The organism is Streptomyces sp. NPDC093109 (assembly GCF_040701725.1).
In the GTDB taxonomy this organism is placed as follows: Bacteria; Actinomycetota; Actinomycetes; order Streptomycetales; family Streptomycetaceae; genus Streptomyces.
In genome coordinates this window covers 1-103,071 of sequence record NZ_JBFBEZ010000029.1, presented here as the reverse complement: position 1 = coordinate 103,071, position 103,071 = coordinate 1, and the positions used below count along the sequence as shown (strand labels likewise).

Below are 103,071 nucleotides of genomic sequence, written 5' to 3'. Positions count from 1 at the left end.
GCCTCACCGTCCGATACGAACGAAAGGGCTCGCACTTCCTCGCCTTCCTCGGCCTGGCCGCCGCCCTGACCTGCTACAAGAAGCTCGCGAAACTTGCCACGTGAGACACACTCTTAGTATCGAGTTGCCCCCCAATATAAGTGAGGTTTCATGTCCGAAGCGCACGGCGCCCCACCTCGCGAGCACCTTGCGGCCGAAGGGATGGGAGCGGCTCACGCGGTCGCTCTGCCGGAACTTGTTGTGGTGAGCGGGCCCTCCGGAATGGAGATCGGTTCCGCTCTCGATGAGATGTCGGCTGACCGCAGAGATTTCCGGGCGGCGGGAGCCGGCGCGATCCAGGAAATAGTCCGCATTTCCTTCAGTAATTCTTCACCGAAAATCCAGCTCGACGACGTGGTTTCCCGGCGCGCGATCGCGGGCGAAGGACGCGGAACGATTCTGGTGCTGAGGGACCTCCAGTGTCTGTCCCCGGACGATCTGTTCGCACTGGAAGGCGCGATCCGGCAGTGGGTCGCGACGAGCACGCGCTGCGTGTGCACCGTCACGCTGCCCGTGCCCCGGGCGTCCCGTGCCGCGTTCGCCGCGGTGCTGGGCCGGCTGCGGCAGGGCGGTCCGGTCCGCCACGTGAACCTGCGCCCCCTCTCGCCCAGCCGGCTCGACGCCGTGATCACCGCCGAGACGGAGGCCAGACCCGAGCCGGCGCTGGTCGCCTGGGTGCGGAGCCTCACCCGGGGATGGCCCGCCGCGGTGCGCGCGGTGCTTCGGGCCGCCCGGGACCGGGGCGTCATCAGGGTGGTCGACCGGCACGCCCATCTCGTGGGCGGCGGCTCCTACCCTGGTCCGTCCACCCTTGACGAGCTGGTGCTGCCCCTCTGCGAGAGGCACGGAGCGGCCTGGGAGGCGGCCAAGGCCGTGGCCGTACTGGGCCCACTCGGTGAGGCCGTGCCACGGCTGACGGCCGAGGCTCTCGCGGTCACCGAGCGGGAAGCCCGCGGTCTGCTCGACGGCCTGGTGGAGACCGGTGTACTGCGATACCGCGGGTCGGATGCCGTCTGGGAGTACCGGCTGCCGCTGGCCGGGGCCGCGGTCAGGGCGGCACTCGGCCCCTACGAGCGGCGGAACCTGGCCCGGATCGCCGTGTCCGCACTCTGGCGGGGCGCCGCGCGCTGCGCAGACTTCTCCTACGCTCCCGAGCAGCTCGCGGCCGTGGGAGGAATGGTGGACCACGAGCGCGCGAAAGCCGAACTCCTTTCCGCCGTCGAGCGGTTGGCGCTGCACAACCCCGACTCCATGTACGACGACCACCGAGCCGTGCGGTGGCTGCGGGCAGCCGCCTCGCTGACCTCGGACCCGGTGGAACGGCCCCGCCTGCTGCTGGAGTACGCCAAGATCTGCCTGGCGCAGGGCAGGGCCGAGGAGGTCCTGAACTCCCTGCGACTCGTCCTGCGGACCTACCGTGCTCAGCTGCGCCCGGACCAGCTGCTCGACGTCCACTTCGCCTGGCTGGCCTCCCTGTACCAGCTGGGCGAGGTCGCCGCGCTCGAAAGGATCGCGGACGACGGCACACTCGAACAGCCCGCCCGTAACGGACCGTTGGAACGCGCCATCATCCGCGCGTGTGCCCTGCTGCTGCTCGGCCGCTGGCGCGAGGTCCGCGACCTGCTGGGGGCCGTACGGCGGGATGACAGGAGCGGACTGGCCGAGTACCGGGCCGAATTCCTCTCCACTACCGCGGAGTCGTGGCTCGGTCCCCGTTACGGGAGCGACCCGGCGGCCACCCTGCCCGCTCGTCACCGCGCCGGAGAGGCGACGGCCACCGAGGTGCACTCCCGGGTCGGCGAGCTGCTGACCCTGGGCGAGATCGGCCGAGCGGAACAACTGCTCACCGACACGGGGCGGATCCCGGTCCAGCTGGGCCTGCCCAGCCGGATGCTCATCGCCTTCCACCAAGGCCGTCCGGACATGGCCATGGACCTCGCGCGCAGGAGCGCCGTCATCGGTGTGCACAGCTGCGACGCCGTCCAGAGCGCGATGTACCACCACGCGGCCGTTCTTCTCCTGTCCAGCGGCAGAGTCACGCGCGCGAGCGAACTGCTCGCACTGGCCCGCGCCCGGCGGCCGATGCTGCCTCATCTGCTCGCATCGGCCGAGGCGCTGTGTGAACTGGTGCGCGGGGAAGCCGGACAGGCGCGGTCGGTGCTGCGGGCGGCCGTGCGCCGCGCCGAGTCGGACGGTGTGGTGGCGGGGACCGAACTCCTCTGGCTGCGGGTGGCCGACGTCGCGATGAGCGTCGGCCGGCCCGAGCTGCTGAAGGAGTGCCTGGCGAAAGCCGGGACAGCCGCCCGCGTGCTGGGCACCGAGCGGGCCGAGATGGCCCGGCTCGTTCTGCACGCGGCCGTGCACACCGATCGCGGCGCGGGGGAGGCCGCGAGGCGACTGGCCCAGTGGCGGCAGCAGCCTCTGGAGGAGAGCGCCGTGCTGTGCCATCTGATCCGCTACGGCATGGGGGATCCGGCGATGCTGCGCGACACCTACGCCCTCCTCGGCGAACTCGACGCGCTGATGCCCCGGTTCTGGCTGCGTCCCCTCATGCGCGCGCACGGAGTGCCGGTGCCGGGGCGGCAGGCCACCGCCGAGGAGAACGAGCGGCTGCTCGCCGTACTCGTCTCCGAGGGCCTGACCAACAGACAGATCGCCAAGACCCTCCGGACCAGCGAGAAGAGCGTAGAGGGGCGGCTGTCGAGACTGTTCGCACGGACGGGTCACGGCTCACGGGTCGAACTCGCCATGGCGATGCTCACCGGCCGGCTGCGCCTCTGAGCGGTTGTTCACCTGCCGTGCGGTGCCGGGCCGCGGAAGCATATTTACTAAGGCTGATTGATAAGGTAGCTTTACTGTATGAGTGGAGATCTGGACCCCGACGCGGTCGCCTCGGTCCTGCTGGCGAGCATCGGTGTACTGGTGCGCCGGGTGCGCCAGGTGCCCGTCGACGGCGGACTCACGATGCCCGAGCGGACCGCCCTGTCGCATCTGGAGCGCGCGGGTCCCACCACCTCCTCCGCGCTGGCCCGGGAGGTGCAGATCACCGCGCAGGCCATGGGGGCGACGCTCGGCACACTGCGCGCCCGTGGCCTGGTCGAACGCCGGCCGGACCCGGACGACGGCAGGCGCGTGGTGCTGACGGTGACCGATGCCGGTCTGCGGGCGCTGCAGGACAAGCGCAACGCGCGGACCGGACTCATCGCCGGGGCCCTGACCGGCGGCGCGTTCACCGCGGGGGAGCTGGAGCAGCTCGCGGCGGCGGCGCCGCTGCTGGACCGGCTGGCGCGGAACATCTGACGCCGGCGGACCATTCGACGCGAAGGAACACCGAGGAAGCACGCCATGACGGATCCTCTCCAGGCGCGGGCCCCGGACCGGCCAACCGGTGACCGGCCCAGGCCGGCCGGTGACCGGTACAAGTGGACGGCGCTGGCGAACACGACCGCCGCGGTCTTCATGTCCGCGCTGGACGGCTCCATCGTGCTGATCGCGCTGCCGGCGATCTTCCGTGGCGTACATCTGGACCCGCTGGCTCCGGGGAACATCGCCTATCTGCTGTGGATGATCATGGGCTACCGGCTGGTCCAGGCCGTGCTGGTGGTCACGGTGGGCCGCCTGGGGGACATGTACGGCCGGGTCCGGATGTACAACTCCGGGTTCGCGGTCTTCACCTTCGCCTCGATCCTGCTGTCCTTCGACCCCTTCGACGGCGGCCACGGAGCGATGTGGCTGATCGCCTGGCGCGTGGTGCAGGCCGTCGGCGGGTCGATCCTGACCGCGAACTCGGCCGCGATCCTGACCGACGCCTTTCCCGAGGAGCAGCGCGGCTTCGCCCTGGGCATCAATCAGGTCGCCGCTCTGGCCGGGATGTTCATCGGGCTGGTCGCCGGCGGGCTGCTGGCGGCCTGGGACTGGCGGGCGGTGTTCTGGGTGAACGTGCCGGTCGGTGTGTTCTTCACGGTGTGGGCGTACCGCACCCTGCGGGAGTCCGGCAGCCGCGGCGGCGGCCGGATCGACTGGTGGGGCAACATCACCTTCGCGGTGGGTCTCAGCGCGGTCCTGGTCGCGGTCACCTTCGGCCTGCAGCCCTACGGCGGACACACCATGGGATGGACCAACCCGCTGGCCATCGTCCTGATCGCCGGGGGACTGGTCCTCCTGGCCGCGTTCGTCGCCATCGAGAACCGCGTCTCCGCGCCGATGATCGAACTGAGCCTCTTCCGCCTGCGGGCCTTCACCCTCGGCAATCTGGCGGGCCTCGCCATCTCGATCGGCCGCGGTGGGATGCAGTTCGTGCTGATCATCTGGCTGCAGGGCATCTGGCTTCCGCTGCACGGCTACGACTACAGCGACACACCGCTGTGGGCCGGCATCTTCATGCTGCCGCTCACCGTCGGATTCCTCGCCGCCGGGCCCGTCTCCGGCTATCTGTCCGACCGGCTCGGCTCCCGGGGCCTGGCCACCGGTGGCGCGCTGCTGTTCGGCGCCAGCTTTCTGGGCCTGATGGCCCTGCCGGTCAACTTCGGCTACGGGATATTCGCCGTACTGATCGCGCTCAACGGGATCGCCAGCGGTATGTTCGCCTCCCCCAACTCCTCCTCGATCATGGGCAGTGTGCCCGCGCGGTCGCGCGGCGTCGCCTCCGGGATGCGCGCCACCTTCCAGAACTCCGGCACCGCCGTCTCCATCGGCGTGTTCTTCTCCCTCATGATCGCCGGACTGGCCGCCGGCCTCCCGCGCACCCTCGCCGCAGGGCTGCGGCAGCAGGGCGTACCGGCCGACGTCGCCGCCCAGGTCGGTGGCCTGCCCCCGGTCTCGTCCCTGTTCGCAGCCCAACTCGGTGTCAACCCGGTCCAGCACCTGCTCCAGCCCAGTGGCGCCCTGACCCACCTGACCGCGGCGCAGCGGCAGACGCTGACCGGACACGAGTTCTTCCCCACCCTGATCGCCGGCCCCTTCCACTCCGGCCTGGTCGTCGTGTTCGCCTTCGGCGCCACCCTCGGTTTCCTCGCCGCGCTCCTCTCCTCTCTGCGCAGGCGCGGCCGGCCGGGTACGGCAGCGGTCGGGACCACGTCACCGGGGGCCGGCGCCACCCCACCTCCCGATCCCGGCAACCGGCCGCCATTCACAGGAGAGACGCACACCATGGCACTGACAACGATCGATCCCATGTCCGCGCTCGTCGTGATCGACCTGCAGAAGGGCATCGTCGCGGCCCACACCGGCCATTCGGCCACCGCCGCCGTCGAACAGGCGATCCGCCTGGCCAACGAGTTCCGGCGCCGCGGCCTGCCCGTGGTCCTGGTCAACGTCACCGGACGCGCGCCGGGACGCACCGAGGCCGGACGGTCCGGCAGCAGCGCCGCCCCGCCCGCCGACTGGGCCGACCTCATCGACGAACTCGACGTCCGGCCGACCGACCACCTGATCACCAAGCGACGGCGCAGCGCGTTCCACGACACCGGCCTCGACACCCTCCTGAGGGATCTCGGCGTCACCCAGATCGTGCTTGCCGGCATCTCGACCAGCTCGGGCGTCGAGTCGACCGCGCGCTCGGCCTCCGACCACGGCTACCACGTCGTCCTGGCCACCGACGCCATGAGCGACCCCGACCCCGAGGCCCACCGCCACAGCGTCGAGCGTGTCTTCCCCAAGCTCGGCGAGACCGCCACCACCGCCGAGATCATCGACAGGGCGGAGGCCGTCCGATGACCCTGCTCGGCCGGCTCCTGAAGAACCGCAGGGCGGGTGAGGCCCACAGTGCGTGGAACCTGCCCAACCTGCGGGGACCCGAGACGCTGACCCTCACGAGCCCGCACTTCGGCGACGGCGACGCCATGCCGCTGGAGCTCTGCGCGAAGATCATCGGCGGCGGCAACCTCTCCCCGCACCTGGTCTGGACCCCGCCGCCGCCCGGCACCGCCCAACTCCTCCTGGTCGTCGAGGACATCGACGTCCCCCTGGCCCGGCCCGCCGTCCACTGCGCCGCACTGCTCGACCCGGCATCCGGGCACCTGGACCCGGGCGCGCTCGGTGCCCGGCGGCCCGCTCCCGGAGTGCGGCTGCTGCGGTCCACCGTCGGACGCGGATACAACGGTCCCGCGCCGATCAAGGGCCACGGGCCGCACCGTTACGTCTTCCAGCTGTTCGCCCTCGCCGGCCCCGTGGACGGTGCCCCCGACGCGGCACCGGTGGACCGGGCACGGCCCCGCGCCCTCCTGCCCGCCGTCACCGCGCCCGTACTCGGCCGCGGCCGGCTGACCGGCGTCTTCGAGCGCTGACCGCCGGCCCCGGGGGGCGTGACGAGCGCCGTACCACCCTCCTCCGGGACCCCGTCGCCGGGTGGCTCAGCGGGTCGCGGTCCGCGTTGCCCGGGCCGGGGCGTCGCGCAGCCCCATGCGTACGTGCTCGACGTGGAAGAGGGCCTGGTCGAGGAGTTCGGCGACGTGGTGGTCGTACAGGGCATAGACGATGGAACGGCCTCGGCGTTCGCCGGTGACCAGGCCCAGGTTGCGCAGCAGGCGGAGCTGGTGGGAGCAGGCGGAGGCTTCCATGGCGGCGGCTTCGGCGAGTTCGCCCACGGCGCAGGGGCCTTCCTGGAGGCGGGCGAGGATCCGCAGCCGGGAGGGGGTGGCCAGCGCCTGGAGGGTTGCGGCGACATCGGCGGTCCCCACGGCATCAAGGCGCTCACGGGTGGTAGCCGCGTTCTTGTCGTCCGCTCCGTGGCCCATGGCGCCCATCCTAACCGGCATGCATGAATACCTGTTCATGTATTCCTGTACGGTGAGGGAAGCGTAACCGCCTCCACCCGTGAAGGGTCGTTCTGTCATGCCTGCTGTCCTGCTCCAGCGCCCCGAAGGAGCCGCGTCGGCCGTTTCCGCGGCGGCGCCGCGACGCCGTACGCGGGTGTTCGCCCTGGCCGAGGCGCGCTGGGCCGCCACCGCGCTGGCGCTGTTCCTGATCGCGCTGCCCTTGCAGCTGACCGGCGCCCCGGCCTGGACATGGGGGCCGCTCTACGCCGTCGCCTACGTCACCGGGGGGTGGGAGCCGGCCTGGGCAGGGCTCCGGGCGCTGCGCGAGAAGACCCTGGACGTGGACCTGCTGATGATCCTCGCCGCGATCGGCGCGGCCTCGATCGGACAGGTGATGGACGGCGCGCTGCTCATCGTCATCTTCGCCACCTCGGGCGCCCTGGAGGCGCTCGCCACGGCCCGCACCCAGGACGCGGTGCGCGGCCTGCTCGATCTCGCACCGACCGCCGCCGGCCGACTGGCCGACGACGGCAGCGAGGAGACGGTTCCCACCGGGGACCTGGCGGTGGGGGACACCATCCTCATCCGCCCCGGCGAGAGGGTCGGCGCCGACGGCCGCGTCCTCACCGGAGCCAGCGAGGTCGACCAGGCCACCATCACCGGCGAGCCCCTGCCGGTGGCGAAAGAGGCCGGGGACGAGGTGTTCGCCGGCACCCTGAACGGCACCGGCGCCCTCCGCGTGAAGGTGGAGCGGGACGCCTCGGAGTCGGTCATCGCCCGGATCGTGGCCATGGTCGAGGAAGCCTCGGAGACCAAGGCGCCCACCCAGCTGTTCATCGAGAAGATCGAGCAGCGCTACAGCCTCGGCATGGTCGGTGCGACCCTGGCCGTCTTCCTCGTTCCACTGGCCCTCGGCGCGGACCTCACCGGTTCCCTGCTGCGGGCGATGACGTTCATGATCGTCGCCTCGCCGTGCGCCGTGGTGCTCGCCACCATGCCGCCGCTGCTGTCCGCCATCGCCAACGCCGGACGCCACGGCGTCCTGGTGAAGTCCGCCGTGGTCATGGAACGCCTCGGCCGGATCGACGCCGTAGCGCTGGACAAGACCGGCACCCTCACCGAAGGCACCCCCCGCGTCACCGACATCCGCGCTCTGTCCGGCAGCGGTGTGAGCGACGATCACCTGCTGACCCTGGCGGCCGCGGCCGAGCGCCCCAGCGAGCACCCACTGGCCCGCGCGATCGTCGGCGCCGCCCGCGAGCGCCGCCTGGACCTGCCGGACGCCGACGACTTCACCTCCACCCCCGGCATCGGCGTCACCGCCACCGTGGACGGCCGTAAGGTCACCGTCGGCGCCCCGGCCCGGCTGCTGGACAACTCGGCGGACTCCGCCTCGGCACGGATCGCCGTGATCGCGGGCGAGCTGGAGGACAGCGGCCGTACCGCGGTTGTCGTCCGGCTCGATGACGCACCCGCCGGCGTGCTGGGAATCGCCGACCGGTCGCGCCCCGACGCCGCCGCCACCGTCGCCTCCCTCACCTCGCTGACCGGCCGCACGCCCATGCTGGTGACCGGCGACAACCCGCGCGCCGCGGCCCGCCTCGCCGCCGAGGTCGGCATCACGGACATCCGCGCCGGTCTTCTGCCCCAGGACAAGGTCACCGCCGTACGCGAGCAGGAAGCGGCCGGCCGCAGGGTGCTGGTCATCGGCGACGGGGTCAACGACGCGCCCGCGCTGGCCGCCGCGCACACCGGCATCGCGATGGGCCGTGCCGGATCCGACCTCGCCCTGGAAACCGCCGACGCCGTCATCGTCCGCGACGAACTCGCCACCGTCCCCACCGTGATCGCCCTGTCCCGCGCGGCCCGCAAGCTGGTGGTGCAGAACCTTGTCATCGCCGGGGTGTTCATCTCCGGCCTGGTCATCTGGGACCTGGTGGGCCACCTGCCCCTCCCGCTCGGCGTGCTCGGCCACGAAGGCTCCACCGTCATCGTCGGCCTCAACGGCCTGCGCCTGCTGCGCGACGCCGCCTGGAACCGCGCCACCACCATGGCCAAGGACAGCTGATGAACCGTCGAAGCGAGAGAGCCGCCGCCGCGCCGCCGGCGGCCCTGCCCATGGTCACCGTCTGCCGGGGCTGCTGCTGCGGCACATCCGCCAAAGTCCCGCGCCTGGACCACGAAGCCCAGCTCGCCGACCTGCGCGCCATGCCGGCCGGGGCTGCCGTGATCCGGCGTACGGACTGCCTGAACGCGTGCGAGCGCGCCAACGTCATGGTCATCCAGCCCTCCGCCGAAGGCCGCGAAGCCGGTGGCCGTCCCGTCTGGCTCGGGCAGGTCAACGACCCCGGCGCCGCGACCGAGATCACCGCCTGGGTCAGGAACGGCGGTCCAGGCCTGGCCGATCCACCGGACATCCTCGACCTCTACGCCTTCACCCCCTCGCGCCGAGTCCGGCACGAATTCGAAGACTGACACCTCGATGCCGCCGAACATCTCCATGCCGCCGGACGCCGTGGGACATACCGGAAGTGTGCTCCGGCGGCCGGGATCATGGCGCATGATGGGGCCGCCATGTCGTGGACGCGAGCTGCCCGCACCGCGCGCCGGGTGCACCCGAAGCCGGTGACCGGCGCGCCGGCCGCCGCTGCCCGTGCCGGGGTGTTCAGTGTGGTGAGTACGGGACTCGCCCTCACCGGACACCACGTGGCCTCGGGACATCCGGTGCCCTGGCCGAATGCGGGAACGGCCCTTGTCCTGCTCTTCCTGCTGACCATTCCCGCCGCCCGCGGGCCCCGGTCGGTGCCCACGCTGATGGCGGCCACCGGCGCCGCGCAAGCCGCCCTGCACCTCTGGCTCACACGCGCCGTCGGGCACTCCGCGCCCACACCGCACCCGATGGACCGCCACGACACATCCCGTGGTGTGCACGACGCGTGGCACGCCGGCCATCACGGGGTGTCGATGACCGCCGCCCACATCGCGGCGGCCGCACTCGTGGCGTGGTGTCTGCAGCGGGCGGACACCGCGTGCCTGGCCCTGGGAAAGCTGGGCGAACGCGCCGGCAAGGTGATCGCCGACCTCCTCGTACGGCCGATTCCCGCCGTACCGCTCCTCGCGCCCCCGCGTGTCCTGCGGCCCGCGGGGGAGCGCACACCGGCACCTCCGTACAACTCCCTGGTGCTGGCGCACGCCGTGGTGCGCCGAGGTCCTCCGGCCGGACCCGTCCCCGCCGTCCGAGCCACAAGACCTCGGGGCGCGCTTCGGCGTGCCCGCACACCGTCACCTCACAGGAGCCACCCGTGTCCCGTACCACCCGGCCGCGCACGCGCACCGCGCAGCGGCTGTCCGCCGTCACCGTCCTTGCCGTAGCGGCTTCGCTCGCGCTCGCCGCCCCGGCGTCCGCGCATGTGGAGGTCGAGGCGGAAGGCGGCCCGGCCGCCGCCCTCGCCGAGAACGTCACCCTGAACTTCAACGCCGAATCGGAGTCGGGCACCGTGGGAATCACCGAGCTGGAGGTGGTCCTGCCCGACGGCATCGCACCGTCCGACGTCAGCTACAAGGAAGGCCCCAAGGGCTGGAAGTACACGGCCACGGAACGGGGTTACACCGTGGCGGGCCCCGCGGTGACCCCAGGTGAGGACGCCGTGTACGCGGTGACCGTACGCCGGCTCCCGGACGCCGAATCCCTGCCCTTCAAAACCCTCCAGACCTACAGCGACGGCCGCGTCGACCGCTGGATCGAACTGGAGAAGCCCGCGACCGGCGAGAACGGCAACTCCGCGCCCGTCCTCGCACTCGAGCCCGCGGCCCCCGGCGCGAAGCCGGTCAGCCCCAGCCCCACAGCCGAGCCCACCACGCCGCCACCGTCCACCCCGGCCACGAGCCGGCCGGCGGACACACCGTCACCCACGGAAACCGGCACCACGACCACGGCGGGCAAGGGCGACGACAGCGCGAACACCGCCCTGATCATCACGGCCGCGGTGGCCGCCGCCGCGCTCATCGGCGGTGGCCTGTGGTGGTTCAGGCGCCGCGGCGACGCGAACGCCACCTGACCACGACGGCACCACGAACACGCGCTCCCCGCGAGGCCGGCCGGACTCCGTACCGGCCCCGCGGGGGCGCTGTCGCGGCACGCCGCCCGGACGCTCAGGACCGTACGGACGGCTGCGACGGCCGGTCGCCTGGCCCGTGCGGCCATCAGCCCGCCAGCGTGTGGGTGCCGGACCCGGCGGCCACTGGCGTCAGGCCGTAGAAGACGCGCGGTGAGCCGTCGAGTGTGAGGGTCACCCGGCCCTGGGCCGGTGTCAGCTGCCGGCTGCGGCCGATGGAGTCCAGCCGGCGTACGGCGTCGCCTGCGGTGACCGTGAGGTGGGTCTTGGTCGGCCAGGGGTCGACCCAGACCTCGGGGGCCGGGAAGTGCCCGTCGGTGCGCTCGCCGGAGGTGTTCAGCAGATAGCCGTCGGCCCGGTTCCACAGGACGACCGCCGGTCCTTCGGGCGTGTCGAACCACAGTCCGAAGGTTTCCGGGTCGGAGAAGGTCAAGTGGCCCCGGAACGTGGCCCGGTCGAGGACGCGGGCCGCGGTCGCGTACGCCAGGAGCGACGGCTTCGGGCTGAGGTCGCGGTTCATCAGCCCGTAGTGGTACTCGACGTTGTCCGGATCGGCGATCTGCGGCATGCCCAGCACACTGTCGTGGAACTGGTACCAGCACACGCAGGTGACGCCCTCCGCCTTCGCCAGTGCCAGGGTGAGCAGGACGTTCTCGGCGGCGTGCCGGTAGGTGTCGTGCCACCAGCTGTTCGGCTTGGTCGGCGCATAGGCCTCGCCCTCGCCGAGCTGAACGGGATCGAGGAGCCCCGCTTGTGCCAGGAGCGCTCGCTGGTCGCGTGGTCTTCGCGTGGGGGCCGCGGTGAAGTCGAGGAGGTGCAGGCTGCCGCCCGGTTTCAGGACGCGGCGGATCTCGTGCAGTACGGCGGGCTGCTGCTCGTCGGGGATGTGGTGCAGGACGAACGACGCCAGCACCCGGTCCACGCCGGCGTCCGGGTAGGGGAGGTGGGCGGCGTCGCCGAGATCGAGCCGCAGTTCGACGCCTGCCTCGACGGCTTTACGGGCCGCCGCGGCGAGGGAAGCGGCGTTGGTGTCGAGGCCGATCGCGACCGCCCCGGGAGCGGCGCGCTTGACCTTCAACAGGACGTTCCCGGTGCCCGCGCCGATCTCCAGCACCGTGGCGCGCGGTCCGATCGCGGCCTGGGCGACCAGCTGCCAGTGCGCGTCGCCGACACCGGCGGCCCGGCTGAGCCAGTCGTAGGAGCGGGGAGACATTCCTGCCGTTCTATGGCCTCGGGCACCGGTCGCGGTGATGGCGCTCTCCCCTGCGGTATGGACGAAATTCGCTTCACCGATCCAACGTACCCAGCCTTGAACTGCGGGAATGGGATGAGACACTGAGGCAATGGGAGATTCTTCCGGTGTCGGTGTCGGTGTCGGTGTCGGTGTCGGTGTCGGTGTCGGTGTCGGCGGAACGCGACGCCGCGCCGGGCGCACGCCGGAAGGAGTGCCACTCGTCGGATACACCCCGGGCATGGGGCTTCCGCCGGTCGCGGTCATGTCCCGGTCGCTGGACTCTCCTCCGGGTGGCGGGCCGGTCTCGGCGACCCACGCCCACGACTTCCCGCAGGTTGTCTATGTCGAGGCGGGACGGCATCTCCTGCGGGTGGAGGACCGTGACTGGGCGCTCAGCACCGGAGACGCCCTCGTGATCGCGCCCGGGACCGTCATCGCCACCGGCGGGCAGCACACGGACGAGGACACCGAGATGTGGACGCTGTTCTTCGCCGCCGAGGCCGTCGACCCCGCGGCCACCCTGCTGGCATCCTGGCGCGCGCACCCCCTGCTGTCATCGTTCGCCGGCACAGGACGGGGCGGACACCGTGTCACCATCCCGCCCGAGGATCGCGGGACGTGGCTGGCGCACCTGACCGGTCTGCGCACCGAGCTGCTGCGGCGCCGCGACGGGTACGCCGACGCGGTCCGCGCCCATCTGACGCTCCTCGCACTCCAGTTGAGCCGGCTCGACCTCGACATCCCCTTCGACGTCGCCCGCGATCCCCTGCTCGCGGCCGTGTTCCACGTCATCGAGACCCGCTACCGGGAACCCATCTCCCTGAACGACGTCGCCGTTGCCGTCGCCCAGAGCAGCGGACACCTCACCACCGTCGTCAGACTCCGCACCGGACGCAGCGTGGGGCAGTGGATCACCGAGCGCCGAATGCGCGAAGCACGCCGCCTCCTGGCCGATACCGACCTCGCCATCGGCGAGATCGCCTCCAGAGTCGGCTACCGCGACCCGGGCTACTTCACCCGCCGATTCCACGCGGAACACCACCTGGCACCCCGGGCATGGCGGCTGGCGGGCCGGTAGCCGCCATGCCGCGGGCGTCGCGACTCCGCCACGCGCGGGCCCCTCGCGACGCGGCCGGGAGACACGTGGACGAGGACGTCCTCACCACTGCGGACTCCGTCCGGGCGAATCCTGCACATAGGTGCCGGAGTGAGCGGTCCCTCTGAATAACGTTGACTCGGCGGTTTCGCACTCTGGCAAGCCGGGCGTCACCGAGTCGTCCCCGGTACTACCGGCATCGCGTAGCCGCTGGTAGCTGACCGACGTAGCAGGAGGATTCATGAACGCGCGTATGCGTGCGCTGGCCATGTCCGGAGCGGTGCTGCTGACCACCTTGGGTGTGGCTTCCGAACCGTCGTACGCTGCTCCGTCCGCGGGGCTGACGTGTTCGGCGAACACGATCTGCCTCTGGCGCCAGCAGTACGGCCTGGGCGACGACCTGTACCAGTGGAAGGGCGGCTACGTCGACCTGCCGGCGAAGTTCCGCGACCATGTGTGGTCCTTCCGCGCCAACCGATCCGGTGCCTTCATCGACTGGAGCGGTGGGAAGAAGACCTGTCGTTCGGTGAGTCCTGGCGACGAATGGAACGTCTACAACAACGACTTCGGATCAAGGATTGACGCGGTGGGGGACAAGTGCTGACGGGTTGAAAACCATGGCCGGGTCCGGGTCCGGGTCCGGGCCGAGACGAACAGACCGGCGGGCATGAGGCCGAAGTCGATGTGTGGAACCGCTCCCGGCGTTCTGCCACACCGCGCCTTCGTCGGACGCCGGGCGGTCACGACGTCAGCCGGCCCCGGCAGGACGGCGGGTCTGCGGGGCGGTGGAGGCGAGATACGCGATCCAGTCTCCGTGCGCGGTGATGTCCTCGGCGCCGTCGAGGGCTCCGGGTTCGCAGGTGAAGCCGAGTACCTCACGGCCGTCCTCCAGCGTCACCGGAGTGATCGCCATGGGTGCGGCGAGTTGTCCGAGGAAGTCCGCGAACCCGTCCGGGGTGAGCGCCCACAGTTCACCGGCGATCGACGCGCCGCCGGCCCCGGCCCTCCAGACCGCGGGCTTCGGGGGTGTTGTGCCGAGCCTCGCCATCCGGTACACGGGCGCCGTCCGGACCGTACCCAGCAGGCGGGCTCCGGTAGCGGTCAGTTGGTGGTTGAGGGGCTGTCCGCTGCGGTGGGCGCCCATCACCACGAGTTCGCGGTACGGCGCGCCCCAGAGCCGGCCCGGTGGCAGGGCGTCGGCCAGTCCGGCGCGCGCGGCGACGTCGGCCAGGGCGAGGTCGTCGTGGGCGCGGCCGACCAGTGTGACTCCGACGGGCCGCCGCGGTGTCGAACCGGCCGCCGGGACCGCGAGGGCACTGAGGTCCAGCAGGTTGACGAAGTTCGTGAACGTGCCGTTGCGCGCGTTCACCCCGATCGGGTCGGCACGTACCTCCTCAATGCTCGGATGGCCGGGCGAGGTCGGAAGGAGCAGGGCGTCCAGCGGGGCGAGGGTCTCCGAGGCGATCGCCCGGGCCGCGACCAGTCTCTGCTGGTCGCGGACGAGATCGACGGCGGCGAACTCCCGGGCGGGCAGCACGATGGAGGCGACGGTCGGGTCGGCCTCCGGCCCGAGTTCGGCCAGTACGGCGCCGAACGCGTAGGCGCGCTCGGCCAGCAGAGCGCCGTCGTAGAGAAGCTTCGCGGCGTCGAGCAGCGGTGCCGTGCCGACCTCGACGGTCTTGAACCCCGCCGCGGTCAGGGCTTCGACGGTGGACCGGTACGCCGTCCTCCCGTGCTCGTCGACGAGTGCCAGCGTCGCCTCGTCGACGATGCCGACCCGTCCTCGTGACGCGGACAGCCGGGCGTGCCGCGCCCAGGGCCGCGACGCACTGCCGGCCGTCATGACCTCCATCGCCGAGCCCGCGGTGGTCAGGCTGCGGGCGAACACCGACACCGTGTCGTAGCTCGGGGAGGCCGGGTAGACACCTGCCGAGGACAGCATTCCGAGGGTCGGCTTCACCCCGACGAGATGGTTGAACGCGGCGGGTACCCGTCCGGATCCGGCGGTGTCCGTGCCCAGCGCCATGTCCACCAGTCCCAGGGCGACGGCCAGCGCCGAGCCGGAGCTGGAGCCGCCCGCGACCAGCGCCGGGTCGCTCGCCGACGTCGGTGTCCCGTACGGCGTGCGGGTGCCGACCAGGCCCGTCGCGAACTGGTCCAGGTTGGTCTTCCCCACGACGACGGCCCCGGCCTCCTCCAGCAGACGGACCGTCTCGGCGCTGGTGGCGGGAGTGTGCCGTACCCCGGGGGCTCCCGCGGTCGTGGGCAGGCCGGCGACATCGATGTTGTCCTTGACCGCGACGGTCGTCCCGGCGAGGGGCAGCGCCGTTCCGTCGCTGACGCGTGCGTCGACCTCGTCGGCCAGCGCGAGCGCGTGTTCACGGTCGCGCAGGGTGATCCATATTTCGGGGCGTGCGGCCGCACGGACCCGCTCGTAGCAGGTCTCGACGGCCCTTCGTGCAGTGGTCAACCGGTTCTCCTGGGGTGGGCGTCCGGCGCTGTCCCGCCGGGCTGGAGCGCATGAGGGAAGGCGGGAGCGCGGTCCGGGCGTGGTGTGCGTGTGCCTCGGGCCGGGGGAGGGCGGATCCGTCGTGCGGGCGGTGCGAAGAGTCAGCCGGTGGTGGTGTGTTCGGCGTGGACCACGGTCATGCCGCGTGATTCGAGGCTCTCCACGACCGGATTCCCGCGGGGGGCGTCGGTCACTATGGTCGTGATCCGGCTCAGTGACCCGACGGGCGAGAAGGACACGGCGCCCAGATGGCGTTCCTCCGCCAGCAGGACGACCTGGTCGGCGCTGGAGATCATCGCGGCCTTCAGCTGCGCGTCGGCCTCGTTGTAGTCCGACACCAGGTCGGAGTCGACGCTGACACCGGCCACGGAGACGATCGCCGTGTCCCAGCGGTGCTCACGGAAGAACCGCTCGGTGGTCGACCCGTAGAAGCTCAGCTCACGGGGCCGGAGTTCACCACCGGGGATGAGGACATGGATGTCGCTGTCCTGGCCCAGGACCTCCATGACCTGGACGCTCGACACCCCGACCAGCGCCTGGAGACGGCGTTCACGCATCTCCAGGGCGACGAAGTAGGCCTTCGTGCCGAAGTCGATGGCGATGTTGTCGCCGCGCCGGACCAGGTCGACGGCCGCCCGGGCCATCGCCTTCTTCCGGTCGACGTTCTTCCTCAGCCGCATCGAGAAAGGCGGTTCGAAGCTGCGTCCCGCGTTCAGTTCGAGTCCGCCGTAGACGCGGCGGGCGATCCCCTGGCCGCTGAGGTGGTCGATGTCGCGGCGTACCGTCAGTTCGGTCACGCAGAGTTCCTGGGCGAGGGTGGCGGTCTCGACCTTGCCCCGCTCTTCGAGGAGTTCCAGGATCCGCTGAAGACGCTCGTCACGCCGGGTTCCCATGCGTGCCCTCTCCCCTCTGTCCCGAGGCGGAGCCCTCGGTCTGCGATCCCGCGCTGTCGTACGGGAGCCACCCGGCGGCGGCGGACGGCCTCCGGGACATCAGTCGAGTCCCGGACGGACACCGGCCACGCCGAGGATCAACTCTAGCCGTTCGCCCAGCGCGAGGAGTTCCACGTCACGTCCGTAACGGCCGACCATCTGGATCCCGACGGGAAGCCCCGAACTGCCGAACGCGGCGGGCATCGCGAGCACAGGATGCTGCGAGGGGACGAGACGGCAGGCCAGCCGCTGCCACTCGAAGTACCGGTCGAAGGACGTGCCCTCGATCTCCGCGACCCACGGCACCTCGGCGGGAGGCGCGGTGACGGGCGCGCCGGGGCAGACGAACGCGTCGAAGTCACGCAGGAGTTCGGCGAACCGCACGAACAGTTCGTAGCGGCGCCGCTGTGCCTCGACCAGTTCGGTCGTCGAGTAGGCGGACGCCTCGGTCACATTGGTGACGAAGTCGTCGCGGTACTTCTCCGGGTGTTCGATCGGGTCCCGGCCGAGCAGGGAGAACCAGCCGAACATCTCGATCGTCTGCCACGCGCGGTCGACGCCGGTGAAGTCCACTTCGACGTCCACCACTTCGACGCCGGCCGCCTCCAGGGTGCGCCGGACCGAACGGAAGGCCTCCCGTACCTCCGTGGCGACGGGCAGGCCGCCGAGGTCCTCGCTCCAGGCGAGCCGGACCGGGGCGTGGTGGGGGGTGCCGAGTTCGGCGGTGGCGCCGAGGCCGTGGCCCAGAGGTGTCAGTTCGTCCGTCCCGGTCATCGCCGAGAGCATCAGCGCCGCGTCCCGGCAGGTGCGGGCGACGGGGCCGTTCACGGAGTGCGGTTCCCAGGCGCCGGGTCCCGAGGCGGCGGGCACGAGACCGGGTGTGGTCCTGAGGCCGACGGCGTTGCAGAAGGAGGCGGGGTAGCGCAGGCTGCCGCCCGAGTCGGAGCCGTCCACCAGCGGCAGCATCCCGGCGGCGACGGCGGCCACTCCTCCGGTGGAGCCGCCCGCGTGCCGGGTCGTGTCGTACGGGTTGCGGGTGATGCCGTGGACGTCGTTCCAGGTGACCGTGCCGACGCCGAACTCCGGCGAGTTGGTCTTGGCGATGATGAGGGCCCCCGCCTCGCGCAGCTTGCGGACGTGGGGTACGTCGGTCGCGCGCGGGCCGCGGTCGGCGAAGGCCCGGGAGCCGCGCGAGGTGGGCATGCCGGCGACATCGACCAGATCCTTGATCGCGACGGGGATCCCGTGCAGCGGGCCGAGGGGACCGCCCGCGGCGCGGACACGGTCCGCCTCCTCGGCCAGCGCGATCGCCTCCTGACGCGGCATCCGGTACACGATCACATTGATCCGGTCGTCGGTGGCGTCGATACGGTCGTAGCAGGCGCTCATCAGCTCGACCGCGGTGATCTCGCCGGCGGCGACGGCGTCGCGCAGCCGCGTGGCGGACCACCAGATCAGCTCGGAGGGTGCGGCGGGCGACGTATCCGCCGAGGCGGTACCGGGCCCGCTCGCCGGGCTCGGTGAGACCGTGTCGGGTGTCGTCGTGCTCGGGGGCGTTGTCATGGTCGTCTGTCCTTCGCGGGTGGTACGGCGTGGGAGTACGTGGTCAGGTGGGGCGGGGCCGGGTGTAAGGCAGTTCGGTGAGGGCGCAGGTGAGGACGGTGCTGTCGGGCGCGGCGACGGTGAGCAGGACGAGGGCGCTCGTCTCCCCGTGGACGGTGCGCCGGGCCGGCGCGAGGCGGAACTCCTCCTCGCGGACGCCGGGACCGGGTTCACGGGTCTGTCCGCAGACTTCGAGGAGTACGCGGGTGCCGTCGGGGGCCGCCACCTCGGTGCGCACCCGGACCTTCACGGAACCGTCCGGGGCGATGACGGCGTCGCCGGAGACTCGGGCACGCACCGGCCGGGTGGCGGCGCTCCGCCCGGCGCCGGCCGCCGGGAGGAGGTCGGGGACGCGGGGGAGCGGGGCCGGGGCGCGGGCGGGCAGGACGTGCTCGATCGCCTGCGCGATGCCGAGCAGCCGGTGGTCGGTGTACGCCGGCCCGCAGACCGTGAGCCCGACCGGCATACCGATGTCGTCCATCACCCCCATGGGTACGGTCACGCTCGGGATGCCGACCCGGCGCAGTACGTGATTGGTGGTGGAGAAGACCGTGCCGTCCCGCCAGGCGGCGCGGGCCGAGGCGGGGTTGGTCTCCGCGTCCCAGGAGCCGACGTCCGAGTTCGCGGGGAACACGACGGCGTCGAGTCCCTCCCGGGCCATCCAGTCCTCGAACAGGTCCCGCCGGGCCGCGTCGAGCCCGGCGAGCGCCGCGGCGGACCGGCGCAGGACCTCCTCCTCGTCCGGGGCGTCCTGGCTCAGGATGCGGGCGAAATCGAAGACGTCCCGTCCCGGGTGCAGCTGTCCGCTCTCGACGATGTCCACCGAGTGGGGGACGTCCGGGCGGACGGCGGCGGGCGCGACCCGGGTGAGGGGGAGCGGGTCGCGGGCGAACGCGTCGAGATGCCGCTGCCAGGAGAAGGTCATGAGGGCGTCCAGTTCGTACGCCGTCCAGTCGGGCGGCAGATAGCCCCGGTCCTCCAGCGACGGATGCCGGGTGCCACGGCCCTCGTAGGCCTCGACCAGCGGGAAGTCGACGTGGACGGTACGGACGCCCGCCGCGAGCAGGGTCCGCTCCGTCCTCTCCCAGAGGCGGCGGATCGACGGGCGCAGCGGCGGGCCGCCGGTGTCCCGGCCGTCCTCCCCGGCGTAGAGCCGGGGAACACCGATGACGAGTCCTTCGAGCGCCGCCGTCGAGGCGGAAGGGGCCGGCGCGCGGAGGGCCAGGGACACGGCTTCTGCGGGCGCGATGTCGACGGCGCTCTGCCGGGCCCAGACATCCCGGGGGTCGCCGCCGGCGATCACGGCGAGCACGTCCCGCAGGTCCGCCACACTCCGCGTGTGCGGTACGACGACATCGCGGTACGGATGGAGGGGCCAGTTGCCGGTGCTGGGCACCACACCCCAGGACGGGGTGTAGGCGACCAGGGCGTTGTTCGACGCGGGGGAGCGCCCCGAGGACACGGTCTCCTCCCCGATCCCGAAGGCGCACAGCCCCGCCGCCACGGAGACGCCCGAGCCGATCGAGGAGCCCGAGTGCCATGCGGCGGCGAGGTGTTCGGGGTTGTACGGGCTGCGCGTACGGCCGTACAGCCCGGCCTGACCGCCTCCGATCGCCATCGGCGGCATGTTCGTACGGCCGACGAGGAGGGCTCCGGCGCGGCGCAGCCGCTCCACGACGACGGCGTCCTGCCGGGCGACGACCCGGGCGAAGGCCGGGGAGCCGGCCGCCAGGGTCATTCCCGCCGCGGCGAAGGAGTCCTTCACCGTGTAGGGAATCCCGTGGAGCGGGCCGCGGACACGGCCGGCGGCCCGCTCGGCGTCGAGGGCCGCCGCGTCGTCGAACACGGTGGGGCTCAGGACGGGGACGGCGTTGAGACGCGGCCCGTCACGATCGAGCAGCATGATCCGCCGTACACACGCGCGTGCGAGAGCGAGGCTGCTCGACGCGCCCGACTCCAGACGGCCCCGCAGGTGTCCCAGCGAGGATTCCTCGGTCATCTCTCTGCCCTTTCGTCTCGCTCCGCCCGGGGCGACAGCCTTCCGGCCGGCGCCCCGGGCGGCGGGTCGTGCTGGTGCTACTGGGCCGAACAGTCGGTGCTGTAGAGGAACTTGGCGCTCTCGGCACTGTTCACGTTGTCCGCGGTGACGAGCTTCCAGGGGGTGTTGACGGTCTTCTCCTTGACGGAGCCGGCGTCCTTCTTGCCGCTGAGGACCTGGCCCATCAGCTCCATCGAGTCGTAGCCCATCTGGTACGGGCTCTGCCCTATCAGCGCGTTGTACTTGCCGGCGCGCAACGCCTCGACCTGGGCCTTGGACGTGTCGTAGCCGATGTGGGTGACGCCCTTCGCGTGGGAGCTGGTGATGCCGCTGGCCACGCCCGTACCGGCGCCGATGTTGGTGGAGAACACGAGGGACAGGTCCGGGTTGGCGGCGAACGCGGAACTGACCGCCTGGGACGCCTTGGCGGAGTCGCCGCCGACGTACTGGTACTTCAGGACGGTGAGGCCACCGCTCTTCTCGATGGCGTCCTTGAATCCCTTCGCCCGGTCGGACTGGATCGCGTTGCCGGGCGAGTCGGTGACGATGAGCACCTTGCCGGAGTCGATGTGGAAGTCCTTGAGGGCCTCGACGGCGGCGTCGTAGGACGACTGGTAGCTGTCGGTGCGGATGGACTGGAGGTAGTCGTCGTCGGAGAGGAACGAGTCGGGCATGACCAGCGGCTTGCCCTTGTCGGTGTACGGCTTGAGGGTCTGGTTGAACGCCTCGTTGTCCCAGACGGTGAGCAGCAGTCCGTCGGGGTCGGTGGCGAGGACGGACTGGAGTACCTGCATCTCGGCGTCGACGGTGGTCTCCGGTGTGCCCTGGATCTTCAGTCTGATGCCGGCCTCGGCGGCGGCCTTCTTCGCGCCGCAGTACATCGCGCCGTAGTACTCGCCGGTGCTCTCCGGCGTGACCATGGAGACGGAGCGGCCGGCGGACGAGGACGAGGCCGATGACGAGGACGAGGCGGAGGTGTTGTCGGCGGACGACGAGCATCCGGTGAGCAGCACGGCGGTGGCGAGGGCGGTGCCGGAGGCCACCGCCGTGATCAGGCGGTGCGAACGGGCGCGTGACATGGGGCTCTCCTGGTGGGACGAGGGTGAGGAGGAGTGGCGACCACGGCGGCCACGCTGCCGGTGCGGTCGGTAAGGGGCCGGGACGGGGTGGGGGCGGCACCGTCCGGGAAAGGGGACACGTGGGAGGGCGCGGTGGGACCGGAGGGTCAGTCCGCGCCCAGCTTGGCGCGGTTCCCGCGGTCGAGGCTGACGGCGATCAGGAGCATGACGCCGATCGTGATGGTCTGGTAGAAGGGCGAGAGGTCGATGATGACGAGCCCGGACTGGAGGATGATCGCGAGGAGCGCTCCGAAGACCGCGCCGAGGAAGTTGATACGTCCTCCGGTCAGCGCGGTGCCGCCGATGAGGGCTGCCGCGATGGCGGCCATCGAGTCGTTGAGGTGGCCGGAGATGTTCGTCGTGGAGTAGCGGGCGAGGTCGATGTATCCCGCGAGGCCGGCGAGCGCCGACGAGAGCACGAAGATCCCGACCGTCCTGCGGAGCGTCCTGATGCCGACGCGGCGGGCGGCGACGACGTTCGATCCCATCGCGAGGATGTGGGTGCCCCACGCGGTCGTGCGGAACAGGATCCAGATGACGGCGAGGACGACGGCGCCCAGCAGGGTCGGCAGCGGCAGCGCGCCGAACTGGAGCGTACCGAAGGAACTCGCGAGTTCGACGGGCAGTCCGGTGAGGTTCACCCCACCGGCGATCACCTGGGCGGCGCCGGTGCCGATGGAGAGCATCCCGAGGGTCGCGACCAGGGAGTTGATGCCCACGAGCCCGGTCATGATCCCGTTGACGGTGCCGAGGACCGCTCCGGTGCCGACGGCGACGACGAGGCCCACCAGCAGGACCGCCGTGGTGCCCGTACCGCCGCTCATGGCGATCATGACCTTGCCGGAGACGACCGACGACACGATGAGCACGGCGCCCTGGGAGACGTCGATATGGCCGGCGGACATCAGGACGGCCTGCCCCGCGGTGAGCAGCAGGACCTGGGAGGCCGTCAGGAGCATGCCGCGGACGTTCACCTCGCTGAGGAAGGCCCCGCCCGGCGAGAGGGCCTGGAAGACGGCGATCACCACGATCTCGACCAGGATGATCTGCACGGCCCGGTTGGCCAGGGCTTCCCTGACCCGGTGCGGGAGCGCCCGGGTCTCCGGGGAGCCGTCGGCCGTGGTGACGTGGGTGGCGGTGCTCATGGCTACTCCTCACCTACCATCACGGTCATGACGTCGGAGACCGAGAGTCCGGCCGGCCGGAGATCGGCGACGATCGTGCCGTGCCGCAGCACGACGAGACGGTCCGTCAGCCGGAGGACATTGGGTATGTCGTGGGACACGAGGACCACTCCGAGTCCGTGGGAGGCGGCCCGGCGGATCGTGTCGAGGACGACACCGACCTGTTTGGGGCCGAGGGCCGCCGTCGGCTCGTCGAGCAGGATGACGTTCTCGGCCCACTTCATCGCACGGGCGACGGCGAGTACCTGCCGCTGGCCGCCGGAGAGCCGGGCGACGGGGAGGCGGACGTCGCGGAGTGTGGAGATGCCGAGCCGCTCGATCGCGTGCTTCGCCTCCGCGCGCATGCCTCGGCGGTCGAGGACCGCGAACGGCCCTTTGCCGCGCCGCAGTTCGTTGCCGAGGAAGAAGTTCTCCGCGACGCTGAGGTGCGGGGCGAGGGCGAGGTCCTGGTAGACGACGCCGACCCCGAGCCGCCTGGCGTCCTGGAGGCTCGACAGGGTCTCGCCGTTGACACTGACCCGTCCCGTGTCGGAGGCGTTGGCACCGCAGATGATCTTCATCAGGGTGGACTTTCCGGCGCCGTTGTCGCCGACGAGGGTGACGATCTCGCCCGCGCGCACCCGGAGGTCGACATCGCGGAGAGCGGTGATCGGACCGAAGTTCTTGCCGACTCCCTCGACGGCGAGGATGCCGCTCATGGGGTGCCTCCTTGCTTCTGGACCTCCGCGAGGACCTCCGCGTAGACATCGGTGAACTCGTCAGCGTCGTCGGTGTCGAAGACGAGAGGGGGGCGTATCTTCAGGACCTGGCCCGAGTGGCCGACCGCCGAGATGAGCACCCGCCGGTCGCGCAGCGCGCCGACCATCCGGCGGGCCCACCGTCCACCGCCCTCACCGTCGGTGGCGGCCATCTCCACCCCGATGAACAGGCCGGCGCCGCGTACGTCCGCCGTGATCGGGCTGGACGCGGCGATCTCGGTGAGCCGGCCGAGCAGGTGTGCTCCGGTCCGCCCGGCGTTGTCGAGCAGGGCGCGGTCCTCGATCTCGTCCAGCACGGCGGTCGCCGCGGCGATGGAGACGGGATTGCCGCCGAAGGTGTTGAAGTAGCGGTGCTTCCGGGCGTAACCGTCGGACACCTCCGCCGCCAGTACGAGCGTGCCGATGGGGAGCCCGCCGGCGAGGGGCTTGCCGCAGGTGACCATGTCGACGTCGTCGCTGTGGCGCTGGAATCCCCACATCGTCCCGCCGAGACGGCCCAGGCCGGGCTGTACCTCGTCGGCGACCACGAGACCGCCCTCCGCACGCGTCGCCCGGAACGCCTCGGCGAGCAGGCCCGGTTCGCCGGGGAAGATGCCGTCGGTCGACAGGATCGTGTCGACGAGCAGCGCGGCGAAGCCCAGGCCGTGGCGGCGCAGATCCTCGGCGGCGGCCCGGACCGACTCGGCGAAGACGGTCCCGGCCTGTTCGCCGTGGAGGAAGGTGTCGGGGGCGTCGACCACCCGCACCCAGGGGTGCAGCGGCATCTGCGGCCCGTTCTCCGGGGAGAGCCCGGACAGCAGCCGGGTCGTGCCGTGGTAGGCGTTCCGGGTGACGACGACGCCCTGCGCGCCCGTGCGCCACTGCGCGATGCTGACGGCGAGGTCGTTCGCCTCGGACCCCGAGTTGGTGAAGACGACCCGGTCGAGCCCGGCGGGGTGGGTCCCGAGGAAGCGCTCCGCGTACGTGACGACGCTCTCGTGCAGGTACCTGGTGTGCGTGTTGAGTTGTGTCAACTGCCGGCGTACGGCTTCGGCGACTCTCGGGTTCGCGTGTCCTACGGCCGGAACGTTGTTGTAGGCGTCGAGGTACTCGTTGCCCTCGGCGTCCCAGAGCCGGGTGCCGCTGCCGCGCACGACGTGCACCGGCTTGTCGTAGAAGAGGGGATAGATGTCCCCCAGTACGGCGCGGCGCCGGTCGAGCAGGCGGCGGTCGGCGGCGGAGAGCACCGAGGGGGCGCTCGCCGGGTCGAAGCGGTTGACCATCGCGTTTCCCGCGGGGGTGGCGGGGGGCGACGGGATGGTGCTGTGCACGGTCACTCTTCCTTCTCGGTGGTGCGTCCGGCCCGGGCGAGGAGGACGCGCTCGGCCAGATGGTCGTAACGGAGCTGGTAGTCGGCGCGGGCGGGGGCGCGTCGTGCGCTCTCCCTGCCCAGCAGGATGACGAGGGCCACCCGTGCCAGGACGAGGAGCGGGACGAGCGCGGTCTCCTGCTCGTCGAGCGCGCAGGCCCGGCCGATCGCCGAGAGGTAGCGGGCGACCAGCGGGTGCTCCGGGCCGCCGAGGGCCAGGCCGAGGTAGCAGGCCGTCACCGCGATGTCGTAGACGCGCGGGGCGTGCACGGCGTCACCGAAGTCGATGATCCCGCTGACGGCGCCGTCCTCGACAAGGACGTTGGAGAGATTGAAGTCGGCGTGCAGAACCTGGGCCGGGAGCGCGTCGCGCACCGGGACGACGTGTTCCCGGAAGCCTGCGACGATCTCCTTCAGCGTCGCGTGCAGGAACGGCGGGGTGTGCACCGGGATGAGGTGCTCGACGTCGAGGACCGCGTCGAGCGACCACTCGTTGAACGCGGGGACGGAGAGGTCCCCGGGATCGGCGTCACGGAGAGCCGACAGGAGCCGCGTCTGCACATCGGCGAGCGAGTCGACGGTCGCCTCGTCGAGCCTCACGTCCTCCAGCGGGACGCCGGTGCGGAAGGTGGTGACGAGCACGCTCCTTCCCTCCTCGACGGTGAGGGCCCGGCCGTTCTCCCCGGCGAGCACCCGAGGCACCGGGAGACGGGGGTCGGCCCGCGCGACATGGGCAAGGAGCGCCGCCTGCTTCCGCGCGGCGGCGGCGCCGGCCGGGGCGGCCGGGAACTCCTTGATGACGACGGTCCGGCCCGTCTCCGTACCGGCGATCCAGGTGCGGTCGTTCTCGCTGCCGGTCTCCCGGACACCGGTGAGGCGCCCGACACCGTGGGCGGCGACGGCCCGCTCCAGCCGGCCGCACTCGGCGGGGCCGGCCGCCACGGCGCTCACCCGGATCTCCGCGAGGCCGGCAGCGCAGGGGTGCGGCCCGCGTGAACGTATGACATGTCAACGGCTCCTCGCCCGAGAGAACATTTTTCTTGAGCGAGACGTTAGCTTTCATGTTCGTTCTGATCCATAGCGATCAAATATTTTAACCGTCAGGAAACTTACGCGCACACAACGGACATCTGACGCCGATGAGAACGGGGCAGGGGAGGGCCCGCCGTGCTCGGGCGGATGCCACCGCGGCGTGGATACGGTGTCGGGCTGCCCGATGGCGATGGCGCCCGCTGAGGGCGAGATACCCCGACGCCGTCGGGAGCGCGGCGAGGAACACCCCCGACAGCAGCAGGCTGAGACTGCCGTACGCCAGGACCGAGCGCGAGGCGGCCACGGCTCCGCGCCTCGATTCCTCGCTCGCGGCGCGGTAGCGGCTGGCGGCCTCCGACCGGGCGTTCATGCCGATGACCACCCGGAGCCCGGTGATCATGTCGTGGTCACCTCACCACGACAAGCGCCCAGGACCGTGCTGGTGATGACGCCCAGCCCCAGGGGGACGGAGATCACGAGCAGCGCCGTCGACGCCGTGAGGATCGCGGTGACGGCCGAGACCAGGGAGAGGGCACCACCCCGGCCGGACACGCGGCCGACCCCCGTTTCTTCAGCGGGTTCCTGACCGCACCGGCCGGGGTGGCAGCGCCGACGGTACTTCGGCCGGCGCCTGGCGATGCGTCGTGGTGAAGACGTCCGGCGTGGCGAGTGGGACGACTGCGTTGCGGAACACCCGCCGGACGGACTGGACGGACCGGACGGCTGCGACGGCCGGCCGCCGGACCTGCGTGGCTTGGGCCGGGCGCCGTCCCGCTTCCCGCGCGTTCCGCCGGCTGGGGGTCAGCTCGCCCAGACCTCGGCTTCGTCGGCCGGGACGGTGGTGGCCAGGCCCAGTTCCTTGCGGGCGGCGACCGACTTGTTCGGGTCGATACCGGTGAACGCCGAGTCGTAGGCGATGTAGAAGGCGTCGGCGTCCGCGGCGTTCGCGGCCTTCTTCCAGTTCCCCGCCGCCTTCGTGAGCGCCGTGCGGAGCTTGCCGGTCTCGGTGCCCTCGATGCCGTCCATGCCCTTGATGTGTGTGTCGAGGGCGGCGGTGACCGCCTTGGCCTGCGCCTTGTAGCCGGCGAGGTCGTCCTCGACGGTGTCCTTCTCGGGCTGGTTCGCCCACAGGGCCTCGTAGACGGCGTTCGAACCCTTGAGGTACGTGTGCTGCTCGGGCTTGAGGGTTTTCGCGGTGTTCAGTGAGCCGCTGAACGTGCCCTTCTCCGCGGTGTAGGTGCAGCTCACCGCGCGGTCACCCGTCGCCCAACTCTCCTTGGTCGGGGTGTAGTAGAAGAGGGCGACGCCCTTGGGGAGCGCCCAGGTGTCCGCGGCGTACTTCTGCGCCTCGGCCGGGCAGCGATTGTCCGCGATCGTCGAGACCCCGTCCTCGCCCGGGTACTCCTTGCCCTTGTCGATCGCGAACTCGCCGACGACCTGGCCCTCGTGCGCCTCGTCGCAGGGCACGATCTCGACGGCGTACGCGGTCTCCGTGGCCTTGCCGGTCGGGTTGTAGCAGTCGCCGATGTCCAGCGAGAACACCGAGCGCTGGCGAGCCACCGTCTTCGCGCCGTCCTTGGCGCTGTCGACGGCATCGGAGAGGCCCGAGCATCCCACCGCGCCGATCGGGAGCAGGGCGGCAACGACAAATATGCCACGGAAGGAACGATATGGGGCGCCGGCTGTCATGGTATGCGCATCCTCTTATGTGATCTTTATGTGGGTCGCGCGCATCGTATGTCATTCCAGTGGCCCGATTTGGCGAAGGCCCTCACCTCATCGCGCTGTCTCTGACTCGCGACGGGCCGCGAGGGTTGTATCCGGACTGCTCGCAGGTGGGTCGGAGGTGGGACCCATGGGGATGGACGGGGATGGACGAGTCGCCGGGGCAGGTCTTTGAGCGCTTCGGCCCAACGTAGAGGCCGGGCAGAAGCAATGGGGACGGTGCCGGTCGGAGTGTCGTAGTTGGCGGACAGCACGGCGCCCCAGGGTCACACCGGTGGCTGCGGGTCGTACTGGATGCCCCGGCGTACCTGACGTGCACGCTCCGGTGAGGCCAGCCGACCGACCAGGTGCAGGGCCATGTCGATGCCGGCCGAGATACCGGCGGAGGTGATCAGGTCGCCGTCGTCGACGAACCGTTCCTCGTCGCGCACGGTGATCGTCGGGTCGAGTTCTCTGAGCAGATCCAGCGAAGCCCAGTGTGTTGTGGCAGGGCGATCGCTCAGAAGTCCGGCCGCGGCGAAGACCAGGGAGCCGGTGCACACGCTGGTCATCAGCGGTACGGTCCGGCGTTGCCGGCGGACCCAGTCCAAGTGCTGGGCGTCTTTGAGTTGAGGACGGGTTCCCCTGCCACCGGGGTGCAGGAGTACGTCCAACGCCGGCATGTCAGTCACCGAGTGGTGCGCTTGGACGGTCAGGCCCTTCGCACAGGCAACAGGCCCTCCGTCGCTGGACATGCAGAACACACCCCAACCGTCCTCGGGATAGTTCCGGCTCCAGTACGACAGGACCTCCCAGGGACCGATGGCGTCCAACTCCTCGACGTCGGGGAACAACAGGATCCCGATCTGACGCACCGCTCCACCACTCATACGCGGATCCAAGCACCTCCGGGCGTCGGCAGCCACACCTGTGGGCCGCCACCGTGCGATCACCACGCTCCGCGCGTGGCGGACTCCGGCGACCGCACCCGCGAACTCGCCGGGCGCTTCCTGGGGTGGGTTGACGAGGACACGCCCCACCACCAACTGACCACCTGTCACCACAAACACCGCATTATTAGTAGTACTTCGTCTTGTCGCCGCGGCCGAAGTCGACCATGTGCGGCGCCACGGGACTGGCCGGTAGCGCTTGCCCCGGTCCTCGGTCACCAGGCCGACCAGCTGCCCAACATCGTCGTCGCCGAACTGATGATCCGCCGCCGCGGCCTGCTCACGCCGCACCTCATTGCCGATGTCACACCCATTGACGCGCCCACCGGGGCGGCCGAAGAATATGGGACACCTGTCTGACAACGTTGTCTACCCTTCGAGGTTCGCTCCGTGTCGCATCCTCTCCCGCTCGACCGCCGCCGCTTTCTGTATCTCACCGGCCTCACGGGCGCGCTTGCCGCCCTGCCTCCGCCCAGCGCGACCGCGAGCCCGCACACGGCGGAGGGGCGCGCGAGCACGCCCCCGGACACCGTCGCGGCCACCTATCTGCGGGTGCTCCTGGACCACACCCGGTGGTCAGAGACACAGTGGGACGAGGCCCAGGGCCGTTACCGGGCCCAGGACTTCGGATTCGCCGTGGTCCTCGGCCACGCGGTCCTGCTCACCCACGGCAGCTACGACGCGGCGCGCGCGGGAACGGACCGGGAGACCCTCAAGCGGCGCACACTCGCCACGATCCGCCACTTCGCCGCGTCCAACCGGCTCACGGGCGGCGGCGAGTGGGGCCGCACCCTCTTCTTCGACACCACGTTCCAGTCGTACTTCGTCCTCGCCGCCCGGCTTCTGTGGGAGGACCTCGACACCACGACACGGACGAACGTCGACACCATCGTCCGCGAACAGGCCGCGTACACCACGTCGTTGGGCAGCGGCAACGACCCCGCCTCGGGCAGCTGGACGACGAACGGCCTGCTCGGGGGATACGTCGGCGACACCAAGCTGGAGGAGATGGGCCTGTACGCGCAGACCTTCGCACCGGCGCTCGCGTGGGCCCACGACGACGACCGCGCCGCCGACTGGGCCATGTGGTACGGCCTCTGGTCGCGCAACGAGGCCGGGCTGCCGCCCGCCGACCTCGCCAACCCGGCCCTCGTGGACGGCGTCCCCGTCTCCCGGAACACCGCCCGCAATCTGTACGACACCTTCATCGTCGAGAACCACGGCTCCTTCGGCCCGCACTACCAGGCGGAGCTGTGGCGCACCTCCGGCCGCAACGCCGCGCACTTCCTCGCGGCCGGACGACCCCTGCCGCAGGTCCTCGTACGGCAGCCGAACGGCGGGCCGCTGTGGCGCACGCTGCTCGGTGTCATGGGCGACGCGGGCGTGCCGCTGATGCCGATGGTCAACGACCGCGAGCACCTCTACGGCAGGGACGTCATCCCGCTCGCCTTCCTCTCCCAGGTGATGCGCGACCGGGCCGCGGCGCGCGCGGAGCAGGAGCTGGCGTCGCGGCTGGAGGCGTACCAGCAGTACCCGCCGGCGTACCGGATGGCGAAGTTCTCGGGGGAGCCGAAGTACGAGCCGGAGGCACGCGCCGAGATCGCGATCAGCTATCTGCTGCATGTGTGGGCGGCGTCCTCCGGCCGCCCCGTGACGGCGCTGTCGCGCGAGGAGCTGTTCGCGCACGCCTCCGGTGTCACGGACTTCGGGAGCGGCCCCGGGCTGGTGTCGCACCAGTCGCGTGCCGCGTGGGCCGGTGCGGTGACCAAGCCGGGATTCGTGAAGTTCGCCTGGCAGCCGGGGCACGACGACTGGCTGTTCCGGATCAGCGGCGCGACCCCGATGTTCCTGCCCGCCACCGGCGCGCGGGTCCAGAGCCGTACCGTACGCCTCTACGAGTCCCCGCGCGACGGCTTCGACGCCGGCGCGACGGTGCTGCGGCTGGACGGCGGCTGGGCCGGGTTCGCGACACTGCCGACCGGCGCGGTCGTCTACGCGAGCAGCGGCATCGCCGACGCGGAGGGCTGCCTCGACGTGCACAACCTCACGATGCCCGGCATACCGGGGCTCGACGGCGCGCGCACCTACCGCTTCGAGGAGGGCGAGGCGACCGTCCGGGCCGGCGACACCTCCCCCGCCACACCCGTCGCGCGGGTCGACGACCTCGCCTTCACCCCCACGACGGTGCGCCACGTCCGCATGCTCGGAGTACGGCCCGACCCGGCCTACGGATACTCCCTGTACGCCTTCGAGGTGCGCGAGGGCCCCCAGGGCGAGGACCTCGCGCGCGGCCGGTCCGCCACCGCCTCGTCGGCCGACACCGGCAGGGGTGCGGCCCTCGCCGTGGACGGCGACCTCTCCACGCGCTGGGCGGTGTCGAGGGCCGAACGCCCGCGCGCCGACAGCTGGCTGGCCGTCGATCTCGGCGTCGAGCGCCTGATCGGCCAGGCCACCCTGCGCTGGGAGGCGGCGGCGGGCCGCGCCTACCGCGTCCAGGGTTCCCCGGACGGCCAGGAGTGGAAGGACCTGGTGACCGGGCCGGCGCCGGCGGTGAGCAGCAGAGGCGGCTGGCTCGATGTCGAGGGCCGCGCGGGGCTGGTGGTGCGTGACGGCCGGCACCCAATCGGCGTCTACGACGACAGGATCGTCCTCGGCGACGGGCCGGCGGCGCCTCTCCTCGTCGAGGGCTTCCCCGGCACACCGGCCGGAGAGCTGCGCACGATATCCCGGCGCCCCACCCCCTCGGCGGAGGCCGCCGAGGTCCGCACCACGCTGACGGACGGGCACCTGACCCTGTTCAACCTGTCCGGCGAGTCCGTCAGGACGCGGATCGCGATCCCCCGTACCGGCACGGAGACGGTGGTCTTCGAGGGCGTCCAGCGACTGACCGCCGACGGCACCGTTCTCGAGGCAGCCCTGGCCGCCGCCTCGGCGATCGTGCTGGCCCCGCGCTTCACACTCACCCCCCTCACGGGCCGACCGCTGCCGCCGGGCCTGCGGGTCGAGGTCGTCGACGGTGCGACCCTGCGCCTGTCCGGGGCCTCCTGCGCCGTACGCGTCCAGGCCCAGGGGCACGGAAAGACCGCCGTGGTCAGGGCGGACCGTACGATCACCGTCGTCCTGGCCGGCGCCGCCGCACACCCGTACGACGATCTGGCCCTCGGCAGGACCGTCTTCCCCACGAGCCCGCTGCCGGAGGGCATGTCCGACCCGGCGGCGGCGGTGGACGGCGACGCCCGTACGGCGTGGCGGCCCGGCGCGCGAGGCCGCATGGTGGTGGACCTCGGCGCGCCCCTCCCGGTCCGTCTGGCGGAGGCCGAGTGGACGGCCGGCCCGGTGCCGGGCGCGACGGTCGGCCTCAGCACGGATGGCATCACCTACCGGAACGCCGGGCTCCTCACCGGGCGGGGCCGCCTGCGCCGCCTGACCGTCTCCGGGACGGCGCGCTACGTCAGTATCGAGGCCGAGGGGGCGCACACCTCGGTGGCACACCTGCGGCGCCTGACGGTGCGCTGAGGACCTGGGTCGGAGGTTCGTTGTTGGTTTGGTGTGAGTCCGTCCGGGTCCGAAGATTCCGCCGTTGTCGGTCGTTCCGCCGACTGTGTTGACGGACACGACTGCCGCACCGTCGCGAGGTCCGCCGTCCGAAGGTCTGCACCGTCCAGGCCACAGAGCGCTCCGGGCCACAGAACGTCCCGGGCCGCAGAGCGCCGCGCGCACGAACGTGTGGGCGCGGAATCGTGCGGCGGCACGAATTTCGCCGTCGCGGCCGCGTCTACCATCCGGTGACCGCAAGAGTTCCTGGTTGGAGGGCTCCCTCATGGCGAATCCGAACGATGTCGAGACGTGGATCCGGGCGAGGCTGCCCGCCCTGCTGGCCGAGCACCAGGTTCCGGGCGCCGCCATCGCGGTGTGCGTCGGCGATGAGACCGTCGACTTCGCCACCGGCGTGCTGAGCAGGGCGACCGGCGTCGAGGCGACCACCGACTCGGTGTTCCAGATCGGCTCCATCACCAAGGTCTGGACAGCCACCCTGGTCATGCAGCTGGTCGACGAGGGCCGAATCGACCTTGACGCTTCGGTGCGCCGTTACCTGCCCGACTTCGTGTTGGCCGACAACGCCGCGGCGGCGGCCGTCACCGTACGCCAACTGCTGTCCCATACGGCCGGGTTCGAGGGTGACATCTTCACGGACACCGGTGTCGGCGACGACTGTGTGGAGAAGTACGTGGCCACGCTCGCCGATGTGCCCCAGCTGTTCGGACCGGGGGAGATGTTCTCGTACAACAACGCCGGCTACTGCGTCCTGGGCCGCATCGTCGAGGTTCTGCGCGGTGCGTCGTACGACGAGTGCCTGCGCCGCTTTCTCTTCGCGCCGCTCGGCCTCCGTCACGCTGCCGCGAGCCCCTACGAGGCGATCCTGCACCGCGCCGCCGTCGGCCACCTCACCGCAGAACCGGGGGCCGAGCCCCAGCCGGCGCCGGTCTGGTCCATCACCCGGTCCAACGTGGCCGCAGGGGCCATGCTGGCCATGAGCCCGCGCGACCTGATCGCCTTCGCCCGGCTTCATATGGCCCCGGGCCACCGCGCGTTGAGCGGGGCGAGCGTACGGGCGATGCGGGAACGCCAGGTGGATGTGCCGTATCTGGGCACGGACACGTCCTGGGGTCTTGGCTGGGAGCTGTTCGACTGGCCGGGCGGCCGGGTGGTCGGCCATGACGGTGGCACCATCGGGCAGCGTGCCTTCCTGCGGGTGGTGCCCGAGCGGGGCGTGGCGGTCGCACTGCTCACCAACGGCGGTGAGGTGATCCCGCTGTTCGAGACAGTCTTCGCGCACATCCTGGGCGAGCTCGCCGGTGTGACCGTTCCGAAGTACCCGGTCCCGTCGGCCGAACCCCGCCGCGTGGACGCCACGCGGTACGTCGGCACGTATGCCTCCCGGATGGCCGAGAGCACGGTCGGCCAGGACGCCGAGGGCCGTATCTGGGTGGACCAGAGGCCGACCCCGGTCGCCGTGGGCCTGGGCATGACGCCGCAGCGCTACGAGTTGCTGCACCTGCGCGGCGACACCCTGCTCGCCGCCCGGGCCGAGGCGGGGGTGCACATGCCGCACACGTTCGTCGGGGACGACGGCGCCGGCCACGCCCAGTACCTGCACACCGGTCGGGCGGACCGGCGCCTGACACGGTGAAGGAACGATGCGGCGTCGCCCCGGCCCGACGGCCCGGGAGGCGACGCCGCTCGGGTTACCGCGCAGCCGCGTCCACCACCGGCAGCACCAGCCTGCTCGGGTGGTCCCCGCCGTGCGCGACGGTGTTGAGGGCGACACGTGCGTCCGCCTGGGTCGCCACCACACCGAACCGGTTCAGACTGCGGGCGAACCACGGGAAGTCGCTGCTGGTGACAGTTACCCGCACCCGGTGGCCGGGCAGGAACACATGCTGGGTCGGCCAGAGTTCCACGGTGAACCCGGTGATCTCGTCCGGCGTCAGCGGAGCCGGTTCGGCCGGCGAGTCACGGCACGCGGCGCGCAGACAGCCCTGGGTGACCTTGTAGGACCGGCCGTCCGGGTGGACGTCGCAGAGCTTCACGTGCCACTCGGTGTCGTCGCAGTCGGACGACGCGAACAGTTCGACGCGGCCCCATCCCGAGATCCTGGTCTCCGTCTCCAGCGACGGACCGGTGAAGGTCAGGACGTCCGGGCGGGCCTCGTTGACATCCTGCAGCAGCGGCACGTCCTCGACCGGATAGGCCCGCACATCCACCTGGGTCGGCACCGGGTCGGCAGGGTCGTACCGGTAGGCGGTCGAGGACTCCTGCTCCTGAGCGGTGACGGTCAGGACACCCTCCTCGTCCTGGTGGCCCAGGAACAGGGACCGCTCGGACGTCGCCATCGGCCAGGTGTCCGGCGTACGCCACCGGTCGGTGCCGGGCTCGAAGAGCCGGATCCTGGCCACGTCGTCCAGCCCCGGCCCCTTGTTCTTCAGCCAGTGGTCGAACCATCGCAGATGCTCGGCGTCCATGTCCCAGGCCGCGTCCGGGCCGAGGTCACGGCCGGCGTAATAGCGGTCGGGGTAGCGGGACTTGAGGTGGCTCCATGGTCCGACCAGCAGATACTGCGAGTCGGCGGCCGGGGAGGCCGCGGCCATGTGTTCGTAGTGGTGGAACGCGCCGAGCAGGTCCTCCAGGTCGTACCAGCCGGTGACGTGCAGGCAGGGGATGTCGATGCGGTCGTAGCGGTCGTCGAAGCGCAGCGCCTGCCAGAAGTCGTCGAGGCGGTCCTGGCGGGTGAGCAGCCGCCAGTTGTCCTGCGGGATGCCGAGTTCGGTGCCGATGGCGTCGTAGGGCAGGGTGGGCAGGAGGCGGTCCCAGTCCATGGCGGCCATGGCGTGGATCTCGGAGATGCGGCGGCGGGTGGCAAACGCCCACCAGGCGAAGTACAGCTGGAAGGCACCGTTGGTGAACGGGATCTCCTGCTGCCAGCGGCCGGCCGCTGACGTGGAGACCATGCAGGTCAGGTGCGGGGGCCTGCGCGAGGCCGCCGCCCACTGGGTCCAGCCCATGTAACTCAGGCCGGTCATTCCGACATTGCCGGTGCACCAGGACTGCGCGGCGACCCATTCGACGACGTCGTAGCCGTCGTCGGGGTCATGCGCGAACGGCACCCAGGTGCCCTGCGACTTGCCGCGTCCCCGTACGTCGACCGCCACGAACACGTACCCGTGCCGCTGGTAGAAGCGTGCCTCGTCGGTGGCGAAGCCGACACTGTCCTTTCCGTACGGTGTGATGGTCACGATCGCGGGCGCGGGCCCGTCGCCTTCGGGAAGGTAGACGTCGGCGGCGAGTTCGACGCCGTCGCGCACGGGGATGCCGGTCTCGAACCGCCGTGGACCGGATTCGTCGGTGTCGCGCAGCCAGCGGGCGAACGGCGTCGCCGGCGCGTCGGTGGAGGTGCCGGGAAGCTCAGACATACACAGGGGCTCCTTGAGAACAGGACCGGCGGGGTTGTCCCGTCGGCCAGGGCCTGTCCGGCGTTCGGGGGCGGACAGGCCCCGAGGGGATGGAGGCTAGGAGCCGAGGGCCGCGGGCACCTCGTGCGCGCCGACGAAAAGCCGCGCCGGGGTTCGCACCCTCCCGTCACGGGAGCGGTGGCACCGCCCGCGGTCCGGGCCCCTGTCCGTGACGACGAGCGGCCCGGGGCGTTCTCGTCTGCCGGTACCAACACCACGCCCGGCGCCTCGGGCACCATGACACACCAGCCATTTTCGGCCGGTCACGACCACTGGAGGAGGTAGGAGGACATGAGACCGAGCGCAGTGGGCGCCTGGGCATGTGCCGGCGCGATGGTGCTGGCCGGTTGCGGCACCGGCACGGTGACCGGGACCGGCAAGATCGTCGACGGCGGGACGTTCACGTTCGCCCTGGACTCGGACCCGGGAAATCTCGATCCGCAGGCGTCGGCATTGGCCACGGCGACCCAGATCGGCCAGTTCGCCTACGACCACCTGCTCAACTCGAACGCCGACGGCAAGCTCGTCTCCGGTCTGGCGACCACCTGGAAGGCGACCGACAAGAAGGTCGTCCTGAGCCTGCACAAGGGCGTCACCTGCTCCGACGGCTCCGCGTTCACCGCCGCCGACGCCGCCGCCAACATCAACTACGTCGCCGATCCCGGGAACAAGAGCCCGCTGCTCGGAGTCTTCCTCCCGGTAGGCGCCCAGGCCACGGCCGACACCGCCGCCGGTACGGTGACGATGACCCTGGCCGGTCGGGCCCCGTTCGTTCTCCACGGCCTGGCGGCGCTGCCGATGGTGTGCGCGAAGGGCATGCGGGACCGGTCGTCGCTGGCGCACGAGACCCTCGGCACCGGCCCGTACCGGCTCACCAAGTCCGTGGCCGGAAACGAGTACACGTTCCGGAAGCGGTCCGGCTACACCTGGGGCCCGGACGGCATCGGCACCGCCACGAAGGGACTGCCGGACACGGTCGTCGCCAGGATCGTCCCCCAGCAGACCACGGCCGCGAACCTCCTGCTCTCCGGTGCGCTGAACGCCGCCACCGTCACCGGCGCTGACACCTCCCGGCTGGAGGGGGCGCACCTCTTCGCCGCCAAGTCGCCCACGGTCACGGGGGAGATGTGGTTCAACCAGGCCAAGGGCCGCCCGACGGCGGAAACCCCGGTACGCCGGGCGTTGACGCAGGCGCTCGACCTGGCTCAGTTGCGCAAGGTGCTCACCATGGCCAAGGGCGCCGTGCCCACGACGTTCACCGCCGCCGAACCGCTTGTCTGCCCCGGCGACTCCATCACGAAGGCGTTGCCCGCACACGACCCGGACGCGGCCGAGCGGCTCCTGGACGCCGCGGGCTGGAAAGCCGGTGGCGACGGCGTACGGGAGAAGAACGGCCGCGAGCTCGCGCTCACGTTCGCCTTCGACACCAGCCTCCTCGGCTCCAGCGGGACGGCGGCGGCCGAACTCGCCACGCAGATCTGGCAGAAGCTGGGCGTGAAAATCATCAGCCGCCCGCAGGACCTGACCCGTATCGGGCAGACCCTCTTCACCACGGGCGACTGGGACATCGTCTGGGAGGCGCTGGTCCCGGGCTCGCCCGACCAGATGGTTCCGTTCCTGTCGGGGCCCGTGCCGCCGGCCGGTACCAACTTCGCGCACATCGACAACGCCGACTACCGCGCCGGCGTCGCGCACGCCGCGAGCATCCCCGGTACCGAGGGCTGCCCGCGGTGGCTGGCGGCCGAGAGCGCCCTGGTCGAGGACGCCGCTGTGATTCCGTTCGCCAACCAGGCCATCCAGACGTTCGGCAGCGGCGCCACGTTCGAGTACGCCGGTGCCCTTGTCCCCACCAGCATCCGGATGCGCGCCCGCTGATCGCGGCGCATCCGCACACCCCAACCCCAGCAGGCCCCGCCCGCCGACCGGAGAGACAAGGACGGCCGTGACCGACTTGAACCAGGCACCACCAGCCCCCGCAACGGCCCGGTTGACCGGCAACACCTGGGTGCGCTTCGCGGCGCGCCGCGCGGGCCGACTGGTCCTGTCGCTGTGGGTGCTGGTCACGGCGGCGTTCCTGATGATCCACCTCATCCCGGGCGACCCGGTCCGCGCCGCGCTCGGCCCGACCGCGCCCGCTTCCCTGGTCGCCGCGCGCCGCGCCGATCTGGGGCTCGACAACCCGCTGCCGGTGCAGTACGTCCACTATCTGCGGGACGTCCTCAGCGGCGATCTGGGCACCTCGATGACCTTCAACCTGCCGGCTTCGCGGGTGATCGGCGATCGGCTGCCCGCGACGCTGCAACTCACCCTGACGGCGTTCGCGGTCGCGGTCGTCATCGCGGTGCCGGTCGGCGTCCTGATGGGCGTGCTCACCCGGGGTGGCCGGGCCCGGCGCGCCGAGTTGGGGTTCACCGGGACGAGTGTGGTGCTCGGCACGATCCCCGACTTCCTGCTCGGGGTGGTGCTCGTCTACGTGTTCGGGGTGAGCCTGGGCTGGCTGCCGGTGGCCGGGAGCGCGGGGGCGAGTTCGTACGTGCTGCCCGTGCTGTCCCTGGCTGTCGGGACGGCCGCGGTGCTGGCCCGGCTGCTGCGGGTGCAGATGGTGACGGTGCTTGAGGCCGACTACATCCGTACCGCCCGCGCCAAGCGGCTGTCCGCCGCCGCCCTCCATGTGCGGCACGCGCTGCCGAACGCGCTGACAGCGACGATCACCGTCGGCGGGCTGCTGCTCAGCTCGATGGTCGCCGGGTCCGTGCTCGTGGAGAACGTCTTCGCCTGGCAGGGACTGGGCAACACCATCGTCCACTCCATCCTGGCCAAGGACTATCCGCTGGTACAGGGCATCGTCCTGGTCTACGGCCTCGGAGTGCTACTGGTGAACGTGGTGGTCGACGTGGCCGTGGCGCTGCTCGACCCGCATTCGGCGACGATCCGGGAGAGCTGAGCGATGGCCATGAGAACACCTTCCCCCGCCGGGCGGCGCCCGGCCGGACCTCGTCGCGGTGGCCGGTCCGCCGACTGGCTCCCCGTGCTCCGCACCCCGGTCGGGGCGGGCGCCGGCCTGCTGCTCGGTGGTGTCCTCGTCCTGGCGGTGATCGCACCGCCGGTATGGGGAGACCAGGCAGCGGCGGTCAACACCGACATCCTGCTGGAGGGTGCCTCGCCGTCCCACTGGGCGGGCACCGACAACCTCGGCCGTGACCTGTTCCTGCGCGTCCTCGTCGCCACCCGTCTGTCGGTGGGGCTGGCGCTGGTGGCCACATGCATCGCGGTCGTCACGGGGCTGCTGCTGGGGACCGCGGCGGTGCTCGTCGGGCGGCGCGCGGCCCGGCTCGTCGCGACCGTCGTCGACATCGCGGTCGCCTTCCCCGGACTGCTTCTGGCCCTGTTCTTCGCGGTGATCTTCGGGGTCGGCACCACCGGCGCGGTGCTGGCGATCGGATGCGCCGCCGCCCCCGGGTTCGCCCGGCTGACGCAGACCCTGGTCGCCGGGGTCGTCGAACGCGACTATGTCGCCGCCGCCCGGATCGCCGGCGTGGGCAGGCTCCGGCTGCTGCTGCGGCACGTGCTGCCGAACATCGCCGAACCGCTCGTCGTCAACGCCACCATCGGCGCCGGTTCCGCGCTGCTGGCGTTCGCCGCGCTGTCGTTCCTCGGGCTGGGGGTGCAGGGGGCGTCCTACGACTGGGGGCGGCTGCTCGGCGACGGTCTGAACGGCATCTACGTCCACCCGGCGGCAGCCCTGGCACCCGGCATCGCCATCGTCGTCGCGGGACTGGCGTTCAACCTGTTCGGCGAGGCGGTCGCCAAGCGCGTAGGACCGGCCACCACCGGACAGCTCACCCCCCTCGGCCGGCCGGCGCGACGCGCGACGTCCGACGCCGGCCGGACCTCGCGCTCCGACGCGGGCCGAGCCACCCCGGGCGGAGCCGGCGCGGATCTCGTCCTCGACGTCCGCGACCTGACCGTTACCGTCCCCGGCGCCGACGGTCCGGTACGCCCGGTCCGGGGCGTCGGCTTCCGCATCGGCCGTGGCCAGGCCATCGGCATCGTCGGCGAGTCGGGCTCGGGCAAGTCCCTGACCGTCCTGGCGGTCGCCGGACTCCTCGACGAGCGCGTCCGGGTCGACGCCGAGCGGCTGACGTTCCTCGGCACCGACCTGCTCAGCGGTACACCCCGCGACCACGCGCGGCTGCTCGGCTCGTCCCTCGCGATGGTGTTCCAGTCCCCGACGACCTCCTTCAACCCCGCACTCCGCGTCGGCGGCCAGCTCGCCGAAGTGTCCCGGCGGCACGGCGGCCTGAACCGGCGGAACGCCGCCGCCCGCGCGGTCGACCGGCTGCGCGCGGTGCGCGTCCCCGCCGCCGGACGCCGGGCACGCCAGTACCCGCACGAGTTCTCCGGCGGCATGCTGCAACGCGCCATGATCGGGATGGGCATGATGGGCTCCCCGGCACTGCTCGTGGCCGACGAGCCCACGACCGCGCTCGATGTCACCGTGCAGCGACAGGTACTGCGGCTGATCGACTCGGTCCGGCGCTCCGACGCCGTCGCGACCCTGCTGATCAGTCACGACGTCACGGTCGTCGGACAGGTCTGCGACCGGGTCCTGGTCATGTACGCCGGCCGCATCGTCGAGGAACTCCCGGCGGCCGAGCTGGCGACCGGGGCGCGGCACCCGTACAGCCGGGCGCTCGTGGCGGCCGTGCCCGGCCTGCACAGCGACACACACCGCCCGCTGCCGGTCATCCCGGGTCGGCTCCCCGACCCGGCCGCGCTGCCGACGGGCTGCGCCTTCGCACCGCGTTGCCCGCTCGCGGACGAGCGATGTCACCGGAAGGAACCGCCGGTCGAGACCGACGCGGACGGCCGGCGGGTCGCCTGCTGGCACGCGGGTACCGGGACCGATCCCGGACCGCGACCCACCGCGGAACCGGCGGCCGATACGGCTGAGGCTGGAGAACGGTCATGAGAGAACTGCGTTTCGAGGGCGTCAGCGTGCGCTACGGCAGCCGCCGCGGCGGCTTCACGGCGGTGGACGGAGTGGACCTGACCGTCCCCGCCGGGGAGATCGTCGGCCTGGTCGGCGAGTCGGGGTCCGGCAAATCGACCCTGGCCCGCGCGGCGGTCGGCCTCCTCCCCGTGCACAGCGGACGGATCCTGCTCGGCGGCGAGTCCCCCCGGCAGCGGACCGGCGCCCGTCGGCCCGTACAGATGGTGTTCCAGGACCCGTACGCCTCGCTCGATCCGCGGATGACGGTCGGCGCGTCCATCGCCGAGACCCTGCCCCGCCGATTCGCGGGCGGTCCGAAACCGGCAGGCGCCGCGAAGTCCGATCGACAGCAGGAGGTCTCCCGGCTCCTCGAACGCGTCGGGCTCGCCCCCGACCGGGCGGCCCTGTATCCGAGGCAGTTGTCCGGCGGGCAGCAGCAGCGCGTCGCGATCGCCCGGGCGCTGGCCGCCGGGCCCGACGTGATCGTCGCCGACGAGATCACGTCGGCGCTGGACGTGTCCGTCCAGGGCACCGTGCTCAACCTCGTGCGCGACCTGCAACGCGACCTCGGTGTGTCGATGCTGTTCATCTCGCACAACCTGGCGGCGGTACGGTACGTCGCGAGCAGTATCGCGGTGATGTACCTGGGCCGGATCGTCGAGCACGGCCCGACGCGGGAGGTGCTCGCCGACCCCCAGCACCCCTACACCCGCGACCTGCTCGCATCCGTGCCCGACGCCCGGCACACCCTCGCCGACGAGTCCGACGAGTCCGACGAGCCGTCCGCGCGTGTGGTGCGCGACGCGGAACCGGCCGACCCGCACCGTCCTCCGGCCGGCTGCCGCTATCACCCACGCTGCCCGGTCGGCCCGCTGGTCCTGCCCGGCCGCGACGTGTGCCGCACCACCGAGCCCGGCCGCGACCACCCCCACCACACCGCCTGCCACTTCCCCGGCGGACCGGTGGCCCTGCCCGCACCTGCCGTGGCAGCCCTCTCCACCGACGAGCGAGGAGACACCGCGCCGTGACCCGCCGCCCCCGCATCGACGACCTGCACGGCCTGGCCGTCCCCGAGCAGCCGGCGCTCTCCCCGGCCGGCGACCGACTGGCCTATGTCCTCAGGACGTCGGACACGCGAGCCGACCGCGACCACCGTTCACTGTGGCGGGTGTCCGGCGAAGAACCGCCGCGGCGGCTCACCACGGGCCCCGCGGACACCTCGCCCGTCTGGTCGCCGGACGGCACCCGGCTCGTCTTCCTGCGGGCACCCGGCGACGCGGCCGGACCGCCGCAGCTGTGGCTGCTGCGGGCCGACGGCGGCGAACCCGGGCAGCTCACCCGGCTGCCGCTCGGCGCGGGCGCACCGGTGTGGAGCCCCGACGGCACGCGCCTCGCGTTCAGCGCGCCCGTGGACCCCACCGCGGTCGAGGGCGAGGACGACGCCGCCCGGCGCCGGCGAGAAGCGGCGCCCGTCGTGGCCGAGCGGCTCGACTACCAGGCCGACGGCACCGGCCTGCTGCGCTCCGTCCGCAGGCACGTCCACGTCCTCGACCTCGTGGAAGGGCGGTGCCGGCAGGCCACCGGCGGCGACTGGCATGCCGGCACCCCGGCCTGGTCACCCGACGGCACCCGACTGGCCTTCGCCGCCGCGCCCGGACCGGACACCGACCTCACCCTGCGCGTCCCCCTCCATGTCCTCGACGCGACCGACGAGAAGGCGAGCCCCCGCCGGGTCGGCCCGGCCGACCTGTGCGCCGGCCCGGTGGCCTGGACCGGCGACGGCAGGGCGCTGCTGACGGTCGGCACGGTCGGCGGCTCCCCCGGGCACGCCGGGCTGCTTCGGGTGCCGACGGCCGGGGGCGATGTGGTGGATCTCGCGGCGCCGCTGGACCGCAACGTCATGCCCGGCGGCACCGGATACCCGGGTGCGGCACCGCGGTTGACCGACGACGGCCGCACCGTACTGTTCTGCGCCCGCGACCGCGGATGCACCCGGCTGTACGCGGTGGACGTCACCGGCGGCCCCGTGCGGCACGTGCTCGGCGGCACCGGAGAAGTCGTCTCCGGACTGTCCGCGGCCGCGGGCACGGCCGCGGTCGTCCTCGCGACGCCGACGTCGTACGGCGAGATTGTCACCGTGGACCTGGCAGGCGGCGCACCGCGCGTGCGCACCGGCCATGGCGCGTCCCTCGCGGACGTACGGCCGTACCCGCGCGTCGAACGGGAGTTCACCGTCTCCGACGGCACCCGGGTCTCCGGCTGGCTGATCCGGGACCCGGACGCGCGTGGCCCGCAGCCGCTGCTCCTGGACATCCACGGCGGACCGCACAACGCGTGGAACGCCGCCGCGGACGAAACCCACCTCTACCACCAGGAACTCGTCGCGCGCGGCTGGTCGGTGCTGCTGCTCAACCCCCGCGGCAGCGACGGCTACGGCGAGCGGTTCTACACCGCGGCCCTCGGCGCGTGGGGCAGCGCGGACGCCCGGGACCTCCTTGAACCGCTCGACGACCTGGTCGCCGAGGGCGTGGCCGATCCACGGCGGCTGGCCGTGGCCGGCTACAGCTACGGCGGCTATCTGACCTGTTACCTGACCAGCCGCGACAACCGGTTCGCGGCGGCGGTCGCGGGCGGCCCCGTCACCGATCCGGTCAGCATGGCCGGCAGCTCGGACGACGGACAGTCCCTCGCTCTCCACGAGTTCGGCGGCCACTCCTGGCGCGACCACGACCGGCTCGCCGCCATGTCACCACTGGCGCAGGTGAATCACGTACGCACGCCCACGCTGATCCTGCACGGCACAGCCGACCTGCGCTGTCCCCTCGGGCAGGCGCAGCAGTGGTTCACGGCGCTGCGCCGGATGGGCGTGCCCAGCCGGCTCGTGCTGTACCCGGACGCGTCGCACACGTTCATCGTGGACGGTCGTCCCTCGCATCGACGGGACTTCAACCGGCGCATCGTCGACTGGGTGGAGCACCACGCGCACCGCGATCGTTCCGCCACCACCAAGGAGGACTGACATGGGGACCGGCATGGACCACTCGGCGCTGTCCGCGCGGACACGGGCCGCGCTGCCCGGACTCCTCGCCGGCATCGAACGGCTCGTCACCTGCGAGTCCCCGTCGAGCGACCTCGCCGCCGTGGCGCGCAGCGCCGACGTCGTCGCCGAACTGGGCGCCGCCCGGCTCGGCGCCGCCCCGGAGCGGATCGTCCTCGACGGCGTTACCCACCTGCGCTGGCGGTTCGGCCCCGGCCCGACGCGCGTGCTGCTGCTCGGCCATCACGACACGGTGTGGCCGATCGGCTCCCTGACCACCCACCCCTTCGGCCTCATCGACGGTGTCCTGCGCGGCCCCGGCTGCTTCGACATGAAGGCCGGTCTCGTCATGGCGATGCACGCCGCGGCGGCCCTGCCCGACCCTTCCGGCGTGACCCTGCTCATCACGGGCGACGAGGAAGTCGGCTCACCCACCTCGCGAGAGCTGATCGAGACCGAGGCGTCCGGCTGCGCCGCCGCACTCGTACTGGAGGCGTCGGCGGACGGCGGGGCCCTGAAGACCGAACGCAAGGGCGTCTCACGCTACGAGGTACACGTACAGGGCCGCGCCGCGCACGCCGGGCTGGAGCCCTGGCGCGGCGTGAACGCCGGCGTCGAGCTCGCCCACCAGGTCCTGGCCGTACAGGCACTGGCCGACCCCGCGCAGCACACGACCGTCGTACCGACCGCGATGTCGGCCGGCACGACGTCCAACACCGTGCCCGCGCGGGGACGGCTCGACGTGGACGTGCGGGTCCGGTCGGTGACCGAGCAGGAACGCCTCGACACCGCCGTACGGGCGCTGCGGCCGGTACTGCCCGGCGCCGGTCTGGAGATCACCGGCGGCCCCAACCGCCCGCCCCTGGAGGCCCGCGCCTCGGGGGACCTGTTCGACCGCGCCGCCCGGCTCGCCGCCCGACTGGGCCTGGCCCCCCTCACGGGCACCGCGGTCGGCGGAGCCTCCGACGGGAACTTCACCGCCGGCATCGGCACGCCCACCCTCGACGGCCTGGGCGCCGTCGGCGGCGGCGCGCACTCCGCCGACGAACACGTACTCGTCGACGAACTGCCCCGCCGCACCGCTCTGCTCGCCGCGCTCCTGGCCGACCTGCTCGCCGGCCGGCCGACACTCCCCTCCCCGTGCGGTCTCACGAATCAGCGGTCCTCCTCTCGTGCCACACGACCATGACCCGCGCGGCCCGGGCCGCAAGCATGGAGTCATGACCGACCTTCAGGAAGCCCCTGACGACATCGCGGGAATCGTCGAGGCCGCGCTGCACGCCGACACCGCCGTCCGGGCGGCCGGCGTGACACTCCGCGAACTCGTCCGCCACGACGAACTGGAAGCGGTGTCCCGGCTCTACGACACCATCTGGCAGCCCGCCCCGGGCAGACCACTGATGACCACGGAACTGCTGCGCGCGCTGGCCAAGTCGGGCAACTACGTGACCGGCGCATACGACGGCGACGAACTGGTCGGCGCGAGCGTCGCGTTCTTCGGCGCACCCAGGGACGGCTGCCTCTACAGCCACATCGCCGGAGTCTCGGACCGCATGCGCGGCCGTCACGTCGGTCACGCCCTCAAACTGCACCAGCGCGCCTGGGCGCTGCTGCACGGAACGTCCACGATTGTCTGGACCTTCGACCCGCTGGTCCGCCGCAACGCCTACTTCAACCTCGTCAAACTCGCCGCCTCACCGGCCGAGTACCTGCCCGACTTCTACGGCGGGATGCACGACACGATCAACGGCGGCGACGACAGCGACCGGCTGCTCGTGCGCTGGGATCTCACCGCCCCACGGGTCGTCGCCGCCTCCGCCGGCCACGGACCGCTCCTCGACGCCGCCGCCGAGCGGGCCGCCGGGGCGGCCGTCGCCCTGGACATCTCCGATGCCGGCCGGCCGGTGTCCGGAGTACGGAACGCCGAAACCCTCCTCGTGTCCGTCCCGGGCGACATCGAAACACTGCGCACCCAGGACCCGCAGACGGCGAAGGACTGGCGGCAGGCCCTGCGGGAGGTCCTCGGCGGGCTCCTCGACGACGGCGCACGGGTGACCGGATTCGACCGTGCGGGCTGGTACCTGCTGACCCGCGGCCACGACACGGACCATCCTCAGGAGGACAACCGATGAGACTCAAGGGCGTGGAACTGCGCCGGATACACATGCCTCTCGTCACACCGCTGCGCACCTCGTTCGGCACCGAGTCGCTGCGCGACATCCTGCTGCTGCGCGTGGTCACCACCGACGCCGAGGGCTGGGGCGAGTGCGTGGCGCTTCAGGACCCCAGGTACTCCTCCGAGTACGTGGACGGGGCGGCCGATGTGCTGCGCCGCTTCCTGGTGCCCGCACTCGCACGCCTCGACCACCTGGACGCGGTGGCGGTCGCCCCCGCCCTCGAACCCTTCCGCGGGCACCGGATGGCGAAGGCCGCACTGGAAATGGGCGTCCTCGACGCCGAGTTGCGCGCCGCCGGCCGGCCGCTCGCCCGGGAACTGGGCGCCGTGCGCGACCGCGTCCCGTGCGGCGTCTCGGTCGGGATCATGGACTCCGTCCCCGAACTGCTGGACGCGGTCGGCGGATACCTCGACGCCGGCTACGTCCGGGTCAAACTCAAGATCCAGCCCGGCTGGGACCTCGAACCGGTCCGGGCGGTCCGTGAGCGATACGGCGACGGCGTACTCCTGCAGGTCGACGCCAACGCGGCCTACACGCGGGCCGACGCGCGCCACCTCTCCCGCCTCGATCCCCACGGCCTGCTCCTGATCGAGCAGCCGCTCCCCGAGGAGGACCTCCTCGGCCACGCCGGGCTCGCGAAGTCCATGGCGACCCCGATCTGTCTGGACGAGTCGATCGTCTCCGCCCGGGCCGCCGCCGACGCCATCGCGCTCGGCGCCTGCTCCATCGTCAACATCAAGCCCGGACGGGTCGGCGGCTATCTGGAAGCACGCCGCGTCCACGACGTCTGCCACGCCCACGGCGTGCCCGTGTGGTGCGGCGGCATGCTCGAAACGGGTATCGGCCGCGCCGCCAACGTCGCGCTCGCCGCTCTGCCCGGTTTCACGCTGCCCGGCGACACCTCGGCCTCCGACCGCTACTACGCGGCCGACCTCACCGAGCCCTTCCTGCTCGACAACGGCCACCTGGCCGTGCCGACCGGCCCCGGCATCGGAGTGGAGCCGCTGCCCGAGCGGCTGGAGGCGGTCACGATCTCGACGGAGTGGCTGTCCGGCTGAACCTCGATCGGACATCGGACAAGCGCCCACCTGACTGGTCGCCGGGAACAAAACCGGTGACGGATCTCGTTCATCCGGACGAATCAGGCTGCTCTCTCCACGGTTAGCGTCAGTCAGGTGGTGCTACCCCGAATGAACCCGCGCCCCCGTACCAGTCTCGGCCGACTGCTGGACGACCTCGGCACGACGCTGCTCCACCTCGTCCATGGCGAGTCCGGTCGCGGCGAGCACATCGGGGGCCTCGTCATCCATGACCCGATCGACGCACCCGTGCTGCCGCCCCGGGCGCTGGTCCTGGGCGTCGGCATCCACCGGGCCGCCGACATCGTCGCGCTCCTGGACACCCTGGGCGCCCAGGGCTCGGCCGGACTGGTGCTCCGCGCCCCCGTACCCACCGACGTCGACATACGAGCGGCCGCCGAAAGCTCCGGCGTCGCGGTGCTCGGTCTCACGCCCGGCGCCTCGTGGACCCAGCTCACCGCGATGCTGCGCTCCCTGCTTGCCGAGGACGACGTCGCGGACCCCGACGCGGCGACACTCGGCGGCGTTCCGTCCGGCGACCTGTTCACGCTCGCCAACGCGATCGCCGCGCTGTTGGACGCGCCGGTGACCATCGAGGACCGCAGCTCCCGCGTCCTGGCCTTCTCCGGCCGGCAGGACGAGGCCGACACGGCGCGGGTCGAGGCCATCCTCGGCAGGCAGGTTCCCCAGCGCTACTCGCGTCTGCTCGCCGAGCGCGGCGTGTTCCAGCAGATCTACCGCGACGACTGTCCCGTCTTCATCAGCCCGTCCGCCGATGCGGCCGAGGCGGTCGGCTTCTCACTGCCTCGCGTGGCCATGGCGGTGCGCGCGGGCGACGAGGTCCTCGGGTCGATCTGGGCCGCGGTCAAGGAGCCGCTCGAAGCGGAACGGGCACACGCCCTGCGGGACGCGGCCAAACTCGTCGCCCTGCACATGCTCCGCGTCCGCGCCGGCGCCGACGTCGAACGCAGGCTGCGGGCCGAACTGGTCGGCTCCGCACTGGAGGGAGGGCCCGGCGCCCGCGACGCGCTGAACCGGCTCGGCCTGGCCGACCAGCCCGTGGTCGTCCTCGCGCTCGCCCTGGCCGACTCGCCCGGCGAACCGTCCATCGGCGCCGACGCCGTACTGACCGCCGAACGCCAGCGGGTCGCCGACGCCTTCGCGATGCATGTGAGCGCCGTTCATCCGCGCAGCGCCGCGGCCCTCGTCGGCGATGTGGCCTACGCACTCGTCCCCACGGGACGGGATGTGGCGGACGGCGAGGAACGCGCGCTGCGGATCGCCTCCGACTTCGTCGACCGCGTTGGCGCCCGCATCCCGGCCGTGATCGGTGTCGGCGCCGTCGCCGGTGCCGTCACCGACCTCGCGCACGCACGCGCCTGCGCCGACCGGGCCCTGCGCGTCCTGCGGTCCCACCCCGGCGAACCCCGGGTCGCCCGGCTGCCCGACGTACACGTGCAGTCGTTGATGCTCGAACTGCGGGACATGGCGGCTGCTCGGGGGGACCGCCCCAGCGGCCCGGTGGCACGGCTCCTCGCCTACGACGAGCGGCATCACGCCAGCCTGGTGCAGACCCTGAACGCCTGGCTGGACGCCTTCGGCGACGTCATCGCCGCGTCCGCCTCCGTCCACGTCCACCCCAACACCTTCCGCTACCGCCTGCGCCGCGTCGGCGAGGTCGGCGGCATCGACCTGGCCGACCCGGAGGCCCGGTTCGCGGCCATGCTCCAACTCCGTCTCCACTCGCTGTCGTAATTGCCGCCATTCCTCTCTCCGAATAGACAGAACCGGCAATGACGATCACGCTGTGCGGCGAGGGGACGGCAGGTCGTAGTACCGCTGTACGAAAGGGAACCCGCAACTTCGTTTCATCGGCCATGCCCGTGGAAGCCGCGGCGGGGTTCGATGGCTGAGCACGGCCGACAGCGCGTCACCCGACCCCGAGGAACCCGCGATGACCCGACCCGACACCGGCCCGACGCCACCCGCGGCGTCCCACTCCCCGACGGGCATCGTCGGCCCGCCGGATGCGCTGGCGCAGCTTCCCCGGTTCGCGGGGCCGTCGACCTTCGCCCGGCTCCCCCGCCTGGATGAGGTGGCTCGGGCCGACGTGGCGATCGTCGGGGTTCCCTTCGACTCGGGAACCACCTACCGTCCGGGAGCCCGATTCGGGCCGGAGGCCGTTCGCGCGGCATCGAAACTGCTCAGGCCCCATCACATCGGCCTGGATATCGAGCCGTGGACGGCCCTCCAGATCGTCGACGCGGGGGATGTCGGGGCGACGCCCTTCGACATCCCCCGGGCGATCGAGCAGATCGAGCATGCGGCGCGGACGCTCTACGCCGACGCCCGGAACATCGTGGCGATCGGCGGGGACCACACCATCGCGCTCCCACTGCTGCGTGCCGCGCACGAGCAGTTCGGCCCCATGGCACTCGTGCACTTCGATGCGCACTTCGACACGTGGGACACCGTCTTCGGCAATCCGCTCGCACACGGCACTCCGTTCCGCCGCGCCTTCGAGGAAGGGCTGCTCGCGTCGGACCACTGCATGCACGTCGGCATCCGGCACAGCACTCCCGCCGCGTCGGACTTCGACGACGACGCCGCGCTCGGGTTCGCGACGGTCACGACTCTCGACGTCGCCAGACAGGGGATCGACCGCGCGGCGGAGCGCATCCGACAGCGAGTGGGGGACCGTCCCGTGTACGTCAGCATCGACGTCGACGTACTCGACCCCGCCCACGCCCCCGGCACCGGGACGCCGGAGCCGGGCGGCCTGACCACGAGGGAGCTCCAGCTCCTGCTGTTCTCCCTCGCCGGCCTCGATGTCGTCGGAGCGGACGTCGTGGAGGTCTCGCCCGCCTACGATCACGCGCAAATCACCGCACTCGCGGCCGCAGGCATCACGTTCGACCTGCTCGCGATGTTCGCTCGGGGCCAGCGACCCCAGGCCGTGTCCCATAATTGATCTTGTGGGTGTTGACTCCCGGCAGGCCTCAAGACCGTTGGTCCGTTCATGGGGCGGGGCGTGCGGAGTTGGATTGTTCCGGACGGATTGTGGGAGATCGCGCAGCCGTTGATCCCTGCGTCGAGGGTGCGTCCGCAAGGGGGCGGTACGCGGGACACACCAACCGGCCAGTGGTGTTCATCGCAGGGTGAGGGGAGTTTCGGAGGTGGTGTGGGAGAGTTTCTCCGGGTTGCGGACGAAGTAGAGGCCGGTGATGCGGGCGTCCTCGACACTGATCGCCATGATGCCGTCGAACTCGCCGTCGAGACTGACAACGAGTGCCGGGCTGCCGTTGACCACGGTGGGGCCGATGGTGAGTCTGTTTCCGGTCCTGCCGGTTCTGCTGGTCACGCCGGCCATGAGGCGTGCGACTTTGCCGGAGCCGGTGACCGGTCGCAGTGCGGCGTGTTTGATGCCGCCGCCGTCGCCCATGTAGACGACTTCCGGGGCGAGTACGTCGAGGAGGCCCTGCAGGTCTCCGTTCTCGAGCGCGCGCCGGAATGACTCCAGGGCTGCCCGGACCTCGCCGGGGGAGGCCGTCTTGCGGGGGCGGCGGGCATCGACGTGCCGGCGGGCGCGGTGGGCGATCTGGCGGACGGCCTCGGGACTCTTGCCGACGGCGGCCGCGATCTCCTCGTACCCGACGTCGAAGGCCTCGCGCAGTACGAACACGGCGCGCTCGGTCGGCGACAGTGTTTCGAGGACGAGCATCATCGCCATGGACACACTCTCGGCGAGCTCGACGTCTTCGGCCGCGTCCGGTGCGGTGAGCAGCGGTTCGGGCAGCCAGGGGCCGACGTAAGCCTCTCTGCGGCGGATCGTGGTGCGCAGCCGGTTGAGTGACTGCCGGGTTGTGATCCGGACCAGGTAGGCGCGCTGGTCGCGTACCTCTTCCAGGTCGGCCTTGACCCACCGCAGCCAGGTCTCCTGGAGGACGTCCTCGGCGTCGGCCGCCGAGCCGAGCATCTCGTAGGCGACGGTGAAGAGCAGGTTGCGGTGGGCGACGAACGCCTCGGTCGCCGGGTCAGTGGCACGGTCGCTCATGTCGCGGCCCCTTTCCTTCGCAGCCGTTCGCTCCGTATCCGCCGGGATCGGCCCGGAGCGGCTTCCACGGTCTCACTGGGCTGCCGGCTGACCGGCGGTGGGCGCCTCGCTGGGCCCGGGCTGCAGCAGTTGCCGGCGCCTGTCGCCTCCCGAGACGCGGTGCAGGCTGTACGAGCCGGGCTTGTGGGCCTCGTCGGCCAGGTGTTTGACGGTGCCCTTGCACACGAACTCCTTGAGCTTCGCGCCGGGGCGGCCGGCGATGTGGAACCACAGTGCGACGTCGTACCTGTGGGCGAACTGGAAGATACCGGCGCGCCGGCCCAGGCTGATGCACTGGCCGGCGAACGCCTGGTTGAGGGGCGCGGGCCGCTCACCCGCGATCCGGCTGAGGACGGTGTCGGCGGCCCGGGCGCCCAGCGGCATCGCGGCCTGGCAGCTCATCCGCAGTGGCAGGTCCGACGGTGCCGCCGAGTCCCCGGCCGCGACGATCCGGTCGTCGTCCACGCTGGTCAGCGTCTCGTCCGTGAGGACACGGCCGAGGGCGTCCGTGCTGAGCCCGCTGCGCGCGGCCAGGTCCGGGACGCCGAACCCGGCGGTCCAGATGGTCACCCGGCTCGGCAGCTCCCGGCCGTCACCGAGCCGCACGGCATCGCGGGTCACCTCCGTCACCTGCGTGCTGGGGCCTTGCCGTACGGTCACCCCGAGCGCGGCCAGCCGCCCGGCCACCGAGCGCCGGCCACGCGGGTGCAGATACGGTCCGAGGATCCCGCCGCAGACCAACGTCACCGTGCGGCCCGCCTCCGCCAGCTCGGCGGCGGTCTCGATGCCGGTGGGACCGGCTCCGACCACCGTCACGGCGGCCGTCAGGGGTGCGGCGTCGAGGACCGGCCGCAGCCGCCCCGCCTCCTCGAAGGTGGCGATCGGGTAGGCGAATTCGGCCGCGCCGGGCACGCGGGGGTCGGCGCTGCCACTGCCCACCGCGTAGACCAGGTAGTCGTAGCCGACCGCGGTGCCGGTCGCCAACGTCACACTGCGCTCGGCGGTGTCGATCCGCGCCACGGTGCCGACCCTCAGCCGGACGTCCTCGTTCAGCACCTCTCCGTACTCGACGGCCGCCGGGTGGGACCCGCCCGCCAGCTGGTGCAGGCGGATCCGCTCGACGAAGGCCGGGCGCGGGTTGATCAGCGTCACCGTCACGTCGCCGCGCCGCGTCAGTCGGTTGGCCGCCATGACGCCGGCGTATCCGCCGCCGATCACCACCACGTCGGTGTTCAAGGTCATGATGCCCTCCTTGGGCTTCAGGGATTCGGCCTCAAGACACCGCCTGACCGACCACTGTGACAGGATGTGGGGCAGATCACATAGCGGGCTGTGGGTTCGATATCGGGCCCTCCGGTGCTGCCTTTCCGCGCGCGGTTCCTCTACGCTCGGTCGAGAGGTCATCAACTACCGTATGAAATCTGCCCGGTGACGGAGTCGGCGTGGGGTGCGCGTCCCCGCTCCACGCCACCACTGGACGGCTCCAGGCGCAGCCACGGGTCGGCACTTCCGGACGCCGACGACCCCGTGTGGCGCGTCCCGCCGGGCGGCGAAAGGGATGCGTCGTGCCTTCGGCGTCGGCGAACTACCGTACTCTGCTGCGCACTTCGGGTGCCGCGGCTTTCTTCCTTCCCGCTGCTGTCGGGCGTCTGGGCATCGCCATGACGGGGATCGGCATCGTTTGGCTGGTGCACGCGCGTACCGGGTCGTATGCCGCCGCGGGTCTTGTCACCGGCGGGTTCGCTGTCGCGGATGCCGTCGCCGGGCCCCAGATCGGGCGCCTTGTCGACGGGGCCGGGCAGGCGCGGGTGCTTCCCTGCGTGCTGGGCGCACACGCCGGGGCCGTGGCGCTGCTGCTCACCGGCGCCGTTCCTGACCTTGTCGCCGGAGTGCTTGTCGGGGCTACGCTGCCTCAGCTCGGTGCCCTGTCCGCCGCTCGCTGGTCGGCCCTGCTGTCCGGCGAACGGGCTGCCGCGCTGCCCACCGCCTTCGCACTGGAGGCCCTCGCCAACGGTGTGTCCTATCTGGCCGGACCGGCCCTGGTGAGTGTCCTCGGTGCGGCGGGCCGCCCGGGCGCCGGGGTGCTGCTCGCCGCCGCGCTCGTCGTCGTCGGCGGGCTCGCCCTCGCCGCCCAGCGCCGTACGATGCCGCCCCTCACCGGCCGCGCCGAACGCCGGCACGCCGGGCGTGCCCTGCTCCGCTCCGTGTTCCTGCGGCAGGTCGCGCTCGGCCTCGCGCTCGGGGTGTTCTTCGGCGCCATGCAGGTGTCCGTCGCCGCGTACGCCGTGGGACGCGGCACACCGGACGTGGCGGCGCTGCTCTACGCCGCCTCGAACTGCACCAATCTGGTGGGTGGCTGGGTCTACGGGGCGTGGAGCCACGGCGGCTCAACCCGGCGCCGCCAGGCCGTGGCCGCCGCCTGCCTCACCCTGGCGTGCCTTCCGCTGGTCTTCCTCGACGCGCCCCTCGCGGTCGGCGCCACCCTCGCCCTGACCGGACTCGCCGTGCCGGTCCTGCTGATCCTCTCTTCCGTCCTCACCGAGTCGGCGGTCCCACGCGCCGTCCTCACTCAGGCGTTCACCTGGGGCAACTCCGCGAGCGCAGCGGGATCGGCGGGCGCCGCGGCGGTCGCGGGTCGGATGGTGGACACGGGCGGCGCACACGACGGTTTCGCCGTGGCGGCGGGAGCCGCGGCAGTCATGACAGCCCTGGCGCTCGGCGGCCTGCGAAACCCACCACCGGGCGTACCGAAGCCGTCCGGCATTGCGCGGGGCGGCGCGAACGCGCGACACCCAGGTGCCGCGCGTTCTGCCGGCTGAGCGTCAGCCCGCCCAGACCTCGGCTTGGTCGGCCGGGACGGTGGTGGCCAGGCTCGCGACCGCGGGCGGGACGGCGAACGTCTCCGCCGACGGCGAACGTCTCCGCTCCCGCCGTGACCGCCGTGGACACGATCGGCGCGGGTGACAGTTTCATGTCCGCGGTCCTGGCCACCGTGCTCGGCGACGACGCGGACCCCGGAGCTCTCGGCCCCGCGGCCCTCGAACGCCTCGGCGGCCGTGCGGCTCCGGCCGCCGCCATCACCGTCCAACGGGAAGGAGCACAGCCCCCCCGCACTGGCCGAACTGCGCACCGCCAGTGATTGAGGCGCCCGCACACGCTGTCCGCACCCCGTAGTGCCTTCGGGGTGCGGACAGCTATGGCTTCAGGTGACCCACACCCGGCTGTTCGGCCAACAGCTCGGGGTGGTGCTTCTTCACCACCTCGGGGTGGGCGCGGATCCAGCCCTTGAGTTCGTTCCAGCCGAACTCCGCGAACAGAGGGTTGCCCGAGTCCTCGGTGACGCCCGCGGCGACGGACGCGCCGGGGAAGGGGAGCGGGGTGATGTGGGCGTCCAGGCGCGGGTTGTAGAAGAAGGGCGCGGAGTAGCGCTCGCGTGCTCCGGGCGGGGAGACCACACGGTGGTTGGTCGCTCGGAGGTAGCCGTTGGTCGCCACCTCCAGGAGTTCGCCCAGATTCACCACGAACGCGCCCGGCAGATGGGGCACCTTGATGAAGCCGTCGTTCTCCGGGGACTCGACCTCCAGGCCGGGCACCTCGTCCGTCAGCAGCAGGGTCAGGAACCCGTAGTCCTTGTGCACGCCCACGCCCTGGTCATCCCCTTCGGGGGCCCGCCCCGGGTAGCGGATCAGCTTGAGGTGGTTGCGCGGGTTTCCGGAGAAGGCGTCGTCGTAGAAGTCCTCGGGACCGCCGATGGACGCGAGCAGTTCGTGCAGCAACCGGTGGGCGACCGCGCTGAGCCGGTCCAGCCACTCCAGCGAGACCTCCCGCAGCGCGGGCAGGGCCTCGGGCCACTGGTTCGGGCCCTCGAGCCACCAGTACGGCGGCTCGCCCGGCGCCGGCGCGCGAGCGGGAAGCTCGTTGCTGATGTCGACCTGGTCGCGCCAGTCGCGGCGGCCCTGGGTCAGCTCGTTGCCGATACGTGTGTAGCCGCGGAAGTGCGGGGAGTTGAGGTTGTCGATCGTGTGCCGGTCGGCCTCGGGCAGGGCGAAGAAGTCGCGGGCGGTGCCGAGCAGCCGGGCCTGTTCGGCGGCGGTGATGCCGTGCCCGACCAGGTGGAAGAAGCCGACGTCGCGGGCGGCCCGGTGCAGCGCCTCGCGGTCGAGGGCGGAGAGGTCGATCACGGGAAGGGAAGCGGGCTGCTGGTCCATGGATACCCCCTGGGGTGGAGTGCGCGGAAGGAGAGAGAACGGAGTCGGTGGCCCCGGCGGGACGGGCCCGCTTCAGCCCGCTGCCGACGCGCCGACGCGGGCGGCCAGTTTCGCGATCTCGGCGGGGCCGACCCGGCAGCAGCCGCCGAGGAGGACCGCTCCGGCGGCGAGCCACGAGGGGGCCAGATCCGCGCTCTCGTCCTCGGCCCCCAGCCAGCGGCGTGCCGTGGGTTCCCAGACACCGCCCCCGTTCGGATAGGCGACGCCGGGCAGGCCGGTGACCAGGCCGAGGGCCGGGGCAATGTCGGCGGCAGGGGCGCAGTTGACCCCCGTGGCGACGACGGCGTCGCAGCTCCGGGCCAGGGCGAAGGCTTCGGCAAGTGGCTGGCCCGCGCTGGTCGTCGTCCCGCGGATGCTGTACGAGAGCCAGGCCGGGATGCCCAGGCCGTCCAGAGCGGTCAGTACGGCCTCGGCTTCGCGCAGGTCGGGAATGGTCTCGACGGCGAAGACGTCGGGGGCCGCCTCGGCGAGAGCCTCCAGCCGGGGCCGGTGGAAACGGATCAGCTCGGCCGTGGTGAGCCCGTAGTTCCCACGGTACTCCGAGCCGTCGGCCAGCATGGCGCCGTACGGTCCCACGGACGCCGCGACCCAGCCCGTCCCGGCGGCGGCCTCGCGGGCCAGGGAGACACTGCGCCGTAGCAGTGCCGTCGTCTCGGCGCGGGTGATGCCCAGTCGGGCGAAGCCCTCGTACGTGGCCTGGTAGCCGGCGGTGATGGCGACCTGCGCGCCTGCCGCGTAGTAGGCGCGGTGGACGGCCGCGATCGCTTCGGGGGCGTCGCGGAGCAGGCGGGCGGACCAGAGCGTGCCGCTCAGGTCGTGGCCCTGGGCCTCGAGTTCGTTGGACATGCCGCCGTCCAGGACCAGTGGTCCGGCGGCCAGGGCGTCTCGGAAGGTGGTCACAGCACTCTCGTCACGAAGTCGCGGGTTCGGGGATGGTCGGGGGTGGTCAGGATCCGGGCGGGCGGCCCGGATTCCAGGACGCGTCCGTCGTCGAAGAAGACGACCTCGTCGGCGGCCTCGCGCGCGAAGCCCAGTTCGTGGGTGACGACGAGCATCGTCATGCCGTCGGCGGCGAGGCCGCGCATGACGTCCAGGACCTCGCCGACGAGTTCCGGGTCGAGCGCCGAGGTCGGCTCGTCGAACAGCATGAGCTTCGGCCGCATCGCCAGGGCGCGGGCGATGGCCACCCGCTGCTGCTGGCCGCCGGACAGCTGGGCGGGGTACGCGTCGCACCGGTCGGCCAGGCCGACGCGGTCCAGCAGCGCCCTGGCCTCGTCGGTGGCCTCGGCACGGGGACGGCCGGCGCCGACCGGTCCCTCGGTGACGTTGGCGAGTGCCGTCAGGTGCGGGAACAGGTGGAAGCGCTGGAAGACCATGCCGATCCGGCGGCGTTGCCGGGCCAGGTCACGGTGGCGCAGCTCGCGCAGCCCGCGTCCGTACACCTCGTACCCGACCGGTGAGCCGTCCACCAGGATCCGGCCGCCGTCGGGCCGCTCGAGACGGTTCACGCACCGCAGGAAGGTGGACTTCCCCGATCCGGACGGCCCGATCACGCAGGTGACCGTCCCGCGCGGCACGGACACGTCGACACCGCGCAGCACCTCGTGTCCGGCGAAGGACTTGCGGACCCCGGTGGCCTGGAGCATCATCGGCGGCTTCCTTTCGCGAAGTGACGTTCGAGGTGGTGCTGGCCGATGTTGAGGAGGGTCGTGACGGCGAGGTACCAGATGCTGGCGACGATCAGCAGCGGGATCGTCTGGTAGGTCCGGGCGTACACGATCTGTACGGAGTACAGGAGTTCCGCGTAGGCCAGCACGCTCACCAGCGACGTCGTCTTGAGCATGGAGATGGTCTCGTTGCCGACGGGCGGGATGATCACTCGCATCGCCTGGGGCAGGATGATCCGGCGCAGGGTCCTGGCCCTGGACAGGCCCAGTGCCTCCGCGGCCTCGCGCTGTCCGTCGTCGACCGAGACGATCCCGGCCCGGATGATCTCGGCGAGGTAGGCGGCCTCGTTGAGGCCGAGGCCGAGCAGGGCGGCGGCGAAGGTCGTGACGACGGAGTTCGCCGGGACGTTCCCGATCGCCGGCAGGAGGGGGAGGTGCAGCGACAGCGTCGGGTACAGCGCGGAGATGAACCCCCAGAACAGCAGCTGCACCAGGAGCGGTGTGCCTCGGAAGAGCCAGATGTACGCCCAGCTGACACCCCGGGCGACGGCGTTGTCCGACAGGCGCATGAGCGCCAGCGCGATACCCAGCACGAGTCCGATGGCCATGGCCGCGGCGGTGAGTTCCAGGGTGGCGAGCAGCCCCTTGAGCACGGTCCGGCTGAACAGCCACGCGCCGACCGTGCCCCAGTCGAAGCGCGGATTGGTGATCAGCGACCGGACCAGGGCCGAGGCCAGGATCAGGACCACGAGGGTCAGGACCCACCGGCCGGGCCTGCGGCGGCGGACGATCGGCAACTCGTCCATCACGAGGCCGAGTTGATCTTGAACTCGTCGACGGCACCGGACTCCAGGCCCCACTTGGCGAGGATCTGCCGGTAGCCGCCGGTCTCCTTGAGGTCCTCCAGGGCCGACTTCAGCAGGGCGGTCAGCTCGCTGTTCTTCGGGACCGCTATGCCGAACGGCGCGGTGTCGTACGACTCGCCGACGACGGCGAGCTTGCCGCCGGAGCGCTTGGCGGCGTAGGCGGCGACCGGCGAGTCGGCCAGGGCCGCGTCGGCACGTCCGCTGGTGACGGCGAGGTTCACGCCGGTGCCGTCCGGAAAGGTGCTGACCTTGATCGGCGCCTCGCAGGCCCTGGCGCGGGCGGGCAGGTCCACCAGCGCCTGGGTGGAGCCCTTCGCCACGGCGACGGTACGGCCGCACAGGGAGTCGCCCTCGGACGTGAGCCCCTCGGGGTTGCCCGTCGGGACCAGCAGGGAGGTGCCCGCGTTGAAGTAGGTGACGAAGTCGACGACCTTCTCCCGCTCGGCGGTGTCCGTGAACGAGGAGACTCCGATTTGGTACTTGCCCGCCTGAAGGCCCGGGATGATCGAGTCGAAGGGCACGTTGACGATGGTGACCTTGACCCCGAGGACCGTTCCGAGCGCCTTGTCCAGGTCGACCTCGGCACCGATGGCCGTCTTGTTGTCGGCGGCGAAGAAGTCCATGGGCGGGTAGCTGACGTCGCTGGCGACCGTAATGCCGCTCGCCTTCACCGCGGGCGGGACCTTGGCGGCGAGCCCGGCGTTCTCCACGACCGCGGAGGTGGCAGCGGTGGCGGAGGACGATCCCGACGACGGGCCGGCCGGCTCGGAGGGGTCTGCGCAGCCCGCCAGGAGCAGTGTCGCGGAGCCGATCAGTACAAGCGGGCGCAGAGCGGACAAGGGGAACTCCTGAAGTGCCTGTTTTTCCGAAGGATGTGGATGGAGGTTATCCAGCGTTGCGGAATAAACAAGTCTTGTTGCTCATCATGCACGGGTTCCGCCATGAACCTGCAATGTTCCCGCAATGAAAGGGGCCGGGGCGGGGTCGGCGTCCAGCGCTATGCTCGGCTCGCGATGACCACCGACAGCAGCCTGAAACGCGGCCTGGCCGTGCTCCGTCTCTTCGCCGAGCACCCTCCGCAGGACCCGCGCGGCCACACCGCCGCCGCGGTCGCCGCGCTGCTGGGCCGGGAGCGCAGCCAGGTCTCCCGCATCCTGCGGAGCCTTGAGGCCGCCCGGTTCCTGCGCCGCGACAGCGCGTCGCTGCGCTACTCGGTCGCCTGGGAGCTGTACGCGCGGGCCCAGCAGATCACCGAGGCCAGGCTGCGCCGGGACGGCCGGACCGCGCTGGAGGGTGTCGCCGCCGACACGGGGGAGTGCGCCTACCTGGGGGTCCTGCGAGGCGCCAGCTCGGTGACGATCCTGGAGTCGATGCCGCCGGCCCTGTCCTCGTTCGTGTCCTGGGTGGGCCGCGGGTATCCCGCCTACTGCAGCGACGCCGGGCAGGCTCTGCTCTTCGACGCCGACCGCGCCGAGGTCGCGGCCGTCCTCTCACGTACGTCCTTCGTCCGGCACGGCCCCAACACACCGGCCGGTCTCGACGACTTCCTGGCCCGGCTCGACGCGGCCCGCGAGCGGGGCTACTCCGTCGTCGACCAGGAGGCCGAGCCCGGCCTCTACTCGCTCGCCGCCCCGGTCAGGGACTTCCGCGGCGAGATCGTCGCAGCCGTCCAGGTCGTCGGCCCCCGCCGCCGCCTCGAGCCCGCGACAGCGGCCTGCGCCGACTCGGTGGTCCGCTGGAGCGACTGGCTGACCGCCGCACTGTGCTCGACGGACCAGGACTGAGGCTCTCAGCCGAGCAGGCGCGCCAGCCGCGCCGCGGCGTCACCGATCGCGGCGACGAGTTCGTCCCGATCGTCCCGGGCCGCCGCGTGCGGCACCACGGCACTGACCGCCGCCACGATGTCCCCGCGCGAATCCCGCACCGGCGCGGCGACCTCCAGCACGTCCTCGTCGTACTCGGACTCGCACACCGCGACCCCTCGCGCGGCGTCGTCGGCGACCCGCAGCAGAAGATCCTCCGCGGTCCGTGGCGCGTAGGGACCGCCCGCCCCGATGAAGTCCTCGCCGCCGAGGAGCTCGGTGATCTCCTCACGCCCATGGTCGAACAGGAGCGCCCGTCCTGCACTGGTGCACCACACCGGCGTCAACCGCCCCGCCCGTGCCCAGGAGAACTCGGCCCAGGCCGCCAGTTCGGCCCGTACCGAGAGCACCATCGCTCCACGGAGTACGTCCACATAGGCGCACGCCCCGAAGCGGATCACCAGTCCCCGCAGCAGCGCCCGGCTCTCCGCGCCCCACGGACCGGCCTGCGCCGCGACGGCCAGCAGGTCCCCGCCGGCGCGGAACTCGTGCCCGTCCCTGGCCAGTACGCCGGAAGCGACCAGATCCCGCAGCAGCCGCGACGCCTGCCCCTTGTCCAGCCCGCTCTCCTCCGCCAGCCGGACCACCCCGGGTCCTCCCCGGGAATCCAGCTCCCCGCGGACAACCCGCTCCACCAGTCCGAGTCCTCGGGGCAACGCCCCCATCACCACATCCACCCGCCGGATGCTACAGATCCCGTGCCCCGATGAATGCCGTCAGGACGGCCATTCCGGTTCGCGGACGGTCGCGTTGAGCGCGTCGAGGAGTACTTGGGCGGGTTGGGACGCGGGGGGTTCGCCGTACGCGGCGGCCACGACCTGTCCGCGCATGCCGCCGATCCGGCGGAGCCCGACCCCGGGGTGCCGGTCGGCGAGGAGGGTGAGTCCGGGCAGCAGGCTCACGCCCAGCCCGGCCGCGGGAGCGCCTGTACGGCGACGTAACCGTCGGTCTCGAACTCCGCCGAGCTCTGACAGCGGTTCGTCGAGAAGCGGTGTCGTGGTGGTGTCGCGGCGATCGCGCCGGGGCGGGCTGCCGTGTTCGAAGATCTGCGCCACGTCGGCGTCGTTGTTGCACAGGGCGCAGGGCGCAGGGCGCAGAGCGCGTCGGACGGTTCGGCTTCGCGAAAGGTGAGCTCGATGCCGACACGCGTTGCTCCGCTACCGCAGCAACGGCAAGGCGAATGGGAAAGTGCGTGCGAGCGAGTTCGGCCACGCACCTCACCGTCGACGTTCTCGCCCCCCACCATGCGTGCCTGCCCCTCGGGCGCGGAGAGGAGAGTTGTATGACCACGGCTGTGAATCCACCGTCGCGATCGATGTCGGTGAGCGACAAGGCCGCGCGGACTCTGGCGAACGCCACCAAGACCGTTCCGCAGATGGCCTCCATCACGCCTCGCTGGCTGGTGCACCTGATGTCCTGGGTACCGGTCGAGGCGGGCATCTACCGGGTGAACAAGGTCGTTCATCCCGAGTCGGTGCGCATCGAGTGCGACAACTACGACGAGGCGCCGCTGCCCGACACCTTCGTCGACTACGAGAGTGAACCCCGGGAGTACCGGCTCAAGGCCGTCCAGACGGTCCTGGACCTCCACACCAGGATCGCCGACCTGTACTCCAGCCCGCACAACCAGATCGCGGAGCAGCTGCGGCTGACCATCGAGGCGGTGAAGGAGCATCAGGAGGGCGAGCTGATCAACAGCCCGGAGTACGGGTTGCTGAGCAGCGCGGCGGACACACAGCGGATCTCCACGCTGGCGGGGCCGCCGACACCGGACGACCTGGACGCCCTCATCGCCAAGGTGTGGAAGCAGCCGGCCTTCTTCCTCACCCATCCGGAAGGGGTCGCCGCGTTCGGCCGGGAGTGCACCCGGCGTGGTGTTCCGCCGGCGACGATGAGCATGTTCGGCTCGCAGTTCCTGACCTGGCGCGGTCTGCCGATCGTTCCGTCGGACAAGGTCCCGCTGGAGAACGGCAGGACGAAGTTCCTGCTGCTGCGCACCGGCGAGTCGCGCCAGGGCGTGGTCGGACTGTTCCAGCCCGGGCTCTCGGGTGAGCAGGGGATGGGGCTTTCGGTGCGCTTCATGCAGATCGACCGCAGTGCCATCGCCTCCTACCTGGTCTCCCTGTACTGCTCGCTCGCGGTGCTCACCGAGGACGCGCTCGCTGTGCTCAACGACGTCGAGGTGGACAAGATCCATGACTACGCCCCCGTCTACCGGTAACGAAGCCGCCCCCGCGTGGCTGCCGGACGAGGAGACGCTGAGCCGGCTGGCCGGAGAGTTCTTCCGGGCCCTGCCCGGTGGGCCGGCGGAGACGGAGGCCCCGTTCCCCGACGGCCCCGCGCAGTGGCCGTCGCCCGTCGGCCTGCCGGCCGCGGACCCGCCTCCTCCGGCGCCGACCGCGGGGATGAGCCCGCCCTCCGGGCCGCCACCGACCAGCGCCCCGGCCACGTACGCGGCAGGTGCCGGGCCGGTCGCCGTACCGGCCGTCGCGTCGCTGCCCGCACCGGCCCGGCTCCCGGACCCCGGGCCGTACTACTTCCTCGCCGAGGCGCCCGGGTACCCCGCGCGGGTGCCGGAGCTTCCCGGCTTCGGACACCTGGGACTGCCGCCCCTTTCCGAGCCGGTGTCCCCGGCAGCCACGACCGCGCCGTACTACTTCCTCCAGGAACCCGGCGCACCCGGCACACCCGGCGCACCGGTGGGGCCCCCGCTCGATCAGCACCCCGCGTTCGACGTGGGAACGGTCCGCCGGGATTTCCCGATCCTGTCCGAGCCGGTCAACGGCCGTCCGCTGATCTGGCTGGACAACGCCGCGACCACCCAGAAGCCGCGCGCGGTGATCGACCGGCTGGTGGAGTTCTACTCGCGGGAGAACTCGAACATCCACCGGGCGGCGCACGAGCTGGCAGCCCGGGCGACGGACGCCTACGAGGGGGCCAGGAACACCGTCGCCCGGTTCGTCGGGGCGGGCTCCGCCGAGGAGATCGTGTTCGTCCGGGGCACCACCGAGGCGATCAACCTGGTCGCCAAGGCATGGGGACCGCGGCACATCCGGGCGGGCGACGAGATCGTCATCTCCCATCTGGAGCACCACGCCAACATCGTGCCCTGGCAGATGCTGGCGGAGCGGACCGGTGCGGTGATCAAGGTGATCCCGGTCGACGACGACGGGCAGTTGCTGCTCGACGCGTACACCGCGCTGCTGTCCGACCGCACCAGGCTGGTCGCGGTCACCCAGATGTCCAACGCGCTCGGCACCGTCGTACCGGTCGATCGGATCATCGAGGCCGGGCACCGGGCCGGGGCACGCGTTCTGATCGACGCGGCGCAGTCGGTCCCGCACCTGCCGATCGATGTCACGTCCCTGGACGCCGACTTCCTTGTCTTCTCCGGACACAAGCTCTTCGGACCCACCGGGATCGGGGTGCTCTACGCGAAACGGGAGGTCCTCGAGGACATGCCTCCCTGGGAGGGCGGCGGCAACATGATCACCGACGTCACCTTCGAGAAGTCCCGTTATCAGCCGCCGCCGGGCCGCTTCGAGGCCGGCACCGGCAACATCGCCGACGCGGTGGGCCTTGCCACGGCCATCGACTACGTCGAGCGCGTCGGCCTGCCCCACATCGGCGCCCACGAACACGCCCTGGTCGAGCACGCCACCGAGGGACTGCGCGAGGTGCCCGGGCTCCGGTTGATCGGCACGGCCCCGCACAAGGCGAGCATCGTGTCGTTCGTACTGGACGGCTACGAGCCGGCCGAGGTGGGCACCGCACTCAACGAGGAGGGCATCGCGGTGCGTTCGGGCCACCACTGCGCGCAGCCGATCCTGCGCCGCTACGGCCTGGAGGCCACCGTCCGGCCGTCGTTCTCCTTCTACAACACCCACGAGGAGGTGGACACACTGGTCGCCGCGGTCCACCGACTCGCGGACCGCCGCCGGGGTCGCCGTTACTGAGTACGGCCGCGTCAGCGTGCGATATCGATGGCGCAGGGACCGGATCCGGTCTCCGACAGCATCCCGGGGCACGCCGGACCCACCTCAAGTCCGACTTCGCCGGTGCCCCGCTCGGGCAGCAGGTGGGTCTGTTCGTCGCCTCCTGGTCCGCCCGGCCCCGCGATGTGTCGCTGCCCGTAGAGCAGGGTTCAGCCCTCACCCGGTCCTCCGCAGTCGACACCGACTGCGTGTGAAACCGTCCCGTCCCTGTCGGCCCGGCCGCTCGTGATGCCCGGGCCGACAGGGACGGGGGACGGACCTCCGGTGTGTACGGGTGGCGGCTGAGCCGGTGTTCCAGCACTTCGAGTGCCGCAGCCGCCCAGTCCCGCCCGCGGCCCGTCGGTGGTCCGCGATCCCGTCGGGGTGCGGTGGGAAAGAAGTTCTGTCCGGTCCCTTGCCACCCGTCGGCCGGGGGTTCACAGTACTCGTTCATACGCATCACTAATGCGTATGAACGATGTGGAGGGCCACGGGTGGAGGATTCCAGGAAGCGTGTCCGGTCGGGCGGGAGTTCCGTGTCCGGGGGGCGTACGGGACGGCCGCGGCAGGCCGAGGTCGCCCGGCTGGCCGGGGTCTCGCAGGCCACGGTCTCGCTGGTGCTCGGGGCCCGGAAAGGGGCTGCTGCCATCACCGAGGAGACCCGCCGCAAGGTGCTCGACGCCGTGCACAGCCTCGGTTACGTTCCCGACCCGGCGGCCAGCCGGCTCGCGGCGGCGCGCAACAATCTGCTCGGCGTCTTCAGTTTCACGTCCGCTTTCCCCACCGACGTGGAGCACTCGTACTACCCCTTCCTCGTCGGTGTCGAGCAGGAGGCCGCCGCGCGCGGATACGACCTGGTGCTGTTCACCGGTTCCAGTACCGGCGGTGCGGGGGCAGGCGGGCCCGGTGCCCTCAACCGGGTACGGCTCGCCGATGGTTGTCTCTTCCTCGGCCGGCACGCGCCCACGGGTGAGCTGCTGCGGCTGGTCGACGACGGTTTCCCGGTGGTGCACCTGGGCCGCAGGGACGAGCCGGAGGGGCTGGCCTGGGTCGGTGCCGACTACGTCAGCGCCAGCCGTGAGGTCGTCACACGCCTCGCCGGGCTCGGACACCGCAGGATCCTGCTCGTACGGGAGGACGACGAGGCGCCGGCCTCCACGGACCGTGAACGCGGTTTCCTGATGGGGCTGGAGGACGCCGGACTGCCCGGGGGGCCCGCGTCCGTCTTCCGCTCCGCCGACCCGGAGCGTGATCTCACCGCCGGCCGGTTGCGCGGCTGGCTCGACGAGGGGGTCACCGCTTTCGTCGCCGAGGAGACCGACACCGGCGCCGCCTGGCGCGCGCTGTACGGCGCCGCGCGTTCCGCCGGTGTGGACTGCCCGCGTGACGCGTCGCTGGCGCTGCTCGGCAGCCCGCCGCGGGACCTTTCGCAGGGCCCGGTACCCGACGGATTCGACGTCCCCCGGCCACAGTTGGGTGCCGCCGCTGTACGGATGCTCGCCGCGCTGGTCGCCGGGGAACGGGCCACGGAACCCCTGGTGGCGTGTTCCCCGCGCGCCGGCTCCACGGCGGGACCGCCTCCCGCCACTGTTCCCGCCACCGCCCGCTGACCGGCACACGGCACACGCTAAGCACCGGCGGTACACGCCACGTACCGCCGGAACACACGGCACAGCACCTCGCTCTCGTTCACCACCTTGTCCGCCACCTTGTTCACCACGTGCCCCCAGCACCTCGTGAGGGAGATCTGTGACATCCGAACCCGACATCCTCATCGTGGGCGCCGGCCTCGGCGGCGTCGCCGCCGCGCTCGCCGCCTGCCGGGCGGGGCGTACCGTCGTCCTCACCGAGGAGACGGACTGGGTGGGCGGACAGCTCACCTCCCAGGCCGTCCCGCCGGACGAGCACCCCTGGGTCGAGGAGTTCGGAACCACCGCCTCGTACCGTGCACTGCGTACGTCCATCAGGGACTACTACCGCCGCTGGTACCCGTTGCGCTCCGAAGCGCTCGCCCTCACCGCTCTCAACCCCGGCGCGGGCCGTGTCAGCAAGCTGTGCCACGAGCCCCGGGTCGCGCTCGCGGTCCTGGAGGCGATGCTCGCGCCGTACCGGTCCTCCGGCCGGCTCACCGTCCTCACCGAACACCGGCCCGTCGCCGCCGAACCGGGCGACGACGACACCGTACGGTCGGTCACCCTGGCCGGCCTGCGCGATCCCGGGGCCCGGCGTACCATCGCCGCGCGTTACGTCATCGATGCGACCGAGACCGGTGAACTCCTCGAACTCGCCGGAGTCGAGCACGTGTTGGGCGCCGAGGCGCGCGGCGAGTTCGGCGAGCCGCACGCCCCGGAGGAGGCGGCGCCGCTCAATCAGCAGGGCATCACCGTGTGTTTCGCGCTCTCCCACCACGAGGGCGAGGACCACACCATCGAACGCCCCGCCGACTACGACTTCTGGCGCGCCTACCGGCCCGGCTTCTGGCCGGGACCGCTGCTCGGCTTCCTCGCGCCGGATCCCCGTACGCTGGAGGCGGTTCCGCGTACGTTCCTGCCGAACCCGGAGCTGGATCCGCTCGATGTCTCCGCCGACCAGTCTGCCGACGCGGGTGACAAGGAGCTGTGGGGCTTCCGCCGGATCCTCGCCCGCAAGCTGCACCGGCCGGGTGCCTTCGACTCCGACATCACCCTCGTCAACTGGCCGCTCAACGACTACTGGTTGAAGCCGCTGGTCGGCGCCGGCGCGCGGACGTCCGCAGAGGCGGTGGCCGAGGCCCGGCAGCTCTCCCTCTCCGTCCTGTACTGGCTCCAGACGGAGGCGCCGCGCGCGGACGGCGGGAAGGGGTTTCCCGGGCTGCGGCCGCGGCCCGATGTCACCGGCACGCCCGACGGGCTGGCCAAGGCCCCCTACGTACGGGAGTCCCGGCGTATCAAGGCGGTCACCACCGTCACCGAACACGATGTCGCGATCGACCTCGTCGGGCCGTACGGCGGCACCAGGTACCGGGACTCGGTCGGTGTCGGCAACTACCGTATCGATCTGCACCCCTCCACCGGTGGTGACAACTACATCGACATCGGTTCGGTGCCCTTCGAAATCCCGCTCGGGGCACTCGTCCCACGCCGGGTCCGCAATCTGCTGCCCGCGGGAAAGAACATCGGTACCACTCACATCACCAACGGCTGCTACCGGCTCCATCCGGTGGAGTGGAACATCGGCGAGGTCGCGGGCGCGCTGGCCGCACACTGCCTCGCCGAGGAAGTGGAGCCGCGTCAGGTCCAGGCCGAGGACAAGCGGTTCGAGGAATTCGCCCGGCTGCTCGACCGCGAGGGGGTGCAGCGCCACTGGCCCGACGTACGCGGTTACTGAGGCGTGTCGCGCAACTTCCCGCAGACGAAGCCCACTTTCCCACCCAGCTCCTCCACACCCCCCGCCCCCGCATACCCCCGGTCCCTGCCCGCCCCGCACAAGGAGGTGCCCGAACCATGAACACCCACCGCATCCGCGTCGGTATCGACGTGGGCGGAACCTTCACCGACGCCGTGGCCGTGGACGCCACGACACTGCGACTGCTGGGACAGGTGAAAGTCCCCACCAGCCACCGCCACGAGGACGGCGTCGCTCATGGCATCGTCGAGGCTCTCGCCCGTCTGCTGGAGCAGACCGGACACGCCCCCGACGATGTGGCGTTCCTGGCCCACGGCACCACCCAGGCCACCAACGCCCTGCTGGAGGGCGATGTCGCCACCGTCGGCCTGATCGGTATCGGCACCGGCCCGGGTGCCGCGCTCACCCGCCGCCTCGCGGCCTTGCGGAAGCTCGAACTCACCCCGGGCAAACGGCTTCCGCTCGTCTACGCACATGTCGCGGACCCGGACGACGGACCCGCCGTGGACGCCGCCGTCGACGCGGTCGTCCGCCAGGGCGCCGAAGTCGTCGTCGCCAGCCAGCCGTTCAGCGTCGACCGCCCCGAGGGCGAGGACACGGTCGCGGCGGCAGCGGCCGAGCGCGGACTGCCGACGACCGCCGCGCACGAGATCACCTCGCTGTACGGGCTCCACAAGCGGACCCGTACCGCCGTTGTCAACGCCGCGATCCTGCCCCGTATGCTCGCCACCGCCGACCTTGTGGACGCCTCCATCACCAAGGCGGGGGTGAGTGCGCCGCTGATGGTCATGCGCTGCGACGGCGGAGTGATGACACTCGCCGAGATGCGGCGCAGGCCGCTGCTGACCGTCCTGTCGGGACCGGCGGCCGGTGTGGCCGGCGCGCTCATGCGGGAACGCGTCAGCGAGGGCCTCTTCCTGGAGACCGGCGGCACGTCCACCGACATCAGTGTCGTACGACGCGGCAAGGTCGCCGTACGGCATGCCACGATCCTCGGCAGGACCTCGTACCTGTCGGCCCTGGACGTACGGACCGTCGGCGTCGGCGGCGGCTCGATGGTCCGTATCGGCGACGGCAGGATCACCGGCGTCGGTCCGCGCAGCGCGCACATCGCCGGGCTGCCCTACGCCTGCTTCGCCACCCTCGACGACCTGCGGGAGGCGAGCGTCACCACCGTCCGGCCGATGGACGGCGACCCCGCCGACTACGCCGTGCTCGACGCGGCGGGCGGACGCTACGCCATCACCATGACCTGCGCGGCCAACGCGCTGGGCCGGGTCCCCGAAGGGGACTTCGCGCGCTGCGACCCGGCGGTCGCCGCGGCGGCGATCGCGCCGCTCGCCGCCGCGCTCGGCACGGACGTCGCCACCGCCGCGGCCCGTCTCCTGGACGCCGGCACCGATCAGGTGAACTCGGTGGTGGAGGCGATGATCCGCGACTACCGGCTCGACCGGGACACGGCCGTGCTCGTCGGCGGCGGCGGAGGCGCCGCGTCCGTCGTCCCGCACCTCGCGGCCGTCACGGGCCAGGAGGGCAGGATCGCCCGGCACAACGAGGTCATCAGCCCCATCGGCGTCGCCCTGGCCCTCATCCGTGAGCAGGTCGAGCGGATCATCCCGGGGGCCGGCCAGGAACAGATCCTCGCCGTGCGCGCCGAGGCCGAGGCGGCCGTGGTGGCCCAGGGCGCGGCGGCCGACGGTGTCGAGGTGGAGGTCACCGTGGACCCGCAGACCAGCACCGTACGGGCGGTCGCCACCGGCGCGACCGAGCTGCGCGCCCAGGACCCCGCCCGCCGCGCCGGAGAGGCGGACCGGCTGCGCGCCGCCGCCGAGAGCCTCAAGGCCGATCCTGCGGCGGTGCGGGTGCTCGCGGGGACGGCCGCGCACACCGTGTACGGCACCGAGGTGCACCGCAGGTTCCGCGCCACCCGCCACCCGGTACGGGTGGTGGACGCGGACGGTGTCGTCCGGCTCCACGCGCCGGACGCCCGCGTGACGGCCACCACCGCGGGCCGCGCGCCCGAGGTCCTGGCCGCCCTGGTGAAGGAGGCCACGTCCTACGGGGACGGCGGGGTGCGCGCCCCGGCGCTGCGGCTCCTGCTCGGCTCGCGGATCGCCGACCTGTCCGGTGTTCTCGACCCGGGGCCGCTGCTGGCCCTCGCGCGCGGCGAACTGCGCGCCCGCGCGTCCGACGAGCCGGTCGTGGCCGTTGTGGAGGTACGTACATGAGCGCGCCAACACCGCCGCCAACACCGACACCGCCAACACCGACACCGCCGCCAGCGACACCATCACCGCCGGTGGCCGCGCTGGTGGCTACCGATGATGTGGGCTTCGGCGCCCGGCTGCTCGCGAACACCCCGACGCACGAGCGCCGTGACCCCGCGCTGCTGCGCCGGTGGGCGGCGGCGGCCGACGCGTTCGGCGCCGCACTCGCGCCTTCACCCCGTACGGCCCGGGTCGTGGAGAGCGGTGGCGGGCTGGAGAAGGGCCTGCTGGCCCGGTACACGTCCCGGCCCGTCCCCACCATCGAGGTGTTCACCGACACCCTGGCCCTGGCCGAGGAACTGATCGACCGGCTCGGCTGGCGCCACTGGTACCCGGCCGGCTCGGTCCGGGAGGCGGCCCTCGCCCATGAGACGGTCCACCAGCAGCTGCACCACGGCCCGGCCAGGGCCGGCCTGAGACGCTCGCTCGGCCATGTGGTCCTGCGGGCCGGTCGCCACCGTCTGTACGGCCATGTCGCCGGGGCGGACGAGGTCGCCGCCCATGCCCATGCCCGTACGGTCTGCGGCCTCGGCCGGAGCCCCCTCCTGCTGACAGCGGCACTCGCGGCAGTGACAGACCCTCCGCGCTCCGTGGCCCCCGCGGCAGCGACGGACCACCTCCACCCGGCCGCCCCCGCGGCAGCCGCCGGCCTCCCGAACTCCGCCCCGCCACGGCCCCGTTCCCCGTACGGAAGAGAGAAGTAGCGCCATGGGCATCGTCATCCTTCTCGTCATGGCGGCCGGCGTCGCCGCGATGCTCAGCCGTAAGATCCCCACCGCCTTCGCCCTCGTTGTGCTGGCCGTTGTCATTGCCCTTGTCGCGGGCGCTCCGGCGACCGGCGAGAACAGTGTGCTGGATACGGTCGTCCAGCAGGGCGCACCGGCCCTCGCCGCCACGATGATCGCGATCCTGCTGGGCTCCTGGCTGGGCAAGCTCATGGACGAGACCGGCATCGCGGGGACACTCGTCCGCAAGATCGTCGAATTCGGCGGCGACCGGCCGGTCGTGGTCGCGCTCGGCGTGCTCGCCGTCTCCACCCTCGTGGGTACGGTGACGGGCTCCGCGCCCGCCGCCATGCTCGCCGGCATCATCGGGATCCCCGCCATGATCGCCGTCGGTATACCCAAGGTCACCGCGGCCGGCACGATTCTGATGGGTATCGCGGCGGGCATGCCGTTCGAGCTGCCCATCTGGCAGTTCTTCTCGACCGCGCTGGAGCTGCCCGTCGCCACTGTGCGGGGCTTCATGCTGAACCTCTTCCCGTTCGCCCTGGCCGCCGCGGTCCTCTTCGTGGTCGTGGAGACGCGGCGGCGCGGCGTCGAACACGCGTGGTCGCTCAAGTCGGTCTCCGCCACACCGGATTCGCGCCGCAAACGACTCGGTGACGCGCCCTGGTACGCGCTCCTCGCCCCGCTCGTACCGCTGGTTCTCGCACTCGGCCTCGATGTCGCGATCCTGCCGTCGATGCTCTCCGGGGTCCTCTACGCGCTCATCACCACCACTCCGCCGCGCGAGATGAGCAAGCGGCTGCTGCGCACCCTGTACGGCGCGTTCGAGGTCGCGGCGGCGCCGATCGTGCTGTTCATCGCGATCGGCATGCTGCTCGCGGCGGTCAAGCTGCCCGGTGCCGTGGCGGCGCTGGATCCCCTGATCAAGGCGGTCAGCCCGCAGAACCCGGTGCTGTTCGTCGTGGTCTTCACCCTGCTCGTACCGCTCTGTCTCTACCGGGGGCCGCTGAATGTCTTCGGTCTCGGCGCGGGCATCGCGGGTGTTCTCATCGCCGCCGGGATCTACCCCGCAGTCGCGGTGCTGGGCCTGGCCACCTCGTACAACCAGGTCTTCGGTGTGTCGGACCCCACCAGCACCCAGACGGTGTGGAGCGCCCAGTACGCGGGGGTCACCCCGCAGCAGGTGATGGTGCGGACCCTGCCGTACGTCTGGGCCGTGGCCCTCGGCGGCTTCTGCGTCACCGCCGCCAACTATCTGTGATCTTGTCCGCGATCTCTCAACCGGGACGGAGCCCCCCCATGACACCACCCAACATGCCACCGGAGAAGGAAAGTTCGCCGGAACCCCCGAGCCGGCGGATGCTCCTGCGAGCGGCCGGCGCCGCGGCGGCCGTCACCTCATCGGGCGTGATCGCCGCAGGCTGCGCGCCGGCCGCCGCGGCGACGGCCGCCACAGCACCAGCCGCCGACGCCACCGTGGCGGCGGCCCCCGGCGGGTTCCCCGACTACCGTTACGTCAAGGCGCTGCTGACGCCCTCCCAGCTCAAGTACAACCCCACCGGCGAGATCATCTTCCCGTGCATCCGGGGCGTCTACGACAAGCTCTCCAACCCGCTGGGCCGCTACTACCTCTACTACGGACCGCACGACGCGCCGGGCGGAATCTGCCTCGCCTACGGGGACTCGCTGGAAGGCCCGTTCACCGAGTACGCCGGAAACCCGATCGTCTCGAACAACTGGCAGCCGCACTACAGCGTCAGCCATGTCGCCTCGGCACACGTCCTGTGGAACACGGACGTCAATGAGCTGTGGCTCTACTTCCACGGCGAGAACGGCACCACCCGTCTCGCCCGTTCCAAGAACGGCATCAACTTCACGTACGACAAGGTGGTACTCAACACCTCGATGATGGCGTCGGGCACCAACGAGACCTCCTACGCGCGTGTCTTCCGGCACGACCTGCCCTCGCGCGACGCCCGCTTCGTGATGCTCTTCATGACCAACAACCAGTCCAACCACCGCGACATCGGCTGGGGTTGGTCCAAGGACGCCCGGAACTGGACCTTCGACCAGCGACCGCTGATAACCCACTCCGATGTGCGCGTCAACAACATCAGCGGCCCGCACCTGCTGAGCCGGAACGACAGTACGTATGTCGCCTACCACACCGACAAGGAGCACGGTGGCAATGTGCTGATCACCGAGGTCGGCAACGACTTCAACCGCCGCAACCACCTGGGCGTCTTCTACCAGTCGTCCAGCACCGCCCCCGACAACGGCCGCAGCGCCGCACCGAGCTTCGGGACCGACCGGGGCGTGCCGTACATGGTGTACGAGGCGGGGGAGCGGCTCAAGGGCGTGATCGCGGTCGCCCGCGGCTGACAACGAGTGCCGGCGCGGACCGCTCGCCGGCCGGCCCGTACCCAGCGGCCACCGACAACGGTCCGCCCCCGTATTCCGGGGCACGCGAGGGCAACCTCAAGTCCTCTCCACGCGAACACGAGGAGCCCAGGCAGGGGGGACCGTACGGTCGGCTCCGACGCTGGAACCACAAAGCCGCAAGGCTCCCGGGGGAACGGGGCGAACCGGAGTGGCCGGTCCCTGGACGGCCCGTACATGATGGGGGATCCGACCAGGGACCTGCTCACGGGATCACGGCAGTGCCGGTGTCTGCCGCCGGCACTTCATCCACCGCGTGACCGCCTGCCTGCCCGCCCGTCTCACTCCTTCGTTCCTGCTCGGTTCATCGCCCTGAAACCGCGGGCGCGATGTCGCCGATCACTCGGTTCATGTGGCGAGGCCAACGTTTTTGTAGCCATGTGTCAGAAATTGTTCGAGCAGTTCCCTCCACTACTCGGGCCTGGACTCGTGAAGGAAACGATCGACCGTTCGCTCCACGTACTCCGGCGTCACCGGCTTGGCGGCGAACAGGTCGCGCAGCACCACCGGTCCCGCCAGTTGGTCCACGCCGTCCTGGGCTGCGATGTCCTGCCTGAACAGGCCCGCGGCCATGCCGGCACGGATGAGCGCCCGCACTCCGCTGGTGTCCTTGGGCCGGCCAGTTCGCCGGCCGCGCGTGCGATCCGCTGAGGGAGTGTGCCGGTCAGGGAGTCGCCACTGCCGCCCCAGTCCTCGGACGCCGCGTACACCGCTGTGGGTACGACGACCGCGCGCGGTAGGCGAAGAGCGGGCGCAGCGTGTGTTCCAGGGCGGGCGAGGGGAAGCCGGTGACCAGGTTGTTGGCTATGTCGGCGGCCAGGTCGCGCAGTTCGACGACTCGCACTTCGATCTGGTGCCCCGCGTCGGCGAGTTGCTCGCGCGTCGCTACGGTGAGGCGGTCGGCGAGCAAGCGGGTGGACGAAGGGACACTGAGGCCCGCGGATACGACGGTGAGACGCGGTGGCCGGCTGGTGTTCGTGTTCACTTCGACGGCTCCTCGGTGCCTGCCGTGCGCTGGGCGAGCAGTGAGGCGTGGGTGGGGGCCTCGGGAACGTGGGCGGGGCGTGCGGAGTCCATCTCCTTGCGCAGTACGGGGAGAACCTCTTCGCCGAGCAGGTCGAGCTGTTCGAGGACGGTCTTCAGGGGCAGGCCGGCCATGTCGATGTTGAACAGCTGGCGCTGGTAGTGGCCGAAGTGGTCGCGGAAGGTCAGCGTCTTGTCGATGACTTCCTGCGGGCTGCCGACGGTGAGCGAGGTCTGCGCCATGTACTGCTCCATGGACGGCCCGCCGCCGTAGACAGGGGAGTTGTCGAAGTAGGGGCGGTACTCGCGCCGGGCGTCCTGGGAGTTCGGGCGCAGGAAGACATGGCCGCCGACCCCGACGACGGCCTGTTCCTCGGTGCCGTGACCGTAGTGGGCGTAGCGGGCGCGGTAGATGCCGATGAGTTTCTGGAAGTGGTCCTTGGGCCCGAAGAGGTTGTTGGCGAAGAAGCCGTCGCCGTAGTAGGCGGCCTGTTCGGCGATTTCGGGGCTGCGGACGGAGCCGTGCCAGACGAAGGGCGGAATGCCGTCCAGGGGACGCGGGGTCGAGGTGAACCCCTGGAGAGGAGTACGGAAGCGGCCCTGCCAGTCGACGACATCCTCGCGCCACAGCTGGTGCAGCAGCGCGTAGTTCTCGACGGCGAGGGGAATGCCCTGGCGGATGTCCTTGCCGAACCAGGGATAGACCGGACCGGTATTGCCGCGGCCCATCATCAGGTCCAACCGCCCGTCGGCGAGATGCTGGAGCACCGCGTAGTCCTCGGCGATCTTCACCGGGTCGTTGGTGGTGATCAGTGTGGTCGATGTCGACAGGATGATCCGGGTGGTTCGGGCGGCGATGTGGCTGAGCAGGGTGGTCGGTGAGGAGGAGACGAACGGCGGGTTGTGGTGCTCGCCGGTCGCGAAGACGTCGAAGCCGGCCTCTTCGGCCTTGACCGCGGTCGCGACCATCGCTTTGAGCCGCTCGTGCTCGGTCCGTGTGCCCTGGGTGACGGGGTCGGCCGTGACATCGCCGATGCTGAAGATGCCGAACTGCATGGAGCCCTCCCGGGCGAGAGAAGTGTGGTAGCGGGGTGACGGCGCGGGGCGCCCCGACGGGCCGTCTGCCGGCGTCAGTTCGCCGTGGCGGGGTGCGGCTCGCTCTCCGTTCCCGCACCGGCCGGTGCCTCGCGGCGGAAGACGTCCTTGAGGTAGAGCACCAGCGCGGCGCCGAGCACCCACAGCGGGAGGATCACCAGGGCGCGGGCCAGGCCGTCGTCCTGGAACCGGGACAGTCCCTGCATCGCGCGGACGCCCACCCCGACGGGCAGGATCTCGGACAGCGGGCGCAGCCAGCCGGGGAGGTAGGCCGGCGGCATGATACCGCCGCTGCTGCTGTTGCCGAGGATCAGCAGGAGGATCGAGGCGAGGCTGACGCCCGCGGAGCCGAACAGCCGGAGCAGCACCATGGTCGTGGCGGCGACGGCGGCGCCCATCAGCGCGACGACGGCGGCGAGGGGGAGGAAGGGGCCCGGCAGCGCGTTGAAGCCCGCGTTCCCCGCGATCGCGGTGACCAGGACACCTCCCACGACGCCGAACAGGGCCAGGCTGGCCATCCGCCAGCGGTATTCGAGCCGGGGCGCGAGCTGGTATGTCGTCATGCCGAAGAGGTAGCCGGCCAGCACCAGGCCGAAGGCCGCGTAGAACACGGAGAGGCCGCGCGTGTCCCCGGGCGCGGCGGGGGCCACGTCCTCGGCGGAGAGGTCGTGGTGTTCCGCCCGGGCCACGGAGCTGAACGCGGTGGTCACGCTCGCGGTGACGGCGGCTCCGTTGGCGCTGCCGTAGAGCAGCTTCCCGTCGCCGAGGTAGGCCGCGTACACCGACCTGTCCTGGACGGCCCGCCGGGCGGCGGACGCGTCGGGGTAGGTCTCCAGGGCGAAGCCGCCGGGAACGGCGCGCGCGAGGCCCTCGCGCAGGTGTGTCTGGTGTGTGCCGGTCTCCGTCGTCCCCACGCGGAGCTGATGGGGGCGCGGCGCGTGGAAGGCGGCGAGATAGACGCTGACGAACACGGTGCCGATCAGCAGGACGATCGCTACGGGGAGGAGGACGGCCCGCAGGTTTCCGGGGCCGGGCGGCGGATGGGCCACGTCCAGGGCGTGTTCGTGGGGCGGTCGTGGGGCGGTTCGCTGGGGCATGGGAGCAGGTTTCTGGGTCGGCACGGATACGGCGGGGCAGGCGGCGGGGTGGAGTTCGCGGGTCGCTACGGCTGAGCCGGCCGGGGACCGGGCGCCGGTGACGCCGTTCCGTCCGTTCGCGCGGATGCGCGGCGCTCCAGGGCGGCCGATACGACGGCCAGGACGAGCGCACCGGCGGCGAGCACCGCGCCGACCGCGGCCGGGGCGGTGTAGCCGAGGCCCGCGGAGATCACCGTGCCGCCGAGCCAGGCGGCGAGGGCGTTGCCCAGGTTGAAGGCCCCGACGTTGACGGCCGAGGCGAGCGTCGGGGCGCCGGCGGCATGGTCCAGGACCCGCTTCTGGAGCGGCGGTACGGCGGCGAAGCCGAGCGCGCCGATCAGGGTGATGGTGACCGCGGCGAGGATCTTGTGGTGCGCGGTGACGGTGAAGAGGCCGAGCACGATTCCGAGGGCGCCCAGCGAGACGTACAGCAGGGGCATCGGGGCGCGGTCGGCGAGCTTGCCGCCGATGAGGTTGCCGGCGACCATACCGAGCCCGAACAGGACGAGGAGCCAGGTCACCGATCCGTCCGCGTATCCGGCGACATTGGTCATCATCGGCGCGATATAGGTGATGGCCGCGAAGACCCCGCCGAAGCCGAGCACGGTCATCGCCATGGCGAGCAGGACCTGCACGTTCTTGAGCGCGGCCAGCTCGTGGCGGAGGAACACGCCCTCGGGCCTGGGCAGTTCGGGGACGAGCCGGGCGACACCGGCGAGCCCGACGACACCGAGCGCCGCGACGATCGTGAAGGTGACGCGCCAGCCGACGGACTGGCCGACGAAGGTGCCGAGCGGGACGCCGACGACATTGGCCACGGTCAGGCCCGTGAACATCAGGGCGATCGCGCCGGCCCGCTTCTCCGGCACCACCATTTCGGCCGCGACCACCGTGCCGATCCCGAAGAAGGCGCCGTGGGCGAGCGAGGAGACCACCCGGCCGATCAGCATCACGGCGAGGACGGGCGCCACGGCGGAGATCAGATTGCCCGCGATGAAGAGGCCCATCAGCAGCATCAGCATCCGCTTGCGCGGGACGCGGGTGCCCAGGATGGTCATGACCGGTGCACCGATCATGACGCCGAGCGCGTAGCCGGTCACCAGGAATCCGGCCGTGGGGATGGAGACACCGAAATCCGCCGCGACCTCGGGGAGCAGCCCCATGATCACGAATTCCGTGGTTCCGATCCCGAAGGCCCCGACCGCGAGGGCCAGCAGCGCGAGGGGCATGGCGTTTCCACCTTTCCGTTCAGTCGGGTTCCGGCGCGTGCCGTACGGGCCCGGATCGCGCTCCGGGCCCGTACACGGCTGCTAACCGAGGGCCGGGTAGTCGGTGTAGCCGTGCTCGTCGCCGCCGTAGAACGTCGCGCGGTCGGGCGTGTTGAACGGGCCGCCCCGCTGAAGCCGGGCCGGCAGGTCGGGGTTGGCCAGGAAGAGCGCGCCGAAGGACACCGCGTCGGTGGTGCCGTCCTCGACCAGGCTCAGCGACTCCGGGCCCGTGGGGTCCGGGTGCGTGAAGGGATTGAGGATGAACGTCCCCTGCCACTGCTTGCGCAGCTGGAGTGTCAGCTCGCGGTCCGGGCCCTCCATGAGGTGGAGGTAGGCCAGATCGAGCGGGGCGAGCGCGGTCAGCAGCTCTCCGTAGAGGACCGGGAGGTCGCTCTCCGTGATGTCGTTGTAGGGGTTGTCGGGCGAGATGCGGTAGCCGACCCGGTGGGCCCCGACGGCGTCGGCCACGGCCTTGGCCACCTCCACACCGAAGCGGATACGGCCCTGTACGGAGCCGCCCCAGCCGTCGGTACGGAGGTTGACGTTGTCGGAGAGGAACTGCTGGAGCAGGTAGCCGTTGGCGCCGTGGATCTCCACCCCGTCGAAGCCGGCGGCGATCGCGTTGCGCGCGGCGGAGGCGAAGTCGGCGATCGTCCGCTCGATCTCGGCGGGCGTGAGTTCCTTGGGGGTGACGCAGTCCTGGAGGCCCTCCGGGGTGAAGACCTGGGTCTTCGCGGCCACCGCCGAGGGGGCCACCGGGAGCAGACCGTCGGGCAGCAGGCTGGGGTGTCCGATACGGCCGGTGTGCATGAGCTGGGCGAAGATCACGCCGCCCTTCTCGTGCACGGCGTCGGTCACCGGGCGCCAGGCTTCCACCTGGGCCGAGCTGTGGATGCCGGGGGTGCTGGGGTAGCCCTGCCCCACCACGCTGGGCTGAAGACCCTCGGAGACGATCAGACCCGCCGACGCCCGCTGGGCGTAGTAGACGGCTGTCGCGTCGGTCGGCGTCTGGCCGGGGCCGTAGGCGCGGCTGCGGGTCATCGGCGACATCACGACGCGGTTGGCCAGCGTCACGCCGCCCAGGCTGAGCGCATCGAATGAAGTGGTCACGGAACCTCCAAAAAATATGGTCGACCAATCAATCCTTGAAGACTATATATTGGCCGACCAAGCAAAACGGAAAGGGGGTCGGGTGGGAGTCGGTCGGAGGTCTCCCCCCGCGCGCTCGCTTACGACCGGATGAGTCCGCCGTCGACGTACAGCGTCTGGCCGGTGACGAACGCGGCGTCGTCGGAGACGAGGAACGACAGCATGCCGGTGATGTCCTCGGGGACCTGGAGCCGCCGGATGGCCTGCATCTGCGGGACGGCCTCGAACAGGTCCGCGGGGCCGGCCTCGGTCGTCGCCGTCCGCACCATGCTGGGAGCGATGGCGTTGACGGTGATGCCCGCGCCGGCCAGATCGGTGGCCAGGCCCCGCGTGAAGCCGATCGCCGCCATCTTGCTCGCCGCGTAGTGCGAGAAGCCCGGGATGACCATCGCGACGGAGTTCGACGTCATGTTGACGATCCGGCCCCAGCCCCGCTCCCGCATGCCCGGCGTGAACGCCTTCGCGGTGTGGAACAGGGCGTCGACGTTCAGGGTGAACACCTTGCGCCACTGCTCGAAGGTGATGTCCTCGAACGGCTGGTTGGGGTAGACGCCGGCGTTGTTGACCAGGATGTCGGCCCCGCCGAGCCGCTCCGCGATCTCCTCCTGGGCCGCCGCCACGGCGGCGGGGTCGGTGAGGTCGGCCCGTACGCCGATGGCCTTGCCTCCCGCGTCACGGATCTCCGCGACGACCGTCGCGGCGTCGACCCGGTCGAGCACCGCCACGGCGGCGCCCTCGGCGGCCAGTCGCAGGGCGTAGGCGCGACCGATCCCGCCGGCGGCTCCGGTGATGACGGCGGTACGGCCCTCGTGCCGTCCGGCCGCCGGGCGGGTGTTGCTCCGGTCGGACATGGTGACTCCTTCGTCGGTCGGTGCGTCGGCCGGGCCGACCGCACTGGTTCAGGGTGGTCGGCACTCATGGCGGCGATGCGTCCAATTGGTCGACCAATCAATCACCTGCGACTATACATTGGTCGACCAAGGAAGTCATTCGGGAGGTGTCGCAGCCCTGTCTGCGGTGCGACGTCGGCCCGGCCCGGGCCCGGGTCAGGCGGTGGCGTCGGTTTCAGTGGCGGGCGGCGGAGTCGTGAGATTCGCCTCGATCCGGGCCAGCACCCGCATGGCCTGCTGGTACTCGCCCTCGGTGAAGCCGGCCGCGGTGACCTTTTCCAGGTCGCGCCACGCCTGTCTGACCTGGCGGTGCAGGGCCTGGCCCGCCCGGGTGGCGCTCACCACGATGGCCCGGCGGTCGTCGGGGGAGGGTTTGCGGGTGACGAAGCCGGACTGCTCCAGGCGCTGAAGCATCTTGGTGACGGTCGACGGATCGAGCCCCAGTGTCTTGATCAGGTCCGCCTGACGCTGCTCGCCGCGCTCCCACAGCCGCATCATCAGCAGCTCCTGGCCCGGGTAGAGGCCGGTGTCGCGCAGCAGGCCACCGGCCATGATCCGGTGCACGCGGGCCGCACGGAAAAGGGCCTCGCTCATCGGAGCATCGGCGACGGACGGCACCGCGTCCTCTCGCGCCTCCGTCGAATCCGGTTTCTGCGGCATGGCTATCGGTCCTCCTCGCGGGTGGGTCGCATCCCCGGCGGTCCTGCCGGGGCGCGTCCCTCCATCGTATTGGCCAGCCAAGGGAATCAGCGTGGCCCACATGTGGCCGACCAATGATAGTAGGTGATAGTGGGTGAAATGAGGGCACTGGCGTGTTTCCGGGGTGGGGAATAGATCCGGGATGGCGTACGCTCAAGACATCGATTGGCCGACCAAGTATTATCGGCTTGTCGAGTCACCGCCCGATCCGTACCGGAATCGGCGCAGCCAGCCATCCACCCTGGAAGGGGTCTTCCCATGACCGCACAGTCAGCTCAGCCGTTCACCGCCGACAACACCGCGATGCTTCTCATCGACCATCAGGTCGGGACCATGGGGTGGGTCGGTTCGATCGCCTACGACGAGATGAAGGCCAATGCCCTCGCCCTCGCCAAGACCGCCAAGGCCGTGGGTATACCGCTGGTCCTGACCTCGTCGATGGAGGCGTACGCCCAGGGCCCCCTGCTCCCCGAGCTGGCCGACATCGCGCCCGAGGAGTTCGCCGCCCGCGTTCAGCGCCAGGGCGTCGTCAACGCCTTCGACGACAAGAACTTCGCCGAAGCCGTCACCGCCACCGGCCGCACCAACCTCATCATCGCCGGCGTCACCAACGACGTCTGCACCGTCTTCCCCACCCTCGCCGCCCTCGCCAACGGCCACCCCGTCCAGGTCGTCGCCGACGCCGGCGGCTCCCCCTCCAAGATCGCCGACGACATCGCCATCCGTCGCATGGACAAGGCCGGCGCCACCATCACCTCCACCAACCAGCTCCTCGCCGAGCTCGCCGGAAACTGGACCACCGAGAACGGCACCAAGATCATCGGCATCCTCATGGAGCTTCTCCCCCAGAACTGACCCACGCCACACGACACACGCACACCACAGCCGCACACGGGGTGCGGAGCTTCCACCGAGCCCGCACCCCGCCGCGGTCCCGTGCGCTTGCGGTATCGGAACGCATCGGAGAGAAGAAGTGACGAGCGACATCACCCCGCGGATCCCGGCCGAGCCCGCGACGCCTTACGAGCAGGCCTCCGCCGACGACCTTCCCGAGGGGTTCACCCGGTTCGTCCGGGAGGTCAACGGCACGCTGATACACGGCGTCATCGGCGGTTCGGGCGAACCCCTCGTACTGCTGCACGGCTGGCCCCAGACCTGGCGGGAGTGGCGGTACCTGCTGCGGCCCCTCGCCGGCCTCGGGTACACCGTCATAGCCCCCGACCTGCGCGGTACCGGCGGTTCGGCGGTCACGGAAGCCGGCTACGACAAGGACAACCAGGCGCGCGACATGCACGAGCTGCTCCAGGTCCTGGGGCTGACCGGTCCGGTCCGCCTGGTCGGTCACGACATCGGCGGCATGGTCGCCTTCTCCTACGCCCGCCGCTACCCCGAGCAGGTCCACCGGCTGGCGCTGGTGGACCTGGCCGTCCCCGGATACGGGCTCGAAGAGATCATGGACCCGGCATCGGGCGGCCTCTTCCACTTCGGCCTCTTCATGACCCCCGAGGCGCCGGAACTGCTCTTCCGCGGCAACGAGAAGGCGTTCCTGACGTGGTGGTTCGCGAAGATGGCGGCCGTCCCCGAGGCCTTTCCGCCGGCGGAGATCGACATCGTCGCCGCCTCCCTGAGTCGGCAGGACGCCCTGCGCGGCGGGTTCGCGCACTACCACCGCACCCTGCTCCAGGACGGCCGGGACAACCGGGCCTGGGGCGAGGCCGGCGGTCGCCTGACGATGCCCGTGCTGGCCGTCGGCGCCGAGCACAGCGTCGGCAGCTATCTGGCGCGGACCCTGAAGCCCGTCGTACCCGGTGTGGAGGAAGCGGTGATCGCCGGCAGCGGCCACTACATCCCCGACGAGCGCCCCGAGGCCCTCCTCGCCGTACTCACCCCGTTCCTGGCAGCGGCCTGAGCCGAACGGGCTCCGCCGTGCTCCGTTGACGCCCCAATCCCGCAGGCCACCGTCATGGGTGGCCGAGACAGTGAAGGCTTGCATCATGTCCATGGCGTTCCTTGCCCAGCCCGACCAGCAGCAGACTCTTGAGTGGCTGGACGGCGGCACCTTCTCCGTCCTCCTCGACAGCGAGGCCACGGACGGGCAGCTCACGGTAGGGAGGTTCGATGTCGCCAAGGGGGAGGCGCCGCCCTTCCACATGCACACCCGTGAGGACGAGGTCTTCATGCTGATCAAGGGCGAGGCGCTGCTCTGGCTCGGGGACGAGCGGATGGAACTGTCCGAGGGCGGCATCGTCTACCTGCCCAAAAACATTCCGCACGGCTACCGCATCACCTCGGACACCGCCGACCTCCTGATGATCACCACCCCCGGCGGTATCGAGGGCATGTTCCGGCACGCCGGCCGTGACATCGCCACCCCGCGGCCCAAGGACTTCGCCATCACACCGGAGAGGCTGGCCGAAGCCGCCGAGAAGTACGGACAGATCCTCCTCGGCCCGCCACGGTGACCCACAGTTCGCCACTTGGTGCGTTCAATTAACCGGGAAGACAGAGGAGAGAAGCGGACATGGAGCGGAACCCGGAAATGGCGGACGGTGCCACGTCGTCGGCTGTCACGTCGTCCGCCACGTCATCGGCCGCGGAGGACTGGGAGCGAGCGAAGCTGCTCTTCGACGCCCGCGACTACATCGTCGCCGCCCGCATCCTGAGCGGCCTGGTCGCGGATCACCCCGAGCAGAACGGCCCCCGGCTGCTGCTCGCCCGCGCCTACTACCACTCGGCGGCCCTGAGCCGGGCCGAGTCCGAACTCCGCGCCCTGCTGGAGCGTGACGCCGGTGACGCCTACGCGCATCTGCTCCTCGGTCGCGCGCTGGAGCGTATGGGGCGCGCCGAAGAGGCCGTCCCCTATACGAAGGTGGCGAAGATCCTCGGCGCGTGAGGGGGAGTCGTACAACAGCGTCGTGCAACAGCGAGGATGCCCTCCGGGGGCGCGCTTGTAGCATCGGAGCGAGCGAGGAAAGGGGCCGGAGCGTGGTCGCCGCGAAGGGCACAGAAGAGGCGTCGCGGTCCGCGGTGACCGGCGGGGGCCGGCCGAGGAAGCAGGGCGTCGAGGCCGACTGCCCCCGTAAGGGCGAGCGTACCCGGCGGCGCATCCTGGAGGCCGCGCGCCGGAAGTTCGCGGAGGTCGGCTACGAGCGCGCCACCATCCGGGCCATCGCGGCGGAGGCCGACGTCGACAAGTCCTCGGTCATCCAGTACTTCGGCAGCAAGGACGGACTGTTCCGCGAGGCCGTTCACTGGGACATCCCCATCGCCCGGCTGACCACGGACGACCCCGCCGAGACCATCGAGAACTATGTACGGGGCATGCTCGGGGCCTGGGCCGCGGACCCCAACAGCCCCATGGCCGTACTGGTACGCGCCAGCATGACCAGCGAGGATGCCGCCGAACTCCTGCGCGGCCATATCACCGCCCAGGGCGTCGATCCGGTGGCCGCCACGATCGAGGGGCCGGATGCCCGGCTGCGGGCCGCGCTGATCAGCGCGATGATGATGGGCATCGCCAGCCAGCGCTATCTGCTGGGTATGCCGGACCTGGCCGCCGCGGACATCGAGGATGTCCTGCGCATCGTCGTCCCCCTATTCCGCGACCTCGTCGCCCCCGAAGGGCGCTGACGCCCTACTCCCTTCATCGTCAACCGGCGGAAGAAGCACTCCCGGCCGGGCGGTTCGGCATGCCCGCGGGCGGTGTCCCGCCGTGGCGCGGGGGCCGTGGGCCGTGGGGCCGTGGGGCCGTGGGGAATAAAACTCAACGCTTGTATATTTTTAGTGGTGCCGCTTCCGGCCCACCGCCGAACCAGGAGTCCAGCCATGCCGACCGACAGCACGACCGCCCCCGCGGCCCCGGAGTCCGCCCCACCCGGGGAAGCTCCCCGCGGGCGCCACCTCGGCCTCGCTCTCGTCGTCATCGCCGCCGCGCAGCTGATGGTCGTACTGGACGGCACGATCACGAACATCGCCCTGCCGAGCATCCAGAGCGACCTCGATGTCTCCGCGTCCAACCTGGCCTGGATCGTCAACGCGTACGCCCTCGCCTTCGGCGGGCTCCTCCTGCTCGGTGGCCGGGCCGGTGACCTGTTCGGCCGGCGCCGGATGTTCCGGGTCGGCATCGTGGTCTTCACCCTCGCCTCCGTGCTCGGCGGGCTGGCGCCGAACCAGGAGCTGCTGATCGGCGCCCGTATCCTCCAGGGCGTCGGTGCCTCGATCGCCGCGCCCACCGCGCTGTCCCTGATCGCGACCAACTTCCCCGAGGGCAAGCCGCGCAACAAGGCGATGGGCGTGTACGCGGCCATGGCGGGCCTCGGCTCCACGGTCGGTCTGCTGCTCGGCGGAGTCCTGACCGACTACCTCGACTGGCGCTGGGTCTTCTTCGTCAACATCCCCATCGGTCTCGCCGTGCTCGCCGGTACGAAGGTGCTCGCCGAGGGGCAGCGCAACACCGGACGCCTCGACGTACCCGGAGCGATCACCGGCACCGGCGGTCTCATCTCCCTCGTCTACGCCATCACGCGCGGCGGCCAGGACGGCTGGACCGACACCCTGACGCTCGTCTTCTTCGGCCTCGCCGTCGTCCTGCTCGCGCTCTTCCTCGTCCTCCAGGCGCGTTCCTCGCATCCGATGATGCCGCCGCGGCTGTTCAAGGACCGTAACCGCGCGGGCTCGTACGCGACCATGCTGTTCCTGGGCGCGGGCATGTTCGCCACCTTCTACTTCCTGACGCTGTACATGCAGCAGATCCTCGGCTACAGCCCGGTCCGCACCGGCTTCGCGTATCTGCCGTTCAGCTTCGGCATGGGCATGGCCGCGGGGATCAGCTCCAAGCTGGTGGCCCGGCTGGCGCCCCGGCAGATCGCGGGCCCCGGACTGGTTCTCGGCGCGGCGGGGATGTTCTGGTTCAGCACCCTGGAGCCGGGTTCCTCGTACGCCACGCATCTGATGCCCGCCATGTTCGTCACCGCGCTCGGCCTCGGCATGAGCTTCGTCCCGATGACGCTCGGCGCGGTCAGCGGAGTGCGCGACCAGGACTCCGGAATCGCCTCCGCGCTGCTCAACACGGCGCAGCAGGTGGGCGGCGCGCTGGGGCTGGCGGTGCTCACCACGATCTCCACGTCGGCGGCGAACGACCGTCTTCCCGAAGCGGCGGGAGCCTTCTACCGGGCCGTCGCCATTCAGGACTTCGCCACCGTCGCCAAGGCGGGCGAGGCCCTGACCCACGGCTACACCACGGCGTTCACCGTCGCGGGATCCCTGTTCGCGGGCGGCCTGCTGATCACACTGTTCGCCGTCAACGCGAAGAAGCAGGACCACGGGGAGTCCACCCCGGCCGCCCACATCGGCTGACACACGAGAAAAGACGAGCAACGAGGAGTACGGCATGAACGCGCCCCGAGTCCTGTCCACCGTCACGGAGATCGACACCCACGAGAGAGGCACACTGTTCTCGGCCCGAGGCGCGCGCTTCTCCGTCGACCTCGATCCGTTCCTCAACACCGACCTCTTCCGGATGACCGGACCGGTCTTCGCACCGCATCCGCACGCCGGCTTCTCCGCGGTCACCTACCTGTTCGACGACTCCACCACCCGGTTCCACAACCGGGACAGTCTCGGCGACACCAGCATGATCGAGCCGGGCGGGGTGCACTGGACCGTCGCGGGCTCGGGCATCGTGCACGACGAGGTGGTCGAGGAGATCGGGCGGCTCGGGCACGGCGCGCAGATCTTCGTCCGGCTGCCCGAGGCCGTCGAGCAGGACGATCCGTACGGCATGCACTTCACCCCGGGGGAGCTGCCCTCGGACGAACTCGCCGAGGGCGTGCGGGTCCGCGTGGTGGCGGGGGAGGCGTTCGGGTTGCGCTCGCCGGTGCGCGAGGCGGCCGGATCGCACGTCTACGACCTGACGCTGGGCCCCGGCGCCCGCGTCGCGATACCGGTGGACCCCGGCTTCCGGGGCTTCGTGATGACGGTCGGGGGCGAGGGCAGGATCGCGACTCCCGGGAGCCGGGGCGAGCTGGGCCCGGTCGGACTCGCCGTGTTCGAACCCGGTGACGGAGACGTGGAGTTGACGGCGGGGGAGCGGGGCGCGCAGTTCCTCTTCGGGGCCGGCCGGCCGCTCCGTACCCCCGCGTACATGTACGGCGGGTTCTGCCTCTCCAGCCGCACGCGCGTCACCGAAGCCGTCGAGCGCTACCACTCGGGCGCGATGCACGGACTCCTGACGGCACCGTGACGCAGGACGTCCCAGACACATATGACACGCAAGGAGCACAGATGTCCCCGACCGTAGTGATCATCGGTGGAGGTTACGGCGGAAGCGCCGCGGCCAAGGCGCTGGACGACGTCGCCGATGTCGTCCTCGTCGACCCCAAGGACGCGTTCTTCCACGCCGTCGGCGCCCTGCGCGCCGTGGTGGACCCGGAGTTCCTGCCGAAGGTCTTCTTCCCCTACGACAAGCTGCTGGCCAACGGGCGCGTGATACGCGACCGTGCGGTACGGGTCGAACCGGGCCGGGTGGTCCTGGCCTCGGGCGAGGAACTCGCCGCCGACTACACCGTGCTGGCCAGCGGCTCCGGCTATCCCTTCCCCGCCAAGAGCGACATCGACGACACCGCGGCTGCCCAGCGGAAGTACCGCGAGGCGCACGCCGACCTCCAGGCGGCCGAACAGGTACTGCTGCTCGGCGCCGGACCGGTCGGGCTGGAGTTCGCCGGCGAGATCAAGGCCGTGTGGCCGGGGAAGAAGGTCGTCATCGTCGACCCGGTGACAGACATCCTCGGCGAGTACGTGCCCGAGCTGCGCGAGGAGATCCGCCGCCAGCTCGCCGAACTCGACGTCCAGCTCGTCCTGGGCGCGCCTCTCAAGGAGAACCCGCCCACCGCGCCCGGTGAGCGCGGCACCTTCCACGTCACCACCGCGGCGGACGTCGACATCACCGCGGGCATCTGGTTCCGCTGCTTCGGAGTCGTCCCCCACACCGACTACCTCGCCGGCGCCCTCGCGGACGTACGCCGGGCGAACGGCCGGATCGCCGTCACCGACACCCTCCAGGTCAAGGGGCAGGACACGGTCTTCGCCCTCGGCGACATCACCGACATCAACGAGTCCAAGCGCGCGGGCGCGGCTTCGCGCCACGCACAGGTGGTCGCCGGCAACATCAAGGCACTCGTGGCAGGCTCCGGCGAACTCGCCACGTACCAGCCGGGTCCCCCCGCGATCCTCCTGCCGCTCGGTCCGAACGGAGGCGCGGCCCAACTCCCCGGCCAGGGCGTACGCGGCGCCGACGTCGCGACTCAGCACAAGGGCGCGGACCTGATGACGGGCCGCTTCGGCGAGCTGTTCGGAACGCGGACGCCGTGAGCGCCACCCACTGGCCCGGCTCACCCCCTGGCGAAAGGGCGCCACCCGCACGGCCAGGTCGCACACTTCCTGTCAAATGGTATGAAAATACCTAGAGAAGCGCATTTCTGCTCACCGCCGGACCGTATTCTTGGAGATGCCCATGACCGCACCCGGGTTTGTCGCGACCGAGGCCGACGGCACCGCCGTCTGGTACATGGAGTCGCTCATGACCGTGCTCGCCTCCGCCGAGGACACCGACGGGAAGTTCGGCGTCCTCGAAGTACGGGCCAAGCCCGGAATGGCCGGACCGCCGCACATCCACCACAAGCACGACGAAGCCTTCTACGTCCTGGAGGGGAACGTTACGGCCCGATGCGGGGACGACGTGCACGAATGCGGCCCCGGCGCGTTCATCTGGCTGCCGCGAGGAGTGCGGCACCAGGTCAACGTGGCCGGTGACGCCGAGGTGCGGATGCTGGAGTTCTCCCTGCCCGGCGGCATCGAGGCCTTCCACCGCGAGGCCGGGGTCCCGGCCGGGGCCCGGACGGTGCCGCCGGCATCGGTCCGGCCGGACATGGACGTGCTGCGCCGGCTGGCGGCGAAGTACGACGTCGAGATCGTCGGTCCACCGCCCGCCCCGGCGGGCTGACCGGCCGAACCCCCGGCAGGACCGCAGTGCCTGTCTCCCCGTGGATCAGGGGAGACCGTCACTGCGGTCCCGTCGAACAATGTGTGACAAGTAGATACCTTTTGACACGAGTCATGATGACCGAGTGAGCGGAGCCCTCCCATGTCACTTCCCGTCCTCTTCGGCGCCAACGTCGACCCTGTCTGGGCGGACCCGGGGCAGCCGCTCCGGATCACCCGGCAGATCGAGAAGGCCGGCCTCGACCTCGTCACGGTCCAGGACCACCCGTACCAGGCCGCGTTCTACGACGCCTGGACGCTGATCAGCTACCTCGCGGGCGCCACCGAGAAGGTCACCTTCGTACCCACGGTCGCCAACCTGCCGCTCAGGCCGCCCGCGATGCTCGCGAAGTCCGCGGCCAGTCTCGATGTCCTCGCCCCCGGGCGGATCCAGCTCGGTCTCGGTACCGGGGCGTTCTGGGACGCGATCGAGGCCATGGGCGGACCGCGCCGGGAGGCCAAGGAGGCCGTGGCGGCGCTCGACGAGGCCATCGACATCACCCGGCTGATGTGGAGCGGCGAGCGCTCCGTGCGCTTCAAGGGCGCGCACTACGCGCTCGCCGGCGTCCACCCGGGACCCGCCCCCTCGTCCGGCCTCGGAATCTGGCTCGGCGCCTACGGCCCCCGCATGCTGGCGCTCACCGGCAGGAAGGCGGACGGCTGGATGCCCTCGTACGGCTTCCTCGGCCTCGACCGGCTGGGGGACGCCGTCGCGCGGATCGACGCGAGCGCGGAGGAGGCGGGCCGGGACCCCGCGTCCCTGCGCAAGATCTACAACCTCAACGGACTGATCAGCCCCGTCGAGTCCGCCACACCGTTCCAGGGCGACACGCGCCAGTGGGTCGACCAGCTCGTCTCCCTCGTGCGCGACCACGGGATGAACGGCTTCGTCTACTGGCCCGACGCCGACCACCTGCGCCAGCTGACTCTGTTCGCGCTGGAGGTCGTACCGGCGGTGCGCGCGGCTCTCACGTAGAGGCCGGGCCGGGGGATCCGGGCGTCGTGGGGCGGGAATGCGCACCCGGCTCGCCCCTGAACTCCCGGACCGGCTGACCGGGCTCCCCGGCGACATCGCCGAGGCGCTGGTGCCCGCGTTGAAGCCGGGCGGTTCGTACACGACCGTCAACGGTCCGTCGGATTCACCGACGGGGTGCCCGCGTCCGTCGGGCGCACAGAACCGCCTCGTCCTCGCGATCGCCGACGGGACCGGCGGAGCCCCGGGGGGCAACGAACTCGTCGTCGGCCGGGCCTCAGATACTTCCACCGGTCGTCGTGCGCCGACGGTCGGACCAGAGTCCCAGCCGCGCAGGAGGGATGTTTTGCGGGTGCTTCTGTCAGGAGGCATGCCGGAGCGGCAGGATGATGGCGGAGGGGTGCTCGGGGTCGTGGAAGACCTGCTGGTCGGCGCTGCGGAGGCGGGCTGTTGTGGCGCGGGGTTCGCCGGTTCCGGGGTTGCGGTTGTAGCGGGGGAAGGCGCCGCTGGAGACCTGGACGCGGATGCGGTGGCCGCGCCATCGCCGATCCCCGCTTCTCCCTCGACAAGCGCAATGCGGCGCCGGGCGGCTACCACGGTCTCTCGCTGCCGCCGGCGCTGGACGACAACCTGCTCAACATGGACCCGCCGGACCACACCCGCATCCGGCGCCTGGTATCCAAGGCGTTCACCCCGCGCCGTGTCGACCTTCTGCGGGCACCCGTCAGGAAGACCGCCGACGCGCTGCTCGACGCCATCGCGCCGCTCGGCCGCGCCGACCTCATCGCCTGGTACGCCGCGCCACTGCCGATCGCCGTCGTCTGTGATCTCCTGGGCGTGGCCCCGGACGACCGGCAGGACTTCCGGTCCTGGACCGATGCCCTGGTGGCCCCGGACCCTGTCAGGCCCGAGAAGGAGAAGGAGGCCGTCCGTTTCACCGATCCCGACCGGCTCGACAACAGCCGCGACGCGTCCGGCCATCTCGTCCGCGGCTGACACTCGACATCGCGCCGGGCGAACTTAAGTGGCGGCCGTCCATGCGCGCCCGCGGAACGCTCGCCCTACCGGAGAGCTGCTGACCTACCGGCGGTGACCTACCGGAGGGCGGTCAGTGGCCCGTGGCGATGAAGCGGAGGTAGCGGCGCAGGCCGAAGGTGCGACGGTGGGCCGCGCGGGCGACGGTGAGCTGGGTGGCGAGCCTGGTGTGTGTGTCGGTGGCGTCGGAGAGTTGGGCCTGACGCTGGAACAGCGCAGCGCGCTGGCGCTGTGTGGCTGTCTGGTGCTGTTGTTTCTCCTTGTTGGTCTGTTTCAGACGGATGGTGACGCGCTGCTGCGCTTCGTCGCGCTTGCGCCGGGCCGCGCTCTCGGCTTGCGTGATCTCCGTTTCGTACTGCTTCTTCCGGGCAGCGAACTGCCGGTGTATCGCGGTACGTTCCTGGTCGCCCAGCCGTGTGGGGGCCGACTTGCGGGCCCGTTGTTCCAGCGAGGCCCGCCAGCTTTCGAGCGTGGCGGCCCGGACTTCAGCGACGCCCGGGATCTTGACCTGCTGGCCGTTGGCACGGATGAGGTACGCGTCGCGGTTGGCGTACCGGGCACCCTGCACGTACCGGACACCGGTGAAGTCGGCGGCTGTGCGGATGCCGGCGGCGATCAGGGTCGTCACCGTCCCGCTGCCCATGTTGGAGAGCTTCTTGACGTCCTGGATGGGGGCACGGCGGAGTCTGTCCTGGACGTGTGTTTTGACGGACGAGGCCAGCGCGTCGGCCAGTTGCTTCTGCTCCTTGGCGGCCAGTCCGCTCAGCTTGGTCCGGAGGCTGCTGGTCTCCTTGTTCAGCGTGATGGTGATCCGTGACTGTTCGTCGCGCAGTTCGGTCTGAAGATCCTTGATCTGCTGGTTGATCCGGGTGTCCCGGCTCGCGCCGGCCGCGGTCAGGGCTTCGATCTCCTGGCGGATTTTCTGTGCCTCGGCCATCGTGCCCTGTAGGGCGTCCATCTGCTGCTGAAGGTCCCGCATCTCGGCTTTCGAGGCTCTGACCCCGGGGTGGGAACGCCGGGTGGATCGGAGGGCGCCGCCGGAGAGGAGCAGAGCTCCCAGCTGGGCGCCGGCCATGTAGCCGGTCGGCAGCATGCTGATGGCGGTCAGCACGGTCGGTGCGGCTGCTCCGGACAGAGCGAAGACGCCGGAGAGGATGTCCGCGGCACGCCTGCCCGTAAATCCGGTACCGGGCGTAAATCCGGTAGCGGCAGGAGCGGTCGTACTGCTTGCCGCGGGCGGGCTCTGGGGCTGGGGCATGTGATCGGTCAGCCAGGAGGGTGTTCCGCCCTGCCGGGCCGCTGCGGGGGCCGGAGTCCGGGCAGGGGGCTGCGTCGGGGCTGCCGCGGCCGTGGACAGCGGGGGAACCGCGCCGGCCGTCGCGGTGAGATGCCCGTGCGTCTGAGCGGCCAGCACCCGAAGGTCCGGGTCCGTATGGGTCAGCAGCAGGCTCCAGGAGAGTGAGGACCGCGGTTCCTTGAAGTCGTCCTCTTTGAGGATCAGGAACTCGCCTTGATTGTCGTGCAGTTGGTCCCAGATCGCGGGATCGGTGGCGACCGCGCGGAGGCTGAGGTAGATGACCCAGGCCGAGAAGCGGTCCATCGCGGGGCCGAAGTCCGAGCCTGTGCGGGCCGGGGACTGGTAGTTGCGGTGGCCGTTCTCCGTGGCGCCCTGCCCCTTGAGCGCGGGCACGAACATCCCGTCGTAGTCGACGAGGCGGAGTGTGCCGTCGGCGGCGACCAGTACGTTGCCGTGCTGAAGGTCTCCGTGGGCGAGGCCGAGCTTCTCCAGATCGGCGACCAGCGCCGCGAACCGCTCCGCCGTCGTCAGCACCGCCGCCGCGTCCCGGACATTCCGGTCGATCCATGTGATCAGGCCGGTGCCCTCCACCCAGGCCATCTTCAGAGCCGGGTACCAGTGGCCCGTGACGAGGACGCCCCTCGGCAGATACTCGACGCCGACCGGCCACGGCTGGGACAGTTCGGCGGGCCTGAGGCCGGCGAGCTGCCCGCTGATGGCCCGGTAGCGGGTCTCCAGCGTGCTGCTGTCGCGGGTGAAGCACTTCAGCGCGTACCGCTGCCCGCTCGGAGCGGTGACGGAGAAGACGCTCGCGAAGTTTCCGGAGATCGCCTTCGGTCCGAGCACGGGGCTCTGCTGGACCGTTCCGTGCTTGAGGTCCGGGTCCTCGAAACACAGCGTGGGGTTCTGGAGGGCTTCCACGTAGCTCGCGCCGGTCGGGAACTTCTGTCCGGCGGCAGGTCCGCCGGTGCGGGAAACCGCCATTACCCCTCCGTCCTCACCCACATGCGAATGAGGGCCACGTCGTCGTTGCGCATCCGGGACCTGTCACGTTCGTTCCGGACCCAGTCGGCAAAGGTTTCCTGGCCGAGTTCGGCAAGCCTGCCGAGCTGTTTGCCGGGTCCGCCCGAATCGATGTCCGGGTGCGAGAGCAACCACGCGGCCAGGGCGTCGGTTGCCAGCAGCAGCTCGTCGTCCGCGCGCAGTTCACCGGCCGCGGTCGACACGCGGTCGGTGATCAGGGCGGCATCCCGATTGCGGCTTCCGAGCAGCTGCGGGGTGATGCCGAAGCCGTCGCCGTCCGCGATGGGGAACGAGGCGATCAGCCGGCCCTCGCGGAGGTGGAAGAGGCAACTGTCGCCGAGGGCGAAAGCCTGCCAGTTCCAGTGCCGCGCGGCCTCCGGCCCTGCTCCCGGAACCGCGGCTGCCGCCCGGACATGGACCGCCACCAGCGTGGCGAAGGCGCCTTTGTCCAGCCCCGGCTGCTCGTACCAGGTGATGGGCCGGCCGCGGGCCGCACGTTCCGCCTGGTACTGCGTGATGTAGCTGTCCCACTGGTCGACGGTGCGGGCCAGGAGGTCCTCGACAAAGGACTTGGACCGGTTGCCGTCCTCGTAGTTGTCGCAAGGCTCGCGGGCAGCGGCCAGGGAGGCGACGGCGCCCCGTACCAGCTGCTTGGCCCACGCCCCGGCGAGCAGGCTTTCGGACGCTCCGTCGGACACGGCGGCGAAGACGGAGTTTCCGTCGGGTGACGACGAGACGTGCGTGGCGTCCTCGCACTCCTCCGGAGCGCTGCCTGTCTTGGGAACCAGAAAGCACCGGAAGTCGATCGGCGTCGCGTGGGCGCCCATGCCGCTCAGCGCAGTTCCGTGGCGCGCGTACCGATGTCGAGGAATTCGACGAGGGAGGTGATGTCGGCGTTGTAGACGAAACCACGGGTTGCCTCGCTGACCCGGTGGCCCTGAGAGGTGGCGTAGGAGCGCATATGGCTGGGCAGCACGCTCGACATGTGGAAGAGCAGCCGTGAGTAGGCGTCCGGGAGTTCGCCCTCGCTGTCGGGGAAGGTGACGGGAGCTCCGCCGGCCCCGGAGACGTGCAGGTTGAAGAGGAGTACCGACCCGTCGGCGGTGGCGTGCGAGGCGAGCCCGATGGCCGCACTCGTGGGGTCACCGTCGGTGGACTCGCCGTCGGTCAGGTTGAGGACGATGGGCGGGAAACCGCCCGGGTGCGCGTCGATCCAGCGGGAGACCAGGGAGTCGGCGTAACCGAACGCACGGGTCATGGGGGTGCCGCCGCTGGTGACCGGGTCCATCCAGATGGGGAACTGCACCGTCGTCTCGACGAGGCCTCCGGCGCCGTCCGGGACCTTCTTCGTACGGCTCTCCAGGCGGGCGGGGTTGTTCGCGATGTCGCTCAACGGCACGAGGTCGCGCCCGGCGAGCGCCCCGGTGAAGGACGAGCCGACCTGAGTGTGGCCGTATCCGATCACCGCGACGTGGAAATAGTCGCGGACGCCCTCTTCCTTGGCGCACTTGACCGACAGCTCGGTCAGCAGCCGGTTGATGGCGTCGGACACGACCTGGGCCCGCTGCTGGACCAGCTCGCCGCTGCCGATGGGATCGCTCATGGAGGCGGACTGATCGACGAGGAAGATGAAGCAGCCAGGGTTGGTGCGGCTGATTTCGGCGGTGTACGGCATCGCGGCGACCCGGCTCCTCTTGCGCAACGGGGGACCGAACGCCACGGTCACGGGACACGCGCGGAAACCTGACCCCCCAGGGAGACCGATCGTAGCGGTGCTGTGCCGCTCAGTGAGGGGAAATCAGAAAGGGGGAATATTGGTTGCCGTCCGCTCTCTCCCCCGCAGATGGGGTGGAGCCTGTCACTGGCGGACGGCACAGAGCGGGACCGTCGACGTTTCCGGCATTCGGTGTGCCGGGAGCGTCGGCGCAGGGCGGGTTGCTGCCGGGGGCGACGACGCCCGTCTCGTACACGTACATGTATTCGTATACGGCCGTGTGTGCGCGGTCCCGCAGCCCCCCGAGTGTGATCAGTACGCGCGAGATAATGGGCCTTCACGGTCGCCTCGCCGACGAACTGCTGCGCGCTATCTCGGCGTTGCTGTCCCCGCCGGCGGGCAGACGCAGGAAGCCGCTCGCGCCGGCCTGGAGGGCCTGGAACACAGCAGACGGCGCGGAGCAGGACTGAGGAGGCGTCGGCCGTTCCGCACTCACTTGAGGAAATGAGCACGACGCTGAGACAGCAGACAGACCCGCAGGTCACGGCGCCACCGTTTAGCCCGCAGCCTGAGAACCTACAGTGAGCCGCAAACGAAGCAATCCGATCTGGGACAGCCGCGGTCGTAGGAAAAGCGATTGACGCTCCGGCGCCGGTCGTGGACGATTCCGGATCGTGACGACGAGCACCGATCAAGACCAGACCGCCCCCGGCCGGATGCCCGCCGCCCGCCCGATCGCCCTGGTCACCGGCGTGGGCCGCACCGTCGGTATCGGCGCCGGCATCGCCCGCCGGCTGGCAGCGTCGGGCTGGGACATCGCCTTCACTTACTGGACTCCCTACGACGACCGCATGGCCTGGGGCAGGGAGACCGGCGCCACCGAAGTGATCGGCCGAGCCCTGGCCGAACACGGCGCGTCCAGCACGGCGATCGAGGCGGACCTCGCCGACCCGGACGCCCCGGCACGCGTCTTCGACGAGGCCGAACAGCGGCTGGGCACCGTGACCGCGCTGGTGATGTGCCACTGCGAGTCGGTCGACTCCGGCCTGCTCGACACCACCGTCGAGAGTTTCGACCGGCACTTCGCAGTCAACGCACGCGCCACCTGGCTGCTCATCCGCGAGTTCGGCCGCCGCTTCGCAGCCGCCCCGGGAACCGGCCGGGTCATTGGCCTGACCAGCGATCACACCGTCGGCAACCTGCCCTACGGAGCGAGCAAGGGTGCCCTCGACCGCATTACCCTGGCCGCCGCCCGCGAACTCGCCCGCCTCGGCGTGACCGCCAACGTGATCAACCCCGGACCGGTCGACACCGGCTGGATGTCCGAGGAAACCCGGGAGCACTGCGTCCGCAACACCCCGCTCGGCCGTCTGGGCACTCCTCAGGACACCGCCCACCTCGTGGACTTTCTGTGCTCCCGGGAAGGCGACTGGATCAACGGCCAGCTGCTGATGAGCAACGGTGGCTTCGCATAGCCCACCAGGTACTCACGTGCTCGATGCCGCGGCCCGGGGCCGCCCGACGTTTCGCGAGGAAATGACATCTCCGTGAGACGGATGGCAACGGACACCCCGTGAGACACCTGGACAAGCCGCAGGTCACAGTGACGGCCAGGGACACGAAGCGCGAGATCGTACAGCCGGTGTGGGGTGCTCTGGACACGGTCCGCCTCTTCCGGCATGTGGTGGCGGTCCGGGACGCTGTACACCCTCGCGATGACGACCGAGGTGTGTGAGGAGCTGGGGTTGGCGACGCTGTCCCGGGAGGTGACGCCGGGTCTGCGCCCGGTGATGGAGATAGCCGGTGTCGCCTCCGAACTCATCGACTGGTCCTCCACTCGCCGTCAGCGGACCGAGGACATCATGGAGGGCCTCATCTGCGCGTTCGCGCACAAGAACGGGCGGTTGCCCGGCGAACGCGCCTGCCACGGCCTGGCCCGATAGGCGGCGCAGGACACCCGCACCGCGAAGAAGCCCCCGCGCCCGTTGAAGCAACTGCTCGCACGGTGGCGGGCGTCCGCGCTCCTCAGGTTCGGCAAGCGGATGGTCGACGGGCTCCTTCAGCGCTGCCGCGCGGCGGGTGCGGCGATCCGGGCCCGGGTGGATCCGCACGTGGACGCCGTCCTCGCCGCCGTCGACGTCGCCGCGGTCGTCTTTACCGTCCGCAGGAAGTTCGCCCGCCGCCATGTCCTGGCCGAAGCCCGCCGGCAGCTGCTGGAGTGAGCTGCTCTGTGTTTCGTGGAGTCCCTGAAGCCTTGGTTACGGTCCAGGCGTAAGGAGAACCACGAGCTGTGCCGACACCACGTAAATACCCCGATTGAACTCCGCGAGCGCGCGGTCCGCGAGGTCCGCTCGACTGGTTGTCCCGTCGCGCACGTCGCCCGCGACCCCGGCATCCACAAGGAGTCCCTGCGCGGCTGGGTCCACCAGGCCGAGGCGGACGCCGGTGAACGCGACGACCGGCTGACGACTGCCGAGCGCGACGAGCTGAAGGAACTCCGCAAGGAGAACACCGAGTTGAGGCGGGCACCGGTGTCCGCCCCGGCCACAGACCCCTCCGGTTCGCCTTGGCCGCGAGGGCACCGGTTCGCCGACCGGACTCGCGCCCAGCACGCCGCTATCCATGCCCTCTTGAAGGCGGGGCATAGCCGCCGCTCGGTAGCCACGCAGGAGGGGCTGCTGCGTGGTGGATCGGTAAATGAGTGGCCTGTGGTTTACGGGTGTCGACAGACTGCCTCGGTGACTCATACGACACTTCCTCAACTGCTTCGACCTCGCGCCTTAATACCCGGAGACCTTGTGGTCATCGCGGCACTGTCCGGTCCACTCGACGCTGCTTACGAGCCCGACCTCAAGCTGGCGGTGGCGGTGCTTGAGGGGATGGGGTTCCGGGTGCGTCTCGCGCCGCTGCTCGTAGCGGGGCGGCACCGTTGGTGGAGCGCGGCCCGGCCGGACGAGATCGCCAAGGAGCTCAACGGGCTGCTGCGTGATCCTGAGGTGCGCGCGATCGTCGCGCACGACGGTGGTCATACGGTGTATGGGTACCTCGACCTGATCGACTTCGACGCGATCAGGGCCGACCCCAAGCCGATCCTCGCCTACAGCGACATCTCACTGCTGCACTTGGTGCTCTACGCACGCACGGGGCTGGTCGGATTCCATGCCGACTTGGCCACCCGTGGACTCGGCGGGTACTGGAAGGCCGCGCCCGCGGCACGCAGGGCGGAACTTGAAAAGCTCTACTCGACGCTGCTGACCAGCCCGGAGGCGATCGGCCCGCTGCCGACCACCCCGTCGTGGGAGTGCTGGCGTCCCGGTCAGGCCGAAGGCCCGTTGATCGGCGGGGTGATCAACCGAATCGCGCTGGTGCAGGCGACGCCTTTCGCGCTGCCGCTCGAATGCTTCGATGGCGCGGTCCTCTTCTGGGAGGAGACGGGCGGCCTGGCAGCGCATGTGTGGAGCCTTCTACAGATACTGCGGCACGCTGGCATTCTCGATCGGATCTCCGGCATGGTCGTGGGCATCCCGGACGCGATCCACGGGCTCGGGGAGGGCGGCCCCGACGGCGACCCGACCCTGGCCGAGATCGTCCTCGATGTCCTCGGCGACCGTGACATCCCCGTCCTGGGCAACGTCGAGTTCGGACATGCCGGCCCGAATCTGCCGATGCCGACCGGCATCCGCGTCGGCCTCGATGCGGGGCAGCGGACATTGTCGCTACTCGAACCAGCCGTACGGCCGCACACGATGACGGGACCGGTCGGCTGAGGAATACACATCAGTGAGCCGACGCCCGGTGCGGGAGTGAAAGGAGGGGGCGAAGCTCCCTCCCCCCACTCGTATGGGTGTGACCTGCCAGAACCCGACGGATCACTCCGCAGCCCAGCTTCCCTGAACGTCAACACTGCTCCGTGGAGGGAACTTGACGGATCAGCCGAAAGTGATCGGATCATTACTCTGTATGTCCATTCGGTGTCGCGAGGTCGACGCGGCGCTATGGGCGACGGGCGAGGATGCCGTCGATCCAGGTGGCGGCGGTCGGCGCGATGAAGCCGCGGACGGTTTGCAGGTCACGCTCGTCGAAGCCGCGCCGGATGGTGCTGGTCGTGGTGCTGGACCGCCTCCCGGGGGAAGGCGCGGGTCATCCAGTCTTCCGTTGCGCCGACCTGGCGCAGCGTCTTGATCTGCTGGTCGTAGTCGTGTCCTTCGGGGCTGGCGTGGACGCGCAGGTAGAGGGGGTCGTCCCTGCCGGTGGTATGGCCGTCGAAGGAGAAGGCGCAGGTGTGGTTCCACTGGTAGGGGGCGTTCGGTTCGGTGCAGTGGCAGAACCGGTGGGCTGTGTGCACCTGCAGTCCCCATCGGGGGTGGCACAGTCGCTGCAGGAGCTGGTCGTGCCAGAGGGCCCGGGTGTGGGCGGTGTGGGCGTTGATCTTCCAGGTGTCGGCGTCGTCCCAGCACTGGACGCGGTAGAAGGCGGTAACGGTGCGGAAGAGCGCGATGCGCCGGAGCACTACACTGCCCACCGCGGCCCGTCTGGTCCGCGAGCCCTAGAGACTGGGTAGGCGTTGAGGTAGCCGGTTTCCACGGGATCGAGGCGGTGCGGAGTCGTCCACAGCGGTCGCAGGACCGTTGTCGTCGCACCAGTGGCGGTGTCGGCGCTCGATGTCCTCCCAGCCCTCCGGCAGTCCACGGGGCAGAACGAGAACGAGCGTTGCCGTTTGCCCAGGATCTTTCACCATGCACAGGTCAGCCGCCGGCCGCCGGCCGCCGTCCCCGATGCCCCTCACCCGCAGGCCGGGGATGCCGGGCACATCGCTCCCGTTGTCCGGTGCGGGAGCCGCGGGCAGCAGGCGGTACAGGCAGTGTTCGGGGAAGGAATACCGATCCTGGCCCACGTAGGCGTCGAGGTTCAGGGTGAGAGACGTGCTGGTGCTGGTCAGTGAGGCGATGCCGAAGGGGTGCGCGCACAGACCCGGGGAGGTGCCCAATTGCTCGAGAACGAGGCCCTCCAGCTGCATCTGCGCCGGCGAGGCCGCAAGCGCCGGGCGGCTGGTTCGCAGGCCGGCGCGGCGGGAGTTCCCACTGCACTCGGCCCAGTAGCGGAGCTTGCGGGACTCCCCCGAGGAGCGGTCGCTCACGACAGTGCCTTCCTGACGCGCTCCGCCCCGATCCCGGCACGTCAACGAACACTGACGAGCTGTGGTGTGTGATCTCGGGTACAGGCCGGTGCAATGCCACGCTCCTTGCGTTCCGGTACGCCGGATCGGGCGGCGGTCGGAACGTGGCCCGCCTCGGGCCATGCCCGCTGATGATCCAGTACATGAGCGGGCCAGGACGGACGACACAGTCACGGGTTCACCCGGACGGGTCAGCGCCTCAAGCACGGAGGAGGCAGGCGGCAGGAACGATCGGCAGTCTTTCCGGTCAGCCCAGCCGTACGTCCGGTCAGGATGTCTGCGCCCCTGCGGGCGTGGGGTCCAGGGAGTCGAGGAGCTGACCGAAGGTGATCTTCTCTTCGTCGTAGTCGAAGGTCATGGCAGCGGCGATGGCCTCCCACCGCCCCGTGCTGCGCCCGCAGTGGTCCAGCAGAATCTTCAGGGCGACGTCGGGTTCGTGGCGGGCGAGAACCTCCTCGGCGGGGATCTGGCGCAGGTGCTCCAGGGTGCGGTAGCGGGACGTCACGACGGCGCGGTAGACCTCGGAGCGGGAGAGGATCTCGCCGGTGGCGGGGGAGCCGAGCCAGGACTGCAGGACGGCCGCGGGATCGGGGTGTTTGCCGAGTTCGTCGTCGTCCAGCAGCCGCACCACACCTTCGTCCTCGTCTTCGGTTACCGGGACGGCGGCCGCCGCGGCCAGGAACCAGTCGGGCCCGCCGGCCTTCTCCGCGATCCAGGCCAGTTCCGCCGGGTGCAGCCCGTTCAGGACGTCCGCGACCGCGGTGTGCGGGGTGTGTGGGTTGGCGGCGAGGGTGGACAGGGCCTGGACCCGGCGGTGCTCGTAGTGGCGTTCCAGGAGCCGGGCCGGGCGGTCGCGGTCCGGATCGACGTTGTCGAGGACGCGGATCAGGGTCCGGCTCGGCGTGGGAGAGACGACGGCCGGCTGATTGAGCCGGGCGAGGTGGGCGCATGCCCCGGCGAGGTGGTCGGGGTTGGTGCTGAGGAGGGCCAGGTCCTCGGCGAGGTGGAGGGCACGGCTGTCGAACTCGTGGTCGCCTTCCTGCTTGTCGGCCCAGGCGAGCAGCTGGCCGCGGGTGACGAGAGCGTCGGCGGCCGCGTGCAGCTGGTCGGCGGCGAGGCCGGCCAGGCGCGGGTGCTCGACATTGGCCACGCCCCCCGATGACGTCCATGACAGCGGCGGTCAGCAGAGCCGTGGCCACGTGGTCGATCTCGCGATTGCAGCAGGCGCTGACATTGACGGCATGGGTCGGTCTGAAGCCGAGGATGGCCTCCACCTCGGGTTCGTCCGCGTGCTCAGCCTCGAAGGTGCTCTCGTCGCCGACCCCCGGCCCATCAAGTAGACCAGGAAGGGCCGACGCCAGTCCTCGCGCTGCGGATTGAATCCCACCAGGGCTGCGAGCTCCTCGTCCGCGATGGTGTTGCCGAGGAGTGGAAGCGGGAACGGCTTTCGCCAGTCCTTCTCCCGCCTGTCCTCGACGCCCAGTCGCTCTGCGGGCACGTAGATGTCGAAGAATCCGGGTCGCTTTTCGGCGAAGTGGGAGGAGAGCCCCACCATCAACGCGCGGAACTCCCCCAGCGCAGCCAGGGAGAGCGGCTCCGCCAACTCGATCACCAACGTCGGACCAGACATGCTGGGAGCCCAGTTTGATCGGCTCCGCGACCGCTCAAATTCTTCCCACACCGAGCCCAGCCGGTCCGAGCACCGACGCCGGCACCCTGGCGAACCTATGCGGTCAGAGCACTTGCCGGACCCGGGTCGTCTGGCAGTACCAACCCCTCCCGGCGTTGTCGGGGCTGCTTACCGCTCGGCTCGTCATCCCTCGAACCGAACTGCCGCCAGCTTCAACCGGATTGCTACGACAATCCGGCGGTGAAGGTCTCTCACCTCACTCGATTCCATGGCGCCTCGTGGCGCACCCACTCGCTACGACAAGCGCGGTTACGTCTTCCTCGGCACCGCAACAGCGGCAGCCCTCGCAATCTGGCTCCGGTCCTGATCAGGGCCAGTCCTCGGTGATGGGGTACATGTGGGCGCGGGGATCGAGCTCGCCTGTAGAAGGGTCCAGTCCGGCCCGGAGCCGTCGATGTTGCTCTCGCCAGCTGACGAATGTGTCTGTCCGCTTCCAGAGCGACTCATCGCCGAGTGGGCAGACGTCGAACTGGCCCAGCATCATGCGGGTGATGAACTGGACCATGTTGCAGTTGAACAGGGCCCACGGCGACTCGCCCCACGAGTGGTGCCGGCGCCAGGCTATGACAGGCCACTTGTCCGGATCTGGGTCGTTCATGAGCCAAGCCATCTCGTTGGCGTTCATCCCAGAACCCCAGGGCAGGACGGCATCGGCACCCAGCGTCACGTCTGGGATTCCTGCATCGTCCTCCCAGAGTCCGCGCAGGCCGTCCGCCATGCCTCCGATGTGACACACTTCCCATCCGCGCAGGTCACTCGGGAGTGGGGGCAGAATGACGAGCTCTCCGATATCGCCCACGCCGTACGTGTCCAGCAAAGCCTTGTAGTCACTCGGCAGCCTGGTGCCTAACGCGACTTCGGCCGCAGCCCAGTCGATCTGCTCGCCGCCTGCGAAGTCTGCTGGCACGAGATTGAGCAGTACGGCGACGTCGGGATGAATGCCCATGGTGAAGCCCCTTGAGGTCAGTGGTCAGCAACCCTAGTTGTGTGGGCTGACACCGTTGCCCTGGGTAGCCAGGCCCCGCAGGCACCCGCCCACGTGTTCAACATGGGAAGCCAGGACTGTGACCACCGAACACAGCGGGTGTGACCCCAGTAGGACGACCTCAGCAACCTTCCTGGCCAGACCGGGTCTGTCAAACGTTTTACAGTCCCCGATCCGGATGTCGGATCCCGGGGTGTCGGGGTCGACCGGGGGCCGGCGCCGGAGTCTGGACCCGCAGGAGCGTCGTGAGCCGGGGCACCTTCGTGAAGCGGCCCGTGTGGTACGTGCCGGCGACCGCGGCGCCACGCGAGCGGGCGAGCCCGGCTCGGCCGCGCACCGCGGGCAGAGGTGGCGCTCGACGTCGTCCGCGTCGGTGTGAGAGGGGTCGTGAGGGTCCGTCATGACCCCGGATCCTCGGCGCCCCGAAAGCAGTGCTGATCTGATCTCTCAGCGCGTGCCGCCTACCAGTGCTTCGCCGAGTGGGGTGCGGCGGTAGAGCACGGACCGTCCGGACCGGGCGCGGACGAGCAGTCCCGCGCTTCGCAGGATGGCGAGGTGGTCTCCTACCGCGCCGGGTGTCATGGCGAGGCTTCGGGCGAGGTGGCTGGTACTGGCCGGGGCGTCCAGTGCCAACAGCAGCCGGGCTCGGGACCGGCCGACCAGAGCGGTCAGGGCGTCCGGTCGGGGGACGCTCTCCTGTTCGCCCCACAGGGCGGCGGTGCCGCGGGCACGGTAGATCAAGGTCCTGGGCCAGGGGTCTTCCAGGTGGGCGGCGATATTCGCGACGGACACCGAAGGGATCAGCAGGAGCCCGTCGCCGGCGAGGTGGACTGTTCCGACTTGGGGGAAGTGGCCGATCTCGATCCCGCCGGCTTGCCAGGCGATGCTCGGGTGCAGGCTCTCGATGGCCGTGACCCATCCGTGTTCGCCGATCACACCCACCCGGTGCACGACGTCGCGCTCACAGACCGCGCGCAGTTGCGGCCAGTCCGGGGCGAGCAGTTCGTGCCACGCCTGGTCCATCGCCTCGGCGATCCTGGAGACGGCGTCCGTGGAGTCCAGCACCGCGCGTACGCGGGGATCGCGGGCGGACAGGCCGGTCGCGTTGGTGGCGATTTCGTGGCGGGCCGCTTCCAGCGGTGTGGCCCGGATCATGGACAGGTCGTCCACCCAGGTCTGGTTGAGGCCGCGCGGGGGCGGAGCGACGAAGTTCGGTCCGCCTTGCGGGGTGTGCAGGGCGAGGACGGCGTTCAGCTCGCTCTCGCGGCGAAGCCGTTCGAAGGCCGGCAGGAGCCGGGTGGCCCAGGCTCGCGGCAGTGGCCGGTCCTGACCGGCGAGCGAGCGCAGCAGGAAGCAGAGGTCCATCGCGGGGGAGAGTGCGAAGCGGCTGCGCAGCAGGTCATCGACGGAGACTTCGAAGCGCAGCACCGCGCCATGCTACCGAGGGACGGCTGTTCCGCTTCGTCGAGCGACGAATCATTGGTGAGTGGTGTGGGCGTACGGCGAGGCTGGGCGTCATGACCCCAACTAACGCTCGGAGGGGGGCTTGTTGGTGTATCGCGGGCTTGCTGGCCTGGTGTGTTGTGGGTTCGTTGAGAGAGGCCGGGTGCGCGGTTCCAGCGG

86 protein-coding genes and 7 pseudogenes are annotated in these 103,071 nt (G+C 71.0%); 51 read left to right on the top strand and 42 right to left on the bottom strand.

The window, feature by feature from the left end; all coding sequences use genetic code 11:
* From AB0389_RS26070 to AB0389_RS26045, 6 genes and pseudogenes are all read left to right on the top strand, one after another.
* Nucleotides 1-104: pseudogene (locus tag AB0389_RS26070) on the top strand (IS5/IS1182 family transposase); the annotation flags it as partial.
* A 139-nt stretch (nucleotides 105-243) separates the two neighbouring features.
* Nucleotides 244-2,820, top strand: coding sequence for a LuxR C-terminal-related transcriptional regulator (locus tag AB0389_RS26065; RefSeq protein ID WP_366397907.1), 2,577 nt, complete (start codon nucleotides 244-246; stop codon nucleotides 2,818-2,820).
* A gap of 78 nt (nucleotides 2,821-2,898) precedes the next feature.
* Nucleotides 2,899-3,339, top strand: a complete 441-nt coding sequence (locus tag AB0389_RS26060; RefSeq protein ID WP_366397906.1) for a MarR family winged helix-turn-helix transcriptional regulator — start codon at nucleotides 2,899-2,901, stop codon at nucleotides 3,337-3,339.
* 45 nt (nucleotides 3,340-3,384) lie between these two features.
* A pseudogene (locus AB0389_RS26055) lies at nucleotides 3,385-4,716 on the top strand (MFS transporter); the annotation flags it as partial.
* A 471-nt stretch (nucleotides 4,717-5,187) separates the two neighbouring features.
* Complete coding sequence (locus tag AB0389_RS26050; protein WP_366397912.1) at nucleotides 5,188-5,754, top strand: isochorismatase family protein; 567 nt, start codon at nucleotides 5,188-5,190, stop codon at nucleotides 5,752-5,754.
* Nucleotides 5,751-6,323, top strand: a complete 573-nt coding sequence (locus tag AB0389_RS26045) for a YbhB/YbcL family Raf kinase inhibitor-like protein (protein ID WP_366397905.1) — start codon at nucleotides 5,751-5,753, stop codon at nucleotides 6,321-6,323. The genes AB0389_RS26050 and AB0389_RS26045 overlap by 4 nt, the downstream gene beginning before the upstream one ends.
* A 66-nt stretch (nucleotides 6,324-6,389) precedes the next feature.
* Here the strand turns inward: AB0389_RS26045 and AB0389_RS26040 are convergent, their stop codons facing one another.
* The gene (locus tag AB0389_RS26040; RefSeq protein WP_366397904.1) at nucleotides 6,390-6,773 is read right to left on the bottom strand and encodes a metalloregulator ArsR/SmtB family transcription factor; all 384 of its coding nucleotides are present in this window, start codon (nucleotides 6,771-6,773) and stop codon (nucleotides 6,390-6,392) included.
* A gap of 97 nt (nucleotides 6,774-6,870) precedes the next feature.
* Between AB0389_RS26040 and AB0389_RS26035 the strand changes: the two genes are divergently transcribed.
* The 4 genes from AB0389_RS26035 to AB0389_RS26020 all read left to right on the top strand — a co-directional run bounded on the left by AB0389_RS26035 (nucleotide 6,871) and on the right by AB0389_RS26020 (nucleotide 10,852).
* Nucleotides 6,871-8,862 (top strand): heavy metal translocating P-type ATPase, encoded by a 1,992-nt coding sequence (locus tag AB0389_RS26035; RefSeq protein ID WP_366397903.1) that lies wholly within the window; start codon nucleotides 6,871-6,873, stop codon nucleotides 8,860-8,862.
* Nucleotides 8,862-9,269, top strand: coding sequence for a (2Fe-2S) ferredoxin domain-containing protein (locus AB0389_RS26030; protein ID WP_366397902.1), 408 nt, complete (start codon nucleotides 8,862-8,864; stop codon nucleotides 9,267-9,269). Before AB0389_RS26035 ends, AB0389_RS26030 begins: the two co-directional genes overlap by 1 nt.
* Nucleotides 9,270-9,368: 99 nt before the next feature.
* The gene (locus AB0389_RS26025) at nucleotides 9,369-10,166 is read left to right on the top strand and encodes a hypothetical protein (RefSeq protein ID WP_366397901.1); all 798 of its coding nucleotides are present in this window, start codon (nucleotides 9,369-9,371) and stop codon (nucleotides 10,164-10,166) included.
* Entirely contained in the window at nucleotides 10,097-10,852 is a 756-nt protein-coding gene (locus tag AB0389_RS26020; RefSeq protein WP_366397900.1) for a DUF1775 domain-containing protein, read from the top strand. Before AB0389_RS26025 ends, AB0389_RS26020 begins: the two co-directional genes overlap by 70 nt.
* A 145-nt stretch (nucleotides 10,853-10,997) precedes the next feature.
* Here the strand turns inward: AB0389_RS26020 and AB0389_RS26015 are convergent, their stop codons facing one another.
* Complete coding sequence (locus AB0389_RS26015; RefSeq protein ID WP_366397899.1) at nucleotides 10,998-12,122, bottom strand: class I SAM-dependent methyltransferase; 1,125 nt, start codon at nucleotides 12,120-12,122, stop codon at nucleotides 10,998-11,000.
* A gap of 259 nt (nucleotides 12,123-12,381) precedes the next feature.
* Between AB0389_RS26015 and AB0389_RS26010 the strand changes: the two genes are divergently transcribed.
* Complete coding sequence (locus AB0389_RS26010) at nucleotides 12,382-13,221, top strand: AraC family transcriptional regulator (RefSeq protein WP_366397898.1); 840 nt, start codon at nucleotides 12,382-12,384, stop codon at nucleotides 13,219-13,221.
* A gap of 259 nt (nucleotides 13,222-13,480) precedes the next feature.
* Nucleotides 13,481-13,843 (top strand): hypothetical protein, encoded by a 363-nt coding sequence (locus AB0389_RS26005; protein WP_366397897.1) that lies wholly within the window; start codon nucleotides 13,481-13,483, stop codon nucleotides 13,841-13,843.
* 144 nt (nucleotides 13,844-13,987) lie between these two features.
* Here AB0389_RS26005 and atzF read toward each other — a convergent pair whose 3' ends face one another.
* From atzF to AB0389_RS25950, 11 genes are all read right to left on the bottom strand, one after another.
* Nucleotides 13,988-15,709: an allophanate hydrolase gene (gene atzF, locus AB0389_RS26000; RefSeq protein WP_366397896.1), complete on the bottom strand. Its 1,722-nt coding sequence runs from the start codon at nucleotides 15,707-15,709 to the stop codon at nucleotides 13,988-13,990.
* A 140-nt stretch (nucleotides 15,710-15,849) separates the two neighbouring features.
* The gene (locus tag AB0389_RS25995; protein WP_366397895.1) at nucleotides 15,850-16,641 is read right to left on the bottom strand and encodes a DeoR/GlpR family DNA-binding transcription regulator; all 792 of its coding nucleotides are present in this window, start codon (nucleotides 16,639-16,641) and stop codon (nucleotides 15,850-15,852) included.
* 99 nt (nucleotides 16,642-16,740) lie between these two features.
* Nucleotides 16,741-18,243 (bottom strand): amidase, encoded by a 1,503-nt coding sequence (locus AB0389_RS25990; protein WP_366397894.1) that lies wholly within the window; start codon nucleotides 18,241-18,243, stop codon nucleotides 16,741-16,743.
* Between the two features lie 43 nt (nucleotides 18,244-18,286).
* A complete protein-coding gene (locus tag AB0389_RS25985) occupies nucleotides 18,287-20,281 on the bottom strand; it encodes an amidase family protein (RefSeq protein ID WP_366397893.1) in 1,995 nt (664 codons plus the stop codon).
* Between the two features lie 77 nt (nucleotides 20,282-20,358).
* Nucleotides 20,359-21,399: a substrate-binding domain-containing protein gene (locus AB0389_RS25980; protein WP_366397892.1), complete on the bottom strand. Its 1,041-nt coding sequence runs from the start codon at nucleotides 21,397-21,399 to the stop codon at nucleotides 20,359-20,361.
* A 146-nt stretch (nucleotides 21,400-21,545) separates the two neighbouring features.
* Nucleotides 21,546-22,583: an ABC transporter permease gene (locus AB0389_RS25975; protein ID WP_366397891.1), complete on the bottom strand. Its 1,038-nt coding sequence runs from the start codon at nucleotides 22,581-22,583 to the stop codon at nucleotides 21,546-21,548.
* 2 nt (nucleotides 22,584-22,585) lie between these two features.
* Nucleotides 22,586-23,320 carry an ATP-binding cassette domain-containing protein gene (locus tag AB0389_RS25970; protein WP_366397890.1) on the bottom strand — a complete coding sequence of 245 codons (735 nt, stop codon included), beginning with the start codon at nucleotides 23,318-23,320 and terminating at the stop codon, nucleotides 22,586-22,588.
* A complete protein-coding gene (locus tag AB0389_RS25965) occupies nucleotides 23,317-24,690 on the bottom strand; it encodes an aminotransferase class III-fold pyridoxal phosphate-dependent enzyme (RefSeq protein ID WP_366397889.1) in 1,374 nt (457 codons plus the stop codon). Before AB0389_RS25965 ends, AB0389_RS25970 begins: the two co-directional genes overlap by 4 nt.
* A 2-nt stretch (nucleotides 24,691-24,692) precedes the next feature.
* Nucleotides 24,693-25,679, bottom strand: a complete 987-nt coding sequence (locus tag AB0389_RS25960; RefSeq protein WP_366397888.1) for a phosphotransferase — start codon at nucleotides 25,677-25,679, stop codon at nucleotides 24,693-24,695.
* Nucleotides 25,680-26,561: 882 nt separating this feature from the next.
* A complete protein-coding gene (locus AB0389_RS25955; protein ID WP_366397887.1) occupies nucleotides 26,562-27,449 on the bottom strand; it encodes a septum formation family protein in 888 nt (295 codons plus the stop codon).
* Nucleotides 27,450-27,751: 302 nt separating this feature from the next.
* Entirely contained in the window at nucleotides 27,752-28,705 is a 954-nt protein-coding gene (locus tag AB0389_RS25950; protein ID WP_366397886.1) for a DJ-1/PfpI family protein, read from the bottom strand.
* Nucleotides 28,706-28,804: 99 nt separating this feature from the next.
* Here AB0389_RS25950 and AB0389_RS25945 point away from each other — a divergent pair, with 99 nt between their 5' ends.
* Together AB0389_RS25945 and AB0389_RS25940 are read left to right on the top strand one after the other, a co-directional pair.
* Nucleotides 28,805-31,930, top strand: a complete 3,126-nt coding sequence (locus AB0389_RS25945; protein ID WP_366397885.1) for a discoidin domain-containing protein — start codon at nucleotides 28,805-28,807, stop codon at nucleotides 31,928-31,930.
* A 304-nt stretch (nucleotides 31,931-32,234) separates the two neighbouring features.
* Nucleotides 32,235-33,605: a serine hydrolase domain-containing protein gene (locus AB0389_RS25940; protein WP_366397884.1), complete on the top strand. Its 1,371-nt coding sequence runs from the start codon at nucleotides 32,235-32,237 to the stop codon at nucleotides 33,603-33,605.
* Between the two features lie 55 nt (nucleotides 33,606-33,660).
* On the opposite strand, the gene AB0389_RS25935 is transcribed toward AB0389_RS25940, so the two are convergent.
* Nucleotides 33,661-35,385, bottom strand: coding sequence for a CocE/NonD family hydrolase (locus AB0389_RS25935; protein WP_366397883.1), 1,725 nt, complete (start codon nucleotides 35,383-35,385; stop codon nucleotides 33,661-33,663).
* A 330-nt stretch (nucleotides 35,386-35,715) separates the two neighbouring features.
* Between AB0389_RS25935 and AB0389_RS25930 the strand changes: the two genes are divergently transcribed.
* The 11 genes and pseudogenes from AB0389_RS25930 to AB0389_RS25880 all read left to right on the top strand — a co-directional run.
* A complete protein-coding gene (locus tag AB0389_RS25930) occupies nucleotides 35,716-37,299 on the top strand; it encodes an ABC transporter substrate-binding protein (RefSeq protein WP_366397882.1) in 1,584 nt (527 codons plus the stop codon).
* A 67-nt stretch (nucleotides 37,300-37,366) separates the two neighbouring features.
* Nucleotides 37,367-38,368 (top strand): ABC transporter permease, encoded by a 1,002-nt coding sequence (locus AB0389_RS25925; RefSeq protein WP_366397881.1) that lies wholly within the window; start codon nucleotides 37,367-37,369, stop codon nucleotides 38,366-38,368.
* Between the two features lie 9 nt (nucleotides 38,369-38,377).
* Entirely contained in the window at nucleotides 38,378-40,396 is a 2,019-nt protein-coding gene (locus AB0389_RS25920; RefSeq protein ID WP_366397880.1) for a dipeptide/oligopeptide/nickel ABC transporter permease/ATP-binding protein, read from the top strand.
* The gene (locus tag AB0389_RS25915) at nucleotides 40,393-41,445 is read left to right on the top strand and encodes an ABC transporter ATP-binding protein (RefSeq protein WP_366397879.1); all 1,053 of its coding nucleotides are present in this window, start codon (nucleotides 40,393-40,395) and stop codon (nucleotides 41,443-41,445) included. Before AB0389_RS25920 ends, AB0389_RS25915 begins: the two co-directional genes overlap by 4 nt.
* A complete protein-coding gene (locus AB0389_RS25910; RefSeq protein WP_366397878.1) occupies nucleotides 41,442-43,436 on the top strand; it encodes a S9 family peptidase in 1,995 nt (664 codons plus the stop codon). Before AB0389_RS25915 ends, AB0389_RS25910 begins: the two co-directional genes overlap by 4 nt.
* Nucleotide 43,437: 1 nt before the next feature.
* Entirely contained in the window at nucleotides 43,438-44,643 is a 1,206-nt protein-coding gene (locus AB0389_RS25905) for a M20 family metallopeptidase (protein ID WP_366397877.1), read from the top strand.
* 31 nt (nucleotides 44,644-44,674) lie between these two features.
* Nucleotides 44,675-45,586: a GNAT family N-acetyltransferase gene (locus tag AB0389_RS25900; protein ID WP_366397876.1), complete on the top strand. Its 912-nt coding sequence runs from the start codon at nucleotides 44,675-44,677 to the stop codon at nucleotides 45,584-45,586.
* Nucleotides 45,583-46,689, top strand: a complete 1,107-nt coding sequence (gene menC / locus AB0389_RS25895) for an o-succinylbenzoate synthase (protein ID WP_366397875.1) — start codon at nucleotides 45,583-45,585, stop codon at nucleotides 46,687-46,689. The genes AB0389_RS25900 and menC overlap by 4 nt, the downstream gene beginning before the upstream one ends.
* A gap of 117 nt (nucleotides 46,690-46,806) precedes the next feature.
* Complete coding sequence (locus AB0389_RS25890) at nucleotides 46,807-48,465, top strand: helix-turn-helix domain-containing protein (RefSeq protein ID WP_366397874.1); 1,659 nt, start codon at nucleotides 46,807-46,809, stop codon at nucleotides 48,463-48,465.
* 199 nt (nucleotides 48,466-48,664) lie between these two features.
* Entirely contained in the window at nucleotides 48,665-49,681 is a 1,017-nt protein-coding gene (gene speB, locus AB0389_RS25885; RefSeq protein WP_366397873.1) for an agmatinase, read from the top strand.
* Nucleotides 49,682-49,729: 48 nt separating this feature from the next.
* Nucleotides 49,730-49,843, top strand: a pseudogene (locus AB0389_RS25880) (IS5/IS1182 family transposase); the annotation flags it as partial.
* A gap of 15 nt (nucleotides 49,844-49,858) precedes the next feature.
* On the opposite strand, the gene AB0389_RS25875 reads toward AB0389_RS25880, so the two are convergent.
* Both AB0389_RS25875 and AB0389_RS25870 read right to left on the bottom strand, forming a co-directional pair.
* Entirely contained in the window at nucleotides 49,859-50,764 is a 906-nt protein-coding gene (locus tag AB0389_RS25875) for an RNA polymerase sigma-70 factor (protein ID WP_366397872.1), read from the bottom strand.
* Nucleotides 50,765-50,836: 72 nt separating this feature from the next.
* Nucleotides 50,837-52,045: an FAD-dependent oxidoreductase gene (locus AB0389_RS25870; protein WP_366397871.1), complete on the bottom strand. Its 1,209-nt coding sequence runs from the start codon at nucleotides 52,043-52,045 to the stop codon at nucleotides 50,837-50,839.
* A gap of 287 nt (nucleotides 52,046-52,332) precedes the next feature.
* On the opposite strand from AB0389_RS25870, the gene AB0389_RS25865 reads away from it, so the two are divergent.
* Nucleotides 52,333-53,622: an MFS transporter gene (locus tag AB0389_RS25865; protein ID WP_366397870.1), complete on the top strand. Its 1,290-nt coding sequence runs from the start codon at nucleotides 52,333-52,335 to the stop codon at nucleotides 53,620-53,622.
* Between the two features lie 113 nt (nucleotides 53,623-53,735).
* Nucleotides 53,736-53,942, top strand: a complete 207-nt coding sequence (locus AB0389_RS25860) for a PfkB family carbohydrate kinase (RefSeq protein WP_366397869.1) — start codon at nucleotides 53,736-53,738, stop codon at nucleotides 53,940-53,942.
* Between the two features lie 55 nt (nucleotides 53,943-53,997).
* On the opposite strand, the gene AB0389_RS25855 is transcribed toward AB0389_RS25860, so the two are convergent.
* The 5 genes from AB0389_RS25855 to AB0389_RS25835 form a co-directional block, all read right to left on the bottom strand.
* The gene (locus AB0389_RS25855; RefSeq protein ID WP_366397868.1) at nucleotides 53,998-55,011 is read right to left on the bottom strand and encodes a 2-oxoglutarate and iron-dependent oxygenase domain-containing protein; all 1,014 of its coding nucleotides are present in this window, start codon (nucleotides 55,009-55,011) and stop codon (nucleotides 53,998-54,000) included.
* Between the two features lie 72 nt (nucleotides 55,012-55,083).
* Nucleotides 55,084-55,971, bottom strand: a complete 888-nt coding sequence (gene mmuM, locus AB0389_RS25850) for a homocysteine S-methyltransferase (RefSeq protein ID WP_366397867.1) — start codon at nucleotides 55,969-55,971, stop codon at nucleotides 55,084-55,086.
* Complete coding sequence (locus AB0389_RS25845) at nucleotides 55,968-56,717, bottom strand: amino acid ABC transporter ATP-binding protein (protein ID WP_366397911.1); 750 nt, start codon at nucleotides 56,715-56,717, stop codon at nucleotides 55,968-55,970. The genes mmuM and AB0389_RS25845 overlap by 4 nt, the downstream gene beginning before the upstream one ends.
* Complete coding sequence (locus AB0389_RS25840; RefSeq protein WP_366397866.1) at nucleotides 56,717-57,544, bottom strand: amino acid ABC transporter permease; 828 nt, start codon at nucleotides 57,542-57,544, stop codon at nucleotides 56,717-56,719. Before AB0389_RS25840 ends, AB0389_RS25845 begins: the two co-directional genes overlap by 1 nt.
* The gene (locus tag AB0389_RS25835; RefSeq protein WP_366397865.1) at nucleotides 57,544-58,443 is read right to left on the bottom strand and encodes an ABC transporter substrate-binding protein; all 900 of its coding nucleotides are present in this window, start codon (nucleotides 58,441-58,443) and stop codon (nucleotides 57,544-57,546) included. Before AB0389_RS25835 ends, AB0389_RS25840 begins: the two co-directional genes overlap by 1 nt.
* A gap of 174 nt (nucleotides 58,444-58,617) precedes the next feature.
* On the opposite strand from AB0389_RS25835, the gene AB0389_RS25830 reads away from it, so the two are divergent.
* Nucleotides 58,618-59,388 (top strand): IclR family transcriptional regulator, encoded by a 771-nt coding sequence (locus tag AB0389_RS25830; RefSeq protein WP_366397864.1) that lies wholly within the window; start codon nucleotides 58,618-58,620, stop codon nucleotides 59,386-59,388.
* Between the two features lie 5 nt (nucleotides 59,389-59,393).
* Here AB0389_RS25830 and AB0389_RS25825 read toward each other — a convergent pair whose 3' ends face one another.
* The gene (locus AB0389_RS25825) at nucleotides 59,394-60,101 is read right to left on the bottom strand and encodes an IclR family transcriptional regulator C-terminal domain-containing protein (protein WP_366397863.1); all 708 of its coding nucleotides are present in this window, start codon (nucleotides 60,099-60,101) and stop codon (nucleotides 59,394-59,396) included.
* Nucleotides 60,102-60,182: 81 nt separating this feature from the next.
* Nucleotides 60,183-60,368 (bottom strand): hypothetical protein, encoded by a 186-nt coding sequence (locus tag AB0389_RS25820; protein WP_366397862.1) that lies wholly within the window; start codon nucleotides 60,366-60,368, stop codon nucleotides 60,183-60,185.
* Nucleotides 60,369-60,748: 380 nt separating this feature from the next.
* On the opposite strand from AB0389_RS25820, the gene AB0389_RS25815 reads away from it, so the two are divergent.
* The 8 genes from AB0389_RS25815 (at nucleotide 60,749) to AB0389_RS25780 (ending at nucleotide 72,201) form a co-directional block, all read left to right on the top strand.
* A complete protein-coding gene (locus AB0389_RS25815; protein WP_366397861.1) occupies nucleotides 60,749-61,687 on the top strand; it encodes a family 2A encapsulin nanocompartment shell protein in 939 nt (312 codons plus the stop codon).
* Nucleotides 61,662-63,422, top strand: a complete 1,761-nt coding sequence (locus tag AB0389_RS25810; RefSeq protein WP_366397860.1) for a family 2A encapsulin nanocompartment cargo protein cysteine desulfurase — start codon at nucleotides 61,662-61,664, stop codon at nucleotides 63,420-63,422. Before AB0389_RS25815 ends, AB0389_RS25810 begins: the two co-directional genes overlap by 26 nt.
* 554 nt (nucleotides 63,423-63,976) lie before the next feature.
* On the top strand, nucleotides 63,977-65,050 hold the full coding sequence (locus AB0389_RS25805; protein WP_366397859.1) for a LacI family DNA-binding transcriptional regulator: 1,074 nt from the start codon (nucleotides 63,977-63,979) through the stop codon (nucleotides 65,048-65,050).
* 139 nt (nucleotides 65,051-65,189) lie between these two features.
* Nucleotides 65,190-66,806 (top strand): FAD-dependent oxidoreductase, encoded by a 1,617-nt coding sequence (locus AB0389_RS25800; RefSeq protein ID WP_366397858.1) that lies wholly within the window; start codon nucleotides 65,190-65,192, stop codon nucleotides 66,804-66,806.
* A 116-nt stretch (nucleotides 66,807-66,922) separates the two neighbouring features.
* Nucleotides 66,923-69,052, top strand: a complete 2,130-nt coding sequence (locus AB0389_RS25795; RefSeq protein ID WP_366397857.1) for a hydantoinase/oxoprolinase family protein — start codon at nucleotides 66,923-66,925, stop codon at nucleotides 69,050-69,052.
* 83 nt (nucleotides 69,053-69,135) lie between these two features.
* Nucleotides 69,136-69,795, top strand: coding sequence for a hypothetical protein (locus tag AB0389_RS25790; RefSeq protein WP_366397856.1), 660 nt, complete (start codon nucleotides 69,136-69,138; stop codon nucleotides 69,793-69,795).
* 4 nt (nucleotides 69,796-69,799) lie between these two features.
* Nucleotides 69,800-71,080 carry a transporter gene (locus AB0389_RS25785; RefSeq protein WP_366397855.1) on the top strand — a complete coding sequence of 427 codons (1,281 nt, stop codon included), beginning with the start codon at nucleotides 69,800-69,802 and terminating at the stop codon, nucleotides 71,078-71,080.
* 38 nt (nucleotides 71,081-71,118) lie between these two features.
* Nucleotides 71,119-72,201 (top strand): hypothetical protein, encoded by a 1,083-nt coding sequence (locus AB0389_RS25780; RefSeq protein WP_366397854.1) that lies wholly within the window; start codon nucleotides 71,119-71,121, stop codon nucleotides 72,199-72,201.
* Between the two features lie 468 nt (nucleotides 72,202-72,669).
* Here the strand turns inward: AB0389_RS25780 and AB0389_RS25775 are convergent, their stop codons facing one another.
* From AB0389_RS25775 to AB0389_RS25740, 8 genes and pseudogenes are all read right to left on the bottom strand, one after another.
* Nucleotides 72,670-72,855: a TetR/AcrR family transcriptional regulator C-terminal ligand-binding domain-containing protein gene (locus AB0389_RS25775; RefSeq protein WP_366397853.1), complete on the bottom strand. Its 186-nt coding sequence runs from the start codon at nucleotides 72,853-72,855 to the stop codon at nucleotides 72,670-72,672.
* A gap of 20 nt (nucleotides 72,856-72,875) precedes the next feature.
* Nucleotides 72,876-73,243, bottom strand: a pseudogene (locus AB0389_RS25770) (oxidoreductase); the annotation flags it as partial.
* A complete protein-coding gene (locus tag AB0389_RS25765; RefSeq protein ID WP_366397852.1) occupies nucleotides 73,240-74,337 on the bottom strand; it encodes an LLM class flavin-dependent oxidoreductase in 1,098 nt (365 codons plus the stop codon). The gene AB0389_RS25765 and the pseudogene AB0389_RS25770, both read right to left, overlap by 4 nt.
* A 74-nt stretch (nucleotides 74,338-74,411) precedes the next feature.
* On the bottom strand, nucleotides 74,412-75,473 hold the full coding sequence (locus tag AB0389_RS25760; protein WP_366397851.1) for an ABC transporter permease: 1,062 nt from the start codon (nucleotides 75,471-75,473) through the stop codon (nucleotides 74,412-74,414).
* Between the two features lie 65 nt (nucleotides 75,474-75,538).
* Nucleotides 75,539-76,741, bottom strand: coding sequence for an MFS transporter (locus AB0389_RS25755; RefSeq protein WP_366397850.1), 1,203 nt, complete (start codon nucleotides 76,739-76,741; stop codon nucleotides 75,539-75,541).
* 81 nt (nucleotides 76,742-76,822) lie between these two features.
* Nucleotides 76,823-77,890 (bottom strand): alkene reductase, encoded by a 1,068-nt coding sequence (locus tag AB0389_RS25750; RefSeq protein ID WP_366397849.1) that lies wholly within the window; start codon nucleotides 77,888-77,890, stop codon nucleotides 76,823-76,825.
* 119 nt (nucleotides 77,891-78,009) lie between these two features.
* A complete protein-coding gene (locus tag AB0389_RS25745) occupies nucleotides 78,010-78,780 on the bottom strand; it encodes an SDR family NAD(P)-dependent oxidoreductase (protein ID WP_366397848.1) in 771 nt (256 codons plus the stop codon).
* A 195-nt stretch (nucleotides 78,781-78,975) separates the two neighbouring features.
* The gene (locus AB0389_RS25740; RefSeq protein ID WP_366397847.1) at nucleotides 78,976-79,479 is read right to left on the bottom strand and encodes a MarR family winged helix-turn-helix transcriptional regulator; all 504 of its coding nucleotides are present in this window, start codon (nucleotides 79,477-79,479) and stop codon (nucleotides 78,976-78,978) included.
* 297 nt (nucleotides 79,480-79,776) lie between these two features.
* On the opposite strand from AB0389_RS25740, the gene AB0389_RS25735 reads away from it, so the two are divergent.
* The 10 genes from AB0389_RS25735 to AB0389_RS25690 all read left to right on the top strand — a co-directional run bounded on the left by AB0389_RS25735 (nucleotide 79,777) and on the right by AB0389_RS25690 (nucleotide 88,531).
* Complete coding sequence (locus AB0389_RS25735) at nucleotides 79,777-80,373, top strand: isochorismatase family protein (protein ID WP_366397846.1); 597 nt, start codon at nucleotides 79,777-79,779, stop codon at nucleotides 80,371-80,373.
* A gap of 118 nt (nucleotides 80,374-80,491) precedes the next feature.
* The gene (locus tag AB0389_RS25730; protein ID WP_366397845.1) at nucleotides 80,492-81,427 is read left to right on the top strand and encodes an alpha/beta hydrolase; all 936 of its coding nucleotides are present in this window, start codon (nucleotides 80,492-80,494) and stop codon (nucleotides 81,425-81,427) included.
* 85 nt (nucleotides 81,428-81,512) lie between these two features.
* A complete protein-coding gene (locus tag AB0389_RS25725) occupies nucleotides 81,513-81,980 on the top strand; it encodes a cupin domain-containing protein (RefSeq protein WP_366397844.1) in 468 nt (155 codons plus the stop codon).
* A 77-nt stretch (nucleotides 81,981-82,057) separates the two neighbouring features.
* Nucleotides 82,058-82,411 carry a tetratricopeptide repeat protein gene (locus AB0389_RS25720; protein ID WP_366397910.1) on the top strand — a complete coding sequence of 118 codons (354 nt, stop codon included), beginning with the start codon at nucleotides 82,058-82,060 and terminating at the stop codon, nucleotides 82,409-82,411.
* A 92-nt stretch (nucleotides 82,412-82,503) separates the two neighbouring features.
* Nucleotides 82,504-83,148, top strand: a complete 645-nt coding sequence (locus tag AB0389_RS25715; protein ID WP_366397843.1) for a TetR family transcriptional regulator — start codon at nucleotides 82,504-82,506, stop codon at nucleotides 83,146-83,148.
* A gap of 195 nt (nucleotides 83,149-83,343) precedes the next feature.
* Nucleotides 83,344-84,873 (top strand): MFS transporter, encoded by a 1,530-nt coding sequence (locus AB0389_RS25710; protein WP_366397842.1) that lies wholly within the window; start codon nucleotides 83,344-83,346, stop codon nucleotides 84,871-84,873.
* A gap of 34 nt (nucleotides 84,874-84,907) precedes the next feature.
* Complete coding sequence (locus tag AB0389_RS25705; RefSeq protein ID WP_366397841.1) at nucleotides 84,908-85,759, top strand: pirin family protein; 852 nt, start codon at nucleotides 84,908-84,910, stop codon at nucleotides 85,757-85,759.
* A gap of 41 nt (nucleotides 85,760-85,800) precedes the next feature.
* A complete protein-coding gene (locus AB0389_RS25700; RefSeq protein WP_366397840.1) occupies nucleotides 85,801-86,886 on the top strand; it encodes an FAD-dependent oxidoreductase in 1,086 nt (361 codons plus the stop codon).
* 142 nt (nucleotides 86,887-87,028) lie between these two features.
* Nucleotides 87,029-87,517 carry a cupin domain-containing protein gene (locus tag AB0389_RS25695; RefSeq protein WP_366397839.1) on the top strand — a complete coding sequence of 163 codons (489 nt, stop codon included), beginning with the start codon at nucleotides 87,029-87,031 and terminating at the stop codon, nucleotides 87,515-87,517.
* 141 nt (nucleotides 87,518-87,658) lie between these two features.
* Nucleotides 87,659-88,531, top strand: a complete 873-nt coding sequence (locus AB0389_RS25690) for an LLM class flavin-dependent oxidoreductase (protein WP_366397838.1) — start codon at nucleotides 87,659-87,661, stop codon at nucleotides 88,529-88,531.
* A gap of 358 nt (nucleotides 88,532-88,889) precedes the next feature.
* Here AB0389_RS25690 and AB0389_RS25685 read toward each other — a convergent pair whose 3' ends face one another.
* Nucleotides 88,890-89,054 carry a hypothetical protein gene (locus AB0389_RS25685; protein ID WP_366397909.1) on the bottom strand — a complete coding sequence of 55 codons (165 nt, stop codon included), beginning with the start codon at nucleotides 89,052-89,054 and terminating at the stop codon, nucleotides 88,890-88,892.
* Between the two features lie 8 nt (nucleotides 89,055-89,062).
* Here AB0389_RS25685 and AB0389_RS25680 point away from each other — a divergent pair.
* Nucleotides 89,063-89,458 (top strand): annotated as a pseudogene (locus tag AB0389_RS25680) (cytochrome P450); the annotation flags it as partial.
* Nucleotides 89,459-89,636: 178 nt separating this feature from the next.
* Here AB0389_RS25680 and AB0389_RS25675 read toward each other — a convergent pair.
* From AB0389_RS25675 to AB0389_RS25665, 3 genes are read right to left on the bottom strand one after another with little or no spacing between them, the layout of a single operon-like run.
* Nucleotides 89,637-91,844 (bottom strand): hypothetical protein, encoded by a 2,208-nt coding sequence (locus AB0389_RS25675; RefSeq protein ID WP_366397837.1) that lies wholly within the window; start codon nucleotides 91,842-91,844, stop codon nucleotides 89,637-89,639.
* A complete protein-coding gene (locus tag AB0389_RS25670) occupies nucleotides 91,844-92,710 on the bottom strand; it encodes a hypothetical protein (RefSeq protein ID WP_366397836.1) in 867 nt (288 codons plus the stop codon). The genes AB0389_RS25675 and AB0389_RS25670 overlap by 1 nt, the downstream gene beginning before the upstream one ends.
* A 5-nt stretch (nucleotides 92,711-92,715) precedes the next feature.
* Entirely contained in the window at nucleotides 92,716-93,585 is an 870-nt protein-coding gene (locus AB0389_RS25665; protein ID WP_366397835.1) for a vWA domain-containing protein, read from the bottom strand.
* A 728-nt stretch (nucleotides 93,586-94,313) separates the two neighbouring features.
* Between AB0389_RS25665 and AB0389_RS25660 the strand changes: the two genes are divergently transcribed.
* From AB0389_RS25660 to AB0389_RS25645, 4 genes are all read left to right on the top strand, one after another.
* Complete coding sequence (locus AB0389_RS25660; protein ID WP_366397908.1) at nucleotides 94,314-95,072, top strand: SDR family oxidoreductase; 759 nt, start codon at nucleotides 94,314-94,316, stop codon at nucleotides 95,070-95,072.
* A 240-nt stretch (nucleotides 95,073-95,312) separates the two neighbouring features.
* A complete protein-coding gene (locus tag AB0389_RS25655) occupies nucleotides 95,313-95,540 on the top strand; it encodes a hypothetical protein (protein ID WP_366397834.1) in 228 nt (75 codons plus the stop codon).
* A gap of 42 nt (nucleotides 95,541-95,582) precedes the next feature.
* Nucleotides 95,583-95,819: a hypothetical protein gene (locus tag AB0389_RS25650; RefSeq protein ID WP_366397833.1), complete on the top strand. Its 237-nt coding sequence runs from the start codon at nucleotides 95,583-95,585 to the stop codon at nucleotides 95,817-95,819.
* A 15-nt stretch (nucleotides 95,820-95,834) separates the two neighbouring features.
* Entirely contained in the window at nucleotides 95,835-97,364 is a 1,530-nt protein-coding gene (locus tag AB0389_RS25645; protein ID WP_366397832.1) for an LD-carboxypeptidase, read from the top strand.
* A 302-nt stretch (nucleotides 97,365-97,666) separates the two neighbouring features.
* Here AB0389_RS25645 and AB0389_RS25640 read toward each other — a convergent pair whose 3' ends face one another.
* The 7 genes and pseudogenes from AB0389_RS25640 to AB0389_RS25610 form a co-directional block, all read right to left on the bottom strand.
* A complete protein-coding gene (locus AB0389_RS25640; RefSeq protein ID WP_366397831.1) occupies nucleotides 97,667-98,119 on the bottom strand; it encodes a hypothetical protein in 453 nt (150 codons plus the stop codon).
* Between the two features lie 24 nt (nucleotides 98,120-98,143).
* Nucleotides 98,144-98,734 (bottom strand): hypothetical protein, encoded by a 591-nt coding sequence (locus tag AB0389_RS25635; protein WP_366397830.1) that lies wholly within the window; start codon nucleotides 98,732-98,734, stop codon nucleotides 98,144-98,146.
* 307 nt (nucleotides 98,735-99,041) lie between these two features.
* A complete protein-coding gene (locus AB0389_RS25630; RefSeq protein ID WP_366397829.1) occupies nucleotides 99,042-99,923 on the bottom strand; it encodes a hypothetical protein in 882 nt (293 codons plus the stop codon).
* A gap of 61 nt (nucleotides 99,924-99,984) precedes the next feature.
* Nucleotides 99,985-100,047: pseudogene (locus tag AB0389_RS25625) on the bottom strand (hypothetical protein); the annotation flags it as partial.
* A 200-nt stretch (nucleotides 100,048-100,247) separates the two neighbouring features.
* Nucleotides 100,248-100,403: pseudogene (locus AB0389_RS25620) on the bottom strand (DUF6368 family protein); the annotation flags it as partial.
* A 367-nt stretch (nucleotides 100,404-100,770) separates the two neighbouring features.
* A complete protein-coding gene (locus AB0389_RS25615) occupies nucleotides 100,771-101,409 on the bottom strand; it encodes a hypothetical protein (RefSeq protein WP_366397828.1) in 639 nt (212 codons plus the stop codon).
* A 486-nt stretch (nucleotides 101,410-101,895) separates the two neighbouring features.
* Nucleotides 101,896-102,876, bottom strand: a complete 981-nt coding sequence (locus AB0389_RS25610) for a winged helix-turn-helix domain-containing protein (protein WP_366397827.1) — start codon at nucleotides 102,874-102,876, stop codon at nucleotides 101,896-101,898.
* Between the last annotated feature and the right edge of the window lie 195 nt (nucleotides 102,877-103,071).

Excerpts from the sequence above, each read along its gene's own strand:
- AB0389_RS25840 (WP_366397866.1), bottom strand. The coding sequence starts at position 57,544 with ATGGACGAGTTGCCGATCGTCCGCCGCCGCAGGCCCGGCCGGTGGGTC.
- AB0389_RS25785 (WP_366397855.1), top strand. The coding sequence starts at position 69,800 with ATGGGCATCGTCATCCTTCTCGTCATGGCGGCCGGCGTCGCCGCGATG.
- AB0389_RS26045 (WP_366397905.1), top strand. The coding sequence starts at position 5,751 with ATGACCCTGCTCGGCCGGCTCCTGAAGAACCGCAGGGCGGGTGAGGCC.
- AB0389_RS25815 (WP_366397861.1), top strand. The coding sequence starts at position 60,749 with ATGACCACGGCTGTGAATCCACCGTCGCGATCGATGTCGGTGAGCGAC.
- AB0389_RS25870 (WP_366397871.1), bottom strand. The coding sequence starts at position 52,045 with ATGACCTTGAACACCGACGTGGTGGTGATCGGCGGCGGATACGCCGGC.
- AB0389_RS25845 (WP_366397911.1), bottom strand. The coding sequence starts at position 56,717 with ATGCTCCAGGCCACCGGGGTCCGCAAGTCCTTCGCCGGACACGAGGTG.
- AB0389_RS25930 (WP_366397882.1), top strand. The coding sequence starts at position 35,716 with ATGAGACCGAGCGCAGTGGGCGCCTGGGCATGTGCCGGCGCGATGGTG.
- AB0389_RS25765 (WP_366397852.1), bottom strand. The coding sequence starts at position 74,337 with ATGCAGTTCGGCATCTTCAGCATCGGCGATGTCACGGCCGACCCCGTC.
- AB0389_RS25980 (WP_366397892.1), bottom strand. The coding sequence starts at position 21,399 with ATGTCACGCGCCCGTTCGCACCGCCTGATCACGGCGGTGGCCTCCGGC.
- AB0389_RS26010 (WP_366397898.1), top strand. The coding sequence starts at position 12,382 with ATGGGGCTTCCGCCGGTCGCGGTCATGTCCCGGTCGCTGGACTCTCCT.
- AB0389_RS25955 (WP_366397887.1), bottom strand. The coding sequence starts at position 27,449 with ATGACAGCCGGCGCCCCATATCGTTCCTTCCGTGGCATATTTGTCGTT.
- AB0389_RS25695 (WP_366397839.1), top strand. The coding sequence starts at position 87,029 with ATGACCGCACCCGGGTTTGTCGCGACCGAGGCCGACGGCACCGCCGTC.
- AB0389_RS25810 (WP_366397860.1), top strand. The coding sequence starts at position 61,662 with ATGACTACGCCCCCGTCTACCGGTAACGAAGCCGCCCCCGCGTGGCTG.
- AB0389_RS25940 (WP_366397884.1), top strand. The coding sequence starts at position 32,235 with ATGGCGAATCCGAACGATGTCGAGACGTGGATCCGGGCGAGGCTGCCC.
- AB0389_RS25705 (WP_366397841.1), top strand. The coding sequence starts at position 84,908 with ATGAACGCGCCCCGAGTCCTGTCCACCGTCACGGAGATCGACACCCAC.
- AB0389_RS25975 (WP_366397891.1), bottom strand. The coding sequence starts at position 22,583 with ATGAGCACCGCCACCCACGTCACCACGGCCGACGGCTCCCCGGAGACC.
- AB0389_RS25760 (WP_366397851.1), bottom strand. The coding sequence starts at position 75,473 with ATGCCCCAGCGAACCGCCCCACGACCGCCCCACGAACACGCCCTGGAC.
- AB0389_RS25660 (WP_366397908.1), top strand. The coding sequence starts at position 94,314 with ATGCCCGCCGCCCGCCCGATCGCCCTGGTCACCGGCGTGGGCCGCACC.
- AB0389_RS25780 (WP_366397854.1), top strand. The coding sequence starts at position 71,119 with ATGACACCACCCAACATGCCACCGGAGAAGGAAAGTTCGCCGGAACCC.
- AB0389_RS26035 (WP_366397903.1), top strand. The coding sequence starts at position 6,871 with ATGCCTGCTGTCCTGCTCCAGCGCCCCGAAGGAGCCGCGTCGGCCGTT.
- AB0389_RS25970 (WP_366397890.1), bottom strand. The coding sequence starts at position 23,320 with ATGAGCGGCATCCTCGCCGTCGAGGGAGTCGGCAAGAACTTCGGTCCG.
- AB0389_RS25990 (WP_366397894.1), bottom strand. The coding sequence starts at position 18,243 with ATGACAACGCCCCCGAGCACGACGACACCCGACACGGTCTCACCGAGC.
- AB0389_RS25905 (WP_366397877.1), top strand. The coding sequence starts at position 43,438 with ATGGGGACCGGCATGGACCACTCGGCGCTGTCCGCGCGGACACGGGCC.
- AB0389_RS25985 (WP_366397893.1), bottom strand. The coding sequence starts at position 20,281 with ATGACCGAGGAATCCTCGCTGGGACACCTGCGGGGCCGTCTGGAGTCG.
- AB0389_RS26060 (WP_366397906.1), top strand. The coding sequence starts at position 2,899 with ATGAGTGGAGATCTGGACCCCGACGCGGTCGCCTCGGTCCTGCTGGCG.
- AB0389_RS25690 (WP_366397838.1), top strand. The coding sequence starts at position 87,659 with ATGTCACTTCCCGTCCTCTTCGGCGCCAACGTCGACCCTGTCTGGGCG.
- AB0389_RS26030 (WP_366397902.1), top strand. The coding sequence starts at position 8,862 with ATGAACCGTCGAAGCGAGAGAGCCGCCGCCGCGCCGCCGGCGGCCCTG.
- AB0389_RS25615 (WP_366397828.1), bottom strand. The coding sequence starts at position 101,409 with ATGGGCATTCATCCCGACGTCGCCGTACTGCTCAATCTCGTGCCAGCA.
- menC (WP_366397875.1), top strand. The coding sequence starts at position 45,583 with ATGAGACTCAAGGGCGTGGAACTGCGCCGGATACACATGCCTCTCGTC.
- AB0389_RS25755 (WP_366397850.1), bottom strand. The coding sequence starts at position 76,741 with ATGCCCCTCGCGCTGCTGGCCCTCGCGGTCGGGGCCTTCGGGATCGGA.
- AB0389_RS25720 (WP_366397910.1), top strand. The coding sequence starts at position 82,058 with ATGGCGGACGGTGCCACGTCGTCGGCTGTCACGTCGTCCGCCACGTCA.
- AB0389_RS25795 (WP_366397857.1), top strand. The coding sequence starts at position 66,923 with ATGAACACCCACCGCATCCGCGTCGGTATCGACGTGGGCGGAACCTTC.
- AB0389_RS25855 (WP_366397868.1), bottom strand. The coding sequence starts at position 55,011 with ATGGACCAGCAGCCCGCTTCCCTTCCCGTGATCGACCTCTCCGCCCTC.
- AB0389_RS25830 (WP_366397864.1), top strand. The coding sequence starts at position 58,618 with ATGACCACCGACAGCAGCCTGAAACGCGGCCTGGCCGTGCTCCGTCTC.
- AB0389_RS25875 (WP_366397872.1), bottom strand. The coding sequence starts at position 50,764 with ATGAGCGACCGTGCCACTGACCCGGCGACCGAGGCGTTCGTCGCCCAC.
- AB0389_RS26040 (WP_366397904.1), bottom strand. The coding sequence starts at position 6,773 with ATGGGCCACGGAGCGGACGACAAGAACGCGGCTACCACCCGTGAGCGC.
- AB0389_RS25725 (WP_366397844.1), top strand. The coding sequence starts at position 81,513 with ATGTCCATGGCGTTCCTTGCCCAGCCCGACCAGCAGCAGACTCTTGAG.
- AB0389_RS26025 (WP_366397901.1), top strand. The coding sequence starts at position 9,369 with ATGTCGTGGACGCGAGCTGCCCGCACCGCGCGCCGGGTGCACCCGAAG.
- AB0389_RS25900 (WP_366397876.1), top strand. The coding sequence starts at position 44,675 with ATGACCGACCTTCAGGAAGCCCCTGACGACATCGCGGGAATCGTCGAG.
- AB0389_RS25655 (WP_366397834.1), top strand. The coding sequence starts at position 95,313 with ATGACGACCGAGGTGTGTGAGGAGCTGGGGTTGGCGACGCTGTCCCGG.
- AB0389_RS25710 (WP_366397842.1), top strand. The coding sequence starts at position 83,344 with ATGCCGACCGACAGCACGACCGCCCCCGCGGCCCCGGAGTCCGCCCCA.
- AB0389_RS25995 (WP_366397895.1), bottom strand. The coding sequence starts at position 16,641 with ATGGGAACCCGGCGTGACGAGCGTCTTCAGCGGATCCTGGAACTCCTC.
- AB0389_RS26005 (WP_366397897.1), top strand. The coding sequence starts at position 13,481 with ATGAACGCGCGTATGCGTGCGCTGGCCATGTCCGGAGCGGTGCTGCTG.
- AB0389_RS25920 (WP_366397880.1), top strand. The coding sequence starts at position 38,378 with ATGAGAACACCTTCCCCCGCCGGGCGGCGCCCGGCCGGACCTCGTCGC.
- AB0389_RS25935 (WP_366397883.1), bottom strand. The coding sequence starts at position 35,385 with ATGTCTGAGCTTCCCGGCACCTCCACCGACGCGCCGGCGACGCCGTTC.
- AB0389_RS26050 (WP_366397912.1), top strand. The coding sequence starts at position 5,188 with ATGGCACTGACAACGATCGATCCCATGTCCGCGCTCGTCGTGATCGAC.
- AB0389_RS25915 (WP_366397879.1), top strand. The coding sequence starts at position 40,393 with ATGAGAGAACTGCGTTTCGAGGGCGTCAGCGTGCGCTACGGCAGCCGC.
- speB (WP_366397873.1), top strand. The coding sequence starts at position 48,665 with ATGACCCGACCCGACACCGGCCCGACGCCACCCGCGGCGTCCCACTCC.
- AB0389_RS25675 (WP_366397837.1), bottom strand. The coding sequence starts at position 91,844 with ATGGCGGTTTCCCGCACCGGCGGACCTGCCGCCGGACAGAAGTTCCCG.
- AB0389_RS26015 (WP_366397899.1), bottom strand. The coding sequence starts at position 12,122 with ATGTCTCCCCGCTCCTACGACTGGCTCAGCCGGGCCGCCGGTGTCGGC.
- AB0389_RS25700 (WP_366397840.1), top strand. The coding sequence starts at position 85,801 with ATGTCCCCGACCGTAGTGATCATCGGTGGAGGTTACGGCGGAAGCGCC.
- AB0389_RS25740 (WP_366397847.1), bottom strand. The coding sequence starts at position 79,479 with ATGCCGCAGAAACCGGATTCGACGGAGGCGCGAGAGGACGCGGTGCCG.
- AB0389_RS25745 (WP_366397848.1), bottom strand. The coding sequence starts at position 78,780 with ATGTCCGACCGGAGCAACACCCGCCCGGCGGCCGGACGGCACGAGGGC.
- AB0389_RS25670 (WP_366397836.1), bottom strand. The coding sequence starts at position 92,710 with ATGGGCGCCCACGCGACGCCGATCGACTTCCGGTGCTTTCTGGTTCCC.
- AB0389_RS25735 (WP_366397846.1), top strand. The coding sequence starts at position 79,777 with ATGACCGCACAGTCAGCTCAGCCGTTCACCGCCGACAACACCGCGATG.